This is a genomic window from Streptomyces sp. NBC_00459 (assembly GCF_036013955.1).
Classification (GTDB): domain Bacteria; phylum Actinomycetota; class Actinomycetes; order Streptomycetales; family Streptomycetaceae; genus Streptomyces.
On record NZ_CP107903.1, the window covers coordinates 1143315 to 1258657 of the forward strand.

Annotated in this window: 105 protein-coding genes, 4 pseudogenes and 1 riboswitch (1 of these 110 only partly in view); of the genes and pseudogenes, 63 read left to right on the top strand and 46 right to left on the bottom strand. The window is 69.8% G+C overall.

The features are described from left to right. The 5 genes from OHN74_RS04745 to OHN74_RS04765 all read left to right on the top strand — a co-directional run. Nucleotides 1-1073, top strand: the 3' portion of a protein-coding gene (locus OHN74_RS04745; RefSeq protein ID WP_327693259.1) for an ABC transporter substrate-binding protein. The gene continues 268 nt to the left of window position 1, outside the view; 1073 of the gene's 1341 nt are visible here — the last part of the coding sequence; its start codon lies beyond the left edge, outside the window; its stop codon occupies nt 1071-1073. A 157-nt stretch (nt 1074-1230) separates the two neighbouring features. After that, nucleotides 1231-3276 carry a beta-galactosidase gene (locus OHN74_RS04750; protein ID WP_327693260.1) on the top strand — a complete coding sequence of 682 codons (2046 nt, stop codon included), beginning with the start codon at nt 1231-1233 and terminating at the stop codon, nt 3274-3276. 145 nt (nt 3277-3421) lie between these two features. Beyond that, nucleotides 3422-5473, top strand: a complete 2052-nt coding sequence (locus tag OHN74_RS04755) for a glycoside hydrolase (protein ID WP_327693261.1) — start codon at nt 3422-3424, stop codon at nt 5471-5473. A gap of 119 nt (nt 5474-5592) precedes the next feature. Further along, nucleotides 5593-5952 (top strand): DUF779 domain-containing protein, encoded by a 360-nt coding sequence (locus tag OHN74_RS04760; RefSeq protein ID WP_327699989.1) that lies wholly within the window; start codon nt 5593-5595, stop codon nt 5950-5952. An 87-nt stretch (nt 5953-6039) separates the two neighbouring features. Continuing rightward, nucleotides 6040-7275 (top strand): phosphodiester glycosidase family protein, encoded by a 1236-nt coding sequence (locus OHN74_RS04765; RefSeq protein ID WP_327693262.1) that lies wholly within the window; start codon nt 6040-6042, stop codon nt 7273-7275. A 26-nt stretch (nt 7276-7301) separates the two neighbouring features. On the opposite strand, the gene OHN74_RS04770 is transcribed toward OHN74_RS04765, so the two are convergent. From OHN74_RS04770 to OHN74_RS04790, 5 genes are all read right to left on the bottom strand, one after another. Further along, nucleotides 7302-7496, bottom strand: a complete 195-nt coding sequence (locus OHN74_RS04770) for a hypothetical protein (protein WP_327693263.1) — start codon at nt 7494-7496, stop codon at nt 7302-7304. Nucleotides 7497-7600: 104 nt separating this feature from the next. Then, a complete protein-coding gene (locus OHN74_RS04775) occupies nt 7601-8701 on the bottom strand; it encodes an acyl-CoA dehydrogenase family protein (RefSeq protein WP_327693264.1) in 1101 nt (366 codons plus the stop codon). After that, nucleotides 8698-9882, bottom strand: coding sequence for an acyl-CoA dehydrogenase family protein (locus OHN74_RS04780; protein WP_327693265.1), 1185 nt, complete (start codon nt 9880-9882; stop codon nt 8698-8700). The genes OHN74_RS04775 and OHN74_RS04780 overlap by 4 nt, the downstream gene beginning before the upstream one ends. Then, nucleotides 9879-10856: an NADPH:quinone oxidoreductase family protein gene (locus OHN74_RS04785; RefSeq protein ID WP_327693266.1), complete on the bottom strand. Its 978-nt coding sequence runs from the start codon at nt 10854-10856 to the stop codon at nt 9879-9881. Before OHN74_RS04785 ends, OHN74_RS04780 begins: the two co-directional genes overlap by 4 nt. A gap of 130 nt (nt 10857-10986) precedes the next feature. Continuing rightward, the gene (locus OHN74_RS04790; RefSeq protein WP_327693267.1) at nt 10987-11604 is read right to left on the bottom strand and encodes a helix-turn-helix domain-containing protein; all 618 of its coding nucleotides are present in this window, start codon (nt 11602-11604) and stop codon (nt 10987-10989) included. Between the two features lie 77 nt (nt 11605-11681). Here OHN74_RS04790 and OHN74_RS04795 point away from each other — a divergent pair, with 77 nt between their 5' ends. From OHN74_RS04795 to OHN74_RS04815, 5 genes are all read left to right on the top strand, one after another. Beyond that, nucleotides 11682-12635 carry an NAD(P)/FAD-dependent oxidoreductase gene (locus OHN74_RS04795; protein ID WP_327693268.1) on the top strand — a complete coding sequence of 318 codons (954 nt, stop codon included), beginning with the start codon at nt 11682-11684 and terminating at the stop codon, nt 12633-12635. A gap of 55 nt (nt 12636-12690) precedes the next feature. Further along, complete coding sequence (locus OHN74_RS04800) at nt 12691-14229, top strand: ATP-dependent DNA ligase (RefSeq protein ID WP_327693269.1); 1539 nt, start codon at nt 12691-12693, stop codon at nt 14227-14229. After that, on the top strand, nt 14226-14714 hold the full coding sequence (locus OHN74_RS04805; protein ID WP_327693270.1) for an NUDIX domain-containing protein: 489 nt from the start codon (nt 14226-14228) through the stop codon (nt 14712-14714). Before OHN74_RS04800 ends, OHN74_RS04805 begins: the two co-directional genes overlap by 4 nt. Nucleotides 14715-14800: 86 nt before the next feature. Next, entirely contained in the window at nt 14801-16195 is a 1395-nt protein-coding gene (locus tag OHN74_RS04810; RefSeq protein ID WP_327693271.1) for an NADP-dependent succinic semialdehyde dehydrogenase, read from the top strand. Between the two features lie 25 nt (nt 16196-16220). Further along, the gene (locus tag OHN74_RS04815) at nt 16221-16460 is read left to right on the top strand and encodes a DUF6213 family protein (RefSeq protein WP_327693272.1); all 240 of its coding nucleotides are present in this window, start codon (nt 16221-16223) and stop codon (nt 16458-16460) included. A gap of 210 nt (nt 16461-16670) precedes the next feature. Here the strand turns inward: OHN74_RS04815 and OHN74_RS04820 are convergent, their stop codons facing one another. Beyond that, on the bottom strand, nt 16671-17897 hold the full coding sequence (locus OHN74_RS04820; protein WP_327693273.1) for an acyl-CoA dehydrogenase family protein: 1227 nt from the start codon (nt 17895-17897) through the stop codon (nt 16671-16673). A gap of 170 nt (nt 17898-18067) precedes the next feature. Between OHN74_RS04820 and OHN74_RS04825 the strand changes: the two genes are divergently transcribed. Further along, nucleotides 18068-18712, top strand: a complete 645-nt coding sequence (locus OHN74_RS04825; RefSeq protein WP_189149783.1) for a TetR family transcriptional regulator — start codon at nt 18068-18070, stop codon at nt 18710-18712. A gap of 94 nt (nt 18713-18806) precedes the next feature. Here the strand turns inward: OHN74_RS04825 and def are convergent, their stop codons facing one another. Beyond that, nucleotides 18807-19352, bottom strand: coding sequence for a peptide deformylase (def, locus tag OHN74_RS04830; protein WP_327693274.1), 546 nt, complete (start codon nt 19350-19352; stop codon nt 18807-18809). A 147-nt stretch (nt 19353-19499) separates the two neighbouring features. Between def and OHN74_RS04835 the strand changes: the two genes are divergently transcribed. The 7 genes from OHN74_RS04835 to OHN74_RS42830 all read left to right on the top strand — a co-directional run bounded on the left by OHN74_RS04835 (nt 19500) and on the right by OHN74_RS42830 (nt 27475). Beyond that, nucleotides 19500-20738: a MurT ligase domain-containing protein gene (locus OHN74_RS04835; RefSeq protein WP_189149785.1), complete on the top strand. Its 1239-nt coding sequence runs from the start codon at nt 19500-19502 to the stop codon at nt 20736-20738. A 37-nt stretch (nt 20739-20775) separates the two neighbouring features. Then, nucleotides 20776-21504 (top strand): type 1 glutamine amidotransferase, encoded by a 729-nt coding sequence (locus OHN74_RS04840; RefSeq protein ID WP_327693275.1) that lies wholly within the window; start codon nt 20776-20778, stop codon nt 21502-21504. A gap of 212 nt (nt 21505-21716) precedes the next feature. Further along, the gene (locus tag OHN74_RS04845) at nt 21717-22742 is read left to right on the top strand and encodes a 6-phosphofructokinase (protein WP_327693276.1); all 1026 of its coding nucleotides are present in this window, start codon (nt 21717-21719) and stop codon (nt 22740-22742) included. Nucleotides 22743-22883: 141 nt separating this feature from the next. After that, complete coding sequence (locus OHN74_RS04850; RefSeq protein WP_327693277.1) at nt 22884-23837, top strand: cytochrome c oxidase assembly protein; 954 nt, start codon at nt 22884-22886, stop codon at nt 23835-23837. A gap of 204 nt (nt 23838-24041) precedes the next feature. Beyond that, the gene (locus OHN74_RS04855) at nt 24042-25343 is read left to right on the top strand and encodes a PASTA domain-containing protein (RefSeq protein ID WP_327693278.1); all 1302 of its coding nucleotides are present in this window, start codon (nt 24042-24044) and stop codon (nt 25341-25343) included. Nucleotides 25344-25440: 97 nt separating this feature from the next. Continuing rightward, nucleotides 25441-27291: a protein kinase domain-containing protein gene (locus OHN74_RS04860; RefSeq protein ID WP_443060345.1), complete on the top strand. Its 1851-nt coding sequence runs from the start codon at nt 25441-25443 to the stop codon at nt 27289-27291. Between the two features lie 13 nt (nt 27292-27304). Beyond that, nucleotides 27305-27475: a hypothetical protein gene (locus OHN74_RS42830; protein WP_105969565.1), complete on the top strand. Its 171-nt coding sequence runs from the start codon at nt 27305-27307 to the stop codon at nt 27473-27475. A 44-nt stretch (nt 27476-27519) separates the two neighbouring features. Here OHN74_RS42830 and OHN74_RS04870 read toward each other — a convergent pair whose 3' ends face one another. From OHN74_RS04870 to OHN74_RS04885, 4 genes are read right to left on the bottom strand one after another with little or no spacing between them, the layout of a single operon-like run. Continuing rightward, complete coding sequence (locus tag OHN74_RS04870; RefSeq protein ID WP_327693281.1) at nt 27520-28734, bottom strand: sensor histidine kinase; 1215 nt, start codon at nt 28732-28734, stop codon at nt 27520-27522. Further along, the gene (locus OHN74_RS04875; protein WP_327693282.1) at nt 28731-30494 is read right to left on the bottom strand and encodes a sodium/solute symporter; all 1764 of its coding nucleotides are present in this window, start codon (nt 30492-30494) and stop codon (nt 28731-28733) included. Before OHN74_RS04875 ends, OHN74_RS04870 begins: the two co-directional genes overlap by 4 nt. A gap of 19 nt (nt 30495-30513) precedes the next feature. Next, nucleotides 30514-30879: a hypothetical protein gene (locus tag OHN74_RS04880; RefSeq protein ID WP_327693283.1), complete on the bottom strand. Its 366-nt coding sequence runs from the start codon at nt 30877-30879 to the stop codon at nt 30514-30516. Between the two features lie 17 nt (nt 30880-30896). Then, the gene (locus tag OHN74_RS04885; RefSeq protein WP_327693284.1) at nt 30897-31664 is read right to left on the bottom strand and encodes a LytR/AlgR family response regulator transcription factor; all 768 of its coding nucleotides are present in this window, start codon (nt 31662-31664) and stop codon (nt 30897-30899) included. Between the two features lie 99 nt (nt 31665-31763). Between OHN74_RS04885 and OHN74_RS04890 the strand changes: the two genes are divergently transcribed. The 3 genes from OHN74_RS04890 (at nt 31764) to rocD (ending at nt 34474) form a co-directional block, all read left to right on the top strand. Then, nucleotides 31764-32279 (top strand): Lrp/AsnC family transcriptional regulator, encoded by a 516-nt coding sequence (locus OHN74_RS04890; RefSeq protein WP_327693285.1) that lies wholly within the window; start codon nt 31764-31766, stop codon nt 32277-32279. Nucleotides 32280-32402: 123 nt separating this feature from the next. Next, nucleotides 32403-33233 (top strand): dimethylargininase, encoded by an 831-nt coding sequence (gene ddaH / locus OHN74_RS04895; RefSeq protein WP_327693286.1) that lies wholly within the window; start codon nt 32403-32405, stop codon nt 33231-33233. Beyond that, on the top strand, nt 33230-34474 hold the full coding sequence (rocD, locus tag OHN74_RS04900; RefSeq protein WP_327693287.1) for an ornithine--oxo-acid transaminase: 1245 nt from the start codon (nt 33230-33232) through the stop codon (nt 34472-34474). Before ddaH ends, rocD begins: the two co-directional genes overlap by 4 nt. Nucleotides 34475-34507: 33 nt before the next feature. On the opposite strand, the gene OHN74_RS04905 is transcribed toward rocD, so the two are convergent. From OHN74_RS04905 to OHN74_RS04925, 5 genes are read right to left on the bottom strand one after another with little or no spacing between them, the layout of a single operon-like run. Next, nucleotides 34508-35476 carry an SCO2521 family protein gene (locus OHN74_RS04905; protein ID WP_327693288.1) on the bottom strand — a complete coding sequence of 323 codons (969 nt, stop codon included), beginning with the start codon at nt 35474-35476 and terminating at the stop codon, nt 34508-34510. Continuing rightward, nucleotides 35473-36468: an SCO2522 family protein gene (locus OHN74_RS04910; protein ID WP_327693289.1), complete on the bottom strand. Its 996-nt coding sequence runs from the start codon at nt 36466-36468 to the stop codon at nt 35473-35475. The genes OHN74_RS04905 and OHN74_RS04910 overlap by 4 nt, the downstream gene beginning before the upstream one ends. Then, the gene (locus OHN74_RS04915; RefSeq protein WP_327693290.1) at nt 36465-37382 is read right to left on the bottom strand and encodes an SCO2523 family variant P-loop protein; all 918 of its coding nucleotides are present in this window, start codon (nt 37380-37382) and stop codon (nt 36465-36467) included. Before OHN74_RS04915 ends, OHN74_RS04910 begins: the two co-directional genes overlap by 4 nt. Before the next feature lie 6 nt (nt 37383-37388). Further along, on the bottom strand, nt 37389-39230 hold the full coding sequence (locus OHN74_RS04920) for an SCO2524 family protein (RefSeq protein WP_327693291.1): 1842 nt from the start codon (nt 39228-39230) through the stop codon (nt 37389-37391). Between the two features lie 14 nt (nt 39231-39244). Then, nucleotides 39245-39994, bottom strand: coding sequence for an SCO2525 family SAM-dependent methyltransferase (locus OHN74_RS04925; RefSeq protein WP_327693292.1), 750 nt, complete (start codon nt 39992-39994; stop codon nt 39245-39247). 124 nt (nt 39995-40118) lie between these two features. On the opposite strand from OHN74_RS04925, the gene OHN74_RS42835 reads away from it, so the two are divergent. The 4 genes from OHN74_RS42835 to OHN74_RS04945 all read left to right on the top strand — a co-directional run bounded on the left by OHN74_RS42835 (nt 40119) and on the right by OHN74_RS04945 (nt 43323). Further along, nucleotides 40119-40583 carry a GNAT family N-acetyltransferase gene (locus OHN74_RS42835; RefSeq protein WP_443060346.1) on the top strand — a complete coding sequence of 155 codons (465 nt, stop codon included), beginning with the start codon at nt 40119-40121 and terminating at the stop codon, nt 40581-40583. Between the two features lie 39 nt (nt 40584-40622). Continuing rightward, nucleotides 40623-41396, top strand: a complete 774-nt coding sequence (locus OHN74_RS04935) for a hypothetical protein (protein WP_327693294.1) — start codon at nt 40623-40625, stop codon at nt 41394-41396. Nucleotides 41397-41465: 69 nt separating this feature from the next. Further along, nucleotides 41466-42215, top strand: coding sequence for a lysophospholipid acyltransferase family protein (locus OHN74_RS04940; RefSeq protein WP_327693295.1), 750 nt, complete (start codon nt 41466-41468; stop codon nt 42213-42215). 85 nt (nt 42216-42300) lie between these two features. Continuing rightward, nucleotides 42301-43323, top strand: coding sequence for an NAD-dependent epimerase/dehydratase family protein (locus OHN74_RS04945; protein WP_327693296.1), 1023 nt, complete (start codon nt 42301-42303; stop codon nt 43321-43323). Between the two features lie 65 nt (nt 43324-43388). On the opposite strand, the gene OHN74_RS04950 is transcribed toward OHN74_RS04945, so the two are convergent. The 8 genes from OHN74_RS04950 to OHN74_RS04985 all read right to left on the bottom strand — a co-directional run bounded on the left by OHN74_RS04950 (nt 43389) and on the right by OHN74_RS04985 (nt 50607). Then, nucleotides 43389-44984, bottom strand: coding sequence for an alpha/beta hydrolase (locus OHN74_RS04950; protein ID WP_327693297.1), 1596 nt, complete (start codon nt 44982-44984; stop codon nt 43389-43391). 190 nt (nt 44985-45174) lie between these two features. Then, a complete protein-coding gene (locus OHN74_RS04955) occupies nt 45175-45945 on the bottom strand; it encodes an urease accessory protein UreD (protein ID WP_327699990.1) in 771 nt (256 codons plus the stop codon). Next, the gene (gene ureG / locus OHN74_RS04960) at nt 45942-46622 is read right to left on the bottom strand and encodes an urease accessory protein UreG (RefSeq protein ID WP_327693298.1); all 681 of its coding nucleotides are present in this window, start codon (nt 46620-46622) and stop codon (nt 45942-45944) included. The genes OHN74_RS04955 and ureG overlap by 4 nt, the downstream gene beginning before the upstream one ends. A 176-nt stretch (nt 46623-46798) precedes the next feature. Beyond that, entirely contained in the window at nt 46799-47476 is a 678-nt protein-coding gene (locus tag OHN74_RS04965) for an urease accessory protein UreF (protein ID WP_327693299.1), read from the bottom strand. Nucleotides 47477-47503: 27 nt separating this feature from the next. Continuing rightward, nucleotides 47504-49225 (bottom strand): urease subunit alpha, encoded by a 1722-nt coding sequence (locus OHN74_RS04970; protein WP_327693300.1) that lies wholly within the window; start codon nt 49223-49225, stop codon nt 47504-47506. Further along, on the bottom strand, nt 49218-49529 hold the full coding sequence (locus tag OHN74_RS04975; RefSeq protein WP_164412501.1) for an urease subunit beta: 312 nt from the start codon (nt 49527-49529) through the stop codon (nt 49218-49220). The genes OHN74_RS04970 and OHN74_RS04975 overlap by 8 nt, the downstream gene beginning before the upstream one ends. A 14-nt stretch (nt 49530-49543) precedes the next feature. Then, nucleotides 49544-49846: an urease subunit gamma gene (locus OHN74_RS04980; protein ID WP_055535472.1), complete on the bottom strand. Its 303-nt coding sequence runs from the start codon at nt 49844-49846 to the stop codon at nt 49544-49546. Between the two features lie 86 nt (nt 49847-49932). Continuing rightward, entirely contained in the window at nt 49933-50607 is a 675-nt protein-coding gene (locus tag OHN74_RS04985) for a TetR/AcrR family transcriptional regulator (protein ID WP_327693303.1), read from the bottom strand. A gap of 118 nt (nt 50608-50725) precedes the next feature. Between OHN74_RS04985 and OHN74_RS04990 the strand changes: the two genes are divergently transcribed. Continuing rightward, entirely contained in the window at nt 50726-51754 is a 1029-nt protein-coding gene (locus OHN74_RS04990; RefSeq protein WP_327693304.1) for an ABC transporter permease, read from the top strand. 109 nt (nt 51755-51863) lie between these two features. Here OHN74_RS04990 and OHN74_RS04995 read toward each other — a convergent pair whose 3' ends face one another. Then, complete coding sequence (locus OHN74_RS04995; protein ID WP_327693305.1) at nt 51864-52139, bottom strand: type II toxin-antitoxin system Phd/YefM family antitoxin; 276 nt, start codon at nt 52137-52139, stop codon at nt 51864-51866. Nucleotides 52140-52224: 85 nt separating this feature from the next. Here OHN74_RS04995 and OHN74_RS05000 point away from each other — a divergent pair, with 85 nt between their 5' ends. The 3 genes from OHN74_RS05000 (at nt 52225) to OHN74_RS05010 (ending at nt 54225) form a co-directional block, all read left to right on the top strand. Next, complete coding sequence (locus tag OHN74_RS05000; RefSeq protein ID WP_327693306.1) at nt 52225-52869, top strand: ATP-dependent Clp protease proteolytic subunit; 645 nt, start codon at nt 52225-52227, stop codon at nt 52867-52869. Nucleotides 52870-52876: 7 nt separating this feature from the next. After that, the gene (locus OHN74_RS05005) at nt 52877-53185 is read left to right on the top strand and encodes a hypothetical protein (RefSeq protein ID WP_327693307.1); all 309 of its coding nucleotides are present in this window, start codon (nt 52877-52879) and stop codon (nt 53183-53185) included. A 383-nt stretch (nt 53186-53568) separates the two neighbouring features. Further along, a riboswitch (cyclic di-AMP (ydaO/yuaA leader) is annotated at nt 53569-53748 on the top strand. A gap of 3 nt (nt 53749-53751) precedes the next feature. Beyond that, nucleotides 53752-54225, top strand: a complete 474-nt coding sequence (locus tag OHN74_RS05010; RefSeq protein WP_327693309.1) for a C40 family peptidase — start codon at nt 53752-53754, stop codon at nt 54223-54225. A gap of 344 nt (nt 54226-54569) precedes the next feature. On the opposite strand, the gene OHN74_RS05015 is transcribed toward OHN74_RS05010, so the two are convergent. Next, complete coding sequence (locus OHN74_RS05015) at nt 54570-55031, bottom strand: ATP-binding protein (RefSeq protein ID WP_327693310.1); 462 nt, start codon at nt 55029-55031, stop codon at nt 54570-54572. Nucleotides 55032-55243: 212 nt separating this feature from the next. Between OHN74_RS05015 and OHN74_RS05020 the strand changes: the two genes are divergently transcribed. Then, nucleotides 55244-56101, top strand: a complete 858-nt coding sequence (locus tag OHN74_RS05020) for a helix-turn-helix domain-containing protein (protein WP_327693312.1) — start codon at nt 55244-55246, stop codon at nt 56099-56101. A gap of 9 nt (nt 56102-56110) precedes the next feature. Next, a complete protein-coding gene (locus tag OHN74_RS05025) occupies nt 56111-56335 on the top strand; it encodes a DUF397 domain-containing protein (RefSeq protein ID WP_327693313.1) in 225 nt (74 codons plus the stop codon). A gap of 78 nt (nt 56336-56413) precedes the next feature. Here OHN74_RS05025 and OHN74_RS05030 read toward each other — a convergent pair whose 3' ends face one another. Continuing rightward, on the bottom strand, nt 56414-57541 hold the full coding sequence (locus OHN74_RS05030; RefSeq protein ID WP_327693314.1) for an 8-amino-7-oxononanoate synthase: 1128 nt from the start codon (nt 57539-57541) through the stop codon (nt 56414-56416). Nucleotides 57542-57695: 154 nt separating this feature from the next. Here OHN74_RS05030 and bioB point away from each other — a divergent pair, with 154 nt between their 5' ends. From bioB to bioD, 3 genes are read left to right on the top strand one after another with little or no spacing between them, the layout of a single operon-like run. Further along, nucleotides 57696-58850, top strand: a complete 1155-nt coding sequence (gene bioB, locus OHN74_RS05035; protein ID WP_327693315.1) for a biotin synthase BioB — start codon at nt 57696-57698, stop codon at nt 58848-58850. After that, nucleotides 58843-60123, top strand: a complete 1281-nt coding sequence (locus OHN74_RS05040; protein WP_327693316.1) for an adenosylmethionine--8-amino-7-oxononanoate transaminase — start codon at nt 58843-58845, stop codon at nt 60121-60123. The genes bioB and OHN74_RS05040 overlap by 8 nt, the downstream gene beginning before the upstream one ends. A 2-nt stretch (nt 60124-60125) precedes the next feature. After that, entirely contained in the window at nt 60126-60848 is a 723-nt protein-coding gene (gene bioD / locus OHN74_RS05045) for a dethiobiotin synthase (RefSeq protein WP_327699991.1), read from the top strand. Nucleotides 60849-60918: 70 nt separating this feature from the next. Here bioD and OHN74_RS05050 read toward each other — a convergent pair whose 3' ends face one another. After that, nucleotides 60919-63276 carry a helix-turn-helix transcriptional regulator gene (locus OHN74_RS05050; RefSeq protein WP_327693317.1) on the bottom strand — a complete coding sequence of 786 codons (2358 nt, stop codon included), beginning with the start codon at nt 63274-63276 and terminating at the stop codon, nt 60919-60921. A 115-nt stretch (nt 63277-63391) separates the two neighbouring features. On the opposite strand from OHN74_RS05050, the gene OHN74_RS05055 reads away from it, so the two are divergent. Continuing rightward, nucleotides 63392-64078, top strand: a complete 687-nt coding sequence (locus OHN74_RS05055) for an esterase/lipase family protein (RefSeq protein ID WP_327693318.1) — start codon at nt 63392-63394, stop codon at nt 64076-64078. 128 nt (nt 64079-64206) lie between these two features. After that, nucleotides 64207-64932 carry a class I SAM-dependent methyltransferase gene (locus tag OHN74_RS05060; protein WP_327693319.1) on the top strand — a complete coding sequence of 242 codons (726 nt, stop codon included), beginning with the start codon at nt 64207-64209 and terminating at the stop codon, nt 64930-64932. Here OHN74_RS05060 and OHN74_RS05065 read toward each other — a convergent pair. Next, nucleotides 64927-65265: a fic family toxin-antitoxin system, toxin component gene (locus tag OHN74_RS05065; protein ID WP_327699992.1), complete on the bottom strand. Its 339-nt coding sequence runs from the start codon at nt 65263-65265 to the stop codon at nt 64927-64929. The genes OHN74_RS05060 and OHN74_RS05065 overlap by 6 nt on opposite strands. Nucleotides 65266-65302: 37 nt before the next feature. Further along, entirely contained in the window at nt 65303-65554 is a 252-nt protein-coding gene (locus tag OHN74_RS05070; protein ID WP_327693320.1) for a toxin-antitoxin system HicB family antitoxin, read from the bottom strand. A gap of 168 nt (nt 65555-65722) precedes the next feature. On the opposite strand from OHN74_RS05070, the gene OHN74_RS05075 reads away from it, so the two are divergent. The 6 genes from OHN74_RS05075 (at nt 65723) to OHN74_RS05100 (ending at nt 73220) form a co-directional block, all read left to right on the top strand. Then, entirely contained in the window at nt 65723-66571 is an 849-nt protein-coding gene (locus OHN74_RS05075; RefSeq protein ID WP_327693321.1) for an ABC transporter ATP-binding protein, read from the top strand. Nucleotides 66572-66577: 6 nt separating this feature from the next. Then, complete coding sequence (locus OHN74_RS05080; protein ID WP_327693322.1) at nt 66578-69145, top strand: ABC transporter permease; 2568 nt, start codon at nt 66578-66580, stop codon at nt 69143-69145. 480 nt (nt 69146-69625) lie between these two features. After that, nucleotides 69626-70150, top strand: coding sequence for a hypothetical protein (locus OHN74_RS05085; RefSeq protein ID WP_327693323.1), 525 nt, complete (start codon nt 69626-69628; stop codon nt 70148-70150). A gap of 121 nt (nt 70151-70271) precedes the next feature. After that, the gene (locus tag OHN74_RS05090) at nt 70272-70955 is read left to right on the top strand and encodes a class F sortase (protein ID WP_327693324.1); all 684 of its coding nucleotides are present in this window, start codon (nt 70272-70274) and stop codon (nt 70953-70955) included. Nucleotides 70956-71031: 76 nt separating this feature from the next. Further along, nucleotides 71032-72111: a right-handed parallel beta-helix repeat-containing protein gene (locus OHN74_RS05095; protein WP_327693325.1), complete on the top strand. Its 1080-nt coding sequence runs from the start codon at nt 71032-71034 to the stop codon at nt 72109-72111. A 62-nt stretch (nt 72112-72173) separates the two neighbouring features. Next, a complete protein-coding gene (locus tag OHN74_RS05100) occupies nt 72174-73220 on the top strand; it encodes a methyltransferase (RefSeq protein WP_327693326.1) in 1047 nt (348 codons plus the stop codon). Between the two features lie 86 nt (nt 73221-73306). Here OHN74_RS05100 and OHN74_RS05105 read toward each other — a convergent pair whose 3' ends face one another. From OHN74_RS05105 to OHN74_RS05135, 7 genes are all read right to left on the bottom strand, one after another. After that, a complete protein-coding gene (locus OHN74_RS05105) occupies nt 73307-73636 on the bottom strand; it encodes a TcmI family type II polyketide cyclase (RefSeq protein WP_327693327.1) in 330 nt (109 codons plus the stop codon). Between the two features lie 25 nt (nt 73637-73661). After that, entirely contained in the window at nt 73662-74138 is a 477-nt protein-coding gene (locus tag OHN74_RS05110; protein ID WP_327693328.1) for an SRPBCC family protein, read from the bottom strand. A gap of 2 nt (nt 74139-74140) precedes the next feature. Then, nucleotides 74141-74401 carry a phosphopantetheine-binding protein gene (locus tag OHN74_RS05115; protein WP_164323487.1) on the bottom strand — a complete coding sequence of 87 codons (261 nt, stop codon included), beginning with the start codon at nt 74399-74401 and terminating at the stop codon, nt 74141-74143. 26 nt (nt 74402-74427) lie between these two features. Beyond that, entirely contained in the window at nt 74428-75684 is a 1257-nt protein-coding gene (locus tag OHN74_RS05120; RefSeq protein ID WP_327693330.1) for a beta-ketoacyl synthase N-terminal-like domain-containing protein, read from the bottom strand. Further along, a complete protein-coding gene (locus tag OHN74_RS05125) occupies nt 75681-76949 on the bottom strand; it encodes a beta-ketoacyl-[acyl-carrier-protein] synthase family protein (protein WP_327693331.1) in 1269 nt (422 codons plus the stop codon). Before OHN74_RS05125 ends, OHN74_RS05120 begins: the two co-directional genes overlap by 4 nt. Then, nucleotides 76946-77428, bottom strand: coding sequence for a cupin domain-containing protein (locus tag OHN74_RS05130; RefSeq protein ID WP_327693332.1), 483 nt, complete (start codon nt 77426-77428; stop codon nt 76946-76948). Before OHN74_RS05130 ends, OHN74_RS05125 begins: the two co-directional genes overlap by 4 nt. A gap of 68 nt (nt 77429-77496) precedes the next feature. After that, on the bottom strand, nt 77497-78621 hold the full coding sequence (locus OHN74_RS05135; protein WP_327693334.1) for a SchA/CurD-like domain-containing protein: 1125 nt from the start codon (nt 78619-78621) through the stop codon (nt 77497-77499). Between the two features lie 276 nt (nt 78622-78897). On the opposite strand from OHN74_RS05135, the gene OHN74_RS05140 reads away from it, so the two are divergent. The 10 genes and pseudogenes from OHN74_RS05140 to OHN74_RS42840 form a co-directional block, all read left to right on the top strand. After that, on the top strand, nt 78898-80574 hold the full coding sequence (locus OHN74_RS05140; protein ID WP_327693335.1) for an FAD-dependent oxidoreductase: 1677 nt from the start codon (nt 78898-78900) through the stop codon (nt 80572-80574). A 90-nt stretch (nt 80575-80664) separates the two neighbouring features. After that, nucleotides 80665-81090 (top strand): GNAT family N-acetyltransferase, encoded by a 426-nt coding sequence (locus OHN74_RS05145; protein WP_327693336.1) that lies wholly within the window; start codon nt 80665-80667, stop codon nt 81088-81090. 155 nt (nt 81091-81245) lie between these two features. Next, the gene (locus OHN74_RS05150) at nt 81246-82598 is read left to right on the top strand and encodes a hemolysin family protein (RefSeq protein ID WP_327693337.1); all 1353 of its coding nucleotides are present in this window, start codon (nt 81246-81248) and stop codon (nt 82596-82598) included. Then, the gene (locus OHN74_RS05155) at nt 82595-83641 is read left to right on the top strand and encodes a hemolysin family protein (RefSeq protein ID WP_327693338.1); all 1047 of its coding nucleotides are present in this window, start codon (nt 82595-82597) and stop codon (nt 83639-83641) included. Before OHN74_RS05150 ends, OHN74_RS05155 begins: the two co-directional genes overlap by 4 nt. A 70-nt stretch (nt 83642-83711) precedes the next feature. Beyond that, nucleotides 83712-84551 carry an SGNH/GDSL hydrolase family protein gene (locus OHN74_RS05160; protein WP_327693339.1) on the top strand — a complete coding sequence of 280 codons (840 nt, stop codon included), beginning with the start codon at nt 83712-83714 and terminating at the stop codon, nt 84549-84551. 97 nt (nt 84552-84648) lie between these two features. After that, on the top strand, nt 84649-86670 hold the full coding sequence (locus tag OHN74_RS05165) for a LodA/GoxA family CTQ-dependent oxidase (RefSeq protein WP_327693340.1): 2022 nt from the start codon (nt 84649-84651) through the stop codon (nt 86668-86670). Beyond that, on the top strand, nt 86667-87902 hold the full coding sequence (locus OHN74_RS05170) for an NAD(P)/FAD-dependent oxidoreductase (RefSeq protein WP_327693341.1): 1236 nt from the start codon (nt 86667-86669) through the stop codon (nt 87900-87902). The genes OHN74_RS05165 and OHN74_RS05170 overlap by 4 nt, the downstream gene beginning before the upstream one ends. 203 nt (nt 87903-88105) lie before the next feature. Beyond that, entirely contained in the window at nt 88106-89548 is a 1443-nt protein-coding gene (purB, locus tag OHN74_RS05175; RefSeq protein WP_327693342.1) for an adenylosuccinate lyase, read from the top strand. A 179-nt stretch (nt 89549-89727) separates the two neighbouring features. Beyond that, complete coding sequence (locus tag OHN74_RS05185) at nt 89728-90042, top strand: hypothetical protein (protein WP_327693344.1); 315 nt, start codon at nt 89728-89730, stop codon at nt 90040-90042. Between the two features lie 96 nt (nt 90043-90138). Beyond that, nucleotides 90139-90270 (top strand): annotated as a pseudogene (locus OHN74_RS42840) (glycoside hydrolase family 38 C-terminal domain-containing protein); the annotation flags it as partial. Nucleotides 90271-90300: 30 nt separating this feature from the next. Here the strand turns inward: OHN74_RS42840 and OHN74_RS05190 are convergent. The 5 genes from OHN74_RS05190 to OHN74_RS05210 form a co-directional block, all read right to left on the bottom strand. Beyond that, entirely contained in the window at nt 90301-91386 is a 1086-nt protein-coding gene (locus OHN74_RS05190; RefSeq protein ID WP_327699993.1) for an integrase core domain-containing protein, read from the bottom strand. A gap of 236 nt (nt 91387-91622) precedes the next feature. Further along, nucleotides 91623-91901, bottom strand: coding sequence for a hypothetical protein (locus OHN74_RS05195; protein WP_327693345.1), 279 nt, complete (start codon nt 91899-91901; stop codon nt 91623-91625). 313 nt (nt 91902-92214) lie between these two features. After that, the gene (locus OHN74_RS05200) at nt 92215-92871 is read right to left on the bottom strand and encodes a nucleotidyl transferase AbiEii/AbiGii toxin family protein (RefSeq protein ID WP_327693346.1); all 657 of its coding nucleotides are present in this window, start codon (nt 92869-92871) and stop codon (nt 92215-92217) included. 11 nt (nt 92872-92882) lie between these two features. Beyond that, nucleotides 92883-93206, bottom strand: a complete 324-nt coding sequence (locus OHN74_RS05205) for a hypothetical protein (RefSeq protein ID WP_327693347.1) — start codon at nt 93204-93206, stop codon at nt 92883-92885. Nucleotides 93207-93388: 182 nt separating this feature from the next. After that, complete coding sequence (locus OHN74_RS05210) at nt 93389-94645, bottom strand: IS256 family transposase (protein ID WP_443060538.1); 1257 nt, start codon at nt 94643-94645, stop codon at nt 93389-93391. A 72-nt stretch (nt 94646-94717) separates the two neighbouring features. Here OHN74_RS05210 and OHN74_RS05215 point away from each other — a divergent pair, with 72 nt between their 5' ends. Then, on the top strand, nt 94718-95257 hold the full coding sequence (locus OHN74_RS05215) for a hypothetical protein (RefSeq protein ID WP_327693348.1): 540 nt from the start codon (nt 94718-94720) through the stop codon (nt 95255-95257). A 364-nt stretch (nt 95258-95621) separates the two neighbouring features. Here the strand turns inward: OHN74_RS05215 and OHN74_RS05220 are convergent, their stop codons facing one another. Then, nucleotides 95622-96185, bottom strand: coding sequence for a hypothetical protein (locus OHN74_RS05220; protein WP_327693349.1), 564 nt, complete (start codon nt 96183-96185; stop codon nt 95622-95624). 395 nt (nt 96186-96580) lie between these two features. On the opposite strand from OHN74_RS05220, the gene OHN74_RS05225 reads away from it, so the two are divergent. Further along, entirely contained in the window at nt 96581-98377 is a 1797-nt protein-coding gene (locus OHN74_RS05225; protein WP_327693350.1) for a phosphorylase family protein, read from the top strand. 217 nt (nt 98378-98594) lie between these two features. On the opposite strand, the gene OHN74_RS05230 is transcribed toward OHN74_RS05225, so the two are convergent. Further along, nucleotides 98595-99680 carry an integrase core domain-containing protein gene (locus tag OHN74_RS05230; protein ID WP_327693351.1) on the bottom strand — a complete coding sequence of 362 codons (1086 nt, stop codon included), beginning with the start codon at nt 99678-99680 and terminating at the stop codon, nt 98595-98597. Between the two features lie 201 nt (nt 99681-99881). Beyond that, a pseudogene (locus OHN74_RS42845) lies at nt 99882-99959 on the bottom strand (hypothetical protein); the annotation flags it as partial. A 392-nt stretch (nt 99960-100351) separates the two neighbouring features. Here OHN74_RS42845 and OHN74_RS05235 point away from each other — a divergent pair. From OHN74_RS05235 to OHN74_RS05270, 8 genes and pseudogenes are all read left to right on the top strand, one after another. Beyond that, a complete protein-coding gene (locus tag OHN74_RS05235) occupies nt 100352-101365 on the top strand; it encodes a LacI family DNA-binding transcriptional regulator (RefSeq protein WP_327693352.1) in 1014 nt (337 codons plus the stop codon). A 281-nt stretch (nt 101366-101646) separates the two neighbouring features. Next, nucleotides 101647-102990 carry an ABC transporter substrate-binding protein gene (locus OHN74_RS05240; protein WP_327693353.1) on the top strand — a complete coding sequence of 448 codons (1344 nt, stop codon included), beginning with the start codon at nt 101647-101649 and terminating at the stop codon, nt 102988-102990. A gap of 35 nt (nt 102991-103025) precedes the next feature. Beyond that, entirely contained in the window at nt 103026-103991 is a 966-nt protein-coding gene (locus OHN74_RS05245; protein WP_327693354.1) for a carbohydrate ABC transporter permease, read from the top strand. Further along, a complete protein-coding gene (locus tag OHN74_RS05250; protein WP_327693355.1) occupies nt 103991-105088 on the top strand; it encodes a carbohydrate ABC transporter permease in 1098 nt (365 codons plus the stop codon). The genes OHN74_RS05245 and OHN74_RS05250 overlap by 1 nt, the downstream gene beginning before the upstream one ends. Before the next feature lie 135 nt (nt 105089-105223). Then, nucleotides 105224-107353 carry an amylo-alpha-1,6-glucosidase gene (locus OHN74_RS05255; protein WP_327693356.1) on the top strand — a complete coding sequence of 710 codons (2130 nt, stop codon included), beginning with the start codon at nt 105224-105226 and terminating at the stop codon, nt 107351-107353. A 98-nt stretch (nt 107354-107451) separates the two neighbouring features. Then, on the top strand, nt 107452-109755 hold the full coding sequence (locus OHN74_RS05260; RefSeq protein ID WP_327699995.1) for a glycoside hydrolase family 3 N-terminal domain-containing protein: 2304 nt from the start codon (nt 107452-107454) through the stop codon (nt 109753-109755). Nucleotides 109756-110713: 958 nt separating this feature from the next. Beyond that, nucleotides 110714-113236: pseudogene (gene cas3g, locus OHN74_RS05265) on the top strand (type I-G CRISPR-associated helicase/endonuclease Cas3g); the annotation flags it as partial. Next, the gene (locus tag OHN74_RS05270) at nt 113233-114270 is read left to right on the top strand and encodes a type I-G CRISPR-associated protein, Cas3-extension family (protein ID WP_327693359.1); all 1038 of its coding nucleotides are present in this window, start codon (nt 113233-113235) and stop codon (nt 114268-114270) included. The pseudogene cas3g and the gene OHN74_RS05270, both read left to right, overlap by 4 nt. A gap of 274 nt (nt 114271-114544) precedes the next feature. Here OHN74_RS05270 and OHN74_RS05275 read toward each other — a convergent pair. Continuing rightward, a pseudogene (locus OHN74_RS05275) lies at nt 114545-114706 on the bottom strand (IS630 family transposase); the annotation flags it as partial. A 166-nt stretch (nt 114707-114872) separates the two neighbouring features. Between OHN74_RS05275 and OHN74_RS05280 the strand changes: the two are divergent. Further along, nucleotides 114873-115334, top strand: coding sequence for a hypothetical protein (locus OHN74_RS05280; protein WP_327693360.1), 462 nt, complete (start codon nt 114873-114875; stop codon nt 115332-115334). The last annotated feature ends 9 nt before the right edge of the window (nt 115335-115343 follow it).

The window sequence follows — 115343 nt, forward strand, 5'->3', positions numbered from 1 at the left end:
ACACCGCTCTGTCGAACGCCATCGCGGCCAAGAAGGGCGTCCCGGACGTCGCGCAGGTCGAGTACTTCGCGCTGAGCCAGTACTCCCTCACCAAGGGCCTGACCGATCTGGCCCCCTACGGTGCCGACAAGCTCAAGGCCAAGTACACGCCGGGCCCGTGGAACGCCGTGAGCGACGGCGACAAGGTCTACGGCCTGCCGATGGACTCGGGCCCGATGGCGATGTTCTACAACAAGAAGGTCTTCGACAAGTACAAGATCGCGGTCCCGACCACGTGGGACGAGTACGTCGAAGCGGCCCGCAAGCTGCACAAGGCCGACCCCAAGGTCTACATCGCCAACGACGCCGGTGACGCGGGCTTCACCACCAGTCTTCTGTGGGAGGCCGGTTCGCGCCCCTACAAGGTCGACGGCACCAAGGTGTCGATCAACTTCGACGACGCGGGTGCCAAGAAGTACACGGACACCTGGCAGAAGCTGATCGACGAGAAGCTCGTCTCGCCCATCAACGGCTGGACCGACGACTGGTACAAGGGCCTGGGCGACGGCACCATCGCCACCCTGACCACCGGCGCCTGGATGCCCGCCAACTTCGTCAGCGGTGTCCCGCAGGCGTCCGGTCAGTGGCGTGCGGCCCCGATGCCGGCCTGGACCAAGGGCGACAAGGCGAGCGCGGAGAACGGCGGCAGCTCGCTGGCCCTGCCCGAGCTGGGCAAGAACAAGGAGCTCGCCTACGCGTTCGTCGAGTACGCCAACGCCGGTGACGGTGTGCAGACCCGTGTCGACGAGGGCGCCTTCCCGGCGACCAACGCCCAGCTCCAGGACCCCGCGTTCCTGAGCAAGAAGTTCGACTACTTCGACGGCCAGGAGGCGAACAAGATCTTCGCCGACTCCGCCGCCAACGTCGCCAGCGACTGGTCGTACCTGCCCTTCCAGCAGTACGCCAACTCGATCTTCAACGACACCGTCGGCAAGGCCTACGTCTCCAGCACGAAGCTCTCCGACGCGCTGAAGACCTGGCAGGACGCGTCCATCAAGTACGGCAACGAGCAGGGCTTCACCGTCGAGAAGTAGCAGTCGAGCAGTAGCAGCAACGGCGGAACAGTGTCCGCCGAGCGGTAAAGCCGAGGAGCGGCCGGAAAGCGTCACCGCCGGCCGCTCCTCGTACCCCCTTGTCTCCCCCTCCCCTCCCCCGCGTCGAGCCGCTTCGCAGCGTCCCGGAAGGATCACCATGACCTCCGCCTCCCCGTCCCGTCTGCCGTACGGGCCGGACGGTGACTCCGTGCCCCGTCTCGCGTACGGCGCCGACTACAACCCCGAGCAGTGGCCTCGGGAGGTGTGGGAGGAGGACGTACGGCTGATGCAGGAGGCCGGCGTCAACATCGTCTCGGTGGGGATCTTCTCCTGGGCCCGTATCCAGCCGAACGCGGACACCTGGGACTTCGGGTGGCTGGACGAGGTCATGGACCTGCTGCACGAGGGCGGGATCGGCGTCGATCTGGCCACCGCGACCGCGTCCCCGCCGCCCTGGCTCACCACCGCGCACCCCGAGATCCTCCCGGTGACGGCCACCGGCGAGACGGTCTGGCCGGGCGCGCGCCAGCACTGGCGCCCCACCTCCCCGGTCTTCCGCAGCCATGCGCTCGGCCTGGTCCGGAAGATGGCGGAACGATACGCCAACCACCCGGCCCTGGTGGCCTGGCACATCTCGAACGAGCTGGGCTGCCACAACATCTACGACTTCTCGGACGACGCGGCCCGCGCCTTCCGCGACTGGCTGCGCGCCCGCTACACCACCCTCGACGCCCTCAACCACGCCTGGGGCACGGCGTTCTGGTCGCAGCGCTACAGCGACTGGGCGCAGATCCTGCCGCCCCGGCTGGCCGGCTCGCACCCGAACCCGACCCAGCAGCTGGACTTCAAGCGGTTCTCCTCGGACGCGCTGAAGGACTACCTGGTCGCGGAGCGGGACATCCTGCGCGAGTACACGCCCGAGGTCCCCATCACCACCAACTTCATGGTGATGGGCGGCACGAAGGGCATGAACTACCCGGACTGGGCCGGCGAGATCGACTTCGTCTCCAACGACCACTACGTCCACCCGGGCCCGCAGGACCGCGACGAGCTGTCCTTCTCCGCCAACCTGACCAGCGGTATCGCGAGCGGCCGCCCGTGGTTCCTGATGGAGCACTCCACCAGCGCGGTCAACTGGCAGCACGTCAACGTGGCCAAGCGCCCGGGTGAGCTGGCCCGCGACTCACTGCTGCACGTCGCGCACGGCGCCGACGCCGTGTGCTTCTTCCAGTGGCGCCAGTCGGCGGCCGGCGCCGAGAAGTACCACTCCGCGATGGTGCCGCACGCCGGCGCCGACAGCGAGGTCTTCCGTGCGGTGGCCGCCCTCGGCCGGACCCTGAAGGACCTGGCGCCGATCGCGGGCTCCGAGCGCGAACCGGCCCGTGTCGGGATCGTGTTCGACTGGGACTCCTGGTGGGCGAGCGAGCAGGACTCGCACCCCACCGCCCTCCTCGACTACCGCCAGGAGGGGCTGAACTGGTACTCGGCGCTCCTCTCCCTCGGCATCCGCGCCGACGTCGTCACCACGCGCACCGAGTTCAGCCGCTACGACGTGCTGATCACCCCGGTCCTGCACATGGTCCCGGCGACGCTCGCCAAGGAGCTGACGCGGTACGCGGAGACCGGCGGCCATCTGGTCACCACGTACTTCTCCGGTGTCGTCGACGAGAACGACCACATCTGGCTCGGCGGCTACCCGGGCGCCCTGCGCGACGTACTCGGCATCCGCGTCGAGGAGTTCGGCCCGCTGCTCGACGGCGAGTCGGTCGAGGTGGACGGCGGCGGTACGGGCACGGTGTGGACCGACCGCATCGACGTGACCGACCCCGAGGTCGAGGTCCTCGCCCACTACCGCACGGGCGCCTACGCGGGCCGCCCGGCCGTCACCCGCCGTACGACGGGCGGGGGTTCGGCGTCGTACGTCTCCACGCGGCTCGGAGCCGACGGCCTCGCGGCGCTGCTGCCGGGGCTGCTCGCGCCGGCCGGTGTCGACAGCGAGCTGCCCGAACCCGCCCGGGGACGCGTCGAGTTGACCGTACGACAGGGCGGCGGAAGCCGTTTCCTGTTCCTGGTGAACCGGAGCGAGGAGGAGGTGCCGCTGCCGGGCCTCGAAGGCGAGCGGCTGACCGGCGGCACGGAAGCCGACGGTGTCCTCGTCCTCGCGCCGAGGGAAGTCGCCGTGCTGCGGCGCCCCGCCCACTGAGCCGACACCCGGCACCTCACCCGCACCACCCCTGAACTCCCCTGATCCAAGGGGCACACCGTCGTGCCCCGTGTCCGTGCGCACCCGCGTACGGTGCGGGCACGGCGGTCCACCGCAGCGACCACATCTGAGTTGGGAGCACACGTTGGCACGCCGTACCCGCACGCGACACCTTCTGGGAGTCGTCGGCATCACCGCCCTGGCCACTTCGGCCGCTCTGATCAGCGCGCCTTCGCCGGACGCGCAGGCGGCGGCCGAGGCAGCGGCCTCGTCCGTCACGGTCACCCCCGATCCCTCGTACAAGCAGGAAAAGTTCGAGGGCTGGGGCACGAGTCTGGTCTGGTTCGCCAACGCGACCGGCGACTACCCTCCGGCGATCCGCGAGAAGCTCGCGAAACTGCTGTTCGGTGACGACGGGCTGGCGCTGAACATCGCCCGGTACAACATCGGCGGCGGCAACGCCCCCGACGTGAAGGACTATCTGCGGGCCGGCGGGGCCGTCGAGGGCTGGTGGAAGGCGCCCGCGGGCACCACCCGCACGGACACCGACTGGTGGAGCGCCGACGACGCGGCCGACTGGAACCCCAAGGCGGACAAGACCCAGCGCTGGTGGGTGGACCGCATCAAGAAGGACATCACCCACTGGGAGACGTTCAGCAACTCGCCGCCCTGGTTCATGACGGAGAGCGGCTACGTCTCCGGCGGCTTCAACGCCAACACCGACCAGCTGAAGGCCAGTTCGGTCGACGACTTCGCCGCCTACATGGCGGGGGCGACGAAGCGGCTGGAGAAGGCAGAGGGCATCAAGGTCGACACCGTCGACCCGTTCAACGAGCCCAACACCGGCTACTGGAGCACCCGGCTGGGCGCGGACGGCCAGCCCGTCGGCGGCCGTCAGGAGGGCGCCCACATCGGCCCCGCGCTCCAGGAGAAGGTGCTCGCCGCGCTGGCCCCCGCCCTGAAGAAGGCCAAGGTCAAGTCGGAGATCTCGGCGATGGACGAGACCAACCCGTCCATCTTCGCGAACAACTGGAACTCCTACTCGCAGGCGTCCAAGGACCTTGTGGACCAGATGAACGTCCACACCTACGGCACCGGGCAGCGCACCACCGTGCGCGACCTCGCCAAGGCGGCCGACAAGCCGCTGTGGATGAGCGAGGTCGAGGGCGACTGGGGCGACGGGCAGAGCTTCACGGACATGCGTCCGGGACTCGGCCTCGCCCAGCAGATCGTCAACGACCTGCGCGAACTGGAGCCCCAGGCCTGGGTGTTCTGGCAGCCGGTCGAGGACTACGACAACATGAAGCCCGGCGGCGAGTCCGCCAAGGGCGGCAACTGGGGCAGCATCCAGCTGTCGTTCAGCTGCAAGAAGACGGACACGCTGGCCTCGTGCCCGATCTACACGAACACCAAGTTCGACACCGCCCGCAACTTCACGCACTTCATCAAGCCGGGCGACAAGCTGATCAAGGTCGACGACACCTCCAGCGCCGCGGCCGTGACCAAGGACGGCAAGGGCGCCTCGGTCGTCCACGTCAACAGCACCACCGCGGCCCGTGACGTGACCATCGACCTGTCCAAGTTCCGCACCATCAAGAAGAACGCGACCGTCACGCCGACCGTGACCAGCGCCGACGGCAAGCTCAAGCAGCAGGCCCCGGTCAAGGTCGTCGACGGCAAGGCGACTTACACCGTTCCGGCCCAGTCCGTGACCTCCTTCGCCGTCAAGGGCGTCTCGGGCGTCGCGAAGAACGCCGGCCTGTTCAGCAAGGGCCACTCCTACACGCTGACCGGCGTACAGAGCGGCAAGGCCGTGACCGTCTCCGCCAACGGCAAGAGCCTGGTCATCGGCTCGGCCAACGGCACCGTCGCGCAGCAGTGGCAGCTCGCCGCCCGGCACGGCGACAAGGGCGCCCGCCAGCGGTACGTGTTCGCCAACCCGGCCGAGGGCAAGCGACTGGCCGTCCGCGACAACGTCCCCGTGGTGGAGCCCGACACCGGCAAGCGGGATCCGGCCACCGAGTGGATCATGTCGACCACCGGTGACGGGACTTGGACGCTGATCAACGTGGCGACCGGCCGCCTTCTGGAGGTCGGCGGCCAGGCGACCAACGAGGGTGCCGCCGTCACCACGTGGATCGCCAACTCCGGCTCCAACCAGCGCTGGAGGGTCACGGACGTGACCGACCGGAGCTGATCCGGCAGTTCCTCCCGAAGGCCGTCTCCGCGTGAGGCGGCCTTCGGCGTGTCCAGGGGACCCCGGACGGGCCCGCAACCCTCTCGCAACGTCCCGCGCGGTCCACTGGGACGGTGGAGATGCCCGAGAAGGAACCGCGCGTCGAACTGACCCCGTCCGCCGCCGAACTGCTGCGAAGGCTGTACGCGATGCACGGTCCGCTGATGTTCCACCAGTCCGGCGGCTGCTGCGACGGCAGCGCGCCCATGTGCTACCCGGCCGGCGAGTTCCGCACCGGTGGCTCCGACATACTGCTCGCCGAACTGGCGATCGAGGGTGTCCCCGAACCGGTGACGTTCTGGATGTCGCGCAGCCAGCACGAGGTGTGGTCCCACACCCGGCTGATCGTGGACGTCGTACCGGGCCGGGGCAGCGGTTTCTCGCTGGAGGCCCCCGAAGGAGTGCGCTTCCTGATCCGCTCCCGGGTCGTCAACACCTAGACGCCGGCGCGCGCCCTCACGGCTCGTCGTCGTCTGGTGTGCTCCCCTTGCGCCCTGCCACAGTTGACGGGACATCAGGGGGTCTGAATGCGCGGAAGCGGACGGTTCAGAACGGGCAGAACAGCAGTCTCCTTGCTCGCGGTACTCGGAACGCTGGCCGGCGCGGCCCTGACAGGGGCGGCACCGGCCGGCGCCGCGCCGAGAGCCGCTCAGATCGCGCCGGGCGTGCGCTATGCGCAGTTCGACATCGTGGCGGCCAGGGGGGTGACCCACGCCCACCTGCTGAGCGTCGACCTCGCCAACGCGCGGGTACGGGTCAACCTCCTCTACGCGGGGGCGGTGGCGGCACGGGCCGCCGTCTCCAGACTGGCCGACGCCAAGGGCGCCGTCGCCGCCGTCAACGGTGACTTCTTCAACATCAGCGAGGTCCAGCATCCGGGGGTCGCGGCCACGGGCGCGTCCGTTGGCCCGGCGATCGCGAGCGGCGTCGTCCTCAAGGCGGCGGTGCCGAACGGTCAGCGCTTCGGCCCCTCGATGCCGCCCGGCGTCACCACCAGGGCCGTCCTCGGCGTAGGCACCGACAGAAAGGCCCGGATGGACAACCTCACCCTGTCGGGCAGCGTCGGCACGCCCGCGGGACGGTTCACGCTCGGCGGGCTCAACCAGTACGCGCTGCCGGTGGACTCCATCGGCGCGTTCACCCCGGCCTGGGGCAGCGTCTCCCGGGCGCGGGCGGTGTGCGGCACGGACACCGACCGGGCAGCGCCGTGCAGCACGGACACGTACGAGGTGACGGTGCGACGCGGCAAGGTCGTCCGGAGGGCGAACTCCCCCGGTGGCGGCGCCATCGCCGCCAACACCACCGTCCTGGTGGGCCGGGAGGCGGGCGCGCGGCAGCTGCGGAAACTGCCCGTCGGCGCGCCGGTCACGGTCAGGAGCCGTCTCGTGGCGGCCACGAGCCGGGTCCCCTACCGCTTCGCCCTCGGTGGCTACCCGGTGCTGAAGGCCGGCCGGCCGCTGACGGGCCTCGACACCGGCACCGCCGCCGTACGCACCGCTGCGGGCATCGCGAACGGCGGGCGCAAGCTGCTGCTGCTCGCCGTGGACGGTGCGCCCAAGTACCGCAGCGGCCTGACGGTCGCCGAAGTCGCCGCCACCATGAGGAAGTTGGGGTCGGACGACGCCTTCAACCTGGACGGCGGCGGCTCCACCACCCTCGCCGCAAGAGCACCGGGAACGAGCAGGGTCACCGTACGCAACCATCCGACCGGCGGCGCCGAACGGCCCGTCCCGAACGCCATCGGAGTCTTCAAGACGTCCTGACGCTCCGCTGCCCCGACACCCGTCCGTCAGGGCTTGAGACTGCTCACGATGTCCGCCGTCGCCGTGATCCCGCTGTGGATGGTCGGTGCCACGTTCGTGCCAGCCAGGTAGAACCCGAGCAGGACACAGACCACCGCGTGGCTGGGCTTCAGCGCGCCGTTGCGCAGGAAGACCACCGCCAGGATCAGGAGCAGCACCACCACAGAGATGGAAATGGCCATCGTCAACCTCCTCCGCCACGCCCAGTTCGCGGCTTTCGGCCGCAAGTGTGGCGTAGCGGAGGGTTCGTCCGGGCGGCTGACGTGTCGGCCGAACGTGTGGTCTCTCAGGGGGCGCGCAGGTCGACCAGCTCGGCGAGGGCGGCGCGGTGGCCGCCGGACGTGCCGTACGCGATCGAGTCGGCCTTGGCCCGCTTGAGGCACAGGTGGGTCGGGTGCTCCCAGGTCATGCCGATGCCACCGTGCAGCTGGAGTGCCTCCTCGGCGGCGCGGACGGCCACGGGAGCCGCGTAGGACTGGGCGACGGCGACCGCGACGTCGGAGTCCGCGCTGCCGGTGGCGAGGGCGTCCGCGGCGCTCCGGGCGGCCGCGCGCAGGCCGACGACCTCCAGCCAGAGCTGGGCCAGCCGGTGCTTGACGGCCTGGAAGCCGCCGACGGGCCGGTTGAACTGCTTGCGGTCCTTCAGATAGCGCACGGTCTCGGTCAACGCCCAGTCGGCGAGCCCGAGTTGCTCGGAGGCGAGCAGTCCGGCCCCGGCCCGCAGCGCACGTCGAACGGCGGGTTCGGCGTCGCCCAGCAGCCGGGCCGACGCTCCGTCGAAGGTGATCGTGGCGACCGGCCGGGTGAGGTCCAGGGAGACCTGCGGGGTGACGGTGACGGCGTTCGCGTCGGTGGACACCGCGTACAGCCCGCCGTCGTCGGCCGGAACCAGCAGGACGTCGGCGACCGTCGCGTCCGCGATTCCGGTCAACTCTCCGTGCAGCAGGCCGCCTTCGTGCAGGACGACCTTGTAGGCGCCGCCGGGGGCCACGTTCAGCGCGACGGCGAGGGCGCCGACCGTCCGGCCGGAGGCCAGTGCGGTGAGCAGCTCGCCCGTCGCGTCGCCGGTGCAGGCGAGCAGCGCCTCGGTGGCGACGACGGCACTCGTGAGGTAGGGGACGGGTGCGACGGCGCGCCCCAACTCCTCCAGCACGACGGCGACTTCGCGGTGCGAGGCACCCTGGCCGCCCTGCTCCTCCGGCACCAGGAGACCGGCGAGGCCCATGCCCTCGGCGAGGGACTTCCACAGGGAGAGGTCGTGCGGGGCATCCGTCTCCATACGGGTGATCACGCCGGCCGGATCACAGTGGTCGGTGAGCAGGTCCCGGACGGCGGCGCGCAGCGCCTCTTCCTCCTCCGAGTACAAAAGGTCGGGCTGGGTGCTCATCGGGCCAGGTCCTTCCAGGCGACGTCCTTGTCGGTGCGCGGTTCGCTGGGCAGGCCCAGGACACGTTCGGCGACGATGTTCAGCAGGACCTCGCTGGTCCCGCCCTCGATGCTGTTGCCCTTGGCGCGGAGGTAGCGGTAGCCGGCGTCCCGACCGACGAAGTCCACCAGTTCCGGCCGGCGCATGGTCCAGTCCTCGTACAACAGGCCTTCCTCGGCGAGGAGTTCGACCTCCAGGCCGCTGATCTCCTGGTTGAGGCGGGCGAAGGAGAGCTTCAGGCCGGCGCCCTCCGGGCCGGGCTGGCCGGCGACGAGCTGCTGGCGTGTCCGCTCCCCGGTCAGCCGGGCGACCTCGGCCTCCACCCACAGCTTCAGCAGCCGCTGGTGCAGATCGTGGGTGCGCAGTCCGGGGCGTTCGCGCCACGCCTCGGCGACGGGCCCGATCATGCCGCCCTCGCGCGGGATGCTCATACCGCCGATGGCCACGCGCTCGTTGTTCAGCGTGGTCTGCGCGACCCGCCAGCCGTCGCCGACCTCGCCGAGGCGATGGGCGTCGGGGATGCGGACGTCGGTCAGGAACACCTCGTTGAACTCGGCCTCGCCGGTGATCTGGCGCAGTGGCCGGACCTCGACACCTGGGTCGGTCATGTCGCAGAGGAAGTAGGTGATGCCCTTGTGCTTGGGCACGTCCGGTTCGGTGCGCGCGATGAGGATGGCCCAGCGGGCGAGATGGGCGCTGGACGTCCACACCTTCTGCCCGTTGACGATCCAGTCGCCCCCGTCCGACCGGACGGCCCGAGTGCCCAGCGCGGCCAGGTCCGACCCGGCCCCCGGCTCACTGAAGAGCTGGCACCAGACCTCCTCCCCCACCCACAGCGGCCGGAGGAACTTCCGCTTCTGCTCCTCCGTGCCGAAGCCGAGGATGGTCGGCGCGGCCATTCCCAGACCGATGCCGATCCGTCGGGGGTCGTTGTCCGGTGCCCCGGCGGCCTCCAACTCGGCTTCCACCACGGCCTGGAGGGTGCGTGGCGCGCCGAGGCCGCCCAGCCCTTCCGGGTAGTGCACCCAGGCGAGCCCGGCGTCGAAGCGGGCTTTGAGGAAGTCGAGCCGGTCAGTGCTGGCGGGCGGATGCGCGGCCAGCAACTCCCTTGTCAGTCGTGTGAGTTCAGCTGCGTCGGTCATACGGCGGCTCCGTTCTCCAGCGAGGGCAGCACGGCGACCCGGCCGGTGGTGACGCCGTCGGCGACGCGCTGCACGGCGGCCGAGGCCCCGCTCAGCGGCACGCGCTCGCTCACCAGCGGCTTGATCGCGCCCCGGGCGGCCAGCTCGGTGAGCTGGTCGTGGCAGTGCTGGACCAGCTTCGGGTTCTTGGTGTTGTACAGACCCCAGTGCAGGCCGAGGATCGAGTAGTTCTTCACGAGGGCGTGGTTGAGTCCGGGACTGGGAATGGCCCCACTGGCGAACCCGACGACGACGATCCGTCCCTCGAACGCGACGACCTTGGTGGACTGGGTGTAGGCCTCCCCGCCGACCGGGTCGTAGACCACGTCGACACCACGCCCACCGGTGGCTTCCTTCACCGCCCCGACGACGTTCTCCGTACGCCGATCGATGACGACGTCGCAGCCCAACTCCCGTGCCACGGACACCTTCTCGGCCCCGCCGACGACGCCGATGACGGTGGCTCCGGCGGCCTTCCCGAGCTGCACGGCGGCGCTGCCGACCCCGCCCGCGGCGGCGTGCACGAGCAGCGTCTCGCCGGCCTCCAGGGCGGCCCGCCGGTGCAGTCCGAACCAGCCCGTCTGGTAGCCGATGAGGAGGGAGGCGGCCTCGGCGTCGTCCAGCGAGTCGGGGGCCGTGAACAGCCCTCGGGGGTCCGCCACCACGTACTCGGCGAAACCGCCGTACGGCAGCACGGGGTTGCCGATCACCCGGCGCCCGTCCTCGGTCTCTCCGCAGATCTCCACCCCGGGGGTGAACGGCAGCGGCGGCCTGACCTGGTACTCCCCACGGCACATGAGCACGTCCGGGAAGTTGATGGTCGCGGCACGCACCTTCAGCAGCACCTGGCCCTCCGCGGGCACCGGCCGCTCCACCTCGCCGAGGACCATCACCTCGCCCGGCTCACCGTTCTGGTGCACTTGCCATGCCTGCATGGGGGGCCTCCACGGGACTGCGCTTCGTCTTCTCCGACTGACCGGGCTCGGTCGCATACTAAGCGGTCGCTTGCAGATCAGGGAACCGTCGAGAACCGTTCCGCGGCAGTCGCGTACATCACGGTCCACGTCACGATCGCGACCCCTTCCCACGGGCGGGCCGCGCCCGTACGTGCATCCGCTCCCCCTGCGGGCCGAACAGGCTGAGGAACTCCGCGGGCCCCTCCCCCACCGCCCCGAACCAGTGGGGCACCCGGGTGTCGAACTCGGCGGCCTCCCCCGGCCCGAGGACCACGTCGTGCTCCCCGAGCACCACCCGGAGCCGCCCCGACAGCACGTACAGCCACTCGTACCCCTCGTGCGTACGCGGCTCGGGCTCCTCGTGGATCACCGGCAGAATCACCTTGAACGCCTGGAGCCCGCCCGGCTGCCGGGTGAGCGGGAGATACGTCCGCCCGTGCCGGACGATGGGCTTCGCCCGCACGCGGGGATCGCCGACGGCCGGGGCCCCGACCAGCTCGTCGAGCGCCACACGATGCGCACGCGCGATCGGCAGCAGCTGCTCCAGGCTGGGGCGTCGCAGCCCTGACTCCAGCCGCGACAACGTACTGACGGAGATACCGGTCGTGGCCGACAGCCCTGCGAGGGTCACGCCGCGCTCCTTGCGGATCCGCCGCAGGCGGGGCCCCACCTCGGCAAGTACCTGGTCGGTGTCGTCGTCGGTCGTGGCATCGGTCGCTGCATCCATACGGATATTGCAGTTTCGGCAAAGAGGTTTGTCAATGCGGCAGCGAACGAGCGACGGTCGGGGTGGAGGTGGTCACCATGACCCAGGAGCACAGGACCAACACGTACGAGGCTGTCGTCATCGGAGGCGGCGCGGCCGGACTGTCCGCCGCGCTGGTCCTCGGCCGGGCCCGCTGCCGCACGCTGCTCGTCGACGCGGGCGAGCCGCGCAACGCACCGGCCGCGCACATGCAGGGCTATCTGTCCCGCGACGGCATGCCGCCTGCCGAGTTCCTGGCGGTGGGCCGCGAGGAGATCGCGCGGTACGGGGTGGAGCTGGTCCGGGACAGGGTGGTGGACGTCGTCAAGGGCGAGGACTTCACGGTGACGCTGGCGAGCGGCGACCGGACGGTGCACGCCGGGCGGCTCGTCATCGCCACCGGGCTGCGGGACGAGCTCCCCGCCGTACCGGGCGTCGCCGAGCGCTTCGGGCGGGACGTGATCCACTGCCCGTTCTGCCACGGCTGGGAGGTACGGGACCGGGCGTTCGGCGTACTGGCCTCGACCCCGGCGAGCGTGCACCAGGCGTTGCTGGTCGCCCGCTGGTCGAAGGACGTGACGCTGTTCCTGCACACCGTCGCGGAGTCGGAACTCACCGACGAGGACCTGCGCAGGCTGGCCGCGGCGGGCGTCGCGGTGGTCCCCGGCGAGGTCGCGTCACTGACGACCGACGCGGACCACCTCACCGGTGTACGCCTCACGAACGGTGCGACCCATGCCCGCGACATCCTGTTCGTCGCCCCGCGCGCCGTTCCGCGCAACGCTCTCTTCGAGACCTTGGGCGCGGAGCTGACGGAAACCCCGTTCGGGACGTACCCGAAGGTCGATGCGACGGGCCTGACGACCGTGCCCGGCGTCTGGGCGGCGGGCAACGCGATCGGCTTCGCGGAACAGGTCGTCCACGCGGCGAGCGGCGGATATCGCGCGGCCACGGCGATCGTGGCGGACCTGGTGTTCTCGGCCCTGGACCCCGCCGGCCCGTCCGGCGTCTGAGAACGGGGCCCGCTTCCCGGATGTGGATCCGCCACCCCCGTTGCACCATGGCTGCATGCTGCTGACCCGGCTCGCACATGTGTCCCAGGAGGTCGCCGCCACCTCCGCCCGGTCCCGCAAGATCGCACTGCTCGCAGAGCTGTTCCGGGAGGCCGACGCGGACGACGTGCCGATCGTCATCCCGTATCTCGCCGGACGCCTGCCCCAGGGGCGGCTCGGCATCGGGTGGAAGGTGCTGGACCAGCAGATCCCGGGCGCCGTCGACCCCTCGCTCACCGTGCGGGACGTCGACGCCCGCCTCAGCGCGATCGGCGCGGTCACCGGAGCCGGTTCGCAGGCCGAACGCAGGCGGCTGGTGGGCGAGTTGCTGGCGGCGGCCACCACGGACGAGCAGCGGTTCCTGTTCGCGCTGATCACCGGTGAGGTACGGCAGGGCGCCCTGGACGCCGTGGCCGTGGAAGGGCTCGCGACAGCCACCGGCGCACCGCCCGCGGACGTACGGCGCGCGGTGATGCTCGCGGGCGCCATCCAGCCCGTCGCGCAGGCGTTGCTGGCCGACGGACCCGCGGCCCTCGCCCGCTTCCGGCTCACCGTCGGCCGCCCCGTCCTGCCGATGCTCGCGCACAGCGCCTCCTCGGTGGCGGAGGCCGTCGAGAAGCTGGGGGCGTGCGCCGTCGAGGAGAAACTGGACGGTATCCGGGTCCAGGTCCACCGCGACGGCGACGACGTACGGATCTACACCCGCACGCTCGACGACATCACCGACAGACTGCCCGAACTCACCACGGCCGCACGGGCGTTGAGAGGTGACCGGTTCATCCTCGACGGCGAGGTGATCGCCTTCGACACCGCTGGGCGCCCGCGTTCCTTCCAGGACACCGCCGGCCGCGTCGGCTCGCGCGTGGATGTGGAGACGGCGGCCCGGGAGACGCCCGTCTCCCCCGTCTTCTTCGACGCGCTGTCGGTCGACGGCCACGACCTCCTCGACCTCCCCTTCGCCGAGCGGCACACCGAGCTGGCCCGCCTGGTCCCCGAACCGATGCGGGTACGACGTCTGCTGGTCGGCGGCGCCGCCGACCTCCCGGCGGCGGAGAGGTTCCTGTCCGACACGCTCGCGCGCGGCCACGAGGGCATCGTGGTCAAGGCTCTCGACGCCCCCTACAGCGCGGGCCGGCGCGGGGCGGCCTGGCTGAAGGTCAAGCCCGTACACACCCTCGACCTGGTGGTGCTGGCGGCCGAGTGGGGCCACGGCCGCCGTACCGGCAAGCTGTCGAACCTCCACCTCGCGGCCCGCAACCCCGACGGTTCCTTCGCCATGCTCGGCAAGACCTTCAAGGGCATGACCGACGCGATGCTGACCTGGCAGACGGAGCGGCTCCAGGCGCTGGCCGTGTCGGACGACGGCTGGGTGGTGACCGTACGCCCGGAGCTGGTCGTCGAGATCGCCTACGACGGTCTCCAGCGCTCCACCCGCTATCCGGCCGGTGTCACCCTCCGCTTCGCCCGTGTCGTCCGCTACCGCGAGGACAAGACTCCGGAGGAGGCCGACACCGTACAGACCCTGCTGGCCGCGCACCCGGAGGCAACCCGATGACGGCGAAGGCGAACGGGAGGCGCAGCGCCGGCTTGTTGCTGTTCCGCCGCCGGGACCGGCCCGGTCAGGCGCTGGAGGTACTGCTCGGGCACATGGGCGGGCCCTTCTTCGCCCGTCGCGATGCCGGGGCCTGGACGATTCCCAAGGGTGAGTACGGGGACGGGGAGACGGCCTGGGACGCGGCGCGCCGGGAGTTCGAGGAGGAGCTGGGGCTGGCGCCGCCCGAGGGCGAGGCCGTGCCGCTGGGCGAGGTCGGACAGGCCGGCGGGAAGGTCGTCACGGCGTGGGCGATCGAGGCGGACCTCGATCCGGCGGCCGTGGTGCCGGGCACGTTCCGGATGGAATGGCCCAGGGGGTCGGGGCAGGAGCGGGAGTTTCCCGAGCTGGACCGGGTGCGGTGGTTCGGCCTCGATGAGGCCCGGGCTGTGATCGTGACGGCTCAGGCGGGGTTTCTGGACCGGCTGACGGAGCACTCGGGGCACTGAGATCGTGTCGGTGGGCGGCGTACGCGTTGCGGGGGCCATCGGCGCGCGGGAAGGTCGAAGGACAGCCCTCAACCTGGAGGACGGCAATGCCCATCGCGACGGTGAACCCGGCGACCGGTGAGACGCTCAAGACGTACGAGGCCATGGACGGCGAGGAGATCGAGCGCAGGCTCAGGGCCGCCGAGACGGCCTTCCGTACGTACCGCACGACCGGCTTCGCCGAGCGGGCCCGGCTGCTGGGCCGGGCCGCCGGCCTGCTGGACGAGGACCGGGACGACATCGCCCGCACCATGACGGTCGAGATGGGCAAGCCGGTCACGCAGGCGCGTGCGGAGGCCGCGAAGTGCGCGAAGGCGATGCGCTGGTACGCCGACCACGCCGAGGAGCTCCTCGCCGACGAGGAGCCCGCCGCGGCCGACATCAAGGACTCCGGCGCCTCCCGGGCCCTGGTCCGTTACCGTCCGCTCGGTCCGGTGCTCGCGGTGATGCCGTGGAACTTCCCCCTCTGGCAGGTGATCCGCTTCGCGGCGCCCGCGCTGATGGCGGGCAACGTCGGCCTGCTCAAGCACGCCTCGAACGTGCCGCAGACGGCCCTCTACCTGGAGGACCTGTTCCGTCGGGCGGGCTACCCCGAGGGCTGCTTCCAGACACTGCTGATCGGGTCGGGCGCGGTGGAGGACATCCTGCGCGATCCGCGGGTACGGGCGGCCACGCTCACCGGCAGTGAGCCGGCCGGGCGTGCGGTGGCGTCCGTAGCCGGGGACGAGGTCAAGAGGACGGTGCTGGAGCTGGGCGGCAGCGATCCGTTCATCGTCCTGCCGTCCGCCGATGTCGAACGGGCCGCTCAGGTCGCGGTGACAGCGCGTGTGCAGAACAACGGGCAGTCGTGCATCGCCGCGAAGCGGTTCATCGTGCACACCGACGTCTTCGACGCGTTCGCGGAACGCTTCTCGACGGCCATGGCGGCGCTGAAGGTCGGCGATCCGCTGGCCGAGGACACGCAGGTCGGACCGCTCGCGACCGAGCAGGGGCGCGAGGAGCTGGAGTCGCTGGTCGACGAGGCCGTGGAGAGCGGCGCGACGGTTCTGTGCGGCGGCGAACGCCCGGAGGGTTTCACGGACGACGGCTGGTACTACGCGCCGACGGTCCTCGCCGACATCACGCCCGAGATGCGCATTCACCAGGAGGAGACGTTCGGCCCGGTAGCGACGCTGTACCGGGCGGCCGACCTTGAGGAGGCGTTGGCGATCGCCAACGACACGCCTTTCGGCCTCAGTTCGAACGTGTGGACCCGCGACGAGGCCGAGGTGGACCGTCTCGTACGGGATCTGGACGCGGGCGGTGTGTTCGTCAACGGGATGACCGCGTCCCACCCGGCGTTGCCGTTCGGGGGTGTCAAGCGCTCCGGGTACGGGCGTGAGCTGTCGGGACACGGAATCCGCGAGTTCTGCAACATCACGACGGTATGGCACGGAGCGTGAGCGTTCCGCGGCTACGATCCCCTCTGTGAACCGCGAAGTGACTCTGCCTCTGATCGTCGACGACCGCGGCACGTTGCAGGTTGCCGCCTCCGACGTCAGCAAACTGCTGCGCACGGTCGGAGGGCGCTGGCTGCATCTGGTGGAGGCGGGCCAGGACAACCTCGACGAGGACACGGTGGCCGCCCTCACCATCGAACTGGCCAAACTGGCCGACCGGATCGACGTGGCCTGCATCGCCCACAGCAGCGGGAGCGCCTCCGGCTGAGGTGAGGGATGCGCCGTGGGGGCGCGGGTTTCGTTCCGTCCACCGGTCAACTGCGGCTGGTCGCGCAGTTCCCCGCGCCCCTGCACATCGCCCCGCGTCCGAAACGCCGAAGAGCTGCCCACCTGGAGCTACCCCACCCAGAGGCGCGAGGAACTGCGCGACAAGCCACGACGCACCCGCAGCCCGAAACGCACCGCACCCCCTACCGCGCTACCGGATCGGCATCCCCGACAAGGTCCGCGCGATCACCAACCGCTGGATCTCACTCGTACCCTCGAAAATCGTGTAGATCGCCGCGTCCCGGTGCATGCGCTCGACCGGATACTCCCGCGTGTAACCATTACCGCCGAGGATCTGGATCGCCTGCCCAGTAACCTTCTTCGCCGTCTCGCTGGCGAACAGCTTCGACATCGACCCCTCCGCCGCGGTGAACGGCTTCCCGTTGATCGCCATCCAGGACGCCCGCCACGTCAGCAGCCGCGCCGCGTCGATGGACGTACGCATGTCGGCGAGCTGGAAGGCGACCCCCTGGTTGTCGATGATCGGGCGGCCGAACTGCTCACGGGTCTTCGCGTAGTCGAGGGCGACCTCGTAGGCGGCCCGGGCAGTGCCCACCGCCATCGCGGCCACCGCGGGGCGGCTCGCCTCGAACGTGGCCATCGCCGCGTTCTTGACGCGCTCGCCTCCGGACTTCGCCCGCTCATGGGCCCGGGCGAGGCGCTCGTCGAGCTTCTGCTTGCCGCCGAGGAGGCAGGAGCCGGGGATGCGGACGTTCTCCAGGACGACCTCGGCGGTGTGCGAGGCGCGGATGCCGTGCTTCTTGAACTTCTGGCCCTGGGACAGGCCGGGTGTGTTCGGCGGGACGATGAAGGACGCGTGGCCCTTGGAGCCCAGTTCGGCGTCTACGACGGCGACGACCACGTGGACGTTGGCGATGCCGCCGTTGGTCGCCCAGGTCTTCGTGCCGTTGAGGACCCACTCGTTCTTGGCCTCGTCGTACACGGCACGGGTGCGCATGGAGGCGACGTCGGAACCGGCGTCGGGCTCGGAGGAGCAGAAGGCGGCGACCTTGACATCGTTGGCGTCGCCGTACATCTGGGGGATCCAGGTGCCGATCTGCTCCTCGGTGCCGTTGGCGAGGACGCCCACGGCGGCGAGGCCGGTGCCGACGATGGAGAGGGCGATGCCCGCGTCACCCCAGAAGAGTTCCTCCATGGCCATCGGGATGCCGAGGCCGGTGGGGTCGAAGTACTGCTGGGCGTAGAAGTCCAGGGAGTAGATGCCGACCTTCGCGGCCTCCTGGATGACCGGCCAGGGGGTTTCCTCGCGTTCGTCCCACTCGGCGGCGGCGGGACGGATCACATCGGCGGAGAACCCGTGGAGCCAGTCACGGACCTCTTTCTGTTCGTCATTGAGCTCCATGGTGAATTCGGCCATGACCCCTCCATCGCTGCACTAGCATGTTACCTAAGGTAACTGGAGTCTGTTACCCGCCGGTAGGAAAAGTCAACTCCCGGACCCCGGTCGGCAACCCGTTCGATGGGCATGGACCGATCAGTGCTAGTTTGCGCGAGCGTCACCGAAATCAGCACGGGTGGGGAGAAACCATGGACACCACGCAGCAAACCGATCAGCAGCGGTCCGCCGACCGCCGCCGGCGCGAGCTGCTGGAAGCCGCGGACCGGGTGGTGCTGCGCGACGGCCCCGGCGCCTCGATGAACGCCATCGCCGCCGAGGCGGGCATCACCAAACCGATTCTGTACCGGCACTTCGGCGACAAGGGCGGACTCTACGCCGCTCTGGCCAAGCGGCACACTGACGCACTGCTCAACTCCCTGCGGGCCGCGCTGGACGCTCCGGCGGAGCGGCGGGAGCGGGTGGAGGCCACGCTGGACACCTACCTCGCGGCGATCGAGGCGCGGCCCCAGGTGTACCGGTTCCTGATGCACCCCGGGGACAGCGTGTCACCCGGCGATCCCGGGTTCGATGTGAGGAAGCACTCGCTGCCGCTGCTGCGGCTCATGGGCGAGGAGTTGGCCCAGGTGATCGAGGACCGGCTGGATCTCGGTCCCGGCAGTCAGCAGCTGGCTCGGGTGTGGGGGCACGGGATAGTCGGGATGATGCACGCTGCGGGAGACTGGTGGTTGGGTGAACGGCCCTGCTCCCGGGCCGAGTTGGTGCGGAGTCTGGCCGATTTGCTGTGGGGGCGGCTCGCTGCCGCCGGGGATCGCGTGGGGGGTCCGGGGTTCTGAGGGTCGTCCTTCGTGTGCGGGCCGGCTGGGGGCTGGCCGCGCCCACGCGGCGGAGCCGCAAACGTCACAGCCCCGCGCCCCTGAAGAAGGCCGGTCAACGCCCCTCGCGCCAAGAAGCTCGGGTCGCTTGCCGCATGAGCCTCTTGTGGCGCCAGCCCGTTACGCGGTCCGCGTACGTCCGGCCCTCCAAGTGGTCGCACTCGTGCTGGAGGCAGCGGGCGAAGAAGCCCGTGCCCGCGATCCTCACCGGATCCCCCGTCACCGTGAAGCCCTCGACCACCGCCTCGTCGTACCGCTCCGTGCCCGCTTCCAGGCCCGGGAGGGACAGGCAGCCCTCGGGGCCCCTCAGCACCAAGCCCTCCGTCTCCACCAGGCGGGGGTTGACCACGTGGCCGACGTGGCGGATGTCCTCGTCGTCGGGGCAGTCGTATACGAAGACCCGCAGGGATCGGCCGATCTGGTTCGCGGCGAGGCCGACGCCCTGGGCGGCGTACATCGTCGCGAACATGTCCTCGACGAGCCCGGCGAGTTCGGCGTCGAAGTGTGTCACTTCCGCGCAGGGGGTGTGCAGAACGGGGTCGCCGAGCAGTGTCAGGGGGCGGACGCGCCCCCGGGTGCCCGGGATGGAGCCTGGTCGCATGGCCGCAAGGGTACGGTCACCCATGTCGCGCGGGCGCCGTGGTGGTGCCGCGATGCGGATCCGGTGTACGGATCTCGATAGGCTGAGGTCCACACCACGTGGCCGGAGGCACAGGCGCGGCGCGTACGCAAGGAGGATCGAGATCTGATGGCAGGCAACTCGGACCCGCTCACTCCGCGGGCCAAGCTGGCCGTGACGGCCGGCAAGGCCGTAGCGGCGGCATCGCGTGCGGCAGGGCGCGGCAGCGGATCGGTGATCGGCGGCAAGGTAGCCCTCAAGCTCGACCCAGACCTCCTCGCCCGGCTCGCCCAGCATCTGGACGTCATCCTGGTCTCGGCCACCAACGGCAAGACCACGACCACGCGGCTCATCGCGGAGGCCCTGCGCGCCGCCGGGCCGGTCGTCTCGAACGCGCTCGGCGCCAACATGCCCGCCGGCATCACCTCGGCGCTCGCGGGCGGCTCGGACGCCAAGTTCGGGGTCATCGAGGTCGACGAGAAGTACCTCGCTGGCGTCGCCCGGGACACGGACCCCAAGTGCATCGCGCTCCTCAACCTCTCCCGCGACCAGCTCGACCGGGCCGCCGAGACCCGCATGCTCGCCGAGAACTGGCGTGAGGGGCTCGCCGGTTCGAAGGCGGTGATCGTCGCCAACGCCGACGACCCGCTGATCGTGTGGGCCGCCTCCTCCTCCCCCAACGTGATCTGGGTCGCCGCCGGTCAGATGTGGAAGGACGACGCGTGGTCCTGCCCGTCCTGCGGCGGCGTGATGCAGCGCCCCGGCGACGACTGGTTCTGCGGTCAGTGCGGTTTCCGCCGCCCGACGCCGAGTTGGGCACTGTCCGGCGACCACGTGCTCGACCCGCACGGGTCGGCCTGGCCGATCCACCTCCAGCTGCCGGGGCGGGCCAACAAGTCCAACGCTGCCGCCTCCGCCGCTGTCGCCGCCGTGTTCGGTGTACCGCCGCAGGTCGGTCTGGAGCGCATGTACCAGGTGCAGGCGGTGGCCGGGCGGTACGACGTCGTGCAGTTCATGCAGCGTGATCTGCGGCTGCTGCTCGCCAAGAACCCGGCTGGCTGGCTGGAGACGTTCTCCCTGATCGACCCGCCGCCGACCCCGGTCATCCTCTCGGTGAACGCGCGGGGCGCCGACGGCACCGACACCTCGTGGCTGTGGGACGTCGACTACACGCAGCTCACCGGGCACCCGATCTTCGTCATCGGCGACCGCAAGCTCGACCTCGCCGTGCGACTGGAGGTCGCCAACCAGCACTTCCAGGTCTGCGAGAACGCCGACCAGGCCGTGCAGATGGCGCCGCCCGGCCGCATCGAGGTCATCGCGAACTACACCGCCTTCCAGGATCTGCGCCGCCGCGTCGGCAACTGACCACTGCCGCCAACCGACCACTGAGGACGATCACTTCATGAGCGACAACCAGCTGCGTCTGGTGTGGATCTACCCGGACCTGCTCAGCACGTACGGCGACCAGGGCAACGCGCTCGTCGTGGAGCGCCGGGCCCGGCAGCGCGGCCTCGACGTGGCCCGGCTCGACGTGCGCAGCGACCAGCCGATCCCCACCTCGGGCGACATCTATCTGATCGGCGGCGGCGAGGACCGGCCGCAGCGGCTCGCGGCGGAACGTTTGCGCCGCGACGGCGGTCTGCACCGGGCCGTCGGCAACGGCGCGATCGTGTTCTCCGTCTGCGCCGGGTACCAGATCCTGGGCCACGAGTTCATCAACGACCTCGGTCAGCGCGAGCCCGGCCTCGGGCTCCTCGACGTGGTCTCGGTGCGCGGCGAGGGCGAGCGGTGCGTGGGCGACGTCCTCGGAGACATCGACGCGCGCCTGGGCCTGCCCCCGCTGACCGGCTTCGAGAACCACCAGGGTGTCACCCATCTCGGTCCCACCGCCCGCCCGTTCGCGAAGGTGCGGCTCGGCAAGGGCAACGGCACGGGGGACGGCACGGAGGGCGCGTACAACGACACGGTCTTCGGTACGTACATGCACGGGCCCGTGCTCGCCCGCAACCCGCTGATCGCGGACCTGCTGCTGAAGCTGGCCCTCGACGTCAACGCGTTGCCGCCGACCGACGACCGCTGGTACGACGCGCTGCGCAACGAGCGGATCACGGCGGCACAGCAGCCCGCCTGACCTGCGCGCACCCCCGCGCCCGTGCCGACCCGTACACCTGCCGTCCGCGTCCGCGACACCGGCCCGTCTGTCGGGGCATCCGCACAGGTGAGCGCGGGTGTCCAGCACGCGGACGGGTGCTACGGCCCAGGTCCCCGCCGCCGGTATGGTGGCGGGGATCGAGCCGGACAGCGTGGTCCGGTCCCGGCCCACGTGGAGAAGGTTTTCGGGCGATGCGCATTGGTGTCCTGACGTCCGGCGGCGACTGCCCCGGCCTGAACGCCGTCATCCGGTCCGTCGTGCACCGCGCCGTCGTGGACCACGGTGACGAGGTAATCGGCTTCCGGGACGGCTGGAAGGGCCTCCTGGAGTGCGACTACCTCAAGCTCGACCTCGACGCGGTGAGCGGCATCCTCGCTCGCGGCGGTACCATCCTCGGCTCCTCCCGGGTCCGCCCCGAGCATCTGCGGGACGGCGTGGAACGGGCCAAGGGACATGTCGCCGAGCTGGGGCTCGACGCGATCATCCCGATCGGCGGCGAGGGCACGCTCAAGGCGGCCCGGCTGCTGTCCGACAACGGCCTGCCGATAGTCGGTGTCCCCAAGACCATCGACAACGACATCGCGGTCACGGACGTCACCTTCGGCTTCGACACGGCCGTCGGGGTCGCCACGGAGGCTCTGGACCGGCTGAAGACCACCGCCGAGTCCCACCAGCGCGTCCTGATCGTCGAGGTCATGGGCCGCCACACCGGCTGGATCGCCCTGCACTCCGGCATGGCCGCGGGCGCCCACGCCATCGTCGTACCTGAACGCCCCTTCGACATCGAGGAGTTGGCCGCACGCGTCGGCGAACGCTTCGAGGCGGGCAAGCGGTTCGCGATCGTCGTCGCCGCGGAGGGCGCGAAGCCGCGCGCGGGCTCGATGGAGTTCGACGAGGGCGGCAAGGACGTGTACGGCCACGAGCGCTTCGCCGGGATCGCCCGGCAGCTCTCCCTGGAGCTGGAGGAACGGCTCGGGAAGGAGGCGCGGCCGGTGATTCTCGGGCATGTGCAGCGGGGTGGGACGCCCACGGCCTATGACCGGGTGCTGGCCACGCGGTTCGGGTGGCATGCGGTGGAGGCCGTGCACCGGGGCGAGTTCGGGCGGATGACCGCACTCCGAGGGACGGACATCGTGATGGTGTCCCTGGCCGAGGCGGTGGAGACGTTGAAGACGGTTCCTGATTCTCGGTACGCCGAGGCCGAGTGCGTGCTCTGAGGTAGTTACTCGGCTGCGGGTCCGTCGTGGCTTGTCGCGCCCCGCGGCGGAGCCGCAAATCGATACAGCCCCGCGCCCCTCAAAGGCACCTGCCCTGCCCCCGGTCTCAGTCGTGACCGGGGGCGGTCCTACTCTGGAGGGATGGAGCACAGCGGGCACGGTATGGACGGCATGGGGCTTTTGCCCTTCACCCTGGGGCGGGGGCTCGGGTGGTCCGCCGATCCGTTCTTCCTGGTCGCCTGTCTTGTGGGGCTCGGGCTCTACGGGTGGGGTGTTGCGCGGCTCGCGCGGCGTGGGGACTCGTGGTCCGTCGGGCGGACCGTCTCCTTCGTGCTCGGCGTGCTGACCGTCATGCTCGTCATGTGCACCAGGCTCAACGACTACGGCATGGTCATGTTCAGCGTGCACATGGTGCAGCACATGGTGATCAGCATGGTCTCGCCGATCCTCATTCTGCTCGGCGCGCCGATCACGCTCGCGCTGCGGGCGCTGCCGGTCGCCGCCCGGGGGCGCAAGGGGCCGCGTGAGCTGCTGCTCGCGTTGCTGCACAGCCGGTACATGCGGATCGTCACGCACGCGGCGTTCACCATCCCGCTGTTCATCGCCAGCCTGTATGTCCTGTACTTCACTCCGATCTTCGACTTCCTGATGAGTTCGAAGACCGGGCACATCACGATGATGTGTCACTTTCTCGCCGTCGGGCTGATCTTCTTCTGGCCCATCATGGGCGTCGACCCCGGCCCGAACAGGCCCGGCTATCTGATGCGGATGCTGGAGTTGTTCGCGGGGATGCCGTTCCACGCGTTCTTCGGTATCGCGCTGATGATGGCGTCGGAGCCGATGGTCGAGTCGTACAAGAACCCGCCCGCCTCCCTCGGCATCGACGCCCTCTCCGACCAGAACGCGGCCGGCGGGATCGCCTGGGCGTTCAGCGAGATCCCGACCGTACTGGTGCTGCTGGCGCTGCTCTTCCAGTGGTACGGCTCCGAGCAGCGCCAGGCCAAGCGTCAGGACCGGGCCGCCGACCGCGACGGCGACAAGGAACTGGAGGCGTACAACGCCTATTTGGCCTCACTGAACGCACGTGGGCGCTGAATCAACTTTTATTCCCCTTGCCTGAAACACTTTCGCATTCAGTAGCATGGACGTGACGTATCCGCCGGGGGGAGCGGTATGACACTTCATGCTTTCAGGAAAACCGTGCTGCCGCGGCTCACTGTCGTACTGATGTGCGTTCTATTAGCCGGCAGTTGCGACAGAGTCACGCCGTCGACAGTAGTGAAGGCGGTGGCTTCGGGGGTGCCGTCTCTCGCGCCGTTCTTCGACGAGAACAGCGGCCTGGGCCATGACGCCCAGGTCCGTTCGCGGCCCGCACACGGCAGCAGCCTGCAACAGGGCAGCACGCCCGGCCTGTACGGGGGCACCAGGAAGCCGACGGTCTGTGACGTCGACCGGCTGGAACAATTCCTCACCGACCCCAAGAACAACAGGAAGGCCCAGGAATGGGCACGTGTGGTCGATATTCCGCGGAGTGGGATTCCCGCCTATCTCGACCGGCTCACGCCCGTTCTCCTGCGCCACGACACCCTCGTGAAGAACCACGACTACGAGCAGGAAAAAGCGGTCCCCTACGACGCTCTGCTCCAGGCGGGAATCGCGGTTCTCGTCGATGAAGCGGGAGTTCCCACAGTGAAGTGTTCATGCGGAAATCCACTGAAGCCGTTCAAGGGGGCCACGGACCGTATATCCGTCGAGTTCGGGGACGGCAACGAGAAGTGGAGCGACTACGACGTCGACGAGGTCGTGCTCGTACGTCCCGCACCCGGCAAGGTCGACCGGTTCGCGCTGGTCGACGTGGACGAACCGGAGCGGGGCATCTACCGCCGAGCCGGGACCAGGGGCGAGGCGGACAAGGTCTTCGACACGCGCGAGCGGCATCCGGTACCGCCCCTCGCCGGGACGACCTTCGGCGCCGCGAGCAGCCGCCTCACGAGCCTGGGCCTGGCGACGGCGTACGACAGCGCCGGGCTGCCACCGTCCGACGCCGCCGTCACCGGGTCGGACCCGGGGCCGGGGACGGCGCTCCCGTTCGGCTCGTACGTGAGGCTGAAGGTGCACATCGAGTCCGGGTCGGCGGACGACGGCAGCGGTGGCGGAAGCGGCGGCACGACGCCCTCCGGAGCCGGCACAGGGTCGGAACCCGGTTCCGGATCGGGGTCGGGGTCGGGGTCGCCGCCAGGTTCCGGGGCGAGCTCGGCTCCGGGGTCCGACACCCCGTCACCCGGCGGGACCGACCCGTCGACCGCCCCCTCGACGTCTGCGCCGTCTGCGCCCTCGTCCGGTGACGAACCCACGCCCAGCGCGTCCGAACCGCCCTCATCCGATCCGGCTCCGTCCGGCCCGGGCAGCAGCACGCCCGACAGCAGCCCCACGAGCCAGGCACCCGCTTCCGAACCGCCTCCTCCGCCGCCCCCGCCCCCGTCTCCGCCGAGCGACCCGCCCAGTGCGCCCCCGGAAACGACCGACACACCTCCCGAGCCAAGCAGCTCACCTCCACCGCCCACCACCACCTCGCCGGCCTCGGAATCGCCGGACGCGTAGGCGCGCCCCAAAGCGGCGCGGGAACCGCGCGACCAGCCGCCACCGGCCCGCAGCCGACGAACCGTACATCCAGCAGGTAGACGCGGGAGTTCACCGGATGCCATCAGGACCCACATCGGGAGTGGGCCGGGTCATAGCCGGCCGATACCTGCTGCTCAACCAGCTCGGCAGCGGCGGCATGGGCCACGTCTGGCTCGCCCACGACCAGAGACTCGCCTGCGAGGTCGCCCTCAAGGAGATCGTCTTCCGCGATCCGTCCGAGGCCTCCGAGGAGCGCACCGCCCGGGTCGCCCGGGCCCGCGCCGAGGCCCGGCACGCGGCCGTGCTGCGCGGCAACCCGAACGTGGTGACCGTGCACGACGTACTGGAGCACGAGGGTTTGCCGTGGATCGTCATGGAGTACGTGCCGGGCGCCCTCGACCTGCGCGACCTGGTCGAGATGCGCGGCCCCCTCGCGCCCGCCGAGTGCGCCCGGATCGGGCTCGCCGTCCTGGACGCGCTGACCGCCGGGCACGAACAGGGCATCATGCACCGGGACGTGAAGCCCGCGAACATCCTGCTGGCGCCGGACCGCATCGGGACGCCGTACGCCCGGATCCTGCTCACCGACTACGGGATCTCGGTGCAGCCGGACGCGGGCGAGACGCGGTACACGCTGACGTCCGCCCTCATCGGCACCGCGGGGTATCTGGCGCCCGAGCGTGCCACCGGCGGGCCGCCGACCGCCGCCGCCGACCTGTTCTCCCTCGGCTGCACGCTGTACTACGCCGTCGAGGGCATCGGGCCGTTCGAGCGGGACACCCATCTCGCGGAGATCACCGCGGTGGTGATGGAGGAGCCCAGGAAGCCGGAGCGGGCGGGCGCGCTGGGGCCGTTGCTGGAGGCGATGCTCGCCAAGGACCCGGTCCAGCGGATCCCGGCGGCCCGCGCGGAATCCGCCCTGCACCGCATCGTCACGCCCCAGGCCGACGCGTACGAGCGCACTCGGACGGACCCGGGGTCGATGCCGCCGTGGGGTGCCTCGGAGCAGATGAGCGGCCACCAGCATGTGCTGCCACGGGACATGCACACACCCACGGACCCGGTCGCGTACCCGCCCGCCCCCGTGCCGCCTCCTCCCCGGCGCCCTCGCGCGCTCCCGGCCGCCCTGGGCGCCCTGCTCGGGGTCGCCCTGGCCGGTGTCGGCCTCTGGTTCACCCTGGGCAACCCGCCTGGGGGCGGCGACGGGCAGTCCGTGCAGAAGCCGTACGGCGACCCGGTCGGTCTCGCCGCACCTCTCAAGGAGGGCGACTGTGTGATCGCCGACTGGCCCGGCGGTACGCGCTTCCGGGGGACACCACGGCTGACGGTCGACCCGACCTGCCGGGACGCCCCGCCCGACGGGCAGGTGCTGGCGGTCGTGGAGGCCGCGTCCGCCGCCGAGGCGCGGGCTCAGGGGCCCGCCCGGTGCGAGGAGCGGACCCGGGAGCTCCGGGAGAAGCTGGCGGACGTACGCGGGTATGCCCTCGTGCCGGCCGAGGGCGGGTTCGACGCCGCCGAGGGGCGTACGGCCTGTCTGCTGCTCGGGTCGAACGGGCCGGTCTACGGGCCGCTCGGCCCGTACCGCGAGCCCGGGCAGGCGTTCGGTGACACGGCCACCATGCAGAGGCGGGACTGCCTCCGGGCGCCCTCCAGGCGGGACGCCCAGCTGATCGCCTGTACCGAGCCGCACGACGAGCAGGTCCTCGGTTTCACGCGGCTGGATGCCGGTGTCTCCTTCGAGAAGGCGCGTGACATGTCGGACGCGGCCTGCGCGAAGGACGTGCCGCCGACCGACTACGGCTTCGATCCGTCGGTCTACGAGGCCGGGTCCTGGACGAGTCGCGGAGCGTGGGACTCCGCAACGCATTTCGTCGTGTGCACCGTTCGGAAGCAGAACGGGGGCACCATGGAGGGAGAAGAGCCATGAGGAGGGTGTTGCGATGCCCGGTTCCACGAACGGTTCCACGAAGACCATGGGGGTGCTCACCGTGGGCGGGCTCGTCGTGGTGACGGCCTACACGGTGGCGCTCGGCAGCAACGGCTGGCTGTGGTTCGGCTGGGTGGTGCTGGGTCTGATCACTCTCGGGATGGTGGTCAGCCGGCCCACCTGACCTCCGTACACCCGAATGGACCAATGGGTCAATGGCGGGTCGGGTCAGTTCTCGAAGAGCCGGCCCGCCGAGTGGACGCCCGGCTGGTACTTCGGCAGCCGGGCGGTGATCTTCATGCCGGCGCCGGGCGCGGTCTCGATGACGAGGCCGTGGTCGTCGCCGTACACCTGGCGCAGGCGGTCGTCCACGTTCGAGAGGCCGATGCCGCCGGACGGGCTGACCTCGCCCGCGAGGATACGGCGGAGCAGGACCGGGTCCATTCCGGCGCCGTCGTCCTCGATGACGACCAGGGCCTCGGCCCCCGTGTCCTGCGCGGTGATGCTGATGTGGCTCTTGCCCGCGAACGCCGCCCTGCCCTCCAGACCGTGTTTGACGGCGTTCTCCACGAGGGGCTGGAGGCAGAGGAAGGGCAGGGCGACCGGGAGTACCTCGGGGGCGATCTGGAGGGTGACGGAGAGGCGGTCGCCGAAGCGTGCCCGGACGAGGGCCAAGTAGTGGTCGATGGCGTGGAGTTCGTCGGCGAGGGTGGTGAAGTCGCCGTGCCTGCGGAACGAGTAGCGGGTGAAGTCGGCGAATTCCAGCAGCAGTTCGCGGGCGCGCTCGGGGTCGGTGCGCACGAACGAGGCGATCACCGCGAGCGAGTTGAAGATGAAGTGCGGGGATATCTGGGCGCGAAGTGCCTTGATCTCGGCCTCGATCAGACGGGTCCGGGACTGGTCGAGGTCCGCCAGCTCCAGCTGGACCGAGACCCACCTCGCGACCTCCCCGGCGGCGCGGACGAGGACGGCGGACTCGCGGGGCGCGCAGGCGACGAGGGCACCGTGGACGCGGTCGTCGACGGTGAGCGGGGCCACGACGGCCCAGCGCAGGGGACAGTCCGGGGCGTCGCAGGTGAGGCGGAAGGCTTCGCCTCGGCCGGTTTCCAGGGGTCCGGCGAGACGTTCCAGGATCTCGGCGCGATGGTGTTCGCCGACGCCGTCCCAGACGAGGACCGACTTCTGGTCGGTGAGGCAGAGGGCGTCCGTGCCGAGCAGGGTGCGCAGTCGGCGGGCCGAGCGGCCGGCGGTCTCCTCGGTGAGGCCGGCGCGCAGCGGGGGCGCGGCGAGGGAGGCGGTGTGCAGGGTCTCGAAGGTGGCGTGCTCGACGGGGGTGCCGAGGCCGCCGAGGCGTTCGGGGCGGGCGGTGCGCCGGCCTAGCCAGAAACCGGCGGCCAGCAGCGGGAGGATGGCCACGCAGAGCCCGGCGAGGAATCCGCTCATGTCCGGGTCACCTCCGTACGCGCGCCCCCTGCCAGACCGTGGCCGCCGTGACCGCCGTGCGCCCCGGACAGCTCCTCCGGCAGATGGAAGCGGGCCAGGATGGCCGCCGTACCGGCCGGGACGCGGCCCGGGGTGGCCAGGGACACCAGGACCATGGTGAGGAAGCCCAGGGGCACCGACCAGAGCGCGGGCCAGGCCAGCAGGGCGTGCAGGGCGCCCGTGCCCGGGAATCCGGCCATGGTCGCGGCCACGGCGAGGAGTGCGGAGCCCCCGCCGACGAGCATCCCGGCGGCGGCGCCGGGCGGGGTCAGGCGCCGCCACCAGATGCCGAGGACGAGCAGCGGGCAGAAGGAGGACGCGGACACGGCGAAGGCGAGCCCGACGGCGTCGGCGACGGGGAGTCCGCCCACGATGGCGCTGGCGGCGAGCGGTACGGCCATGGCGATGACCGTACCGAGGCGGAAGTGCCGTACGCCTCGCGAGGGCAGGACGTCCTGGGTGAGGACGCCCGCGACGGCCATGGTGAGCCCGGACGCGGTGGACAGGAACGCGGCGAAGGCACCGCCGGCCACCAGTGCGCCCAGGAGGTCGCCGCCGAGGCCGCCGATCACACGGTCGGGCAGCAGGAGCACGGCGGCGTCGGCGTCGGCGGTGAGGGCCAGTTCGGGGGCGTAGAGGCGGCCCAGGGCACCGTAGACGGGCGGGAGGAGGTAGAAGGCGCCGATGAGGCCGAGGACGGCGACGGTGGTGCGGCGGGCGGCTACGCCGTGCGGGCTGGTGTAGAAGCGGACCACGACGTGCGGCAGGCCCATGGTGCCGAGGAAGGTGGCGAGGATCAGGCCGTACGTGGCGTACAGCGGGCGTTCCTCGCGGCCCTCGGCGAGGGAGGTCGACATGCCGCCGTTGGTGCCGCGCTCGGCCTGGGGGACGGCGGCGCCCCTGGCGAAGGTGAGGCGGGTGCCGCGGTCGATGTGATGGGTGCCCGCGGGGAGGTGGAGGACCTGGTCCTGGTGCGGGCGGCCGTCGACCGTGCCGGTCACGGTGACGGTGAGCGGTGCCTTCAGCTTCAGGTCGAGGCCGTCCTCGACGCGGACGACGCGCTGTTCGCGGAAGGTGGCGGGTTCGTCGAAGGCGTGGCGCGGGGCGCCGTCGACCTGCCAGGCGAGGACGAGGAAGAGGGCGGGGACGAGCAGTGCGGTGAGCTTCAGCCAGTACTGGAAGGCCTGGACGAAGGTGATGCTGCGCATGCCGCCGGCGGCGACGGTGGCGACCACGACGACCGCGACGATGACCCCGCCGGCCCAGTCCGGCGCGTCGGTCAGTACCGCCAACGTCAGCCCGGCGCCCTGGAGTTGGGGCAGCAGATAGAGCCAGCCTACGCCGACGACAAAGGCCCCGGCGAGCCGTCGTACGGCCTGGGAGGCGAGGCGCGCCTCCGCGAAGTCGGGGAGCGTGTAGGCGCCTGAGCGGCGCAGCGGAGCGGCGACGAAGAGGAGCAGCAGGAGGTAGCCGGCGGTGTAGCCGACGGGGTACCAGAGCATGTCGGGGCCCTGGACGAGGACGAGGCCCGCGATGCCGAGGAAGGAGGCGGCGGAGAGGTACTCGCCGCTGATCGCGGCGGCGTTGAGGCGAGGGCCGACGGTGCGGGAGGCGACGTAGAAGTCGGAGGTGGTGCGGGAGATGCGCAGGCCGAACGCGCCGACGAAGACCGTCGCCACGACGACGAGGGCGACGGCGGGGACGGCGTAGTTCTCGTTCACCGGGACCGGTTCCTGTTCATCAGCGGTCCTGGTCCTCGACCAGCCGGACGAAGTCCCGCTCGTTGCGTTCGGCGCGCCGCACGTACCAGCGGGCGAGCAGCACCAGGGGCGCGTAGAGGCCGAAGCCGAGGATCAGCCACTCCATGTGGTGGGCGTCGGGCATCGCCGCGAAGAGCAGCGGCAGCGGGGCGATGAGCAGGGCGAGGACCGCGAACACGGTGAAGGCGGCGCGGAGTTGGGAGCGCATCAGGGAGCGGACGTAGGTGTGGCCGAGGGTGGTCTGTTCGTCGATCTCGGTGCGCGGCCGGTAGTAGCCCGAGGTCCGGCGGACGCGCCGGGGCGGTCCGGTGACGACGACCCGGCGTTCGGAGGGGTCCTGGGGCATGGGTGGGGCTCCGCCCTTCAGCTCGCGGGCCGACGCATGAGCAGGTCGCGCAGCTCGCGGGCGTGCCGTCGGCTGACCTGGAGTTCCTCGGCGCCGACCAGGACGCTGACGGTGCCCGCGTCGAGGCGGAGTTCGCCGATGTGGTGCAGGGCGACGAGATGGCGGCGGTGGATACGGACGAACCCGCGGGCGCGCCAGCGCTCCTCCAGGGTGGAGAGCGGGATGCGTACGAGGTGACTGCCCCGGTCGGTGTGCAGACGGGCGTAGTCGCCCTGGGCCTCGACGTGGGTGATGTCGTCGACGGCGACGAAGCGGGTCACACCGCCGAGTTCGACGGGTATGTGGTCGGGGTCGGGTTCGTGCACGGGTATGGGCGCGGGAACGGGCGGGGCGCTGGTCCGCAGTTCGGCGGCTCTGCGGATCGCCTCGGCGAGACGTTCCTTGCGTACCGGTTTCAGGACGTAGTCGACGGCCTTGAGGTCGAAGGCCTGGACGGCGAAGTCCTCGTGGGCGGTGACGAACACGACGAGCGGCGGTTTGGCGAACCCGGTGAGGAGCCGGGCCAGGTCGAGACCGTCGAGGCCGGGCATGTGGATGTCCAGGAAGACGACATCGATCGCCTCGGGGCCTCCGGGACCCGACTGCAGGGCCCGGTTGATGCGGCGCAGTGCCTCGGTGGCGTCACCGGCTCCCTCGGCGCTGCTGATCCGTGGATCCGCGTGCAGCAGATACAGCAGCTCCTCCAGGGAGGGGCGTTCGTCGTCGACGGCGAGGGCGCGCAGCATGAAGGTGGAGTGTAGGTGGAATTCGTACGTGTGCACATGCGTCCGGCGTGCAGGCCGCAGCTGGGCGCGGTGCCCGGCGTCGCTGGATACAGTGCCCGGATGAACAGCAGGCCGGCACCTTTCGACGGAGTGGACCGGAAGATCATCACCACCTTGATGGCGAACGCCCGTACGAGCTTCGCCGAGATCGGCGCCGCGGTCGGGCTGTCGGCCACGGCGGTGAAGCGGCGGGTGGACCGGCTGCGCGAGACGGGTGTGATCACCGGGTTCACCGCGACGGTGGAGCCGTCGGCGCTCGGCTGGAGCACGGAGGCGTACGTCGAGGTGTACTGCGAGGGCGCGGCGCCGCCGCGGCGGCTGGCCGAGGTCGTACGCAACCATCCGGAGATCACGGCGGCGATGACGGTGACGGGGGGCGCGGACGCGCTGCTGCATGTGCGGGCAACGGATGTGGGGCACTTCGAGAACGTGCTGGAACGCATCCGCAGGGAGCCGTTCATCCGGAAGACGATCAGCTACATGGTGCTGTCCCACCTCCTCCCGGAAAGCCCGGAGGCGGGCGCCACCCATCCCGCTCCGAACACCGCTTCGGACAACGCATCAGACCTGCGTTGAGGTGGCCAAAGACGCAGGATTCCTGCGCGGACACGCAATCGTTGTCGCTTGGCGAGCGTAGGGCTCAGTTCCTACCGTGGTCACATCCCACTGGAACATTGCAGGAAGCGGAGGAACCCCTCTGTGCCCGACAGCCGTGTGCCGCGCCCCCGGCGCTTTCTCGTCTGTGAACCCAGACATTTCGCCGTGCAGTACGCGATCAACCCCTGGATGAACCCCGACACCAGGGTGGACGTGGATCTGGCCCAGGAGCAGTGGCGCTCACTGATCAGCGCCTACCGCGCCCATGGCCACACCGTGGACACCGTGGAGCCGGTCGCCGGCCTGCCCGACATGGTGTTCGCCGCGAACTCGGCGGTCGTCGTCGACGGCCGAGTCTTCGGCTCCTCCTTCCACGCCCCCGAGCGCCGCCCCGAGTCGACCGCGTACGAGACGTGGTTCAAGTCGGCGGGCTTCGACGTGTACCGCCCCGAGTCGGTGTGCGAGGGCGAGGGCGACCTGGTCCCGGCCGGCCGCTGGATCCTGGCGGGCACGGGCTTCCGTACGACCCGTGAGGCCCATCACGAGGTGCAGGAGTACTTCGGTGTCCCGGTGATCGGCCTCAAGCTGACGGACCCGTACTTCTATCACCTGGACACGGCGCTGTTCGTCCTCGACGAGAGCGACGACAGCCACGAGGGAAACATCGCGTACTACCCGGGCGCGTTCTCACCGGGCAGCCGTGAGGTGCTGGCGCGGCTGTACCCGGACGCGGTCGTCGCGACCCGCGAGGACGCGATGACGTTCGGTCTGAACTCGGTCTCGGACGGCCACCACGTCTTCATCGACCCGGGCGCCACGGCCCTCGCCGCCGAACTGACGCGCCACGGCTACCTTCCCGTCCCCGTCGACCTGTCGGAGTTCCGCAAGGCAGGCGGCGGCATCAAGTGCTGCACTCAGGAGATCCGCTCATGACCGCACTCGCGAGCACAGGCTCGAGCACCAGCACGCAGACCTCCGCGGAGCTGATCCGCGCCGAGGAACCGGTCCTCGCGCACAACTACCACCCGCTGCCCGTCGTCGTGGCCCGCGCCGAGGGCGCCTGGGTCGAGGACGTCGAGGGCCGCCGTTATCTGGACATGCTGGCCGGCTACTCGGCCCTCAACTTCGGCCACCGCCACCCGGCGCTGATCGAGGCGGCACACCGCCAGCTGGACCGGCTCACCCTGACCTCCCGGGCCTTCCACAACGACCGTCTCGCCCAATTCGCCACCTCTCTGGCCGAGTTGACGGGCATGGAGATGGTCCTGCCGATGAACACCGGCGCGGAGGCGGTCGAGAGCGCCATCAAGGTGGCCCGCAAATGGGCGTACGACGTGAAGGGCGTCCCCGCCGACCGGGCGACGATCGTGGTGGCGGCCGACAACTTCCACGGCCGTACGACGACGATCGTCAGCTTCTCGACCGACGAGACGGCCAGGGCGGGCTTCGGTCCGTTCACGCCGGGCTTCCGGATCGTGCCCTACAACGACCTGGCGGCCCTGGAGGAGGCGATCGACGAGACGACGGCGGCGGTCCTCCTGGAGCCCATCCAGGGCGAGGCGGGCGTCCTCATCCCGGACGACGGCTATCTGACCGGCGTACGCGAACTGACGCGCCGCAAGGGCTGTCTGTTCGTCGCCGACGAGATCCAGTCGGGTCTGGGCCGCACCGGCCGCACGCTGGCGGTGGACCACGAGAACGTCGTCCCGGACATGCTGCTCCTCGGCAAGGCCCTGGGCGGCGGCATCGTGCCGGTGTCGGCGGTGGTCGCGCGCCGGGACGTCCTCGGGGTGCTGCGACCGGGCGAGCACGGCTCGACGTTCGGCGGCAACCCCCTGGCGGCGGCGGTCGGCCAGGCCGTGGTCGAACTGCTGGAGACCGGCGAATTCCAGCGCAGGGCCGATGAGTTGGGCGTCGTCCTGCGCGACGGTCTGACCGGGCTGGTCGGCAAGGGCGTCGTCGGGTTCCGGTCTCGGGGACTGTGGGCGGGGGTCGACGTCGACCCGGCCATCGGGACCGGACGGGAGATCAGCGAGCGGCTGATGCGGGAGGGGATCCTGGTCAAGGACACCCACGGGTCGACGATCCGGCTGGCGCCGCCCTTGACGGTCACCGGGGAGGAACTGGCAACGGCCCTGGGCACGTTGGAGCGGGTGCTGACGCGGGGAGCCTGACGCGGACCGGCACGGCGCGGCTCCGCCCGCCCCTCACCCGGGTGGGGCGTCCTCCCGCCGTGCCGTCATCAACTCCAGTGCGCGCAGCGCCATGTGATCGCGCAGCCGGTGTACGCACGCGTTCCACTGGCGGGTGAGTCCCGGGCGTTCCTCCAGGTGCTCCCACACCTTCAGGAGGCCCGGGGCGACGCCCGCGCCCGGCATCCACAGATGGACCAGGCCGTCGACGACCGGGCGCAGTGCGCGCAGGCCGGCGCTGTCGCCGTCGACGCAGGCCCGCTCGACGACGAGGGCGACCGTGGTGAGCAGCCAGTCGTGCAGGGCCAGGTCCTCGCACAGGGTCGCCAGCCGCTCCGGTGTCGCTGCGGCCGTCGGTCCGAGAGTGAGGCGCAGCGTGCGTGTCTCGTCGTCGGCCAGCGCGAAGGCACCGTGGAAGCCCTCGCCGCCCACGGCGGCGGCCCAGCGCAGCCTCGTACGCCGGGCCGGGAACGCCGCTCGGTGGTCGAGCAGCGGTGACCGCTGGACCCGGCCGACCAGCGACGCGCTCACGGCTCCGGGGTCCAGTCCGTCGTCGTCGCGACCGGCCAGGAACCGGCTCCGGAGGTTCTCCGGAGCGCCGCGCCCGCCGGTCTCGACCACGCCCGGTCTCGTCAGATAGTGCGCCCAGGGCAGTCGGCGGTCCGCGCCTGCGACGACCACGGCACGCGTCGAACCCTGGACGATCCGGCCGCCCACCACACAGGCCCGGGTGAGCAGGGTGCCTATGCCACGCACCCGTCGGCCCGTCTCCGTGAACAGCGGACAGTCCACGCCGTACGGGAGATCGGCGGACACCACCCGGCGGACCGGTCGCTCGTGCACCCGGACCCTCTCGCCCGGCACGAGTTCCAGCAGGCGCGCGTCGGCGGGGGCGGGCAGGGGCGACCGGTTCATGAGCAGCCCGGTGCGGATCTCGCCGAGTACGACCAACGGGGAGCCGCCGGTCTCGGACCGCGCAGTCATACGTCACCGCCCTGGAGGTGCGAAGCGGTGAACACGTACTCGATCCGCTCGGTCGGGCCGGACGGCATGCCCTGCGTCAACTCTCCCGCGCGCTCGGTGAGTTGGCGTAGGGCGTCGGGGTCGGGGGCCGTGTGTTCCAGGATCACGCGTACGGCGTGCTCGACGGGGAGGAAGCGGCTCGCGAGGACCGAGAAGGTGCGGTACGCGGCGAACGGCGCCGCCTTCGGGGAGAGTCGCACCAGCGGCGGCAGGGCCGCCCAGTCGTCGGGGAACGTCTGTTCCCGCCAGTCGTGCGCGCGCACCACCGCCGCGCCCTGGTCCCGGAGCAGCCCGAGCCGGAGCAACTGCCATACGGCGGCGAGGAACGGGCACGACCACAGGCGCCCGCCGGGTTCCTCCGACCACAGCTCCACGTCCATGAAGACGGAGTGCCGTCGGGCTCCGAGCTGCCGGGGCGGCTGCCAGCCGGAGCCGGGGGACATCGCCTGGGCCTGACCGGTGACCGGTGACCGTACACCGTTGCTGAGCCAGCCGGACTCCTCCACCGGCGGACGCCGGCCGTTGCTGCCCACGGGCGGTTCCGCGACCAGGCGGGCGAGCAGCAGGTCGGCGATCTCGACGCCGTCGGCGGTGGCGCACGCCGACTCGCGGGCCAGGTAGTCGATGCGCAGACCGGCCTCCGCGGCGGCCTCGGTCACCATGGGGATCACCTGCGCGGGCGAGGAGAACCGGGTGAAGTAGTCGTCGACCAGGAAGCAGGTGCTGACCCGGCGTTTTCTGCCGGCCCGGACGCGGGCGGCGTCGGCCCAGGGCGCCACCTCCGCGAAGTGGGCGCGCAGCCGCTCCGGTCCGGCCGCGAAGTCCTCCATGTACAGGTGCCCGAGCTCGATGGACAGGTGGGAGTAGGGCACCTGCTCGGTGGGCGGTTCGGCGGAGTCCTCGCGATAGCTCCAGCCGGACTCCCCCGGGCCCTCCGCGCCGACGCCGGTCACAGGGTGGTCCACCTGTCGTCGTCGGTCAGCGCCCGCGCGAGGTCCGTGAACGCGTCGGCCGTCCCGGCGTTGGCGACCCCGGCCCGGCGCACGTCGTCGTCGGTGATCAGTTGCTCGTTCCACTGGAGTACGGGGTCGAGCGGCACGGTCCCGAGCGTGACCGTCCTGCCCAGCTTCGCCCGCGCGGACTTGCGGGTGAGGTCGGCGTCACGGATCTGGAGCCATCTGACCTGTTCGGGCCGCAGCGACTCGACGTTCGGGGAGTGGAGGTCGGGCACGGCGGCCCGTACGTATCTGATCCTCGCGGCGAGTGCTCTCTCGTCGTGGCCCCGCTCGGCACCCGTCCGCAGGATTCCGCGGTCGCCGTGCACCAGACCCTCCGTGGCCGTGATGTGCTGGTGGGTCCAGCGATGGAAGACGAGCCACCGTGACACGCGGTCGCTCAGCTCGGGCGCCGCGGTGGCCCGCAGGGCGATGTCGATGGCGTAGGAGCGTCCGGCGCTGAGGTCCACGATGGTCACGTCGAACTCCGCCTCCAGCGCGAGGAACAGATCCACGCAGCGCCGCGTCACGTCGTCGTCGACGGGGAATTCGCCGCCGCCTCGGTCGCCCGGCACCAGGCAGAGGCGGCCCGCGCGCGCGAGGGAAGCACGCACCTCCTTGCGCTCGGAGAGCGACCACACGTCCAGCCGGTCAGGCTCCCCGGCGTGTCCTTGGAGACAGGAGTGCACTCCGTTGCCCTCCACTCCCCGTACCGCTTCGGTCAGTTCGAAGACCGCGGCAGCCGTCGGGGACCCGAAGTCGAAGTCGACGTAGGCGACGTCGTCACCGTCGAGCGCACGCCGGTAGGCGATGTTGGCGCAGGTGACGGACCGTCCGGTGCCGCCCTTGTCCGAGGTCGCGAAGACGATCACAGCGTTTCAGCCGCCCCTCGTTGCCCGGGTCCGGGCTCGCACCAGTGCGTGGAGGTCACGCAGCGCTTCCTGGGCCAGCGCGACGGCGGTGCCGGGACGCAGTTCGACGAGGTCACGGACCTCCCGCAGGTCCGCTTCGATCCGGACGAGCAGGACCTCGGCCGAGGAATCGCTCAGCGGTGGGCTCATCATCTCCTGGGCGAAGAGGTGTTCCGCCTCGCGCAGCAGCTCTCCGGCCAGGTCCAGGAGCAGCGGGCTGCGGGCGGGCCGCGCGCTCACCGTTGACGCGGCGACGACCAGCACCTCGACCACCCGCTCGGTCAGGTACCAGGAGGGTGCGTCAGGGCTCGGGCCCTGTGTACCGAACACGGAGCCCGGCGCGTCCCACAGACCCGCCGCACGGCCCTGGGTGAGGCGTCGTCGCCAGAGGTGGTCGAAGAGCGCGTCCGCCGCCGACAGCATCCGGTCGCGCTGGCTCAGATCCTGGGTGAGACCGGCCACCTGAAGCATGCGTTTGAGCAGCATGGGTGTGTAGTCCGCCGTGCGCCAGCCGACCGGGGGTCCGCCGTGCCGGTCCGCTCCGGGCAGTGGCAACAGTTCCCCGGGGTCGTGGAGTTGTACGGTCCGCGCCCGTTCGGACGGGCGTCTCGTGATACCGCCGCGGTCCGCCAGTTCCTCCAGTACGTCGACCAGCGGGCGCAGGTCGTCGACCGGTGTCACATCGTCGACACCGCGGTGGCGCATCAGGTTGTGCACCACGACGGAGGCGACCTGGAGCGTCACGTAGTCGGACTCCTGGTCCTCCTCGTGGTCCCCCACCCGCCACCGCATGTCCTTGAGCGGCCAGCGTCCGCCGCCGAAACGCGCGAGCGCGGTCCAGTAGCTCTGGGTCAGTTCCCAGCGCAGGCGAAGATCGTGGGCCAACGTCTGCTGCTGCGGGCCGAGGAGTCCCATGCGCGCGGTCTGACTGGCGAAGAAGTCGACGATGCCGTCCATCGCCGCCACCGTGAAGTAGAGGGACGGGACGGGATCGGCGGTCATCTGGAGGGGGCGGGTGTCGTCCTCCGTCCCCATCGGTCCCCACGCCCAGCCGCACTGGAACAGCAGGGACTCGTCACCGAGGCGCGCGGCGACGGCCTCGGGAAGCGCCAGGCCCAGCAACCCTGCCCGGATCGGCTGCAGTTCGTTTCTGAGCCCGTCGAGAAGCGTCCTCCGGGGCTGGCTCCGCTGGTCGACGGCCCGCAGCAGTGCGGCGCCCTTCGGGGAGTCCTGGGGGAAGACGTCCACCGTGAAGCTGTTCAGCAGTCCCCGCATGGCGTGGGTCAGCCGGATGTTCAGGGCTCGCTCGGTGCGCCGCAGAGCCTCGGTCAGCTCCGCGCCCTGGACGTGTTTCGCGAAGCTCTTCACGAAGGCCAGCGCCGACAGGGAGAGCGTCACCGACATCGAGTACGCCTCGACCGTCTCCAACCGGCTCTGCTCGTCGGCCGGTTCGGTGTCCGGGCGCAGGGGCCGCAGATAGCTGCCCGGCGGGAACACCGGCCGGCCCTCGCTGTCGGAGTAGGTGTCCAGGTAACCCTCGATCACAGCGGTCACGGTTCTCGGGATGCCCGCCCAGTCGCCCAGCGGGGACAGGGCCCGCAGAACATCCGATCCGGTGTCGTCGGGTACCGAGAATCCCAGGTCGGGGACCTTCAGCGCGGGGTAGAGGAGACACACGAGCTGTTCGGCGTCGCTGATCGAGTTGGCGCCGTCGCGTCCGGGGTTGGTCCAGTCCCCCGGTGCGGTGGTGGAGCAGTTCAGGATCGCGTCCCAGACGGCGAGCAGGGCGCGGCGAGGCTGGATCATCATGGTCGGCGGTCCAACTACTTGGCGTGCCCGTGCACGAGGATCATGCCGACGTAGCCGTCCCTGATCGGATCGTCGGCGGCAGGGTCGATGTGGTGGAACTCCCGGCCATTGCTCAGGTCCGACAGACACTCCTCGACATCGGACTCGATGATGCCGAGGGCGGGAAAGGTCCGATTGCCGACCTCGTATCCGCTGAAGTTCCCCGTGCTGGAATTCTCCATGAAGGTGATGACGAAGGGTGCTCCCGGCTTCAGCAGGGCGATGAACTGTTTCAGGGCGGTGGTGAACTCCGCCCGGTCCGTGGTGATCGACTCCGCCACGAAGAACATGGTGCCGAGATCCCACCGCTTGTCGGGGGTGGACCTGAGGATGTCCCACTCCCGCACGGTCGCGCGCGCCCGCAGTTCTTCGCCAGGCCCCTGAACGGCGCGATACACCTCATTCTCGGCCAGCACCCGCCAGAATATTTCCCAATTACCCAAATACCCCTTGTCCAGCCGCCCGGAGAGCCATCTCCTGTTCGCTTCGGAAAACTCCAAAAGGCTTATCTCGGCGCAGAATGGAAGCATCGCAAGGGCCGGATAGAGATTGCTTCCAGACCCCACATCGACACCACGCGCACCCACATCGAAAGACTGACTGCAAAGAAAATCACGTACGATCTTCAGGATTTTATGGTCCTCATTGTGCAGGCGCGCATAATTGCGCTTGAGATAAGCCTCCGAGTCAAATGCATCCCAGTCGTACGCGGAGTTCCCTGCCATGCGTCTCCCCGGAGCCAGCCGAGCCTGGAAGGCTGAGGGTACTACCAACTCCCGCACCCCGGTGCTACTTTACGTAGGATCTGCACAGACTCTCGCGAGAAGGACCAAGCCTTTGCCCTCAGGTATGTCAACCAGCGGGCAAGATCAGTTCCGCTCCCCCCGAGAAAAGGATCTTGCCGACCTGTATCGGCTCGACCACGAGGCTTTCGGCGAGACCGACGGCTACACCCATCTCGTTCTCCGGCAATTGTTCGACGCCCATCGCCGTGACTTCCTCCTGCTCGAACGCGACGGAGTTCTGTGCGGGTACGCGCTGCCCGTACTCGTCGCCCGGGAGAACTACGCGTGCCTTCTGGCACTCGCCGTACTGCCGGAATTCCAGGGTCAGGGCTGCGGCCGATCCCTCCTGAACGCCGCGGTAGAGCAAGTCAGGGAAGCAGGAGCCCGACGTATGGAGCTCGTGGTGCGAGAGAAAAACCATGTGGCTCGTGCGCTCTACAAGAGTTACGGATTCCAGGACGGCGAACTCCTCACCGACTACTACGGTCCAGGAAACCATCGTTTTTCGATGAGCTACACCATGGACTGATATTCCACATGCCACCGGGAACGCGGGGGAGACAGCGGAATGGCCCGAAGAAGCAGCACGAGAGACGGCGCATCCGGCGCGGCCTCCGAGGCCCGAGCCTGGCTGATTCTGGCACTGGGCGTCGTCACCACCGGATTCGGTGTCGCCTTCGCCGCGGCCTCCGAGGAGGACGGCAGGATCTCGCTGGCCAACCAGGAGATCTCCGGTGTTCTCACCGCCCTCGGCGGCGGAATCGTCGGTGCGGTCATCAGCATCATGGTCGCCCGGGCCTCCGACCGAGAGACCCTCCAGCACATGCGGGACGTGCTGGAGGACTCCCTCACCAGCACCCTGCGGTCGGACAACGCCCGCCTGGCCGCCGCGAGGTACCCGTGGCACCACTACTTCGTGACGACCCTGCGCGGGAAGAACGTCTGGCGGTACGAGCAGTACCCCTTCCACCTCAGTGCCCACATCGGATCCCTGGCCGTGGAGATCGACGTCCAGGCCGACAGCGGGCTGACTCACAAATACCTGGTGGAAGCCTTCGTACGGCATGAGCGGCTGACCGTCGTCAGCCGCAAGGCGGGCGACGAGGCGAACGTCTTCGTCGAGGTCTATCCGCAGTTCGACGGCGAGCTCTCGGAGTACTTCGGCGCGGGTTTCGTCAGGACCTGGGACTCCACCAACATCGTCACCAAGGTCATCCTCAGCAAACTGCCCCTTCTCCCGAGCACCGAAGCCACTCTCACGGAGAGTGACTTCGCCGAGCTGGACCGTATGTGGGAGGTGGGATTCAAGCGTCTCAACGAAGTCCTGCCGGACTGCACCTGAGGCTGATCACCCCGTTACAGGAGACCGCCCCGACACATAGACTGACCTCCCCAGTGAGGAGCGACGCCCTTGTTCTATTACGTACTCAAATACGTGCTGCTCGGGCCGCTGCTGAGACTTGTCTTCCGGCCCCGGATCGAAGGTCTCGAACACGTACCGTCCTCAGGCGCTGCCATCGTCGCCGGCAATCACCTCTCGTTCTCGGACCACTTCCTGATGCCCGCGATCCTCAAGCGGCGCATCACCTTCCTCGCGAAGGCCGAGTACTTCACGGGCCCCGGCGTCAAGGGGCGGCTGACCGCGTACTTCTTCCGCAGCGCCGGGCAGATTCCGGTGGACCGGTCCGGCAAGGAGGCGGGGCAGGCCGCGATCCGCGAAGGGCTCGGGGTGCTGAGCAAGGACGAGCTGCTCGGTATCTATCCGGAGGGCACCCGGTCGCACGACGGGCGACTGTACAAGGGCAAGGTCGGGGTCGCCGTCATGGCGCTCAGGGCCCAGGTGCCCGTCATCCCCTGCGCGATGATCGGCACCTTCGAGGCGCAGCCGCCGGGCAAGGTCATCCCGAACATCCATCCCGTGGGGATCCGCTTCGGCAAGCCCCTCGACTTCTCCCGCTACCACGGGATGGAGGACGAGAAGGCGGTGCTGCGGGCCATCACCGACGAGATCATGTACGCCATCCTCAACCTCTCCGGGCAGGAGTACGTCGACCAGTACGCGGCCGTCGCCAAGAAGGAGGAGGCCGATCGGAAGGCCGCCGAGAAGAAGGCGGAGAAAGAGCAGCGGGAGCGCAAGTTCCCGCGTATGCCGCTCAGTTGACTGTGTCCCCCGGCCGCCGGCGTGGGCGATCTGCTGACAGCTAATCCGCATCGGTTCCGCTGCCTGCGGCGGATACCGTCGTCGCATGAGACGAGCTGTGGTGATCGGGGCGACCGGGCAGATCGGACGGGTGGCCGTGGGGGCGCTCGCCCGGGACGGGTGGGAGGTGACCGCCGTCTCGCGGGGCGGCGGCCGGGACGGGAACTGGCCGGACGAGGTGCGGGTCGCGGTCGCGGACCGAACCGACGACGTGGCGCTCGCGGCTGCCGTGGGCGACGGATGCGACGTCCTCGTGGACATGGTGGCCTACGGGCCCGAGCACGCACGACAGCTGGCCGGTCTCGCCGGGCGGGTCGGGTCGGCGGTGGTGATCTCCAGCGTGTCCGTGTACGAGGACGACAAGGGCCGGAGCTTCGACACCCAGGCGGAGCCCGGCGGCTTTCCCGAGTACCCGGTGCCGATCCCCGAGGAGCAGCGCACGGTCCGGCCGGGCGAGAACTCGTACGGCACCCGGAAGGCGGGCCTCGAACGCGAGCTCCTCGCCGTCGGCGACCAGTTGCCGGCCACTCTGCTGCGGGCGGGCGCGATCCACGGACCGTACTGCCGTACCCCGCGCGAGCTGTACTTCGTCAAGCGCAACCTGGACGGACGGCGTCGGCGGGTCCTCGCCCACGGTGGCACGAGCCGTTTGCATCCGGCGAGTGTCCACAACATCGCCGAGCTGATCCGGCTGGCCGCCGCACGTCCTGGTTCCCGGGTTCTGAACGCCGTCGATCCCGAGGCGCCCACGGTGGCGGAGATCGCCGGGGCGATCGACGCCGTGATGGGGGTCGAGGCGGAGAACGTCCTGGTGGACGGTCCGCCCCCGGCGCCCACCGTGGGCGACACCCCGTGGTCGACCCCGGTGCCCGTGGTGTGCGACATGTCCGCCGCCGAACGGGAGTTGGGCTACCGGCCAGTCGTCACCTACGCGGAGCGCCTGCCGGAGACCGTCGCCTGGATCGAGGCCCGGCTGGCCGGGCGGGACTGGCGGGAGGCGTATCCCAAGATGTACGAGACGTACGGCGACCTCTTCGACTACGCGGCGGAGGACGCCTGGCTCGTGTGACGGGAAAGGGGCGGCCGGATTCCCGGCCGCCCCTCACCCCGTTCAACTGACCGTTACGGCTACGACTACGGCTTCGGTGTGGCGTGCGGGGTGCAGGTCACGTCCGCAGCGTCCACCTTGCCGGTGAGCAGGTAGGTGTCCACCCGCTCGTTGATGCACGGGTTGACGAGCCCGGTCACGCCGTGGGAGCCCGCGTCCTTCTCGGTGATCAGACGGGAGCCCTTGAAGCGCTTGTGCAGTTCGACACCGCCCTCGTACGGAGTGGCCGCGTCCCGCTCGGACTGCACGATCAGCACCGGCGGCAGGCCCTTGCCGGACTTCACGTTCACCGGGGTCTGCTGCTTGACCGGCCAGGTCGCGCACGGCAGGTTCATCCAGGCGTTGGCCCAGGTCAGGAACGGGTAGTTCTTGTGCAGCCGGGTGTTGTCGCGGTCCCACTTCTTCCAGCTGGTGGGCCACCTGGCGTCGGTGCACTCGACGGCCGTGTAGACGGCGTTGCCGTTCTCGGAGGCCGCGTTGCCCGCGGTGTCGGTGAGGTCGGGGGCCGCCGCGTCGACGAGCGCCTGGGTGTCACCGGCGAAGTACTTGCTGAACACGGTGGCGACCGGAATCCACGACGAGTCGTAGTACGGGGCGCCCTGGAAGAATCCGATCAGTTCGGCCGGTCCCACGACCCCGCCGATCGGGTTCTTCTTCGCGGTGGCCCGCAACTCCAGCCACTTCGCCTGCACTTGGGCCCGGGTGGTACCGAGGTGGAAGACGGCGTCGTTCTTGGCGACCCAGTCCTGCCAGTCGTTCCAGCGCGTCTCGAACGCGACGTCCTGATCGAGGTTGGCCTCGTACCAGATCTTCTCGCGCGACGGATTGACGACGCTGTCCGCGATCATACGGCGGACGTGCCCCGGGTAGAGCGTGCCGTAGACCGCCGCGATGTACGTCCCGTACGAGACACCGAGGAAGTTGAGCTTCTTCTCCCCCAGCGCGGCACGGATGACGTCCAGGTCGCGCACGGTGTTCGGCGTGGTCATGTACGGGAGCATCTCGCCGCTGCGCTCGTAGCAGCCCTCGGCGTACTCACGGGCCGACTTGCGCTGGGCACGCTTGTCCGCCTCGCTGTCCGGCACCGGGTCCGGCTTGGGCGCCTTCACGAACTCCTGCGGGTCGACGCAGGATATGGGCGCCGAGTGGCCGACTCCGCGCGGGTCGAAGCCCACGAAGTCGTACGCCTTCGACACGTTCGTCCACAGCGGGTTCTTGGTCGTGACCCGGCGCGGGAAACGCAGTCCGGAGGCACCCGGTCCACCCGGGTTGTAGACGAGCGCGCCCTGGCGCTCGTCCTTCGTCCCCGTGTTGCCGATACGGTCGACGGCGAGCTTGATCTGCTTGCCGTACGGCTTCGCGTAGTCGAGCGGCACCGTGACATAGCCGCACTGGATCGGCTTCTCCAGGCCCCAGTCGGCCGGGCAGTCCTGCCAGTCGATTCCGGCCTTCGCGGCTCGTTCGGCGGCAATCGTCGCGCCGCGCGTCTCACGGTCCTTGCCGTGGCGGGCGTCCGCGCTGGCCGAGGGCGCCGCGACGGCGCCGGCTATCAGGGTCGCCGTGACGAGTGCTCCGGCGGAACCGAGCGCTGCGGCTCGTCTCGTCGGTGTGGTGCCTCTCAAGTGGGCCTCCCCCGTAGGTAGTTGTTCTTGGTCGGTAAGGGGGATCCTTGCCGCTGTGCAGGACCTGTGAACAGGGGGTGTGCAGGCTTCTTTACCAATCCGATAAACGGTGAGGGGAGTGCCGCTCAGCGGATATCCGCTGTGGTGTGGGGATTTGCCTGATCGGCGAACAGGCCGGGGGGCCCGGCGATCAGCTGTGGCGGGCGGGCTCCAGGAGCGCGAGCGCCTCGTCCAGTACCCGGCGCAGCAGCAGCGCGTCCGGAGCGACCGCGGTCACCAGCGCCGCGGGCCCGGCGAGCGGAACGAGCGCGGCACCCTCCCCCAGCAGTCGAGCCTCGACCGGCGCGTCCACGAACTCCGGCCGCACGACCACGAGTTGGCCGACGGCACGATGCCCTGCCAGCACGGCGGGCCCGTCCCAGCCGCCCGACGCTCCGGGACCGCAGGCCAGCTCCTGGTCGAGGACGACACGCCCGCCGACCCTTACCGTGAGCCGACTGCCGAGCCGTCCGGATTCCTCGCCGAAACGCCCGAGCACCTGCTCCTCGCGGAACACGAGCCGGGCACCCGGCGCGAGATCGACGCGCGTGCCGACGTACAGCTCACTCCCCTGGGCGCAGATCAACTGCTCGGGCAGCCAACGGAGTTCACCGCCGTCGGCGACACGGATCCGTACGTCGTAACGGGCCTCGCCCTTTGCCTGGCCCGGCAGCGCGATGGTGGCCGCGGCGGACGCCAGGTGCAGTCGGGCGCCCTGAGCCACCTCCGCCTCGACGGTGAAGTGGTCGCCGCCGAGGGGGCCGCTCATGGCGCCGACCAGCATGACGCGGGCCTCGTCGCCGTGCGCGCGGATACGACGCAGTGCCAGCGGGCCGTCGCCGTCGAGCACCGGCAGGGCGGTACCGCCCCGGCCGTCCGCCCGGGCGACGATCCGCGCGGTGGCCCGTACGCCGGTGGTCATGCCGTCCACGCCGCGAGCTGCGCCCGCACCCAGAGGGCGACCTCTGTGACGCCTGCCTCGCTGCGCAGCGACTGGAAGACGACAGGCCTCTCCCCGCGTGCCGTCTTCGCGTCGGCGGCCATCCGGCCGAGGTCGGAACCGACGTACGGTGCGAGGTCGGTCTTGTTGACGACGAGCAGGTCGGCGGTGGTGACGCCGGGTCCGCCCTTGCGCGGAATGTCGTCCCCGCCTGCGACGTCGATGACGAAGATCTGCGCGTCGACGAGGCCCTTGGAGAAAGTGGCGGTGAGGTTGTCGCCGCCGGACTCGACGAGCACGATGTCGAGCGGCCCGACCTCGTCCTCCAGGTCCTCGACGGCTTCGAGGTTGGCGGAGATGTCGTCGCGGATCGCGGTGTGCGGGCAGGCGCCCGTCTCGACGGCGGTGATGCGTTCGGGGGGCAGCACGGCCTCCCGCAGCAGGAACTCGGCGTCCTCGCGGGTGTAGATGTCGTTCGTGACGACCGCGAGGGACAGCTCTTCGCGCAGGGCACGGCAGAGGGCGGCGACCGTGGCGGTCTTGCCGGACCCGACGGGCCCGCCGAGGCCGATTCGCAGGGCACGACGAGTGCCGTCGGGACGGTGCGCGTCCGCGCTCACGGCTGCGCCGGCCTGGGGGTGGGAGTGGTCGAGGTGCATGAGGTACGGCTCCAAGTTCTGACTTCCGGCATTTGATGGGCATTTCAGCCCGTCCGGTGTTTGAGGACGAGGCCCCTTCGGGGCCGATGCGGGGGTCCGGAGGCGGCAGCCCCCAGTGGGGGTCCCCCCTCTGGGGGAGGGATGGGACGGGTAGGGGCGGCGGGGGCGAAGAACCCCTACGACGCGAACAACCGCATCGCCCACCCCGCATGCCACTCCGCCCCCACCTCCAGCATCGGCGCGGAGGCCGCGGGCAGCGCATCGACCCCGTCCCCGCTCTCCACCCCCCGAGCCACCTCCACCGCCCGGTCCGCGACGCGATCCAGCTCCGGCGCCAGCCGCGCCAACACCCCCGTCGCATCGAACGGATCAAGGCTCAGCAACCGCACAACCGCCGTCGCGGGCCCGCTGACGCTCTCGTACACGGAGCAGTACGCCGCGTCCTTCGGCCCGAGCCCCGCCGCCCGCGCCGTGAGCCCCAGCACCACCGGCTGATGCGCCCCTTTGGGGAACTCCCCTGCCAGCGCTTCGAGTTCGGCCGACGGCCAGGTCGCCCGAGCAGCCCGCATCAGCTGCCGCCCCAGCTTGCGCGCGGCGACGCGCAACGCCGGCGACGGCGTCCGCGCGTCCGCCGCACCGTCGAGCGCCACCGGATCGACGCCGAGCGCCGCGGCTGCGGCCAGCGAGGCCGACACCAGCCCCGTCGTGTGCAGCCGCCCCCGGCAGAACTCCTCCAGGCTCGCGGCCCCGGTGACACGCCCCGCCTTGACGGCGGCCTCGGCCCCGCCGGAGTGCGCGTGCCCTCCGGCGGGAAAGCGGCCGTCGGCCAGGACGAGCAGTGCTGCCCTGCTCATCGGAACCTCCCCATCAGATCCTCCTCATCAGAAGAGGAAGTACCGCTGGGCCATGGGCAGTTCGGCGGCCGGAGTGGCCTCGACCAGTTCCCCGTCGATGTGCACGGCGAAACTGTCGGGGTTGATCCGTACGTCCGGACGCGCGTCGTTCTCCCGCATGTCGGCCTTGGTCACCGCGCGGGTCGACTCGATCGCCACGAACCTCTTGCCGAGCTGAAGCCGCTCGGGCAGCCCGTCGTCGATCGCCAACTGGGCGACGAAGTTGAACGAGTTGGACGCCGGTGCCCGCCCGATCGCGCCGAACATCGGCCGGGGCAGGATCGGCTGCGGAGTCGGGATCGAGGCGTTCGCGTCGCCCATCTGCGCGTACGCGATCTGGCCGCCCTTGACGACGAGATGCGGCTTGACCCCGAAGAAGGCGGGCTCCCAGAGGACCAGGTCGGCGAGCTTGCCCGTCTCCACCGAGCCGATCTCCCGCGCGAGGCCCTGCGCGAGGGCCGGGTTGATCGTGTACTTGGCGACATAGCGGCGTACTCGATGGTTGTCGGCGCTGCCGTCGCCCGGAAGAGCGCCTCGCCGCCGCTTCATCACGTGGGCCGTCTGCCAGGTCCGCATGATGACCTCGCCGACCCGTCCCATGGCCTGGGCGTCGGACGAGATGATGGAGATCGCGCCCAGGTCGTGAAGGATGTCCTCCGCGCCGATCGTCGACGGCCGAATGCGCGACTCGGCGAACGCCAGGTCCTCCGGCACCGCCGGGTTCAGGTGGTGGCAGACCATCAGCATGTCGAGGTGTTCGTCGGCGGTGTTGACGGTGTAGGGCCGTGTCGGATTGGTCGAACTCGGCAGGACGTGCGGCTCGGAGACCACGGACATGATGTCCGGCGCATGCCCGCCGCCCGCACCCTCGGTGTGGTAGGCGTGGATGCCGCGCCCGGCGATGGCCGCGAGCGTGTCGGCCACGAATCCGGCCTCGTTGAGGGTGTCCGTGTGGATGGCGACCTGGATGCCCGTGCGGTCGGCGACGGTCAGGGCCGCGTCGATGGCGGCCGGGGTCGAGCCCCAGTCCTCGTGGATCTTCAGGCCGAGGGCTCCGCCACGGATCTGGGAGAGCATCGCGTCGTGCGAGACGGTGTTGCCCTTGCCGAGCAGGCCGAAGTTGAGCGGGTACTGCTCCATCGCCTCCAGCATCCGGGCGAGGTGCCAGGGACCCGGGGTCACCGTCGTCGCCTTCGAACCCTCGGCCGGCCCCGTACCGCCGCCGATGAGGGTCGTGATGCCCGACGCGAGCGCCTCGTCGGCGATCTGCGGGCAGATCAGGTGGACGTGCGCGTCGATGGCGCCCGCCGTCACGATCCGGCCGTTGCCCGCGATGATCTCGGTCTCCGGACCGATGACCAGGTCGGGATGGATCCCGTCCATCGTGTCGGGGTTGCCCGCCTTGCCGATGCCGGTGATACGGCCGTCGCGGATGCCGATGTCGGCCTTGACGATGCCCCAGTGGTCGACGATCACGGCGCCCGTGATCACCGTGTCCGGGGTGCCGTCTGCGCGCGTAGCACGGGCCTGGCCCATGGACTCGCGGATGACCTTGCCACCGCCGAACACCGCCTCGTCACCGGCGAGACCGGGGCCGCCGCTGCGGTCCTCCTCGATCTCGATCAGCAGGTCGGTGTCGGCGAGCCGGATCCGGTCGCCGGTGGTGGGGCCGAACAGGTCGGCGTACGCGGCACGCGAGATCTCAGGCATCGAGGGCACCTCCGGTCTCCCCGCGCAGTCCGGGCACGATGCGCGCGCCGGCGAGCGGAACGAGTTCTACGTCGACGGGGATCCCGGGTTCGAAGCGCACGGCGGTGCCGGCGGCGATGTTGAGCCGCTTGCCGCGCGCTGCCGCGCGGTCGAACTCCAGGCCGGGGTTGGCCTCGGCGAAGTGGTAGTGGGAACCGACCTGGACGGGCCGGTCGGCGGCGTTCAGCACGGTCATCGACGTGACCTCGCGGCCCTCGTTGTACACAACGGGTCCGTCGGCGAACAGGATCTCTCCGGGAATCACGGCAGTCCCTCCCCTCAGACGATCGGGTCGTGGACGGTGACGAGCTTGGTGCCGTCCGGGAAGGTCGCCTCGACCTGGACGTCGTGGATCATCTCGGGGATGCCCTCCATGACGTCCTCCCTGGTCAGCAACTTCCGTCCGGAGGACATGAGCTCGGCGACCGTACGTCCGTCACGGGCTCCCTCAAGGATGTGCGAGGTGATCAGCGCGACCGCCTCGGGATGGTTCAGCCTGAGCCCACGGGCCCGGCGCTTCTCGGCCACGTCCGCCGCCACATGGATCAGCAGCCTCTCCTGCTCGTGCGGGGTCAGTTGCACGGCTTCCCACCTCACATCCTCGCTCCGGACCGTGCGGGGTCCGGTTGCCCGATGCCACCAAAACCGCTGGTGGCGAGATGGGCACGCTAGTTGGCCGGAGTTTCAAGGACGTTAACCGGACTGTGATCCACCCGGGTCACTTGAGCAGGCGCGCCCATGCTCATCAGACCGCGCAGGCCGTCCTGGAGCACTTCCACCGGCGCTCCGCCGAAGAGGGCCATCTGTGCGACGAAGCCCTGGGCCGCAGCGATCACGGTCCGGGCGACGCTCTCGGCCGTTACGTCGGCCCGCATCATCCCGGCTTCCTGATAGCGCTCGACCAGCCGCACCCAGGACGTACGGACCTTGGCGTAGCCCTCGTTGAGCACCTTCGACAGCTCGCCGTCGCGCAGTGTCTCGGCCCACACCTGGATGATCAGCCGGGGAAAGACGGCCGCCCCTTCGTGCACCAGCCCCGGGCGCAGGCCCAGCATCCGGCCCATCACCTCCCCCACGATGACGTCCGGCGGCGGTGGCGGGCTCTGCTCACCCGCCGCCTCGAAGGCCTCCCCGACCTCCTGCAGCACCTCGTTGACGATGGCGGCGATCAGCTCCTCCTTGCCGCTGAAGTAGCGGTAGACGGCCCCGGCGGAGAGGCCGACCTCCTTGAGCACGTCCTGCATCGACGTGGCGTGGAAGCCGTTACGGGTGAAGCAGAGTGCCGCACCGTCGAGGATCTGACGGCGTCGGGCGTCGAGGTGTTCCTGGGATACACGGGCCATGCCCAGAACTTAAAACGAACATTCCTTCTTGACAAGAGACGCCTGTCGCAGGACGGTGGTGACGCACCAAAAACGAACGATCCTTCTTTTTAGATCCACTGTGATTCGAGGGGAAACCATGTCCACCACGTCCGCCGCGGCCACCCAGGGGCACCGCCGCCACATGATCGCCGTAGTCGTCCTGGTCCCCGTCCTGGTGGCGCTGGCGCTCTGGGCCTTCGCCTGGCCCGCCGCCCGCACCGCACCCCGCGACCTGCCGCTCGGCGTGGCGGGCCCGACCGCCGCGGTCACCCAGGTCGAGCAGCAGCTGTCGGCCCACGAGGGCGCCTTCGACATCCACCGCTACGCCGACGAGGCCGCCGCCCGTGACGCCGTCGAGGACCGGACCGTATACGGCGCCGTGGTCGTCACCGCCCAGGGTCCGAAGCTGCTCACCGCGTCGGCCGCGAGCCCCTTCGTCGCCCAGCTCCTCCAGCAGGCGGTGACGACGCAGGCAGCGCAGTCGGGTGCCCAGGTCACCACCGTGGACGTCGTCCCCGCCGCCGCGAACGACCCACGCGGGGCCGCCTTCGGTGCGAGCGTACTGCCGCTGGCGCTGGCCGGTGTGGCCGCCGGCGCGGTGGTCACCCTGCTCGGGCTGCGCGGGACGCGTGCGGCCGGCACCCTGCTCGGGAGCGCGGCGCTGGTCGGCGTCGTCGCCGCCGCGATCGCGCACAGCTGGCTCGGCGTGCTCACCGGCGACTGGTGGACCGAGGCCGCCGCGCTGGGACTGACGACGCTCGCCGTGAGTGGCGCGGTCGCCGGGCTCGCCGCGCTGCTCGGCACCGCGGGAATCGGCCTCGGCGGGCTGACCGTCGTCCTGATCGGCAACCCGTTCTCCGGCGCGTCCAGCGCTCCGCAACTGCTGCCCGAGCCGGTCGGCGCGATCGGCCAGTGGCTGCCGCCGGGTGCGGGCGCCTCCCTGCTCCGCTCGGTGTCGTTCTTCGACGGCGCGGGGGCTCTCGGTCCCGCCCTGACCCTGACGTGGTGGGCGGCGCTGGGCCTGGGCGCGGTTCTGCTGGGCAGCGCGCTGAAGCGTCGCACGGAGGAGAGGAACGACGGACCGGTCGCAGCCGCCACCGAGCGGGAACCCGCCCTGGCGAACTGACCGCCCGCCCCGAAACCGGCCGGGTGCCCCGCCAACTGGGCGGGGCACCCGGTCCCGTCGGTCCGGAGACCCCCAGCGGCCCAGTGGTCCAGTGGTCCCGGCGGCGCGATCAGCGGGCCCCGGGCCCCCGGTGCTCGGCCGCGATACCGAACCGCTGCCGTTCGACGGGCGCGGCGGCGGCCTCCCGGACGCTGGAGACGGCACTGACGACCTGCTCCTCCGCCGCGTCCAGCTTGTCGAGACGTTCGAGGTCGGCCGCGGAGACCAGGGCGACGAGGGGCTTGCCGTGCCGCGTCACGACGACACGCTCACCGCCGTACACCACCTTGTTGATCAGCTCGGCGAGTTCAGCCCTGGCTTGCGTCACCGGAATCTCGTAGGCCATGTGCTCCAGCTTAGACCGGCACCCTCGCGCTGCGATCTGTACGTCCTGTACATTTCTTACGGAAGCCACCGAGGAGGCGCGCGCCATGAACGACGTCGACGATCCGTCAGCCCGTTATGTCCTGCCCGAGTTCACCGAACGCACCAGTGCCGGGCACCGGACGCTGGATCCGTACTCGAAGCTGCTGGAGGAACGGATCGTCTTTCTGGGCACGCCGGTCGACGACACCTCGGCGAACGATGTGATGGCCCAGCTCATGCATCTCGAATACCTGGCGCCCGACCGGGACATCTCCCTGTACATCAACTCCCCCGGCGGCTCGTTCAGCGCGATGGCCGCGATCTACGACACGATGCAGTTCGTCACCTGCGACGTGGAGACGGTCTGTCTGGGGCGGGCGGCCTCCGCGGCGGCCGTGCTGCTGGCCGCGGGTACACCGGGCAAGCGCAGCGCGCTGCCGGGTGCCCGGGTGATGATCCACCAGCCCTCGCTGTCCGGGCCGGTCCACGGACAGGTGAGCGATCTCGCCATTCAGGCGCAGGAGTTGGGCCGGATCCGTACCCTGCTGGAGGAACTGCTCGTACGGCACACCGGACAGAGCCCGGAACAGGTCGCCGCGGACATCGAGCGGGACAAGATCCTCGACGCCCGGGCCGCCCTGGAGTACGGGCTGGTGGACCGGATCGTGGCCGGCCGCAAGTTCTCGCACCCCGCCCCCGGCACGAGGTGAGCCACCGATGCTTCCGCCCGAGATGCCTCCGCTGCCCGCTCTGACGCGCGCGGAGGGCGAGTTGATCGACCGTTACCTCGAAGTGGCCGATCTGCTCGGCCGTATCAACCCGGCGTACCACGGGGACACCTACCGCGGACTGCGGGCCGCGCAGGCGCTCGTCGCCAAAGCGGTCGCGCTGCGGGACGCGCTGGAGTTGATGCATCAGCGTGGCGAAGCGGAGGTGCATGCCCCTACGCTGGCGCGGGCGCTGCGCGTTCTCGACGGGGAGCGCCGAACGGCGCGTGTCACCGTTCCGCGTGAGCCCGCCAGTTGACCCACCCGGTCGGCGGACCCGGATCGGGCGAGCCCCTCCGCCCCGGCGGCGGACTGTCCCGAACGAGCCGGGAAGTGACTGGATGGCATCCCCCGTTCGGAGTAGTCGCGTGTCCCCCGACCGGCCCGTACGGCTTGCGCGACACGCGTGGTTCGGGGTGGGAATCGAGAAGGTTCCGTGCTGGTCCGGGGGTGCGCGACCCCCGCCGAACTTGCCCGAGGGCATGGGTGTCCACCCGAATGGGTCACGGGTGAGTAACGCCACAAAGCCCCGATTCCATTGGGATTTTCCTACTTCCATGAGCCAAGATCCCTTCCTGACGACAAGCCCCCGCCACAAGAGGCGGGGCGATCCGGGCGGACGCCGAGTCCTGCCGCCGCCCGGATGACCGGTCGACAGATGTGCATCGGCAGGAGTGGAGGACCCAGGCACGACGGGTCGCCGGAACGGTCACGCCATGACCGGGCCGAGCAGCCCTTGGGGTGAAGCCGCGTCAGCGGCCGGGCAACTTCGCCAGCCCGAATCCGACAGGTCATCCTTCACAGGCGGCTGACGAAGGGTTTCGCATGTCTGCGCTCAATCGTGTCCCGTCGCTGATGACCCGTGCCGGTACGGCCTCGGCTCTCACCCTCGCCGTCGCCGGCGGCAGCCTGGTGATCCCCGGGGTCGCCACCGAAGCCGCGGCGATCGCACCGTCGACGAAGGCACTCCAGATCGCGGCCTCCAAGAAGGGCTCGCTGTACAAGTACGGCGCCGCGGGACCGAAGAGGTTCGACTGCTCCGGTCTCACGCAGTACTCGTACAAGAAGGCGGGCAAGTCCCTGCCTCGAACGGCAGCGGCCCAGTACAACAAGACCAAGCACATAGCCGCCAAGAGCCGTCGGGGCGGAGACCTGGTCTTCTTCCACTCGGGCTCGAACGTCTACCACGTGGGCATCTACGCCGGAAAGGGAAAGATCTGGCACTCCCCGAAGACCGGGGAAGTCGTGAAGCTCCAGAAGATCTGGACGAAGAGCGTCTGGTACGGCCGGGTCAGCTGACCTCCGCGGGGCGGGGCGGCGGCCGTCAGTCGGCCGCCGCCCCGCCCCGGGACCCGTCACAGCGACAGAAGCTGCTCCCGCAGGAGCGGCGCGCAAGGGCCGGCAACACACTCGGGAACGTGATGGGCCCCTTGGGATCGAGCGCGTCGGTGATGAATCCCCGCCGCCATGGACGTACGGCGGTCCGCGCCCCCTCGGCCACCACCGCCCAGGACCCGCGCAGCGACCACAGCGTCCGCGCACCGAGGTACAACACGTAGGCCCCGCCAGGCGGTTGCTGTGCGCGGAAGAACGCGGGCACCGTCGTGGGCGCGGCAGCGGCAGCAGGACGCAGGGCCGAACCGTTACGGCTCCTGCTGGCCGACCGCCGTGACCGGGGGCCTGGCCGGGACAGTCCACGGGAGTTCGATCGACACCGTCTTGCCGCCCTCGCGGGTCGGGCGGACGCGCAGTTTGCCGCCCGACTCGGCGGTGAGCCAGCGGATGATGACCATCCCGCGGCCGTTGTCCTGCTGCACGGCGGCGGGCAGGCGTTTGGGGAAGCGCGGGTGACTGTCGGTCACTCCGATGCGCAGGTGTTCGTCACGTTCGAGGGCGATGTCCACCGTGAAGGTGGGTGACAACCCGAAGGTGTGCTGCACGGCGTTGGTGGCGAGTTCCGAGACGATCAGGCGGATACTGTCGGCGGCTTCGGTGTCACCCGACAGGCCCCATTCCGCCAGCACGTTGGCCACATACGCGCGGGCGGCGGAGACCGAGGCGGGATCGCTCGGCAGAGTGACGGATGCTTCCAGGTGGTCTGCCATGGCGACGTCGTCCCTTTCCCACAGGACCGCGGCCCGACACGGAGCGGCTGGTTCGAGTACGGTCCCGGACTGGTGCTTCGCGCCAGACTGCCATTCCCGCGCCGGTCACGGGGTGCGATCCACCAAGATATGCATATATCTGTCGCTCGAAGCGGTGAACTCTGCGACCCCAGAGCGTATTTGGGCGGCTCATTAGGAGTAAGGAGTGGCCCATGCAGTACGGTCCCGCCGTGCGCCGCCGAAAACTGGGTGCCGAACTGCGCGCGCTGCGTGCCAGGGCCGGCCTCACAAGCGGTGAGGCGGCCCGTCTGGTGGGCTGGCATCAGTCGAAGGTGAGCCGGATCGAGACAGGATCGAGCGGGGTGAAACCGGCGGACGTCCGGTTACTGCTGGACGCCTACGAGGTCCCGGACGGCGAGGCGCGCGAACTGCTGCTCGTACTGGCGGGCGGTGAGCACGGCGGCCGGCACCACTGGTGGCACGCCTACCGTGGCGTACTGCCGCCCACCTACCGGGATTTCATCAGCCTGGAGTCGCAGGCCAGCACCATGCGCACGCTGGAGACCTCGGTGGTCCCGGGGCTGCTGCAGACCCCGGAGTACGCCCGCGCGATGACCCGGGCCGCCGTGGACAGCCTGGAGGAGACGCGGCTCGACGCCCTGGTCGAGGTGCGGCTGGCCCGCCAGGACGTGCTGCGTTCGGATCCGCCGCTGGCGCTGAGCGCGGTCCTCGACGAGGCTGTGCTGCGCCGTGAAGTGGGCGGACCGGAGGTGATGACGCGCCAGCTGGACCGGCTCGTAGCGGCGGCCCGCCTGCCCCAAGTACGGCTCCAGATCCTGCCGTTCGCCGCAGGGGCATACATCGGCATCACTGGTCCTTTCGTTATCTTCTCTTTTCCGAGCACTTCTGACCTAGATGTGGTTGTTCTCGACCAGATGGTGAGTAGCCTCTACCTCGAACGGAAAGAAGACCTCCAGGCCTACAGCGAGGCCTTCAACACCCTTCAGATCCACGCCCTTTCGCCCGAGGATTCGTTGGATTTCATCGCCGGTCTGAATCACGGCGTGTAAGGAGGCACCATGTCAGCATTGCCTCGGAACGTACCGTCCGTCGTCGAACCACCCGGTGTGCGGTGGCTGCGCAGCAGCTACAGCACCGGCGCGAACAACTGTGTGGAGACGGCCCGTCCGGACACCGAAGTCCCGGCCGGACCGCTCGCCGTACGCGACTCCAAGAACACGACAGGGCCCGTCCTGCTCTTCTCCCCCGAGAGCTGGGAGGGCTTCCTCACCGCGTTCCGGTGATCGCCCTACGACGCACGGCCGCGGTCCGCCGACTCATGGTCGCGTGTCACTGATCGACAGCACTGTGGATCTACGCGTCTACGGTCGGTTCTCGCCGATCACCCGTACCGCCCGCGCGATCTGTTCCTCGGCCAGGTCCGCGCGGGCGGTCAGCCGCAGCCGGGACACTCCGTCGGGCACGGACGGCGGGCGGAAGCAGCCCACGCCCACTCCGGCGGCCCGGCAGTCGGCCGCCCATCGCACGGCACCCTCCGGAGACGGCGCGCGCACGGAGACGACAGCCGCGTCCGGCCGTACCGCCGCCAGTCCCTGAGCCGTCAGCCGGGTGTGCAGATCGCGCGCCACCGCACGCGCCCGTGCGGCCCGTTCGGGCTCCCGGCGCAACAACGTGAGGGCCGCGAGGGCCGCGCCCGCCGCCGCGGGGGCGAGGCCCGTGTCGAAGATGAACGTACGGGCCGCGTTGACGAGGTGCTCGATCACCGGGGCGGGGCCCAGCACCGCACCCCCCTGGCTGCCCAGCGACTTGGACAACGTGACCGTCACGACGACGTCAGGCGCACCCGCCAGCCCCGCCACGTACGCCGAACCCCGCCCGCCCTCGCCCAGGACGCCGAGTCCGTGTGCGTCGTCGACGATCATCCCGGCGCCGGACTCCCGGCAGGCGGCGGCGAGTTCGGCCAGCGGTGCCGCGTCCCCGTCGACCGAGAAGACGGTGTCGGACACGGCCACGGCGGGCCCGGTGTGCGTGCCGAGCGCCTTGCGGACGGCGTCCGGGTCGGCGTGTCCGACGACCTGGGTCGTGCCCCGGGCCAGGCGGCAGCCGTCGATCAGCGAGGCGTGGTTGCCCGCGTCCGAGACGACGAGGGAGCCGTGCGGTGCGAGCGCGGTGACCGCGGCGAGGTTGGCCGCATAGCCGGAGGAGAAGACCAGGGCGGCCTCGAAACCGCAGAAATCGGCCAGTTCGCGTTCGAGCTCCGCGTGCAGTTCGGTACTGCCGGTGACGAGCCGCGAGCCGGTGGCCCCGCCGCCCCAGCGCCGCGCGGCCCGGGCCGCGCCCTCGGTGACCTCGGGGTGTCGGGCCAGGCCCAGATAGTCGTTGCTCGCGAGGTCGAGAAGAGGGGAGTCGGCGGGGCGGGGGCGCAGAGTCCTCACCAGCCCGGCGCGGCGGCGCGCTTCGGCCTGCTCGTCGATCCAGCCGAACGCCATGGGTCCTCCGCACAGCTACTTGTTTGTAGGCAGTGGACAGACCCTAACCGGACCTTCTGCCACCCAGTGTGTGGCAATACCCACACGTCGAACCGGCTCTGTTGTACCAAGCCTCCTTTCCCTCAGCCCGTCGGATACGTAAGGATCGGCTTCCATGGACCTGCTGACGACGCTGGTGGACAAGGGGCTTCGGCGCGAGTTGCCGACCCGCGAAGAGGCGCTGGCCGTGCTGGCCACCTCCGACGACGATCTCCTCGATGTGGTGGCCGCCGCCGGGAAGGTGCGCCGGCACTGGTTCGGCAGGCGGGTGAAGCTCAACTATCTGGTCAACCTGAAGTCGGGGCTGTGCCCCGAGGACTGCTCCTACTGTTCGCAGCGCCTCGGCTCCACCACCGGCATCCTGAAGTACACCTGGCTCAAGCCGGACGAGGCCTCGAAGGCCGCGGCGGCCGGGCTGGCCGGGGGCGCCAAGCGGGTCTGCCTGGTGGCGTCGGGGCGCGGTCCGACGGACCGGGACGTGGACCGGGTGGCCGGCACGATCAAGGCGATCAAGGACCAGAACGAGGGCGTCGAGGTGTGTGCCTGCCTCGGGCTGCTCTCCGACGGCCAGGCGGAGCGGCTGCGCGAGGCCGGGGCGGACGCCTACAACCACAACCTGAACACGTCCGAGGCCACGTACGGCGACATCACCACCACGCACACCTACGAGGACCGGGTCGACACCGTCCAGAAGGCCCACGCGGCCGGGCTGTCCGCCTGCTCGGGCCTGATCGCGGGCATGGGCGAGAGCGACGCGGACCTCGTCGACGTCGTCTTCTCGCTCCGCGACCTCGACCCGGACTCGGTTCCGGTCAATTTCCTCATCCCGGTCGAGGGCACCCCGCTGGCCAAGGAGTGGAACCTCACCCCGCAGCGGTGTCTGCGCATCCTGGCGATGGTCCGGTTCGTGTGCCCTGACGCGGAGGTGCGCATCGCCGGGGGCCGTGAGGTCCATCTGCGCACGATGCAGCCGCTCGCCCTGAACCTGGCCAACTCGATCTTCCTCGGCGACTACCTCACCACCGAGGGCCAGGCCGGCCAGGCCGACCTCGACATGATCGCCGACGCCGGCTTCGAGATCGAGGGCACCGACCAGGTCACGCTGCCCGAACACCGGGCGGCCGGCGGCGGCTGCGGCACGGCATCGGCGGGGCCGTGCGGTACGGAGGCGGGAGCCTGCGCTTCGGACGCGGCGACGCCGGAGCCCCGTACGGACCTGGTCACCGTCCGACGCCGAGGTGCCGGAACGGACCTCGCGCCCAATGCCTGACCTGCCCCTGTCCGAGCTGCTCGACCTGGACCGGCGGCACGTCTGGCATCCGTACGGGCCGATGCCGGGCCGGGTCGAACCGCTCGTCGTGGAGTCGGCGAGCGGGGTACGGCTGCGGCTCGCGGGCGGGGCGGGCGAGCTGGTCGACGGGATGTCGTCCTGGTGGTCGGCGATCCACGGCTACAACCACCCGGTGCTCAACGAGGCCGCGCGCGAGCAGCTCTCACGGATGAGCCACGTCATGTTCGGCGGGCTCACCCACGAGCCCGCCGTACGGCTGGCGAAGCTCCTTGTCGACCTGTCGCCGGAGGGGCTTGAGCACGTCTTCCTCGCCGACTCGGGATCGGTGTCGGTCGAGGTCGCGGTCAAGATGTGCCTGCAGTACTGGCGTTCGATCGGCCGCCCTGCCAAGCAACGCCTGCTGACCTGGCGCGGCGGCTACCACGGCGACACCTGGCAGCCGATGTCCGTGTGCGACCCCGAGGGCGGCATGCACGAGCTGTGGCAGGGTGTCCTGCCCCGCCAGGTGTTCGCGGACGCGCCGCCAGCGGAGTACGAGGAGTCGTACGCCGACCACCTGCGCTCCATGATCGAACGGCACGCGGACGAACTGGCCGCGGTGATCGTCGAACCGGTGGCGCAGGGCGCGGGCGGGATGCGGTTCCACTCCCCCGCCTATCTGCGGGTGCTGCGCGAGGCGTGCGACGCGTACGGCGTACTGCTCGTGTTCGACGAGATCGCGACCGGGTTCGGGCGCACGGGCACGCTGTTCGCGGCGGAGCACGCGGCGGTGACGCCGGATGTGATGTGCGTGGGCAAGGCGCTGACCGGCGGTTATCTGACGATGGCGGCGACGCTGTGCACGGCACGGGTGGCCGACGGCATCTCGCGCGGCGAGGTCCCGGTGCTCGCCCACGGCCCGACCTTCATGGGCAACCCCCTGGCGGCGGCCGTGGCCTGTGCCTCGATCGGTCTGCTGCTCGACCAGGACTGGCAGGCGGAGGTCAAACGCGTCGAGACCGGACTGCGGGACGGGCTCGCCGGAGCGGCGGACCTCCCCGGGGTACGGGACGTACGCGTGCTGGGTGCGATCGGGGTGGTCCAGCTCGACCACGAGGTGGACATGGCGGCGGCCACGGCGGCGGCCGTCCGCGAGGGAGTGTGGCTGCGGCCGTTCCGCGACCTCGTCTACGCCATGCCGCCGTACGTCACCGGCGACGCGGACGTGGCCCGGATCGCGCGCGCGGTGTGCGCGGCGGCACAGGAGGGATGAGCATGCCGATCCTGGTGATCACGGGGACGGGCACGGAGGTCGGCAAGACGGTCACGACGGCCGCCGTCGCCGCCACGGCCCTCGCCGCGGGCCGTACGGTGGCCGTGCTCAAACCGGCGCAGACGGGCGTCCGGCCGGAGGAGCGCGGCGACGCCGACGAGGTCGCGCGCCTCGTGGGTGCCGTACGGACCCTCGAACTCGCCCGCTATCCGGACCCGTTGGCCCCCGCGACGGCCGCCCGACGAGCCTCGCTGCCACCGGTGCGGCCGGCCGAGGTGGCGGAGGCCGCAGCGAAACTGGCCGCCGAGTACGACGTGGTCCTGGTGGAGGGCGCGGGCGGCCTGCTCGTACGGTTCGACGACGAGGGTGGCACCCTGGCGGACGCGGCCGAACTGCTGGACGCGCCGGTGCTGGTCGTCGCGTCGGCGGGCCTGGGCACCCTCAACGCGACGGAGCTGACGGCACATGAACTCTCCCGCAGAGACGTCCACTTGACGGGCATCGTCATCGGTAGCTGGCCCGACTCCCCAGACCTGGCAGCCCGCTGCAACCTGGCGGACCTGCCGGTGGTCGCCGGGGCCCCTCTGGTCGGAGCGCTCCCGGCGGGGGTGGGGACGCTGCCCCCGGCCAACTTCCGCGACATGGCCGGACATTGGCTGGCGCCCGTGCTCGGCGGAACATGGGACGCGTCAGAATTCCGGACGCGAGAAGCGCCCCTTCTCTAGGGGCGCGGGGCTGTATCGATCTGCGGCTCCGCCGCGGGGCGCGACAAGCCCCCACCGGCGGAAAGCCGACTCACAACCCCTCTTCCCCAAGCAACCGCACCAGCTCGATCCGCGACCGAATCCCCAACCGTGAGAACACCCCCCGCAGATGGTGATCGATCGTGCGCGGACTCAACGCCAGCCGAACAGCGATCTCCCGATTGGTCGCACCGTCGGCCGCCATCCGCGCAACCATCAACTGCTGCGCCGTCAGGCGAGCGGTGAGATCCGCCGGCCCCGACGTGATCGTCACCGGCGCCCCCAGCGCCCGCAGCTCAGCGCGAGCCTGCGTCGCACAGTGCGGCGCGCCGAACGTCTCGAACGCCTCCAGCGCACTGTGCAACCGGTCGCGGGCCTCGGTCCGGTGCCGCAGCCGACGCAACGCGCTGCCGAACAACAGCTCCGTACGGGCGCGTTCGAAGTCACGCGAGCCGTGGGAGTGCAGATCGAGGGCAGTGCGGTAGTGATCGACGGCTTCGGCTCCGGGGGCGAGCAGAGCGCGGCAGCGGGCGCTGAGGGCCAGGTCGTCGGGGCTGCGGACGGCTGCGGCCCAACGGTCGTAGTCGGCGTGGGCCGCCCGTGCCACGCGGGTGTCCCCGGTGCGGACGGCGGCCTCGACATAGTGCGGGGTGGCCAGGTGCCGGATGGCCCGGTGGCCGTGACCGGGGCCGAATCCGGCCAGGGCGCGCAGCCGGGCGGCGGCGCTCTCGAAGCGGCCGGTGGAGAGGTCGAGGAAGGCCAGCGCCCACAGGGCGAGTGCGGCAGGCAGGCCAAGGCCGTGGGCCCGGGCGTGCGTGCGGGCGGCCTCGGCGCGTTCCCGGCAGACCTCGCCGTCGCCGGTCACCGCCGCGAACATGGCGAGGGCGGCCTGAAGATGACAGGCGCCGTTGTCCTGGCCGGTGGCGTACGCCTGCCAGAGGGCGTCGGCGGCGGCAGCCTCGGCGGCGCGTGGGCGTCCGGTCCAGAAGTCGGCGTAGGCCCGGAACTCCATGGCCTGCGGGACGGTGACCGTCTCACCCCTGGCGCGGGCGGAGGCGGCGGCCCGCACGGTGGCGCGTTCGGCGCCGGAGTGGTCACCGAGGAGCAGCGCGGCGATGCCGGAGTGGATGAGCAGGGTGGGGTCTCCGCCGGGACCGCAGCGCCCCGCGGCGGCCTTGAGGAGGTTGCGGGCGTCCTCGTACCGTCCCTCGACGGCGGCGGCGAGTCCAGCGAGGGTGCCGGGCGGGATGACACCGAGCCGTGCGGCCACGGTGGCCGCCTCCCGGCAGCGGCGGAGGTCACCGGTGTAGACGGCGGCCTCGGTGGCACGTGCCAACAGATGCACGGCGACGTCCAGAGCGGGGTTCGGGACGCTGCACGAGGACTGTGAGTCCGGGTGCGGGTACCGGGACGCGTAGGGGAACGCATAGGGGTCGTCCGGTGTGCCGAATCGTTCCGGCGAGCCGGAGCGAGGTCCATGATCCCCGGCGGAACGATTCAGCACCCTCCCCTCGCTCCCCTGCTGCAGCGCGGCCCTCGCATGCCGGACCGCGGCCGTCAGCAGCGCGTCGAAGGCCTCGGTCGCGTTGCCCGACCGCAGGGCGAGCATGCCGCCCAGCGCGCCCTCGTCCGAGGACGCGACCAGACCGCGGGCCCGGTCCCCCTCGCCGCGGTGCCAGGCGTCGGCGGCGGCCCGGGAGAGCAGCCGGGACCGTTCACGAGAGTCGGACGAGAGGGCGGCGGCGCGCTCGCCAAGAGCGCCGGCCAGGAGGTGGTCGCCCAGCTCACGGGCCTCGTGCGCGGCGCCGCCCAGTTCGGCGACAAGCCGTGCGCTGGGGCCGAGTGCGCCGGCGCCCCGGTGCCAGGAGCGCCGGGGCGACTCACCGTCGCCGTGCAGGACGCGGGCCAGCAGCCGGTGCATGTCGCGCCGGTCCGCCGAGGACCCGGACTCGTAGGCCGCGATACGCGTCCACGCGTCGCGGAAGACGACTCCGCTCGCCGTCGCGTGGGCGATCCCGGCCGCCTCGGCGGCCTCGAGGGCCCCGGTGTCGAGGTGGGCCGCGGCGACCGCGCGCAGGAAGGCATGGGTCGCCACCGGGTACTGGTCGGCGGCGGCGAGGAGCAGCAGCAGCCGGGTGTCGTCGGGCAGGGCACGGATAGCCCGGCGGTGCGCCCGCAGCAGTTCGGGGGCGATCGCGGCGGGTTCCGCCGGGAGGGGATCGAGTCCCGCCGCCTGCCGTTCGGTGAGGAGCGGTACGAGTTCGGCGGCGGCGCGAGGATCGCCGTACGCGGCACAGAGGACGCGCACGCGGACGCCTTCGGGAAGCGGGGGGCCGAGCTGCTGCCACGCGTCCGTGAGCTCCGGTGGCGAAATGCGCGGCTGAGGCGGGGGATTCACCGAGGTCACCACACAACTCACGTTACTGGCGAGTTACAAGGTGCGTAAAGACCGGCGATTTCACCGATGCGGCGCGCGTAGACCCGGCCTGACACTCCAGCCAACCCCACGCATATCAGGAGGCACCATGCAGCGCCGCATGCGACGCATCACAGCAGCCGTCTCGGCCGTCGTGTCCTCGATGCTTCTGTCCCTCTCGCTCTCCGCGGCACCCGCCCAGGCCGCGACCCACAATCCGATCGTCTTCGTGCACGGCATCAGCAGCTCGTCGAGCAGCTGGAACGACTGGGTCGCCGACTTCAAGGCCGACGGCTACACGGCCTCCGAGCTGGACGCATGGTCGTACTCCTGGTCACAGTCGAACGTCACGACGGCCCAGCAACTGGCCACCGAGGTCAAGAGAGTCCTGGCCGCGACGGGCGCCTCGAAGGTCGACCTCGTCGTCCACTCGATGGGCGCGCTCAGCGCTCGCTACTACCTCAAGAACCTCGGCGGAACCGCGTACGTCGACGACTTCGTCTCCGCGGCCGGCGTCAACCACGGCACGACGGTCGCCTCATGGTGTGCGTGGCTGTACACCTCGTGTTCCGAGATGTACACCGGAAGTTCGTTCCTCACCTCGCTGAACTCGGGCGACGAGACGCCGGGCAGCGTGTCCTACGCCAGTTACTGGTCCAACTGCGACGACGCGCTCACCCCGGACACGACCGCGATCCTGAGCGGCGCCACGAACGTCGAGGTCGGCTGCATCTCGCACGACGAGATGAACAACGACTATGGCGTCTACACACAGGTCCGCAACTTCATCGCCTGATCCCGCCGGGTAAGGCCCTGTCCCGCCGGGTACAGGCCTGATCCCGCCGGTTCCCGGCGACAGCGAGGGTGCGCGGGTCCCGTAAGGGGGACAATCGCGGTGAGACCATTCCTCCTCGGGAGGTCCCCATGCCGCTACGGTCCACCACAGGCTCCGGCAAGGTGCCACGGGATCCCGTGCACCATCCGCTGTTCGCCCGCTACTACGCCCGGTTCAGCGTCGCCGCCGAGACCGGTATCGGCCTGGGCGCCCTGCGACACCGGCTGCTCGCCGGGCTCTCCGGGCGGGTCATCGAGATCGGCGCCGGAAACGGCCTGAACTTCGGGCACTATCCGGACGCTGTCTCGGAGGTCGTCGCGATCGAACCCGAGCGTCTGCTGCGGCAGTTGGCCGTGGAGGCGGCGATGCGTGCCGCAGTGCCCGTCGATGTGGTGCCGGGCACGGCGGAGGCGCTGCCGGTGAAGAGCGAGGCCTTCGACGCTGTCGTGTTCTCGCTGGTGCTGTGCAGTGTCCGGGACCTGCCCAGGGCGCTCGGTGAGGTACGGCGGGTGCTGCGGCCCGGTGGCGAGGTGCGGTTCCTGGAGCACGGCGTCGGCGGCGGGCCCGCGATGCGGTTCACCCAGCGGGCCCTCGACCGCACGGTGTGGCCCGCGCTCGCCGGCGGCTGTCATGTGGCCCGGGACCCGGTCGCCGCACTGCGGGACGCCGGGTTCGAACTCGGCCCGTACCGGCGGCTGTTGCTGCCGGAGAAGGGGCCACGGCTGCCCACCTCCTACTGTGTGATGGGCAGCGCGTGGCGTCCCCCACAGCAGGGGACGGAGCCCGGGCCGGGGACGGAGCCAGGCGCCTCATAGGCTCCACTGGCGCAGTTCGTGCGTGATGTCGTGCACCGAGGCGTTGCCGGTCTTCACCAGCCGGGCGAGGTCGCGTACCTGCTCGGGAGAGGTGACGACCTTGACCCCGCTGGCGATGAGGTAGGCGTAGGCGACCGCGGACGCGAACAGCGCGTTGGAGCGTTCCAATGCGGGCACGTGCAGCAGGAGTTGAAGCAGGGCGGCGGCCCTGGCGTGCGGGTTGTCGTAGACGGGGATGTCGAATATCTCGGCCTCGTGGCGGGCTACGGCCGCGACCAGAGCACCCCAGTCGGAGACCTGGGGGTCTCCGGGCGTCTTCCGTTCGGCGATCATGAGCAGCCAGGCGAGGTCGATCCTGAGGTTGCCGGAGTTATCCAAGGGGTCGGTGACGACCTTCGCGCTTGCCTTCACGGTCCGTACCGAACTCTTCGGCGAAGACGGACTCGTACTGCTTCATGAAATCGGCGGCGGCCTCCACGAAGGTGTGGCCCGCCTCGCCGGTGTCCTGCTGGACCAGTTCTTCTATGTATCGGTTGACGCTCATCCCGCGGGCCAGAGCCTTTTCCCGCGCCGCGCGGGCGGTGCCCTCGTCCACCCGGACGTTCAGCTGAGTCTTAGCCATACCTCGAAGCTAGCGCGCAAGTGCTAGCACCCGCAAGAGGGGCACCCAGGAGCGAAAAGGGATACCGGGTGTGCGCCTCGTCACACTACGCTCGGCCGGGACAAGGAACGAGGGACGTCGGCACGACATCGGGACGGCCACGACCAGCAAGCATCGAAGGAGGCAGCCTTGTCCACACCTGCTGCGGAGCACGCCCCCGGGCACGCCGAGGCGGACGGGACCGCGGCCCGCGCCCGCGCGCTGACCAAGGCGTACGGATCGGGCGAGACGACCGTGCTCGCCCTCGACTCCGTCGACGTGGACATCGCGCGCGGGCGCTTCACCGCGGTCATGGGACCGTCGGGGTCGGGCAAGTCCACGCTGATGCACTGTCTGGCCGGGCTCGACACCGTGTCGGCGGGGCAGGTGTGGCTCGGCGACACGGAGATCACGGGGCTGAGGGACCGCGATCTGACCCGGCTGCGGCGGGACCGGATCGGGTTCATGTTCCAGTCGTTCAACCTGATCCCGACCCTGAACGCCGTCGAGAACATCACCCTGCCGATGGACATCGCGGGCCAGAAGCCCGACCAGAAGTGGCTGGACCAGGTCATCGACACACTGGGGCTGCGGGACAGGCTGAAGCACCGGCCGGCCCAACTGTCCGGCGGGCAGCAGCAGCGCGTGGCCTGTGCCCGGGCGCTCGCCTCGCGCCCCGAGCTGATCTTCGCGGACGAGCCGACCGGCAACCTCGACTCGCGCGCCGGTCTCGAGGTCCTCGGCTTCCTGCGCGAGGCCGTCGACGACCTCGGCCAGACGGTCGTCATGGTGACCCACGACCCGGGTGCCGCCGCCCATTCCGACCTGGTGCTCTTCCTCGCCGACGGACGGATCGTGGACGAGATGGCCCGGCCCACCGCGGAGGCGGTCCTGGAGCGCATGCGCCTCTTCTCCGGGGGACAGACCACAGCCCCCTCCCCCGGCACCCCCGACCACTCCGAGGCCCCTTCCCTCACCAAGCCCACCGACGAGGACTGACACCCCGTGCTGAAGGCAACGCTCAGGAGTTTCCTCGCCCACAAGGGCCGACTGCTGCTCTCCGCGCTGGCCGTCGTCCTGTCCGTGGCATTCGTAGCGGGCAGCCTGATCTTCTCCGACACGGTCACCCGCACCTTCGACCGGCTCTTCGCCTCCACGTCCGCCGACGTCACGGTGAACCCCCGGAAGGACTTCGAGTCGTCGGTGCCGACCGGTGAGGTCCTCACCCTGCCCGCCTCCCTGGCCCAGCGGGTCGCCGCTGTCGACGGCGTCGAGGACGCCCACGCGGACGCGTCCGTCGACAACCTCACCGTCGTCGACGACCGGAACAAGTCGGTCTCACCGACCTCGGGCGCCCCCACCATCGCCACGGACTGGTACCTCACCGACCGCAGCCCCGTCGAACTCACCTCCGGCCACGTCCCCCGGGGCGACGGCGAGGCGCTGCTGGACGCGGACACCGCCGACAGCAAGGACGTGGGCATCGGCGACACGCTCACCGTCCAGGCACAGCCGGGGTCGTTCAAGGTCAGGATCGTCGGGATCGCCACCTTCACCACCACCAACCCGGGCGCGGCGCTGCTGTTCCTGGACCCGAAGACCGCGCCGACCATGCTGCTGGGTGCGCCGGACCGGGCCACGAGCATCTCGGTGACGGCCGCGAGCGGGGTGAGCGACGCCGAGCTGAAGAGCCGTATCGCGAAACAGATCGGCACCACCGACTACGAGTTGGAGACGGCCGCCGAGCAGGCCGAGTCCGCAGCGAAGCAACTCGGCGGATTCCTCGACATCATCAAGTACGTGATGCTGGGCTTCGCCGGGATCGCGGTGCTCGTCGGGGTCTTCCTGATCGTCAACACCTTCTCGATGCTGATCGCCCAACGCACCCGCGAACTGGGCCTGTTGCGGGCGCTCGGCGCCGACCGGCGACAGGTGCGCCGGTCCGTGCTGACGGAGGCGGTGCTGCTCGGCCTGGTCGGTTCGACGCTCGGCCTCGCCGCCGGGATCGGACTCGCGGCCGGGCTGATCCAGCTGATGAGCGCGTTCGGCATGAACCTCAGCTCGGCCGACATGGTGGTGGGCTGGGCGACTCCCGTGTCGTCGTACGCCGTCGGGCTCGGGGTCACCTTCGTGGCGGCCTATCTGCCGGCCCGGCGCGCCGCGGTGGTCTCTCCCATGGCCGCGCTGTCGGACGCCGAGATCGCGGGCGTGGGGCGGCCGTTGCGGGTACGGGCGGTGGTCGGCGCGATCGTCGGGGCGCTCGGGGCCGCCGCACTTGCGGGCTGCGCCACGGCCGGTGAGACATCGGCCTCCGCCTCCCTGCTGGGACTCGGTGTGGTCCTCACGCTCGTCGCGACGGTCATCGCGGGCCCGCTGCTGGTCCGGCCGGTCATCCGGGTCCTGGGCGGCGCGTTCCCGGCGATCTACGGGCCGGTCGGCATGATGAGCCAGCGCAACGCCCTGCGCAATCCCCGCCGCACGGGGGCCACGGCCGCCGCGCTGATGGTGGGCCTCGCCCTGGTCGGCGGGATGTCCGTGGCGAGCGCCTCGATGACCAAGTCCTTCGACCAGCAGATCGACAGGACACTCGGCGCCGATTTCGTCGTACAGAACGACAACTTCGTGCCGTTCCCCGGGGAGCTCACCGACAAGGTGCGGGCCACGGACGGTGTCGGTCTCGTCGTACGGCAACGGTTCGTGCCGGTCGCGGTGCGGTTCCCGGACGGCAAGCGACTGGAGACGACGGCCGCCGGGTACGACGCGCGGCTCGACGACGTCGCCAATGTCGCCTACGCGCAGGGCGACACGGCCGCCGCGCTCGCGGACGGCCACCTCGCGATGTCCGCCGACTACGCCAAGGACCACGACGTGCGGGTCGGCACGGTACTGCCCGTGGAGTTCCCGGACGGCGGCCGGACCGAACTGACGGTCGCCGCCCTCACCGACCAGGACAGCGCCGAGGGCTTCGGTACGCAGGGCGGAATCTACTTCGGGATCGCCGTCGCCGAGAAGTACGTGCCCGGCGGCCAGGACGCCGCGCTGTACGTCAACACCGCCGACGGCACGAGCGCCGACACGCTGCGTCCCGCGCTGGAGCGGACACTCGCCGCGTATCCGCAGGTCAAAGCACGTGACCAGGCCGACTACAAGGAACTGATCCGCAACCAGATCGCCGTACTGCTCTATCTCGTGTACGCGCTGCTGGGGCTCGCGATCGTCATCGCGGTGCTCGGCGTGGTGAACACCCTCGCCCTGTCGGTGGTGGAGCGCACACGCGAGATCGGACTGCTGCGGGCCATCGGACTGTCCCGGCGGCAGCTGCGCCGGATGATCCGGCTGGAGTCGGTGGTGATCGCCGTGTTCGGTGCGGTGCTCGGGCTCGGGCTGGGGCTGGTGTGGGGCGTGTGCATCCACCGGGTGCTGGCCCTCCAGGGCATGGAGGCGCTGGCGATTCCGTGGGGCACGATCGTCCTGGTGGTCGTGGGCTCGGCGCTGGTCGGCATCGTGGCCGCGCTGTTGCCCGCGCTGCGCGCGTCCCGGATGAACGTACTGGCGGCGATCGCGCACGAGTGACGGGGCATGAAGGGAGGGGCGCGCGGTGGCCGCGCCCCTCGTCGCCCTCCGCTCCTTCGGTGCTGTCCGTGCGCTCCGTGCCGCATGTGCCGCATGTGCCGCATGTGCTGTTCAAGTCCCCTGCCGATGCGGGCTCCTCCTGCCCCGCCGACCGCAGCTGACCGAGGATCAGGCCACGCTCCGGGCGGAGTGGGCGGACCGCGATACGTGCAGTCGTGTCGCCGCCGATCGGGTTGTGCGTACGGCGTGGTGCGGGCCGGGAAGTGACTGCCGGTCAGCCGATTAAATGCCTGGTCAGAGCTTTGTTGCTGGCTCGGGAGATGGCCGGCCGCCCGAGCCGGGTACCGCCGTGCGGGTCAGTCGGGTGGGCGGCTCGAGTGGTGCGGGGCGCCGGTCTGACTGACGGTGGATCACGTCGGGGCCGGGTCTCGTCAGCTGACATCACGTCAGCGCCCCAGCCGCGGCGGAAGGACTTCGACCATGCGCTCTGCCCGCCTGCTCCTCGCTACCGCGACGGCCACGGCCGCTCTCGCGATCGCCGCACCCGGCGCCCTCGCCGCCGACGGCGGCGACTGGGACAACGGTGACTCTTCCTACAGCAAGGAGCACGACAAGGACAGCAAGCACGACAAGCCGAACGGTGGAATGCACACGGGTGGCGGTGCGCTCACCGCGGTGAACGAGGGCGACTGGAGCAAGGGCGACAGCGCGGACGAGAGCAAGAAGAGCGACTGGAGCAAGGACGACAGCACCGACGAAGGCAGCAAGGGCGACTGGAGCAAGGACGACAGCACCGACGAGAGCAGCAAGGGCGACTGGAGCAAGGGCGACGGCAGCAAGGGCGACTGGGGTTCCAAGCACGAGAAGCCCAGCGGTGGCATGCACACCGGTGGCGGCGCCCTCGCGTCCCCGACCGTCACGGCCGGCGGGCTGGCGGCCCTGGCGGTCGTCGGCGCCGGTGCGTTCGCGATGCGTCGTAGGAACGCGGCCGACGGGGCCTCCTGACCGATGCCTGACATAGCAGCCGGGGCCGTCGCGTGCGCACATCCGCCTGTGCGCACTGCGGCGGCCCGGCCCGTTCAGTCCCTCTACGCGCTGTGCACGTGTTCCAGTGAGGTGGTTCCCGATGGCAACCCCGTTGCCTTCCCCCGTTGAGCCCACATCGGTGCCGCCCCGGCGGCGCTTTGTCGTACGTCTGCTCGCGTGGACCGTCGTTCTCCTGATCCCGGCGGTCTTCCTCTTCTCCGGAAACGACGAGTCGTCCGACGACGTCCCCGCGCCGCGCGCCGCCGCGGCCCACGCCCCCGCCTCTTCGGCCGCGCCGAAGTCCTCGGCCACCCCGCGGGCCGGAAAGCAGTTGCCACGGGCCCGGCCGACGCGTCTGCTCATCCCGGCCATCGACGTGAGCGCCCCCTTCGTCGGCCTCGCCATCGGCGACTCGGGCCAGCTCGAACCCCCGCCCGCCGACGACGTGAACCTGGTCGGCTGGCAGGCGGACGGCGTGTCCCCGGGTGAGGCGGGCACCGCGATCATCGCCGGGCACGTCGACACGGCGACCGCCCCCGCCGTCTTCGCGGGGCTCAGCGAGCTGAAGAAGGGGGATCGATTCTCCGTCAACCGGTCCGACAGACGCACGGCCGTCTTCGTGGTCGACAGTGTCGAGACGTTCGCGAAGGACGACTTCCCCGACGAGCGCGTGTACGCCGACACCCCACAGGCCCAGGTCCGGCTGATCACCTGCGCCGGTGACTACGACCACTCGGTGAAGGACTACACCGACAACCTGGTGGTCTTCGCCCACCTCGTCTGACCCCTCGGCGTCCGGCGAGGGCCCACCTGGGGGATCAGCGGTGGCGAGCCGGAACACCCGATCCTAGCTTCGGCATATGACCAGACGACAGATCATTCACCTCGTATGCACCGCGGCTGTCGTGGCGTCGGGGCTTGGTGCAGCCGCCCCGGCGGACCATCGCACCACGCATCAGGCGGTCCGAACCCACCGGGTCCAACCCGGCGAATCGATCCAGCAGGCGGTGAACGGCGCCCGGCCGGGGGACACCGTTGTCCTCTCCCCCGGCACCTACCACGAGAGCGTCCGCATCACGGTGTCGAACCTGACGCTGCGGGGTTCCCTGGCCGGGCGCGCCGTCATCGTGCCCGGCCCGGCCGCCGCCGACAGCACCTGTGCCTCCGCGGGCAACGGCATCTGTGTGACCGGCACCAAGAGCAGTCCCGTCAAAGGCGTCAACCTGCGGTCGCTGACGATCCGGGGCTTCGCAAAGAACGGCGTGTGGGCGTCGTGGACCGACCAACTGAAGGTCGAGCACGTGACCTCCGAGAAGAACGGGCAGTGGGGCATCGCCCAGGAGAGGTCCGTGCGTGGCGTGTTCACCCGCAACACCGCCGACCGCAACGGTGACGCCGGGCTCTTCGTCGCCAACACCGTCGACCGGGAGGACGGGGCCCAGGACTCCAAGGGCACCGTGATCAGTCACAACCGTCTGCTCGGCAACCGTATCGGCGTCACCGTGCGGCGGCTGCGGAACCTGACCGTCGAACGCAACGAGGCGACGGGCAACTGCGCCGCGGTGTTCGTCGTCGGCGACGAGGGCAAGCCGCGCGCCGGGGCCATGACCGTACGCCGCAACCACATCCACGCCAACAACAAGCTGTGCCCGAAGACCCCCCGGCTGCCCTTCCTGCAGGGCTCGGGCATCGTCCTCACCGGCAGCGAGAAGACGCTGGTGACGAAGAACAGGGTCGAGGACAACGTGGGCACCTCCCCGCTGTCCGGCGGCATCGTGCTGTTCAAGAGCTTCGTGGGCGCCCCCAACGAGAGCAACGAGATCCGCGACAACGTGGTGCTGCGCAACAGCACGGCCGATCTCGCCGACCGGGACACCGGTAAGAGCAACACCTTCCGCGACAACACCTGCGGGGTCTCCGAACCCGCGGGCCTGTGCTGACCGACCGACGCACCACCCGCCCCACTCCCCCACACGGCACAACCACAGAGGCGAGGAAACACATGACGACCGTTGACCCGGCTCCCCCCACCGCCCCGGCCCCGCCTGCTCCCATGCGGCTGCGGGAGCTCGTGTTCGGGGCGGCCTGCGCCGCCGCCGTACGCGCCGCCGCCCGGCTGGGCGTCGCGGACGCCCTCGACGACACCCCCACGACCGTGGATGACCTGGCGGCGGCGGTGAAGACCCAGCCCCACACCCTCAGGCGGCTGCTGCGCGCACTGTCCTGCCAGGGCATCTTCGCGGAGCGCCCCGACGGCACCTTCGTCCACACGGAGATGTCCCGGCTGCTGCGCGAGGACGACCCGCACAGCCTGCGGTACATCGCGCTGTGGTGCACCGAGCCCTGGACGTGGAACGTCTGGCCGCAGCTGGACGAAGCGGTGCGCTCCGGCCGCAACGTCTTCGAGGACATGTACGACCGGGAGTTCTTCGCGTACCTCAACGAAGAGGCCCCCGAGTCGGCGTACGTCTTCAACCGGGCCATGACGACGTCCAGCGAGCAGTCCGCGCGGGACGTCGCGAACCTGCTGGACCTGAGCGGGGTGTCCTCGGTCGCGGACATCGGCGGCGGACAGGGGCAGGTCGTGGCCAGCCTGCTGGAGAAGCACCCCGGCATGCACGGCACACTGCTCGACCTGCCCGGGGTGGTGGAGAACGCCGATCCGCGGCTGCGCGACGGAGGTTCACTGGCCACGCGGGTGAACGTCGTGGCCGGGGACTGCCGGGAGGACATCCCCGTACAGGCGGATGTGTACATCATCAAGAACATCCTGGAGTGGGACGACGACAGCACCCGCAGGGCGCTGGCGAACGTCCGCAGGGCGGCGCGGCCGGGTGCTCGGGTCGTCGTGATCGAGAACCTCGTGGACGACACACCGTCGATGAAGTTCACGACGGCCATGGACCTGCTGCTCCTCCTCAATGTCGGCGGTGCGAAGCACACCCGGCAGAGCATGGTCGACCGGCTGACGGACGCGGGCCTGGTCATCGGCGAGATCCGCCCGGTCAACGCGTATCTGCACGCCTTCGAGTGCACCGTCCCTGGCTGACCCGCCCGGCCGACCGGACGAAACCCCGAGGCCGGTACCGCGACTCTCGCGGTACCGGCCTCGGGGTTTCTGCGCGCGTTCCGTGCTCAGCCGGCGTTCCGCTCCCACTGGTAGAAGCAGCGCGCCATGGCGTCCTTGGGGCTGCGCCAGGTCTGCGGGTCGTACGCGGAGACGTACTCCGACAGCTTGTCGCTGATGCCCCGGAACTCGGGGTGGCCGGCCACCTTCGCGATGGCGGGCGCCGGGTCCTGGTCGGCCTCGATGAAGTGCAGGTACACGTCGCCGTACTGGAAGAGGCTGCGGCGGGTAACTCCGACGAGGTGCGGGAGTTCACCACTGTCGGAGGCGGCGAACAGGTCGGCGATCGCCGGCGCCGATTCGGGTGCCATACGGGCGACGATCAGGGCGTGGTGCATCGGTTGTCCTTCCTGGGCCGGTGGCTCAGCGGGGCAGGGGCGCGTTCTGGCGGTCGCGGGCGACCTGCTCGATCCGGTCCCGGATGAGCGCCATCTGCGTACGGGAGTTGCGGTTGATGTTGTCCGTCATCCACTCGTCGTCGACCGGGGCGTCGGGCTTCATGGCGAAGTCCTGCGTCCAGCGCATCTGGGTGCCGCCCGGCAGCTCCGTGTACTCCCACAGGATGTTCATGTGGGCGAAGGGGCCCGTCTCCACCCGGCGGGCCCGGACGATCCGGTTGGCACGGTCGACGGTCCGTTCCGATACCCAGCTCCAGACCTTGCCGTTGTCGTCCGGGTACATGGTCAGGCGGAAGGCCGTCGTGTCGCCCTCGCGGGAGAGCACTTCGAGGGACGAGTACTCGGTGAAGAGCCGGGGCCAGTTCTCGATGTCGTTGGTGATGTCCCAGACGAGGTCGAGAGGGGCGTCGACGGTGATGCTGTTCTCGGTGTGTCCGGCCACTTTCAGGCTCCAGCCTTGAGGGTGCTGTTGACGAGGTCGAGGAACTCCTGGGGCGTCCTGCAGCGCTCCGAGTCGGGGGGCAGCGAGCGGCCGTACTGGTTCTCCAGCTCGCCGACGATGCCGAGCAGGCCGAGCGAGTCGAGGCCGAGGATCCCGAAGGGGGTGTCCGAGGCGCGCTCCAGCTCGCCGGGGTCGACGGTGACTCCGGCTCCCCTCTTCATGAGGGCGGCCAGCTCGTCGTAGGTCACTTGGGTGGTGAGCATGCGGGTGTCTCCTTCCCGCCCGGTGGTCATCGGGCGGAGTCGTCTCCGCGGCGCACTACCAGCGCCGCGTTGGAACCCATCAGTCCCCGGCTGAGGACCAGGGCCGTGCGCGGCTCGGCGGGGCGAGCGCGGGACATCACCAGGTCGAGGTCGTGGCAGATGTCGAACACGTTGGGGGTGGGCGGGATCAGGCGGTGCTCCATGGCGAGCACCGCGGCGGCGATGTCCAGCACGGGCGCCCCGCAGTAGGCACGCCCGATGCCGGTCTTGGGCGCCGTGACGGGGACCTTGGCGCCGTGCGCCCCGAGGGCGTCGGCGATGGCGCCGGCCTCGGCGCGGTCCGCCTCCGGGACGCCCAGGGCGTCGGCGAACACGACGTCGATCTCCTCGGGGGCGCACCCGGCCTCGTCGAGGGCGCCCCGGATCGCCTGGGCGAGTCCCTCCCGGGACCGCTCCCAGCGGGAGGCGCCGGTGAAGGTGGCGGCGTGACCGGCGACGGTGGCCCGGACGGTCGCCCCCCGCTCACGGGCGCGGTTCTCGTCCTCGACGACGAGCATCGCGCCGCCCTCGGCGGGCACGAACCCGCAGGCGGCCTCCGTGAAGGGCCGGTAGGCGCGGGCCGGGTCCTCGACGGTGCTGAGTTCGGCGTATCCGAGCTGGCAGACCATCGAGTAGGGGGCGAGGGGTGCCTCCGCTCCGCCGACGACGACAGCGCCGGTGCCGCGCCGTACGGCCCGGGCGGCGTGCGCGACGGCGTCCAGACCGCCCGCCTCGTCGCTCGCGACCACCCCGCACGGTCCCTTGAAGCCACCGCGGATGGAGATCTGGCCGGTGCTGGCGGCGTAGAACCAGGCGATGGACTGGTACGGGCCGACGTACCGGGATCCCTGGCCCCACAGCTTCTGGAGTTCCCGCTGCCCGAACTCGCCGCCGCCGGATCCGGCGGCGGTGACCACACCGATGTCATAGGGCTCCGCGGGCTCGCCCCGGGCCATTGCGGCGTCGTCGAGCGCGAGTGCGGCGGCGGCCATGGCGAAGTGGCTGAACGGGTCGGTCTGGACGAGGAAACGTTCCTCGATGAGGTCCGCGGCCTCGAAGCCCCGGACCTCTCCGGCCACCCGGAGCGGCAGGTGTCCGCAGCCGTCGCGGGTGATCCCGTCCAGGACGACGAGGCCTTCGCCGACGGACTTCCAGTACGAGTCGGTCCGCAGTCCGTTGGGCGCGATCACACCGATGCCGGTGATGGCCGCGCGCGGGTCGCGCCGAGTGTGACGAGTCGTCATCGTGTCCTCCCGCCCGGCCCGGTCAGCAGTACGGCCGACTGGAAACCGCCGAATCCGCTGCCGACGGAGAGCACGTTCCTGAGCCTGCGCTCGCGCGCGGTGCGCGGTACGTAGTCCAGGTCGCACTCGGGGTCGGGTGTTTCGTAGTTCGCCGTCGGCGGCACGACCTGGTGCTTCAGTGCCAGGACGCACGCCACGATCTCGATCGCGCCGATCGCGCCGAGCGAATGGCCCACCATGGATTTGATGGAGCTCATGGGGGTGTCGTAGGCGTGTGCGCCCAGGGACCGCTTCACGGCGGCGGTCTCGTGCCGGTCGTTCTGTTTGGTGCCCGAGCCGTGCGCGTTGACGTAGTCGATCGTCGTGGGGTCGAGACGGGCCTGGTCGAGCGTGGAGTCGATCGCCCGGGCCATCTCCAGTCCCTCGCTGGTCAGACCGGTCATGTGGTAGGCGTTGCCGAACGTGGCGTAGCCGCCGACCTCGCAGTAGATGTGGGCGCCGCGTGCCCGGGCGTGCTCGTACTCCTCCAGGACGAGCACCGCCGCGCCCTCGCCCATGACGAAGCCGTTGCGGCGGGCGTCGAAGGGCTTGGAGGCGTGTTCGGGGTCGTCGTTGTTGTCCGACGTCGCCTTGATGGCGTCGAAGCACGCCATGGTGATCGGCGATATCGGCGAGTCCGCCGCCCCGGCGATGCAGATGTCGGCCCGGCCCTCCTCGATGGTGTGGAAGGCGTAGCCGACCGCGTCGATCCCGGAGGTGCAGCCGGTGGAGACGGTCTGCACCGGGCCCTGGGCGCCGAACTGTTCGGCTACGACCGAGGCCAGGGTGCTCGGTGAGAACGCCCGGTGCAGTTGCGGGTCGGCGCCGCGGTGGTCCACGTCCCACCGCCGGCCGCCCTCGCTCACCTTGACGTAGTCGTGTTCCAGGCGGGTGGTGCCCCCGACGGCGCTGCCCAGGGAGACCGCGACACGCCACGGGTCCTGCGTGCCGGTGTCGAGTCCGGAGTCGCCGACGGCTTCGGCGGCGGCGACCATGGCGAACTGGATGTAGCGGTCCGCGTGCTGGCTCAGCTCCGGGTCCAGGCCGTGCGCGAACGGGTCGAAGTCGCATTCGGCGGCGATGCGCGAACGCAGACCCGCCGGATCGAACAGCGTGATGCCCCTGGTCGCGGTACGGCCGCCGGCGAGGAGGTCCCAGAACGCCGTGACCCCGGTGCCGCCTGGAGCGACCACACCGATACCGGTGACAGCCACCCGCCGGGTCACCGTATGGCCCCACTTCGCTCGGACACCTGTCCGTGGTCCGGAGCGGGCCGGTCCGGCCCGCCGACGGCGAACTCCGTGCCGGGGACGACGGTTTCGGTCACCTCCGTGTCGACGTGCCCGAGGCTGGGGCGCGGGGCCAGCGGGCCCAGGTGGAAGACCATGCGGGCCTCCACGTCACCGACGTTGCGGAAGCGGTGGCGCACGTCGATGGGGATCAGGAGGCCCTGATCGGGCCTGAGGGCGTGCGTCTCGCCGTCCAGGTCCACTTCGAGGGCGCCTGATACGACGTACACGAACTCTTCGGAGTACGGGTGGTAGTGCTCGCCGATGCGCTCACCGGGCTGGACGATCGCCAGGCCCATGAAACCGCTGGTGGAACCCACCGTGGCGGGGGTGAGCACGGCCCGCAGGTCGCCGCCGCGTCTACGGTTGGGTTCTGTCTCGCTCAGGTCCACGATGCATGGGTGGTGCTTGTTCATGGTTGACACCTCCGGGTGGGGCAGGGACGTCGTCCGGGCGGGGCGGCGCGCAGAGCGCCGGTGGTCCGTCAGGAACGCGCCGCGCTGCGGTCGGTGACGGGCATCATGTCGGCGTGCGACAGGAGGCGGTTGAGGTTGCGGTCCGTCTCCAGGGAGCCCTCGACACCGATCGCGGCGCCGTCGAGGAGACCCTCCAGCTCCGCTGCCTTGCCTGGCCCCCTGAGGCCGAGGGAGGACATCGGGTCCGCGTCCAGTTCGCCGGTGATGTCGACGAGTCGGACAACGATGTCATCGCGCTGGAAGACGGTGCTGCCGTACACCGGGCTGCGCGGATCGTCCGCCGCGGCCTCGTCCTGGTGGGCGAGCAGCCGGGCCAGGTCCATACCGCGGCCCGGCTTCGCCGGGTAGTACAGCGCGTGCCGCCGCAGCCCGGCGGGTGCCTTGTCGCCGGAGACCACGTGGTGGACGGCCGGGAGCGCGGCCCTGGTGAAGAAGACCCGCGCCGAGTCGGGGTCGCTGAGGTCCCGGTCCTGTTCCAGGTACGGGTTGATGGCCTCCTCGACCGCCCGCACCTCGGGCTGGCGGGCGACATGGCGCAGCGCGGCGAGGAGGTCGCCCTCGACCTCCACGGCCCGTACGACACGGTTGCCGTGCATGAAGAGGGAGGTGCGGCGCAGCCGTGTGGTGTCGTCGACCTGTGCCTCGGGCGAGGTGTAGCCGGCCAGGATCTCGGCGACCTTCGACTCGGAGCCGGGCTTGACGGTGAAGGTGAGGGCATGGCGTGCGACACCGTCGCCGACGCGAGCCGTCACCTGCATGGCCGCGGACGCCTGTTCCGGGGTGAGGGGCGCGTTGGGGGTCGTCTCGCGGAGGATGCTGTAGCGCATCGACCGGGTGTCCCGGACGCAGCTGTGCATCGGGCGGACGGTCTCGACGTGCTCCTCGCTGTTCACCCAGGCGAGGAAGGGCGGGGCGCTCTCCCACTCGCTGGTGATGAGCCACTGCGAGGGGTTCTCGATCGACTGGCAGAGCTGGTCACTGAGGTGACCGGGCACGGAGGCGACCTGGTTGCGCATGAGTTCGTACGCGTCCAGGAACTGCTGCTGGGCTCCTTCGTACAGGTCGAGCAGCAGGATCACCCGCAGCCTGGAGCCGTCGAATGCCGACTGCGATATGCGTCCCGAGATGGTCATCCGGCGCACCTCTCCTCTTCGTCGTTGAAGTTCGCCTTCGTGGTGGAAGTCCGTCGTGGAAGGCGGGGAGCGACCACCATGTCCGAAATGTCGGGGCCGCCATGAGCCGATCGTTGACGCGAGTCGCGATGTGCGCGACTCCCGCGGGGTCGGGCGAGTGAACCGTGCGCCATCCGGGTGTCCCCGGCGGGCGGAACGGTCCCCGGGGAGGCACTGTGCAGGGGCATCCCATCGCTGACCCGCGTCCCGGCAGGACCGGCTGACACTGGAGGCTCAATGAACCGCGAGGAAGAGGCCGACGGAGTCGGCCACCACACACCCGTCCTGATCGTCGGCGGCTCCCTGGTGGGGCTGTCCACCTCTCTGTTCCTCGGACGTCTCGGGGTGCCGCACACACTCGTGGAGCGTCACTCGGGCACCTCGATCCACCCACGTGGGCGCGGGAACAACGTGCGCACCATGGAGTTGTTCCGGGTCGCCGGAGTGGAGCGGCGCATCGAGGAGGCGGCATCGGTGCTGGCGGACAACCACGGCATCCTGCAGACGCCGAGCCTGGTGGGCGACGTGGGCGAGTGGCTGTTCAAGGAGATCGACCCCGGCGGCGGGCTCGCCCGGTTCAGCCCCAGCGGGTGGTGTCTGTGCAGCCAGAACGACCTGGAACCGGTCCTGCTGGAGAACGCGCGGGCGCTCGGCGGGGATCTGCGGTTCTCGACCGAGCTGATGTCGTTCGACCAGGACCACGACGGGGTGACCGCGCGGGTCAAGAACCGGGAGACCGGTGAGCACACCACGATCCGGGCGGACTACCTCGTCGCGGCGGACGGTCCGCGCAGCCCCGTCCGCGAGCAGCTCGGCATCGGGCAGAACGGTCCCGGCGACCTGTTCCACAACGTGAGCGTCACCTTCACCTCCCGCGGCCTCGCGGACGTGGTCGGCGACCGGCGCTTCATCGTCTGCTATCTGACCAGCCCGGACGCCGACGGGGCCCTGCTGCCGGTCGACAACCGGGAGCGCTGGGTGTTCCACGCGCCGTGGCACCCCGAACAGGGCGAGACGATCGAGGAGTTCACCGACGAGCGGTGCCGGGAACACATCCGGCGGGCCGTCGGCGTACCGGATCTGGACGTGGAGATCACCGGCAGGGCCGCCTGGCACGCCGCCGAGCGGGTCGCCGAACGGTACGCGGACCGCCGGGTGTTCCTCGCCGGCGACTCGGCCCACGAGATGTCCCCGACCGGGGCGTTCGGCTCCAACACCGGCATCCAGGACGCCCACAACCTCGCCTGGAAGCTGGCCGCCGTGCTGGGCGGCTGGGCGGGTCCCGGTCTGCTGGGGTCGTACGACATGGAGCGCAGGCCGGTGGCGGAGGCGACCAGCGCCCGGGCCTCCGCGCGGTCGGTCGAGCACAGCCACCCCGGATACACACCCGCTCCGGGAGCAGGCGGCTCTGGAGGCCCCGGAGGCAGGAAGGGCGGAATCCTCAACGTGGCCCTCGGCTACCGCTATCCGCGGGGTGCGGTCCTGGGCGCCGATCCGGCGGTACCGGTCGTGCCCGAGGGCGTGCGGCTGACGGGTGAGCCCGGGAGCAGGGCTCCCCACCTGTGGCTGAACCGCGCCGGCACCCGGATCTCCACGCTCGACCTGTACGAGGGCTCGCTGGTGCTCCTCAGCTCGGCGGGCACGGTCGGCGGAGCCGGCGGATGGCACGACGCGGCGACCGAGGTCGCGCGACAGCTGTCGGTGCCGCTCGACTCGTACCGGATCGGCAGCGGGCCGGACGCCGAGCTGTCCCCGGCGAGCGACCTGGCGTGGGCGGAGGCCCACGGCGTCACCCCGGAGGGAGCGGTGCTGGTGCGCCCCGACGGGTTCGTCGCCTGGCGTTCAGAAGGACCGCAGGCGAACCCCGAGGAGGTACTGCGGGAGGCTCTCTCGGCACTGCTGGACCGGATCTGACCGATCGGTTCGCGTCCGTGCACGGAAACTTCACTTCCGTGCACGGAAACGAGTTCGCCAGACAGGTCGCCGCTCTGCTTGGCTCGCTCCATGAGTGATCTGCACATCCGCCCGGCCACCCACGCGGACATCGATTCCGTGCTGCGGTTCTGGCGCGAGGCCGCCGAGGGAACCAGCATCAGCGACGACCGCGACGGCGTGGCCCGGCTCGTCGACCGGGACCCCGAGGCCCTGCTCCTCGCGGAGCGCGACGGGGTCCTGTCGGGCACCGTGATCGCCGGGTTCGACGGCTGGCGATGCCATCTCTACCGGCTCGCGGTGCATCCGGAGCGGCGGCGGCAGGGCATCGGTTCGGCGCTGCTGGCCGCCGCCGAGGAACGGTTCGTACGACTGGGCGGGCGGCGTGGGGACGCCATGGTGCTGGAGCGCAACAAGAGCGGACAGCATGCATGGCGTGCGGCCGGGTACGGGCCCGAGGAGCATTGGCGGCGTTGGGTGAAGCCTCTGACCGACTGAGCCACTTTGCGCATCCTTTACTATTAGTGGACCAGTTACTTCTCCGAGGAAAGGTGTGAGCGTCCGCCCATGGGCGAGCCTCCCAGTAGCGACAGCACCATTCGACGTCGAGCGGTCCCGCCGGCCCTGCCCGATCATGGGACGGAGGTGACCCGATGACAGAAGTGCTCCTCCTCCTGGTGGCGATCCTGCTCTCCCTCGCCTGCGGCGCCTTCGTCGCGGCGGAGTTCTCCCTGACCACGGTCGAGCGCGGCGAGCTGGAGCGCGCGGTGGAGCGCGGCGAGCGGGGTGCCGCCGGCGCGCTGAAGGCCGTACGGAACCTCACGTTCCAGCTCTCCGGCGCGCAGCTCGGCATCACGGTCACCAATCTCGTGGTCGGCATGCTCTCCGAGCCGTCGATCGCCGCGTTGATCGCGGGCCCGCTCGAATCGCTCGGCGTCTCGGCCTCGGCGTCCTCCTCCCTGGCCCTGGTGATCGGTACGGCGCTGTCGACCGTCTTCCTGATGGTCGTCGGCGAGCTGGTGCCCAAGAACTGGGCGATCTCCGCACCGCTGGCCGTGGCCAAGCGGGTGGCGACGCCACAGCGCTTGTTCAGCGCCGCGTTCCGGCCGTTCATCACGCACCTCAACAACACGGCGAACCGCATGGTGCGCCTCTTCGGCATCGAGCCCGCCGAGGAGCTGGCCTCCGCGCGCGGACCCCAGGAACTGGCCGCGCTGGCCAGGCACTCCGCCAAGCTGGGCGCCCTGGAACCCGACACCGCGGAACTGTTCGTACGGACCCTGAACCTCGCCGACCTCACCGCGGAGAACGTGATGACACCGCGCGTCCAGGTCGTCGCCCTCGACGCCCAGGCGACCTGCGAGGACGTGGCGAACGCGACGCGCGCGACCGGGCTCTCCCGGTTCCCCGTCTACCGCGGCAACCTCGACTCGGTCGTCGGCGTCGCGCACATCAAGGACTGCCTCGCGGTGCCCTCCGAGCGTCGCCCCCGGGTACCTGTCTCCGAACTCATGCGCGAGCCGCTGCTCGTCCCCGAGTCACTGACCGTCGACCGGCTCCTCGACCGCCTCTCCGGCAAACGGACGATGGCCGTCGTCATCGACGAGTACGGCGGTACGGCGGGCGTGGCCACGCTGGAGGACATCGTCGAGGAGGTCGTCGGCGAGGTGCGGGACGAGCACGACCCGCACGAGACGTCCGACCTCGACCCGGCCGGCGTGGACGACGAGGGCCGCACCCTCTACTCCGCGGACGGCGCCGCCCGCACCGACCAGCTCGCCCGCGTCGGCCTCCGGCTGCCCGAGGGGCCGTACGAGACCCTCGCCGGCCTGATCGCGACCGAGCTGGGCCGTATTCCGCAGGCCGGCGACACCGTCGAGGTGGCCGACTGGCGCCTGGACGTGGTGGACGCCTCGGGCCGCAGGGCCGCGCGCGTCCTGCTGCGCTCACCGCCGGTGAGCGAAGAACCGGAAACCGACAAGGACAAGGAAGGGGAGGCGAAGTGACGACCGTCCAACTGCTGATCGGGCTGGCGACTCTGGTCGTCAACGCCTTCTTCGTGGGCGCCGAGTTCGCGCTGATCTCCGTACGCCGCAGCCAGATCGAGCAGCACGTCGAGGAAAGCGCGGGAGGCGCCGACGGGGACCGCGCGGACGGCGACCGGCGGGCGAAGAGCGTGCTGTGGGGCTTGGAGCACGTGTCCGCGCTGATGGCCGCGGCCCAGCTGGGCATCACGCTGTGCACGCTGATCCTCGGCGTGGTCGCGGAACCGGCGATCGCACATCTGCTGGAGCCGGTGTTCCACGCGGTGGGCGTCCCCGAGAGCGCGGGCCACGCGGTGTCCTTCGTGATCGCCCTCGCCCTGGCGACGTATCTGCACATGCTGCTCGGCGAGATGGTGCCGAAGAACATCGCGCTCGCCGAGCCGGTGCGCAGCGCGCTGCTCCTCGGGCCGCCCCTGGTGGCCCTGGCACGGGCCCTGAAGCCGGTCATCTTCACGATCAACGCCTTCGCGAACACGCTCCTGAAGCTGATGCGCGTAGAGGTCAAGGACGAGGTCACGGCGACCTTCTCCGATGCCGAACTGGCCCGTCTGGTCCGGGACTCCGGCGAGGCGGGGCTCATCGACGACCGTGCGCGGGAACGCCTTCACGACGCCCTGGAACTGGGCCGCCGCCCTGTGCGTGACGTCGTGCTCCCGTTGGAGAGCGTCGTCTACGCACGCGTGGGCGTCACTCCGGAGGAGCTGGAGCGGCTCTCGGCCGAGTCGGGTTTCTCACGCTTCCCGGTGGTGGACGACGAACGCCGGATCGCCGGCTACCTGCACGTCAAGGACGCCCTGGACGCCGCGCCCCGCGACCTCGCCTTCCAGGTCCGGGACATGCGGACCATCGCGAGCGTACGGGCGGACACTCCGCTGGACGACGTCCTCACGGCGATGCGGCGCAGCCGTACGCATCTGGCGGCGGTGCAGGGCGAGGACGGACTGCTCGCAGGCCTGGTGACCATGGAGGACGTGCTGCGCGAGCTGTTCGGACAGCCGGTGTAGAACGCGGGGAGACGCCCTCCCCAGGCCGACCGACCGCTGGGTATGTGTACGGGTTATCATCTCTGTCGCCATGCAGAACAATGCCTCTTACACCAGCCTTGTCGCGGTCGGCGACTCCTTCACCGAGGGCATGTCGGACCGGCTGCCGGACGGTACGTACCGCGGCTGGGCCGACCTCCTCGCGGCCCGGATGGCCGCCCGCACGCCCGGCTTCCGATACGCGAACCTCGCCGTGCGCGGCAAGCTGATCGGGCAGATCACCGCCGAGCAGGTCCCCGTGGCGGTGGCCATGGAGCCGGATGTGATCACGCTGGTGGGCGGCCTGAACGACACCCTGCGCCCCAAGTGCGACATGGGGCGGGTACGCGGGCTCCTGGAGGAGGCCGTGGAACAGTTGGCGCCCGCGTGCAAGCAGCTGGTGCTGATGCGCAGCCCCGGCCGCCAGGGCCCGGTCCTGGAGCGCTTCCGGCCGCGCATGGAGGAACTGTTCGCCTGTGTCGACGACCTCGCGTCCCGGCACGGCGCCCTCGTGGTCGACCTGTACGGCGCCCCCTCACTCAGCGATCCCCGCATGTGGGACGTCGACCGGCTGCACCTGACGGGCGAGGCGCACCGAAGGGTCGCCGAGGCGGTCTGGCAGACCCTCGGCTACGAGGCCGAGGACCCGGAGTGGCGTACACCGGTCCCGCCCACGGCGCCTCCCGGCTGGGGCACCCGCCGCGTCGCGGACGCCCGCTTCGCCCGGCAGTACCTGCTGCCGTGGATAGGGCGCCGGCTGACGGGGCGCTCGTCGGGGGACGGCCGGACAGGCGCCCAGTTCAGCGCTGAGCTGGGCAAGGCCTTCTGGATCACCCCCGCGGACCACACGGACCCCGGCCCTGTGACGGACTGGCGCCGGGTAGGACTCTGACCCGAACCCCGCCCTCGGAACGCGAGCTTGGCCTGCGCCCTCTTCATGTGCGACCACATACCTTCGACCGGTTGAACGCACAACGGAAGGTTCTTTGATGGACAGTCACATCGTGCAGGTGAAGATCCACCCCGCCATCGGCGTCGCCCGGGTCGGCAACAGCGTGGAAGCACCCTTCATCGGCCCGGAATCACCGGACCAGAAACCAGCGGACGCCGGCTCCTACAAGGACGCTTCCGGGGCGCTCCGGAGGCAGGCCGCACGATTCCGCGTGTACGGCTACAACGCCGCGGGGGAGGTCGTACGGGAGCTGAAGCCGGGCACCGAGGGGGTCACCGAGATCCAGTGGACGGTGCGTCTGGCCAACAAGAAGGCCGCCTGGTACCAGTTCCATCTGGCGCTGGACATCCCCGAGGGCAAGACGCTCACGGCGGCGCAATACGCTCGGCGCAACGCCGACGTCGTGGGCGCCGCGCGGAAAAAGCTGGTCAACGACCCCGGAACTCGCACCGTTCGCGGCTCGAAGACCGAGACGCAGAAGTTCGACACCGGCAAGGTCATGGACAAGGCCGTGTACCTCGGCGAGATCTCCACCCGTTCCGACGGCCGCCTGGTGGTGCTCGGCGGCCGGGGAAACTCCGCCTCCTACAAGAACCAGCCGATCACCGGGGTCACCAACAACGACACCTGGTACGACGACGTGTCCGACGGCCCGGTGACAGCGAAGGTCAGTATCGACGGCCAGGTTCTGACCGCCGTCCCGGCCTGGGTCGTGGTGGGACCTCCGCACTACGCCCCCGGCGTGAAGTCCGTCCGTACCCTCTACGACCTGCTCTTCGACGTCTTCGTCCAGGCCGGTTCGCTGACCCGCCCGCAGCAGATCTCGTACACCGATCACATCGAGCCGATATTCCGCAGGTTCTGCGATCTGCAGTGGGTCAACCACGGTTTCGCGACCCAGTTCGGCTGGAACGGCCCCAACTTCTTCCTCTCCCCGGCGATGCGCGAGAGGCTCGCCGATCCGTCCAACCGAACCCGGGAACTGCGCCGCCAGGTGTACGCCTCCTTGCGCGACTACAACCGCGACGGAAAGTCCCCGCTGCCGTGGCCGTGGCTGTACGGCGACGCCATGGCCAGCAAGCCCAAGTCCGTGCTTCAGCACCTGGCGCTGTCGCCGACCCAGGACTGGATGCTGCAGCGTTGGGCGGACGGGGCGTTCGTGGCCGGACCCCTTCGGCAGCCGCGCCCCACGGTCGACGCGGCCCCGGCCGCCGAGCAGCCGGGACTGCTGGACCGGGCGGCCCTGGAGGGCTGCGCCGCCGACGCGTTCCACCCGGGGATCGAGGTCACCTGGCCGATCAGGCACGCGAGCATGTTCAGCGCACCCTTCCGCATCCGGCACCGCGCCCCCGCCACCGCGGAACCCGACTACGGGCCCACCCTCACACCGGAGGAGGCGGTCTCCGCCACCGGCCCCCTGCAGGCGCAGGGCCCCGGCGACCTCACCCGCTGGATGGCCGCCCCCTGGCAGGCGGACACCGCGAGCTGCCGCTCGGGCTACGAGGTGCTGGCCAACCTGGGGCCCCGGTACAGCCCGTACCTGCCGACCTTCTGGCCTGCGCAGGTACCCAACCATGTGCTCAGGCTGGAGGACTTCGAGAAGGTCAACACGCCGTCGGCCGGGAGCGACGACAGCGCCCGGGAGGAGGCGTTCGAGCGGCGGGCGACCTGGCTACGCGGACTCAGCGGCACCATGAACGAGCAGCGCACACAGATGATCAAGGACTGGTCCAAACTCGGCGTCGTCGAGGTGCGCGACTACACCGTGGGCGACGGGAAGTTCCCCGCACGGATCCTGGTGGAGTCGCGCCCAGGACAACCGCTCAACCAGGCACCGGCCACGGCGAACCTCGTCAACGTGCAGGTGCCCGAGGTGGGGCCGCACGTGTTGGCCGCGGCGGCGGGCCGCTCGTCCGAAGGAAGGATCGCCCCCGAAGCCGTCGAGGCCGAGTCCGCGGCGCGGGCGGTCGGCGAAGCGGCCAGGGCGACCGGCTACCGCGAGGAGGAGATCACCGCCGGATACCTCGAGAAACTCGACCCCTTCCGCGACGCGCAGTGAGCGCCGCACTCCCTCCCGGCGCGGACACCTACGACGTCGTGGTGGCGGGCGGCGGCCCGGCCGGCTGCGCCGCTGCGCTCATGCTCGCCCGGGCGGGCCGTACGGTTCTGCTGGCGGACGCCGGCACCGGGCCGCCCAAGGTCGGCGAGACCCTCGTGCCCGCCGGGCGGGTCCTGCTCGGCGACCTCGGCGTCGCCGACCGCGTTCTCGACTCCGGCCATCTGCCCTGCTACGGCAGTCTTTCGGCGTGGGGCTCGGCCGACCTGCACGCCGTGGACTTCATCAACGACCCGCACGGCCATGGCTGGCACCTCGACCGGCGGTTGTTCGACCGGCGATTGCGCGACGCCTCCCGCGCGGCGGGAGCCGAGGTCGCCGAGGGCACGGCCGTACGCGAGACGACGCGGACGCCGGACGGCGGCTGGACTCTGGTCCTACGCGGCGGCACGGGCCCTGCCGGTACCGGGTCGGGGTGCGGGTCCGGGTCCGCGTCCGGGTCCGGCGGCGGAAGCGGTTCCGCAGGCGGAGGTGGGTCCGTGGGCGGGTCCGGTGGCGAGCGTACGGTGCGCTGCCGCTGGGTGATCGACGCCACCGGCCGCGCCGCCGCGATCGCGGTCCGGCACGGGGCCCGGCGGCGGGTCCGGGACCGGCTCACAGCCCTGTACGTGCCTCTGGCGGCGGACCCGCTGGACACCGACCGCCGCTCCCTCGTCGAGTCCGACGAGGACGGCTGGTGGTACACCGCCCCACAGCCCTCCGGCGGGCGCCTGGTCGCCTACTTCACCGACACCGACCTGCCCGCCGCCACACACACCGCACGCCACTTCCACCGACGGATGTCGGCCACCCGCCACGTGTCCCGATGGGTCCACCGGGACGGGCCCCCGACCACGTCACCCACCGCACCCCGCCGGGCCGCCGCGCACACGGCGCACCTGGACCGGGTGTACGGAGAGGGCTGGACCGCCGCCGGGGACGCGGCCGTCGCCTTCGACCCGCTCTCCTCCCAGGGCGTGCTGACCGCCCTCTACACCGGGCTGAGCTCGGGCCTGGCCGTCGATGACCGTCTGAGCCGCGTTGCTGACGGCGCGGACTCGGCTCTCGCCGCGTACGCGGAGCAGGTCGTGGCCGCACAGCGCGCGTATCTGCGCGGCCACCATGTCATCCACGCCCAGGAGGCCCGCTGGACCGACCGCTCCTTCTGGGCGCGGCGCGTGGCCAACATGCCCTGACAGCCTCGGCCGGTGCGACCTGAACTGCTCGAGCCGCATCGGCCTGAGCAGTTCAGGGGCACACTTCCGGTGATCCGCCGCGTTGCCAAGAGTTGCGCACCTTCCGGCGCGGAGATCACGTCGTACGGCGGCGTCCTCTCGTGGTTTCCTCCGAACAGGACGGTGGCGCCGACCTGCACGAAGCGCCAGTAGAATCCGTCCACGTGACCGCCGCACCCGCAAAGCCCCGCATCCCGAACGTCCTCGCCGGACGTTACGCCTCCGCCGAGCTCGCCACGCTCTGGTCGCCCGAGCAGAAGGTGAGGCTGGAGCGCCAGCTCTGGCTTGCCGTGCTGCGGGCCCAGAAGGATCTCGGTATCGAGGTGCCCGACGCCGCCCTCGCCGACTACCAGCGGGTCCTCGACACCGTCGACCTGGCGTCCATCGCCGAGCGCGAGAAGGTCACCCGGCACGATGTGAAGGCGCGGATCGAGGAGTTCAACGACCTCGCGGGGCACGAGCACGTCCACAAGGGCATGACGTCCCGAGACCTCACCGAGAACGTGGAGCAGCTGCAGATCCGGCTCTCGCTGGAGCTGGTGCGCGACCGTACGGTGGCCGTGCTGGCGCGGCTCGGGAAGCTCGCGGGTGAGTACGGCGAGCTGGTCATGGCCGGCCGCTCGCACAACGTGGCCGCGCAGGCCACCACCCTGGGCAAGCGGTTCGCGACCGCCGCCGACGAGCTGCTCGTCGCGTACGCCCGGGTCGAGGAGCTGCTCGGGCGGTATCCGCTGCGCGGCATCAAGGGTCCCGTGGGCACCGCCCAGGACATGCTCGACCTGCTCGGCGGCGACACGGCCAAGCTCGCGGAGCTGGAGCAGCGGATCGCCGGGCACCTGGGCTTCTCCACCGCCTTCACCTCCGTCGGCCAAGTCTATCCGCGTTCGCTCGACTACGAGGTCGTCACCGCGCTGGTGCAGGTGGCCGCCGCGCCCTCCTCGATCGCGAAGACGATCCGGCTGATGGCCGGGCACGAGCTGGTGACCGAGGGTTTCAAGCCCGGCCAGGTCGGCTCGTCCGCGATGCCGCACAAGATGAACACCCGTTCCTGCGAGCGCGTCAACGGCCTCATGGTGATCCTGCGCGGCTACGCCTCGATGACGGGCGAGCTGGCGGGCGACCAGTGGAACGAGGGCGACGTGTCCTGCTCGGTAGTGCGCCGGGTGGCCCTCCCCGACGCGTTCTTCGCGCTCGACGGACTGCTGGAGACCTTCCTTACGGTCCTCGACGAGTTCGGCGCCTTCCCGGCCGTCGTGGCCCGCGAGCTGGACCGCTACCTCCCCTTCCTCGCCACCACGAAGGTGCTGATGGGCGCGGTGCGCGCGGGTGTCGGGCGTGAGGTCGCGCACGAGGCCATCAAGGAGAACGCCGTCGCCTCCGCGCTCGCCATGCGCGAGCAGGGCGCCGAGCGCAACGAACTCCTCGACAAGCTCGCCGCCGACGAGCGCATCCCCCTGGACCGCGCGCAGCTCGACGCCCTGATGGCCGACAAGCTGTCGTTCACGGGCGCCGCCGCCGACCAGGTCGCCGTCGTCGTCGGCCGGATCGAGGAGATCGCCAAGCAGCACCCGGCGGCCGCGGCCTACACCCCCGGAGCGATCCTCTGACCCGCACGCCCCGGCTCACCCAGGCCGAGTTGGAGGCCGCCCGCGACCGTCTCGTACCGGACGTCACCGCGGCTGGCCTCCACGTCCTGTTCTGCGGCATCAACCGACATCTAAAAACACAGCGCTGACCTGCACAGGAACACGATTCTAAAGATCAACTGGGAAAAGACTGGGAAACGGTGAGCGTTTCCGCGATCCGCAACTCCATTCCCGGTGTCACGTTCACATACACGCCCTCTACTCCCCCGATTTCGGCGGTGCTGGAACGCCAACTCGGCCGGGATCGGGTGCGGTTCGCCCCCAACGACCGGGTGTACCTGGCCGCGCTGCTGCACCGGCTCCCGCGCGGTGTGCTGCGCCGGGCACGCCGCGCGGATGCGGTCGCGTTCGTCGATGGCGGGGGTCATGCGGATGCCTCCGGCAGCGTGATGCAGTCGCGGTGGTGCTTCTCGGCGAGGTCTCGGAGCCGTTGGGCCCGGGCCTGCAACCGGTGAGCCAGCGGGACCGGGACGAGATCGACAGACTGCTCCTCCAGGACCCCGGCCTTGGTGATGAGTTGGTCGGCGTGATGGTCGGTCCGGGTCCAGGGCCTGGGAGCTTATTCAAAGGGGGGTTGGGTACGGATCGAGAGCGAGATCGACTGGCATGAGCGCGAGAAGATCCTCAAGGCGGCGTTCCCGCTCGACGTGCACGCGGACCGGTCGGCCGCAGAGATCCAGTTCGTGTGCCGTTCGGAAACTCGTCGCTGCTGGTCAGGCCGCGTATCTGTACTCGTTGATCACGCCGCCGAGCACTCGAGTGCGTAGGAGCCGGTGAGCGGTCGGAGCGGTCAGGGGCGCTGGGTGTTCTCGGGCGAGCGGAGGGAGCTGTCCCCTGGCCTGGTGTGAGCGATGACCGTTGTAGTGCCGGGCATAGGCATCGAGGACCTGCCGAGCGTGCGTCTCGTTCCATATCAGCAAGTGGTCGAGGGCCTCGCGGCGCAGGGTGCCGATAACCCGTTCACAGCGCGCGTTCATCCGGGGAGCCCGAGGCGCGGTCCGCACGACCTCGATGCTGTCGGCTGCGAAGACCGCGTCGAAGGACTCGGTGTACTTTCCGTCCCGGTCGCGGAGCAGGAAACGCAGCGACTCGACCCGCACACCCAACTCGACGGCAAGATTTCTCGCCTGCTGCACCGTCCACGCCCCCGTGGGATGGGCGGTCACGCCGGCGATGTGCAGCCGGCGTATGCCGTGCTCGAGGAACACCAGCGCGTACACCCGGCGCAGGTCGACCAAATCGATGTGCAGGAAGTCGCAGGCGATGATCCCTTCAGCCTGCGCGGTCAAGAACTCACGCCACGTCGGCCCGCTGCGTCTCGGGGCCGGATCGATGCCGGCCGCCGTCAGGATCTCCCAGACCGTCGTCGAGCCGACCAAATGCCCGAGCCGAGCCAGTTCGCCCTGGATCCGACGGCAGCCCCACCGCGGATTCTCCTTGGCCAGCCGCACCACCAGCGCCTTCACCGCTCTCGCCGTCGACGGTCTGCCAGACCGGGTCCGGCGCTTGCTGTAGTCCCACTTCCGGGCGATCAGCCTGCGGTGCCACGCCAACAGCGTCGCGGGCGTCACCGGGAGCACCTGCGCCCACCGGCGCCGCGGGATCAGTGAGGACAGTGCCGCGAACCACAGCCGATCCGCCGGCTCGTACCGCACCGGTGCCGATAGCTGTCTGCGCAGCACCGCATTCTCGTGGCGCAACACCAGCAATTCCGCGTCCTTGGCCATGTCCCGGTGCAGCAGCACCGTCGGGACCGCGAGCAGCTTGCGTACCACCCGATAGACCAGTGAAACGATCACCCAGGCAGGGTTCCAGCAGACCGCGATGCCGCGCCAGCCCCCCTCCGAGCAGCAGCGATGAGTTTCCGAACGGCACAGGGTACAGACCTGCCGCCGTGAACTGCTGGACCGCACCCTGATCTGGAACCAGCACCATCTCCTCCACGCACTGCGGGAGTTCGAGCAGTTCTACAACGCGCACCGGCCGCACCAGGGCATCGCGAACGCCTGCCCGCTACACCCGCTCCCCGAACCGATCACCGATCCGGACGAAATCGCCCGCCTCGGCATACGGCGACGCGACCGACTCGGCGGCACCCTCCACGAGTACCAGAATGCGGCCTGAGCTGCACGGACGTGATGCTCGGCAGGGACAGCGACGCCAAAAACGCCCGCTCGCCCGCATGGAACCAGACTTGCTGCCCGTTCAACTGCCGTTCCAGAACACCGATCCGGTGGCGCAGAACGAGGATCTCGACATATTTCACCCGGTCGCTCATCGGCAGCAGTCGCAGCATCACGAACGCGATCGTCACACCCAGATACGCCCAGCCTCAGCAACACGACCGATCACCATGCCGCGCCAACCCGCGCCGCGCGACACCGGTGACTCGATCGACCTCGACCAACGCCCGAACCCGATCCCACCCGCGTGGATGAGGCATTCTGCAAGGGCATCCCGACGACGCTGTCGACCGACGGAGAATCGAACGGAAGCCGCTGTAGGACCTCCACAAGCGCCCCTGCTCCGGGGTTCCAGCCTCCTGTCCTCCCCAGCTCAGGTGTCCGACGCCATAGCCGCGAAAGAGCCCGCGTCAGTTCGCGTTCAGGTCAACACGGCCGACTGGGTCATTTCTCGTCGAGCCGTTCATCGAGGATCTCGGCAGCCCAGGCGCGCAACCGTCGGCGCATGTCCTCCACCTGGCCGCCATTGATGCCGTATACCTCGTACTCCCGGTCCGGCCAACGGTCGACCGCCCTCAGCGCCTGGGCGAAGTAACGCGGATCGAACCCGGCGTCGTGCTCAAACGCCAACTCCAGCAGTTGCCCACCCGAGTACCGTCCGGAGGCGAGCGCGGCATTCACGTCGAGGTAATCCCGTGGCGCGGCCCGTCCGAAGAGGGTGGTCACCTTGTTGGCCACAGCGTCATCGGCATGCAGGACCGGACCGATCTCCAACACGGCAGGCGGGCGAGCCCTCCAGTCGCACCCGAGCTCCACCTTCGCCGTGCGCCCCTGTCCATCAGCAACCGCGAACCGGGCGAACACCCCACCGGACTTCTCCACCTCAACAGTGAGGCCCACCGCCTGATAGGCCACAGTCACCGCATCGACGGCCTCGGAGAAGGCCACCGGGTCAGCGATGTCCGTGAACAGGTCGACGTCATCCGACAGCCGTTCCAGGAACCCATGCGCCTGAACCGCGTACCCGCCGGCCAGGACGAAGCCGTATCCCGCCGCAGCTCCAAGACCGATACGCGCGAGTCGGGCGTGAAAGGGATCCATACAGGCGGATACTACGCAGCCCTGCGGGCCAGTTGCGGGAATCGCCCTTCCCACATCAACCGCACTCGCGGCGGAAGCCACAGCCTCTGCCACACGGCCGAGAGCAGCACCGGGTCAAGGAACTTCCGCAGCTCCCCCGCATGCATGGCCTCCCGGATGACCGTCTCATAGAACATCCGCAGGTCCACGTCGTCCGACAGGTCGTAGACACGCTTCGGCGTCCAGTCCAGCACAGTCGGCAAAACCACCACCCCGGCCGCCGGACCGGCCAGCTCCTCCAGCGTCTCCGGCACCGTGTAGGGCCGGATCTCCGCATACCGCACCCGAGACTCCATACGCCCAGTATGCCCCTGCCCAAGCGCCGTCCGCCGGTCGCTGTGGTGTCCGCCTACGACGTCATCGACACCCGTGCGGAGGGCACCCACCAGGAGCACGCCCGCCACAGGCTCACCCCCCTACCGATTGCACCAGCTGAGAGGGGTCTGTAAAGCGAGCGGTGTAACTGGGTTTGGTGTGGCTAGAGTTGGCCTGCGGTGAGGCGGCCGTCGAAGGCCAGGTCGAAGGCGTTCATGGCGCCCTTCCAGCGCATGGTCCAGCGTTTGCGGCCGGCGCCGGTCGGGTCGAGGCTCATGACGGCCATATAGACGCACTTGAGCGCGGCCTGCTCCGTGGGGAAGTGCCCGCGGGCACGGACGGCCTTGCGGATGCGGGCGTTGACGCTCTCGATGCTGTTGGTCGTGCACACAATGCGGCGTATTTCCGCGTCAAACTGAAGGAAAGGCGTGAACTCCGCCCAGCTGGACTCCCAGAGGCGGACGATCGCCGGGTATTTCTTGCCCCAGGTCTCGGCGAATTCCAGGAACCGTGTCGTGGCCGCGTCCTCGGTCGGTGCGGTGTAGACGGGCTTGAGTGCCTTCGCGATCTTGTCCCAGTCCTGTCGGGCCGCGTAACGGAACGAGGCCCGCAGGAGGTGCACTACACATGTTTGCACCACAGTTCGCGGCCAGACCTCACCGACCGCGTCCGGTAGCCCCTTCAGTCCGTCGCAGACCAGCATCAGGACATCATCGACGCCCCTGTTCTTGAGCTCGGAGAGCACTCGCAGCCAGTGCTTTGCGCCCTCACCGCCGTCGCCGGCCCACAGCCCGAGGATGTCGCGGTGCCCCTCGGCGGTGACCGCCAGGGCCACATAGATCGGCCTGTTCGCCACTTGGCCATCACGAATCTTGACGTTGATCGCGTCAATGAAGACGACCGGGTAGACGCGGTCGAGTGGCCTGTTCTGCCATTCGGCCATGCCGTCCATCACCTTGTCGGTGATCGTGCTGATGGTCGTCTTGGACACGCTGGCTCCGTAGACCTCGGCCAGGTGCGAGGAGATCTCGCCGTGCGTGAGGCCCTTCGCGGACAGCGACAAACCCATCTCGTCGACGCCGGTCAGCCGGCGCTGCCGCTTCTTGACTATGGCCGGCTCGAAGGAACCCTCCCGGTCACGGGGGACGTCGATCTCGACCGGCCCGATGTCGGTCAGCACGGTCTTGGAGCGGGTGCCGTTGCGGGAGTTGCCGCCGTCCTTGCCCGCCGGGTCGTGCTTGTCGTAGCCGAGATGGCCGGTGATCTCGCCCTCCAGAGCGGACTCCAGAACCGTCTTGGTCAACTGCTGCAGCAGCCCGCCCTCGCCGGTCAGCTGCAGACCCTTGCTCCGGGCCTGCGCGACGAGCTGCTCGATGAGCTTTTGCTCGACCGCCGCACTCTCCAGTGACGGTTCCGCCAGGTCATCGGCGGTCGCGGACTCGGTCACGGTGTCAGTCACTTGATGTCTCTTCCATGATCATCAATTACACCGGTGAGCGTACAGACCCTCCCTGGAACCGCCGGCGCGGTCTGGGCGGGGTCGGTGACAGCCAAGTCACAGCGTCAGCAGACGCGCGATCAGCTCGACGCGACGCACCTGCGATGGAAACTGGACAACAAGCGTGACGTCTACCTGCAGCTCCTCAAGTGCGCGTCCATGTGGCAGTCGGCTTCCTGGGAGCTCCACAACGTCCTTTCCCTGAGCATCGACGGAGACGAGCGAGCTGAGACCCGCCGTCGGAAAGTCGGGCGGTGGCAGGAGTTCGCGGCGATGGAGACGGCCGCGAAAGTGTTCACCACGGATACCGCGGTTCAAGAGGCAGCGGACCAGCTGCAGAGAACTCTCCTCGCCCTCGACCGGGTCACCGAGGACCGCTACCACGGGCGGGAACCCAGCGAGCCGGACAGCCGGGAGGAAGCGTTCCGGACGCGGAGCCAGGCATGCTCGGCAGCAACCGCCACCCTGGCCAGCGAGATCGAGACCGCCTTGAGCCTGGCCACGATGCCTCCGTCCGCGATGCCCGGTTCCTGAGTGTCGCTCCGGCATTCCCGCTATGGCCCTTGAGCGAGCACAGGTTGGGTAGTACGACCGGAGCGCCGTGGCATGGAGAACCGATGGGGATGGGTGGACGAGATACTCGCCGCAGCCAGCCCTGATCCACGATTCCGGCCACGACCCTGTTGCCTGGCTGAATCCGGTGCCATGCTGCGCCGGCAGTGATCCTCTTCCTCTCCCGGGCGGGGGCGCCCCCGCTGGCCCCGCCCGTGTGCTCTCACCTGGGCGGGGTCGCGCCGTCCCTGACGCGGAACCGGCATGCTCAGGAAGACCCGCTTAACACCAGCCACCTAGCACGGCCCCACGGCGGCCCAATGCCTCTCTCCTGCGGCGCGACGGGTCAGGACGCCCGGAGGGGAGGACGGCTCCTCCCCAGGTCGGCGTACACCACGATCTGCCAGGCCAGGACGGCGGTGCTCAGTGCCTCGAGGACGGATACGGTGATCAGTGCCGCACCTTCTGGAGTTCCCGCCCAGTACACGACGAGGGCGGCCAGGGGAGCACCACAGAACGCAATCAGGTCCACGCCGAGCTGTATCTGCTTGCGGACCGTACGGCGGTGATCCGAGCGATGGGCCGACTCCCAGCCGAACACCGGCTCTCTATCGCTCCGCAGGTCCGCGAGCCGTGGCCCGACCTGTTCGCGTATGTAGCGTCCGATGGCCGAGATCTTCTCGTCGTTCATCAAGTAGGTCCACCCGAGCAACAGGGAGACCGGTGGCAGGAGAAGTAACGCGGCGCGCGTTTCGGGATTCAACGAGAGCGCCACGACGGCGGCCATGGACGCGAGCGTGGCGTAGAGCAAATTATCCCGAAATCCGATCCGAGCCTTCTGCTCGTCCTTGATGTGCTCGTACTCCAGCACGAGGAGCTGTTCCATGGAAATTTTCGGATCGTGCGACATGCTCTCCCCCTTGGCACGGTCGAAACCAGGCACGCGGTCCCCCGCCCCCCGGCCCGCCGCCACGGGGAAGATGCCCGGGTGCGCCGACCCGCACACGCACTGAGCGGACGTCAGCACGACTCGGTCGACTCCCTCGTGCGGGGCGCCACTTCGGTCATCCCGTCTCGTTCATCACCGAGCCGCCGCGGTCCTATGATGAGCCGGGAATCAGACGCACCGGTGTACGAGGGACGGTCTCCATGGCGGACGTCGTACCCGACGCGGGTCCCTCCTTCGCACAGTGCCGGGAAGCCGCTCAGCGACTGCGTTCCGCGGAGCACGGCAGGGCGGCCATAGCGGCAGTTCGGAGCCGAGGCGTATGTGGCATAGCGCGATCTCGCGGACCGCTCCCCCTCATGCTGTACGCGGGAGCTCGCGAGGGCAGACTGATCTGGCGGGACGCTCGCGGCTTCGCGCTCCTGGAGGCTCCCCTGCTGTCGCGGCATCGACCGCTCGACGGAGGTTTCCGTTCCGCTGCCCTTCGGCTGGCGGACCGCCACTGGGACCTGTTGGTCTTCACCGTGCCCCTGTTCCTGTTGATGACGACCGCCTTGGGCCTCCTGCCGTTTCCCTCTGCAGGGAGTGCGGTCCTCCTGCTGGCACTCGCCGCCATTGTGTACGTCGCCGTCTGGCTGACCAGCCTTGCCGTGATGTCGGTCGTGTGGCTGTGGCATACCTTCTCGGCCTTCGCCCGTGCGCCCGGTGAAGTCGCTGAATCGCTCTCCGGTGTGCACTGGACCGTTTCGTTGTGCCACGAGGAAGAGGCGGAGCGGGCGGACGAGTTGTTACGACGAGCCACGGGACGGCTTGGTCAGCTCGTCGCTCTGCGCGCGGGAGCGGCCTCTGCGGACCTCGGGTACCGGGTCAGCCGGGGCGAGCTCACTGAGACGCTCGTCCTGGTGCGACGCGGGATCACCACCGATGCCGTGCGCAGTCACGTCGACGCCTGGGACAGCGCCGTCGGCCCGCGCGACGACGGGGTGGAGGTCGTGATGATCCAGCCGACATCGAGGGCTCCCGACCCGGCGGATCGCCGGGTGGTCACCGGTCGCTTCCTGCTCCTGTATCTGGCCGCGATACTGGTGATGGTACCCGCCGAGGCGCTGATCGTCATGGGCCAGGAGGCCGCAGCCTGCTCAAACAGTGAGTGTGAGGGAAGACCGACGACATACCCGGACGCTCTGCGCTGGTTGAGTCAGCGCCTGCTGCTCACCGATCCACCGGACCTTTCTCCGGCGACAGGCGCGGCCACTGCCATCGGGTGGCTCACCGGCCTCATGGCACTGATGGTCATTCCGGTGGCTTACGTAGCCGGTCGCAACCAGATACGAGCACACACGATCAAGGTCGAACCGTACCGGCGTATGAGGAGCCTGATGGAGAAGCGCACCAGACTGTTGATCCTCGTCGTGACCTCGGGTGAACGCGATGCCGTTTTCCGGGCTGTGGCGGAGATCAACGGGAAGAAGCCGACCGCCCAGTTCCTCGGCGACCGAACCGTCTTCGATCTCGGCGTCGTCAGCGAGGTCGAGATTCACCTCGTGCAGAGTGAGCAGGCAGCGGGTGGCCCTGCCGGAGCGGCCCTGGTGACTTCTTCGGTGATCGACCGGCTGACCCCCGACTTCCTTGTCATGGTGGGGATCTGCTGTGGGCTGCGACCCCAGGAACAGACGCTCGGCGACATCGTCGTCTCCAGTCAGCTGCGGCTCATGGACCACCGGAAGGTCGCGGACAGACAGGGCGGCGATCCCTTGGTCATCCTGCGCGGCGACAAGGTCACTCCCTCCGGCTTGCTGCTCGACCGCCTGCGCGCGGCGGAGGTCGACTGGCCCGGGGCCCCGGTCCACTACGGCCTCATGCTCTCCTCCAGCGTCCTGATCGACTCGGTTTCCGTCCGCGATCAGTTGGTGGCGCTCGAACCGGACGGACGCGGCGCGGAGATGGAGGGCGGCGGCGTGTACGCGGCCGCTGCCAAGGGCAGGACCGACTGGATCCTGGTGAAGGCGATATCCGACTGGGGCATCGGCAAGAACGACGACGCGCAACCGTTGGCGGCTCGTAACGCCGCCGAGTTCGTGGTGCACATGATCCGCGGCGGCGCCCTGGACCGACGGACGTGGCACACCTCCGCCGCATCCGGCCCTTCGGAGTGACCGGAAAGGCGCCGGGTGCCGAAGGAGGCCGGGCGTCCTGCGCGTTGTCACCCGCTCCGCAACGACCTGTGGGCTGATTACTCGCCAACTCCCGCTATGGATCTCGGAGGCGTGACCTACAGTCCTTGCCATGGCAGGGACAAGGGGGCGTCTCGTCGGCGGCCGGTACCGGTTGGACGAGACCATCGTGTGCCGTTCGGAAACTCGTCGCTGCTGGTCAGGCGGCGTATCTGTACTCGTTGATCACGCCGCCGAGTATTCGGGTGTGCAGGAGCCGGTGAGTAGTCGGAGCGCTCATGGGCTTCGGGTGTTCGTGGGCGAGGGGAGGGAGCTGTGCCTGGGCCTGGTGTCGGCGATGACGGTTGTAGTGCTGGGCGTAGGCGTCGAGGATCTGTCGGGCATGGGTTTCATTCCATATGAGCAGGTGGTCGAAGACCTCGCGCCGCAGGGTTCCGATGACCCGTTCGCAGTGCGCGTTCATCCGGGGCGTTCGAGGCGCTGTCGGCACGACCTCGATGTCGTCGGCCGCGAAGACTGCGTCGAAGGACTCGGTGTACTTCGCGTCCCGGTCGCGAATCAAGAAGCGCAGCGAGTCCACCCGCACGCCTGACTCGATGGCGAGGTTTCTCGCCTGTTGTACCGCCCAGGGCCCGGTGGGATGGGCTGTCACGCCGGCGATGTGCAGTCGGCGTGTGTCGTGCTCGAGGAACACCAGCGCGTACACGCGGCGCAGGTCGATCAGGTCGACGTATAGGAAGTCGCAGGCGATGACGGACTCGGCCTGCACGGTCAGGAACACGCGCCACGTCGGGCCTCCCCGGCGCGGGGCTGGATCGATGCCCGCCGCTGTGAGGATTTCCCAGACCGTCGTCGAGCCGACCGGGTGTCCGAGCCGGATGAGTTCGCCCTGGATCCGTCGGCAGCCCCACCGCGGATTCTCCTTGGCCAGCCGCAGCACCAGCGCCTTCACCACTCGCGCGGTCAGCGGTCTCCCGGGCCTGGCCCGGCGCCTGCTGTAGTCCCACTTCCGAGCGATCAGCCTGCGGTGCCATGCGAGCAGCGTCGCGGGCGTCACCGGGAACGCGTTCGCCCACCGGCACCGGGGGATCAGCGACGACAGCGCCGCGAACCATAGCCGATCCGCCGGCTCGTACCGCACAGGCTTCGAGAGCTGCCTGTGCAGCACCGCGTTCTCGTGTCGCAGCACAAGCAGTTCCGCATCCTTGGTCGCATCCCGACCCAACAGCAACGCCGGGAACGCGAGCAGCTTCCGAGCCACCTGGTACACCAGAGAGACGATCACCTGGACAGGGTTCCAGCAGACCGTGATGGAACGCCAGACCCGCTCCGAGCAGCAGCGATGAGTTTCCGAACGGCACAAGGTAGCAGATGGGCGGCTCGGGGGATCCGGCAGGACGCTCTCGCCAAGGTCGTTGATGCCGTAGACGATGTTGTCGGCGAGCGCCTTCAGGGTCCGGAAGCTGCCTCGATCCAGCCGGAAGGCGTGCTGTGTGCCTGTGGCGTCGCAGTTGCCACCGACGATCTGGCCACGATCATTGATCCCGAACCCCTGAGTGAAGATCGACCATGGAACGTCGAAGCTGTCTTAGTGGTCTGTTCCGGAAGTCCTTCGGGGGTTGACCTCGGAGTCTGTGTTGTGCATGTCGTCTGCACCGGGCCTACTGCAGATCGAGCAGCATGGTGTCGGCATGGTCGCGGCTCTCGACCATACGAGGAACCCCCGATGTGCACCGTTCCAGCCAGTCGGCCCCGCTGCCCACACGAAGAGACGTCCTGGTCCGCGTGCCGCCGGACTCGGCGTGCACCGGTCCAGAGGCTGTGCGACGGGTTGCATAACAGGAAGGAAAAGTGTCGTCGAGAGTGTTGCCTCCCTGTTACGGCAGCCCTAGGGTCATCGCACCGGGTAGTGCTACCGGTTGCATCGCAGGCTTACGGTCGTTTGGAGGGTGGTGCATGGTCACTCTGGCTGACGTGGCTCGAATGAGTGGGACCTCACGGTCGACCGCGTCCCGGGCCCTGAAGGACGACCCGCGGATAAGTGCGAAGACCTCCGAGCGGGTACAGCTGGTGGCGAAAGCCTTGGGCTATCGGCCCAACCTGGCCGCCCGCACCCTGGCGACCGGCCGGTCGGGCATCTACGGGCTGATCGTGCCGAGCCGTCTGATGGGCGACGTGTACGGGGCACAGCTGGTCAGTGCGGTCACCGACGCGGTGAGTGCGCACGACGGCGGTGTGATGCTGTGGCTTTCCCATGACCGTCCCAGCCGCGCCATCCGGGACACCATCAACCACGGCATTGTCGACGGGCTGATCGTGTCCATCCTGGTGCAGGACCACCCGTGGGTCGTCGAACTGCTCGACAGTGGCCTGCCGTGCGTGCTGATCGGCCGGCCCGGCGGCCTGGAGGAGGCGAGCTACGCGACCGCCGACAACATCGCGTCGTCGTGGGCGCTGATGCGGCACCTGCGCGAAGAGGGCTACCGCCGTCTGGCCGCCATTCGCGGCCCGCTCGGCAACACCGACGCCGATGAACGGCACTCGGTGTTCGTCGAGGCGATGGGAGGAGTCGGCGAACTCGACGCCAACCTCGTCGCGGTGGGCGACTTCACCTACGAAAGCGGGTACGCCGCGGCGACGGCGCTGCTGCGGCACCGGCCCGACGGCATCGTCGCGGGCAACGACGAGATGGCCCGCGGCGCAATGGACGCCGTCCGCACCGCGGGACTGCGGATCCCTGAGGACGTCGGAGTCTGCGGGTGGGACGCGGTGCGAAGGCCGAACCACGGAGACATGGAGCTCACCACCGTGCGCCAGGACGTGCCGGCGGTGGGCCGGGAGGCCGTCTCCATCCTGCTCGATCTGCTGAAGGGCGAGCAGGGGCCGATCCGGCGAACGTTGCCGACACAACTCGTCGTCGGGCGGTCAACGGTACGCGGTACCCGATCCGGGGAGGAGATGCCGACCTAGGCCCGACAGCACGGGAACACAGGACCAAGCCGACACCACTGCACTAAGCATCATCAGGATGTCGGGGACGGGTGCCGACGGCGGGCAAGCCGCCGGCACCCCCTTCCGGACGTGACGCACTGTCAAGCGTTTTCGAGGACGACTCCTCAGTAGCGTCAACCACTCTCCGAAGGAGCACCATGATAACAATCGTCCCGGCCGCGCCCGGCCGGACTGGAAGAACGCCGAACATCCCAAGGAAACGGCGCGCGCGCCGCGCGCTGGCCTGGGGTGCGCTCGGCATGGCTGTGGCGCTGACTGCCACCGCATGCGGCGGCTCCGGCGGCAACGGCGGCCAGCGGGTCACCGTCACCTGGTTCGTCGGGCTCGGCACCGGCGCCGACCCGGGACAGCCGGCGAAGGAACAGAAGGTCGTCGACGCCTTCAACGCCAGCCAGAACCAGGTCACCCTCAAGATGCAGGTGGTCACCAGCGCCTCCGCATCGAATACGCTGGCCACGCAGCTCGCGGGTGGCAACGCGCCGGACATCGTCGGCCCCGTGGGCATCGGTGGGGCGCAAGGGTTCGACGGGCAGTGGCTTGACCTGGCGCCGCTGATCAAGAGCGAGAAGTTCGACACCTCCATCTACGGCACGGCGCAGATGGATGCCGTCAAGGACCACAACGGCGCGCAGACCGCGCTGCCGCTCGGCGTGTACCCGTCGGCCGTCTTCTACAACAAGGACCTCTTCGACGAGGCGAAGCTGCCCTACCCGCCGCAGAAGTTCGGGGGGATGTACCAGGGCAAGACCTGGGACGTGAACGCCCTGCGCGAGCTGGCGAAGAAGCTGACCGTCGACGCCAACGGAAACGACGCGACCAGTCCCACGTTCGATCCCTCGAAGGTCGTGCAGTGGGGCTTCGACCCGCAGTACCTCGAGGGGACGCCGCAGAACCACGGCACCCTCTTCGGCGCGGGATCGTACGTGGCCAAGGACAACAAGACCGCGCAGATCCCGGGGCCGTGGCTGGCGGAGTGGAAGTGGTACTACGACATGATCTGGAAGGACCACTCCGCGCCCAACTACAAGCAGCTGACGAGCGACACGCTCAACAAGGGCAACGCCTTCGCCACCGGCAAGGTCGCCATGTCGTTCACCCACACCTGGTACCTGTCCGGCCTGATGGACAGCTCCGGCAAGCCCCAGACGTTCTGGGACCTTGCCGCGATCCCGTCGTACAACGGGAAGATCACCGACAAGACGAGCTCGGACACCTTCCGCCTCACCAAGGGAAGCAAGCACCCCAAGGAGGCGTTCAAGGCCCTCGAGTACTTGATGACCACCGGGGCTCCTGACCTGGTGAAGACGTACAACTCGATGCCGGCGAACCAGAAGCTGCAGGCCGACTACATCAAGAGCCTGGACCAGACCTGGACGCAGGGCGTCGACTGGCAGGTCGCTCTCGACGGGCTGAAGTATCCCGACATCCCCAGTGCCGAGGGATACATGCCGAACTTCAGCAAGAGCGCCGACCTGACCAACAAGTTCGGCAACCGGTGGCTCACCACACCAGGGCTGGACATGGACGCCGAGGCCGCCACGCTGCGGACCCAGCTGCAGGCCCTGTTCAACAGCGCCTCCTAGCCCCCGCCCCGATCACCTGACCACTGGAGAATTCCATGCTGGATGTCCTCCAGTCCGGGACCTCGGCCGCAGCCGCGGCCGGGGTGCCCGGGGGCGACAGGCACAAGCGCGAGCGCCGCAATGGCCTGCTCTATGTCGCCCCCTGGCTTCTTGGACTGCTCCTGTTCTACATCGGCCCGATGATCGCCACGCTGGTGATGTCGTTCACCGACTACCACTACGTCAGCGACAGCAGTGCCGGCACCCGCTTCGTGGGACTGGCCAACTGGTCGAAGCTGTTCCACGACCCGACCGTCGCGCACAGCGCCGTCGTCACACTGAAGTTCGCGGTGCTGTTCGTGCCGGTCTCCGTGCTGCTGCCGCTGGGCCTGGCCTACTTGATGACCGCGCGGGGCCTGTGGGCCCGAGGGTTCTTCCGGGCGGCGTTCTTCCTGCCCGCGATCGTCCCCGGCGTGTCGGCGCTGTTCGTCTGGCAGAGCTTCCTCAACGGCGACACCGGATGGCTGAACCGGATGCTGGGCGCGCTCGGTGTCTCCGGCCCCGACTGGCTCGGCGACACGACCTGGACCCTGCCGAGCTACGCGCTCATCGCGACCTGGGGCGTCGGCAACGCGATGCTCATCTTCATCAGCGCCCTCAACGGTGTGCCGCGCGAACTGTACGAGGCCGCCACCCTCGACGGCGCCGGCCCGTGGTACCTGTTCCGCCACGTGACCCTGCCGATGATCTCACCGATGACGTTCTACAACCTGGTCCTGACCCTGGTGGCGCTGGGCCAGTACTTCATCGTGCCGTTCGTGCTCACCAACGGCACCGGCGACCCGAACGGCTCCGGGCTGTTCTACACGATGTACTTCTACAAACAGACCTTCCAGTTCTACGACGCCGGCTACGGCTCGGCACTCGCCTGGATGATGTTCGCCGCCATCACGGCCGCCACCGGGTTGCTCTTCTGGACGCAGCGGTTCTGGGTGCACTACGAGTACGAGGTGAAGAGCTGATGGCCGGAACCGCCATAAGGCCCAAGATCCGCGCCATGGTGACGGAACCGCAGCGCCGCTACTCCGCGGTCCCCAAGCGTCTGCGCAAACTCACCATCAGCGCCACCCTCACCCTGTTCTCCCTGATGCTGCTGGGGGTGTTCCTGGCACCCCTGGGGTACATGACGTCCACGGCACTCAAGGACACCACGCAGATCAGCGACGCACACCAGCCCCTGCTGCCACAAAGCCCACGTGAGGTGACCATCGGCGGCGAGCAGGTGCCCGTCATGCGCGTGACCGTCGAGGGGCACGTCCGCGAACTGGCGCTGGTCGAGAAGGGACGCACCGAAAGCGTCTTCGCCGACCCGGACCACCCGGACCAGCGCATCACCTGGAACGGGTCATGGCGGACACTGACACCGGCGTATGAGTTGAAGCCGCAATGGGGCAACTTCTCCGCGGTCTGGAAAGCCATGGACCTCCCGCTCCTGCTCCGCAACACCGTCGCCATCGCGGTCCTCGGTGCCGTCGGGACGGTCATCTCCTCCACGCTCGTCGCCTACGGGCTGTCGCGGTTCAGGGTGCCCTTCGCGCCGTTCATCCTGGCCTCCCTGGTGGCCGCGATCATTCTGCCGCGGTTCCTCACCATCATCCCGACCTACGCGGTGTGGCAGGAACTCGGCTTCGTCGGCACCTGGGTGCCGCTGATCGCACCGCATTTCTTCGCCAGCGCCTACAACGTGTTCCTGCTGCGGCAGTTCTTCCTGTCGATCCCCCGTGAACTGGACGACGCGGCCGCCATCGACGGGGCCGGCACCCTCAAAACCCTGTGGTACGTCATCATCCCGCAGGCACGCCCGGCCATCATCACCGTCGCGATACTGCACTTCCTGTTCGCCTACAACGACTTCTTCGAGCCCCTGGTCTACCTCACCGGCAAGCCCGATCTCATGCCGTTCTCCGTGGGGCTCTACCAGTTCCTCGGGCTGTACAACTCGCAGATTCCGCTGCTGCAGGCCGGAGCCCTGCTCGGCATGCTGCTCCCGATTCTGCTGTTCCTCTTCGGCCAGCGCATCTTCCTGCGCGGCCTCGACCTGTCCGGAAGCGGCAAGTAGCCCCGGGAAGCCGGCGCCAAGATGGTGCGCTCCCTGCCGACTGGCTTCGGACAGAACCCGTTGTCGCAGCGCCTGTAGGCAGCGCCGACCCGGCCGCACACCGACCGACCTCATTCGACCCGCAGAGGTAACCCCGTGACCCAGCCCGCGAACAACGCCGAACCCTCTTCTGCGGTGCCCGAGACCGCCACCGTCACCTTGATCGACGGCACGACGTTCTGCGTCTGCGCGCCCGCCGGGGACATCGTCCCCGGCGGCAACCTCGGCCTGTACTTCCGCGACACCCGAGTGCTCTCCCGATGGGAGTTGACCCTCGACGGCCGCCGCGTGCAGACCCTGTCCGTCCAGCCGGTGGAGTCGTACGCCGCCCGCTTCATCGCCCGCCGCACCAGCACCGACGGATCGGACGACAACTCCCTGCTGCTGGTGCGAGAGCGACTCGTGGGCAACGGCCTGCGCGAGACCATCACCATCCAGAACCTCGGCCCAGAAACCACTCCGGTCGTCCTGACCATCCACGCGGCAGCCGACTTCGCCGAACCGTTCGGGATCGACGGAAAGCAACCCGCCACTCATGAACCAGGACCCGCAACGGTTGCCGACGGGACACTGCTGCTCCGCCACCACGGCGAAGCCTCCCGCGGCCTGAGCCTGACCACCGCCACCGAAGCGGAGATCACCGCCGACCGCCTCACCTGGCAGATCCAGGTACCACCCCGGTCCACCTGGACCACGGAGATCACGGCCATACCGATCGTCGACGACAAGCCGGTGGAGCCGCGCTTCCAGCGCGGAGAGCCGATCAGCGACACCGCAACCGCCCGCGCCCTGAACTCCTGGCGGGAGAACAGCACCTCGCTGGCCGCCGACGACCCCCGCCTCGCCACCACCCTGATCCGCACACGGACCGACCTCGGCGCGCTGCGCATCGACGACCCCGCCCATGGCCGGGCCTTCGTTGCCGCCGGAGCGCCCTGGTTCATGACCCTCTTCGGCCGGGACAGCCTGCTCACCAGCTGGATGGCCCTGCCACTCGACCCGGATCTCGCCCTCGGCACCCTGCAGGCCCTCGCCGCGGTGCAGGGCCGCCGCACCGACCCGTTCACCGAGGAGGAGCCGGGCCGGATCATGCACGAGCTGAGGCTCGGCTCGAACAGCACCGCGATCGGCGGCCAGCGGTACTACGGCTCGGTCGACGCCACCCCATTGTTCGTAATGCTGCTGGCCGAGGCGTGGCGCTGGGGCGCCGACGAGACCGCCGTCCGGGCACTGCTGCCGGCAGCCGACGCCGCACTCAAGTGGCTGCGCGACTACGGCGACCGCGACGGCGACGGGTTCGTCGAATACCAGCGCACCAGCGAGCGGGGCCTGCCCCACCAGGGGTGGAAGGACATCGACGGCAGCATCAACAACGCCCAAGGCGAGCCCGGCGAGACGCCCATCGCCGTCGTAGAGGTGCAGGGATACGTGTACGCGGCGCTGCTGGCCCGCGCCGAACTCGCCACCGCCTTCGGCGACGCGACCACCGCCCTGACCTGCCGGGAGGAGGCCGCGACGCTGCGGCGGCGGTTCAACGAGCAGTACTGGCTGCCGGACGAGGGCTGGTACGCGGTGGCCCTGGACGCCCGCAAGCAGCCGATGGATGCCCTGACCAGCAACCCCGGCCACTGCCTGTGGACCGGAATCGTCGATGACGATCATGCCGAGCAGCTCATCGCTCGCCTCGGCGCACCCGAGATGGACAGCGGCTTCGGACTGCGCACGCTGGCGACGACCATGGGCGCCTACAACCCGGTGAGCTATCACAACGGCTCGGTCTGGCCGCACGACACGGCCCTGTGCGTGGCCGGCCTGATGCGATACGCCCACGTGCCCGGTGCCGTCGAGACCGCGCACCGGCTCGCCGACGGCCTCCTCGACGCGGCCGCGGCCTTCGGCGGCCGACTGCCCGAACTCTTCTGCGGCTTCCCCCGCGAGCAGCACTCACCTCCCGTGCCCTACCCCGCCGGCTGCTCACCCCAGGCATGGGCGAGCGGAGCTCCCATGTTGCTGGTCCGCGCCTTCCTCGGCCTCGACCCGCACATCCCGCAGGGCCGGATCACCCTGACCCCCCGCCTGCCCGCAGGGTGGGGGACGGTACGCCTCGACGGCCTGCGGCTCGGCCCGGCACGCCTCCAACTGTCCGCCGCCGGCGACACCGCCGAGGTCCACGGCACGCCCGCCGACTGGACCGTCGACATCCGGCCCCGCCAGGTTGCTCCGTGAGCCCATAGTGCCATCGGCGACGGTCCATCCGCATCGTCGCTCAGACACTCCTGCGACCACCCCGCCATCCGCGATCAACTCTCTGACCTGTGACGACGATGACTTTGGAGATCATAGTGGGACAGCCGATCCGCCCTGCGGTGTACCTGGATCCGGAAGCGTCCGTGGAAACGAGGATCGAGGACTTGCTGTCCCGGATGGCGCTTCCGGAGAAGATCGGGCAGTTGCTGATGCTCGATGCACAACATGGCGACCTGGTGGACATCGTGTCGGCCAAGCTGGCCGGGTCGGTTCTGCATGTGGCTCCCGCGCGGATGCCGGAGGCCGTGGAACTCGCCCGGCGGACGCGGCTCGGCATTCCGCTGCTGACAGCCGACGACTGCATCCACGGCCACTCGTTCTGGCCGGGCGCGACCATCTTCCCGACCCAACTGGCCATGGCCTGCAGCTGGGATCCCTCGTTGCTCCAGCGGGTCGCCCGTGCGGCCGCCACTGAAATCGCGGCGACCGGCATCCACTGGACGTTCTCCCCGGTGCTGTGCATCACTCGGGACCTGCGCTGGGGCCGGATCAACGAGACGTTCGGCGAGGACCCGTTCCTGATAGGTGAGTTGGGCGCGGCGATGGTCCGCGGCTACCAGGGCGAGGGCCTCAGCGACCCGACGGCCGTGCTGGCGTGCGCCAAGCACTTCGCGGGCTACTCCGAGACCCTGGGCGGGCGGGACGCGAGCGAGGCCGATCTCAGTCCGCGCAAGCTACGCTCGTGGTTCCTGCCCCCGTTCGAGCGGGCAGCCCGGGCCGGTTGCCGTACGTTCATGCTCGGCTACCAGTCGATCGACGGCGTGCCCATCACCGCGCACCAGTGGCTGCTGGACGACGTACTCAAAGGCGAGTGGGGCTTCACCGGCACGCTCGTGACCGACTGGGACAACGTCGGCCGGATGGTCTACGACCAGCGGGTCTGCGCCGACCACGTCGAGGCGGCGGCGGTCGCCGTCAACGCTGGCAACGATCTCATCATGGCCACACCGGCGTTCTTCGAGGCTGCACAGGAGGCGGTCGCCCGTGGCCTAATCGAGGAGAAGCAGATCGATGACGCGGTGCGGCGGGTGCTGCGGCTGAAGTTCGAACTCGGGCTGTTCGAGGACCCCCGCACCGCCGACCCGGAGCGGCAAGCCCAGGTGATCGGCTGCCGCGAACACGCCGACCTCAACCTGGAGACCGCCCGTCGTTCCCTGGTGCTGCTGCGCAACGAGAGCGTCCTGCCCCTCGACGGCGGGCTGACCGCGGAAGTAACAGGGCAGGGCACGCCGCGGACGATCGCGGTCATCGGCCCCAACGCCGACAGCCCGGAAGCCATGCTCGGCGACTGGGCGGGAGACTCCGGCCAGGTCCCGTGGCTGCCCGAAGGACATCCACGGGAGTCCGTGGAGACGGTGCTCGACGGCCTTCGCGCCGTCGCACCCGCCGACTGGACCATCACACACACCCGCGGTGCCGACATCGGAAGTCTCGCCCCCGACCCCGAGCGGCCCGTCGGCCCCGACGGCCAACCGCAGCCGCCCATCTTCAGCCCCGCCCCGGTCGACCAGGCACAGCTCCGGGAGGCAATCGCCGCCGCGGAGGCCGCCGACTACGCCGTCGTGGTCGTGGGGGACACCATCGCCCTCACCGGCGAGAGCCGGTCGACGGCCACGCTCGACCTCCAAGGAGGCCAGATCGCTCTGCTGGACGCGGTCGCCGCCACCGGCACGCCCGTGATCGTCGTCCTGATCCAGTCCAAGCCGAGTACCCTCCCGGACTCGGCGCTGAACGCGGAAGCCCTCATCGAGGCGTTCAACCCGGGCATGCGCGGCGGCCGCGCCATCGCCGAACTCCTCCTCGGACTCACCGAACCCAGCGGCCGACTCCCGGTCTCCTTCGCCCGCCACGTCGGACAGCAACCCGTCTTCTACAACCAGGTACGAGGCCAGCACGGCAACCGCTATGCGGACCTCACCCAGGACCCCCTGTTCGCGTTCGGCGAGGGCCTGACCTACACCACCGTCACCTACTCCGACCTTGTCGTGCACGACCACGACGTCCCCGCCGACGGTACCGTCCACGCCACGGTGCGACTCACCAACAGCGGAAGCCGCCCTGCCCGGGAAACCGTCCAGGCATACGTCAGCGACCTGACCACCAGCGTCACGTGGGCCGAGCAGGAGCTGAAGGCCTTCACCCAAGTCGACGTCCATCCCGGCGAAACCCTGGACGTCCAGCTCAGCATCCCCACCGCGCACTGCTCACTCGTCACAGCCGACAACCGCCGCGTGGTCGAACCAGGCGATTTCATGCTCCGTGTCGGCCCCAGTTCACGGCGCGAACAGCAGCTGAGCGCGGGATTCCGCATCCGGGCTTGAAGGCCGCCAGAAGGCCACTTCAAGGCCACCGCCCAGCTGACCCTCTCGGGCCGGCTGGGCGGGCCCTTCCTGTGGCGTGGAGCCGACGGCTGTTTCTCCGGAAACTCTGTGATCCTCGCATTCCTGCAACGCCGTTACCAAGGCCAGCACTCGGCGGAAGTGCCGACGCACCGCGAACGCCGCAGCGAAGGGCTCGTCCGCGAACACCTCCTGCAGCCGATCCTGCACCCGCATCAGTGCATACTTCCCCTGGGGAACGTTCTACGGGCTATGGCCGCGGTCTGCTCGGGAACCGGCGGAAGACCCTCCGGGCGAATGGACACCCACATCACCCCCGCGGCCGGGTGCCAGGAGAACGGCCGCAAGGTCGCGCCCTCCGTTCCGGAGCGCGGGCCGAACCGTTCTGCCGTTCCCAAAGAGCACTCGTCTGACCTGGGACGACGGGGTTTTCTCTAAGCCCCTACGAGAACTGGGCCGTCTGATCAGATGCCGGGGGCGGTGAGGTTGGACCCCGCAGGAGCAGTCGAGGGCGTCTTCGGGGCTGCCGGCAAGGCCGCCGGTGGGCAGCAGGGAGTCTTCGTAGCGGTCGCTGCTGGCGTAGTAGAGGGCGAAGCCCCATCTGCCGACGGCGCCGGTATAGCGCAGCCGCATCAGCTTGACCCGTTCGCCGTCGGCCGGTTCCGCCTCCACGTGGGCGAAGGCGCCGCGGTGGCGGACGCGTAGCCTTTTCAGCGGCGGCCAGGCAGTGCGGGCACGCTCGCCGAGGCGCGCCTCCAGCGAGAGCCGGGTGTGTTCCGAAGGCGTGGGCGCGGCAGCCATCCTGCCCGACGGGCCGGTGGCCGGATACGGAAGGCTACGGCCCGTCGTGATCCGCTTCTCCCGATTGGCCTGCCTGCCTTGAATGTTGCCGCAGCCCGCCCGATAGCCCTGCGCGCCGCCGAGTGCCTACCACACCACGCCGCGGATGCGCCCCATCGATGCGGCGCTGACCGGCTTCGATGCATTGCTCGCTCTCGACGAAGCGCATCTGTCGCAGGCACTGCTCACCACGGCTCGCGACTGCGCCGCCGACCAGGCCACCGCTACCGATCCGCAGTTCGCTGCCCGCGTGGTGAAGGTCGTCAGCCTGTCCGCCACAGCAGACGCCTCCGGGCGGACGCGTCTGGGGGTGGGCCCGGAAGACCGGGCCCACCCGGTGGCAGGAAGACGCCTGAATGCCAACCGCCGAGTGACTCTGCTCGACGTGTCCGCATGGGCCAAGACCCCCAGCGAAGCCTTCGCCCATGGGGCCACCACGGCAGTGGACGCTCTGCTCCCCATCATCGAGCGCCCGGTGATAGCAGTGGTGGCCAACACCATCGCGTCCGCCCGCTCCGCATTCCAGGCCCTATCGGCCCGCGACGACCTGGATGCGCTGCTGCTGACCGGACGCTGCCGGGACGGGGAACGGACCAGCCTCGTTGAGGGGCCCCTTTCGGAACTGCTCAACGTGGTCGACCCACACCGGTCCCGGCCGCTGGTCGTCGTCGCAACCCAGACAATCGAAGTTGGCCTCGATGTCAGTGTGGCCGGCATGTGTACCGAGGCCGCCGCATGGGATGCAGTGCTCCAGCGTCTCGGCCGCTTGGACCGCACCGGCGATCTCGCCCTGGCCCCGGCCGTCCTCGTCAAGACCCATGCGCCGGACGACGTTCGCACCATCCCCGTCTACGGAGAAGCGGCCGCCCGCACTTGGGACTGGCTTGCCGCCGATGCCATCGTTCTGGACCAGCCCGGGGCTACGGACGAACTGCAGCAAGCCCTGGCCAGTGGCCTGCTGCTCAACCCTTCCACGCTCCCCGAACTGCGGACAGGCATTGACCTCTCGGCGTTGACCGCACCGAGCCCGCGCATCCCGGTCGTGCACCGGACCGTGCTCGACTCGTGGGCTCGCACCGACCCCGCCCCCGTGCCCGATCAGGTTCCGGCCCCGTTCCTCCATGGTCTGGATACCTCCTCGGCAGACGTGCAGGTGCTCTGGAGAGCCGATCTTCCTTGCCAGGACGGCATCACGCCTCCCTGGGAGGTGTGGGCAGCCCGGCTGGCCCAAACTCCGCCTCACCCCGGCGAGACCGTTGCCGTACCTGTCCACCGCCTGCGCCGATTCCTGGCACGTCAGACCGAAGCCGATGCATGTGGCGACCTTGAAGGTGCTCCCGACCCCGAGCAAGCCCCAACCAAGCGAAGCCGGACACAACCACAGCAACTGCCGGCTCTGCGCTGGGACGGGCCGGGCGGCTGGTCTCCGGCTCTTGCACCTGGGGACATCCGACCTGGTCGCACGGTCGTTCTTCCTGCCACAGTCGGCGGCCACGACGCGTTCGGTTGGACAGGTGTCGTGAGCACAGCAGTCGTGCCCGACCTCGGCGACTTCTCGCTTGACCAGGCACTCACAACGACCCGTCTGGACGCTGACGTCATCACTAGCCTGACGGGCCGAGCCGATCAGGCGGCCATACTGCGCGGACTTCTCGGCGACGCTATAGGACGCCTGCAGTCCGGTGACCACCAGGAGCCCGCCACTGAGGTCGTGCGCGATCTGCTTACCGCTGTCATCGACCTGCTGCCCAGCGATCTCCCGGAACCAACCGGAGCCGCCCGTTTCACCCAGCGCCTGCTGGGCCGACTGGTGCTCCTGCGGGGCGGCGTCGCTCAGTGGGACCTCTCTGCGTCGACTCGCCCAGGAGTGGGGCGCGTAGTGATTGACGCCGCGTCCGGTGACTTGCGCCTGACGCTGGTCCCACCGCGAGTGCCGAACGGCCTTCGGGAGTGCATCCCGGGGGTAGGGGACGAAGGGGCGGACTCCAGCTCGTTGACCCGGCTTGTCGGACTGGCTCAGCATGGCAAGGCTGTCGGGGCCCGTGCCGCCGAGTTCACTCAGCGCGCTGGCCTGCCTCAGCCGACCATTGCAGCAGCGGAGATCGCGGGACAGACCCACGACTGCGGCAAGCAACACCCCCGCTTCCAGACCATGTTGTGCGGAGGCGACGCCCTGCTCGCCGAATCCCTACCCGAACCACTCGCAAAGTCCGGCATGGACCCCGCTGACCTCGCCGGGCGACGGACCGCAGCACGCTTGGCCGGCTGGAGTCCAGGCCTGCGGCACGAGGCCCTCAGTGCTGCGGCCGTCCAGAAGTGGCTCAGCAGCGAGCCCCAGATGACCGCCGGGCTGGACACGAACCTGATCATCCACCTCGTCGCGGCCCACCACGGCCGGGGCCGCCCCTTGCTTCCGCCGGTCACTGATCCAGATCCCGTTGAAGTCGAGTGCACCATGCCCGACGGGCAGCAGATCACCGTAACCAGCGCAGCCATGGGAGTCGACTGGGACGGTCCCGACCGCTTCGCTGAACTGATGGGCCGATACGGCCCGTGGGGCACCGCAATGCTGGAGAGCATCGTGCGGCTCGCCGACATGTCTGTCTCCGAGGAGGGCAGTTGAACGCGCACCAACTGGAACTTCCCGCTCTGCACAGCAACGATCCGCTCGGATTCCTCGCCGCTCTTGGCGTACTGGAACTCGCTGATGCGGCCCTCGACGAGGCAGTTCGACTGTCCTGGCGGGGACTCGCCGCGCCAGCAGTGCTACACACTGATCAGCCGCTGACCCTCAACCAGTTGGCTGAACTACTGGTCCGGTTCCTTCCGACCGCACCGGCCAAAGAACCCCTGCCTGCAGCTCCCGGCATCCTCGGACTGCCACGCGATACCGGCCCCGGGGCGCCCAACGACGCCCTACGCATGCCCATCGAACAGGCGCACCGGCTGCTACGCGATTTCGCGACGGCGGAGCGTCTCGACAACGACCCCCGCGCGCGGTGGTTTGCGGCGCTGGTCAACCAGCTCTGCGTCACTCCCGCCAAAAAGCTCAAAGACGAACCACAACAGGAACACCAAGGTGTTACCGCGGCGGCCAGTTCCGTCCCCCTACAAAAGCACACACTGTACACAGAATCGACGCCGCTCTTCGCCGCGTCCGGTCAGATGACCCTCGCGAATAACTGGGTCAAGGCCGCCGAACAGTGCATCCGTCAAGGCGCCCATGTCAGTGCGGCGCTCACAGGATGGATACGAGTTCCCGACTACACCGGTGCGAATCTCGACTACCGGTCAACCGGCGACGCAGCTATGACCGGCGACGGCAAGCCCTCCCAACAAGGAGTACCGGGGGCAACCTGGCTCGCGCTGCACGCCTTTGCCACCTTTCGCCTCACCGGGAACACCATGACCAGCGCCACAACGGCATGGGACTCCTCCGGGGACCTACCTGCTCTTATCTGGCCAGTTTGGACCTCGCCGCTCTCCAAAACAGCAATAAGAGCACTGCTCGAACACCCACTCGTGCGTGCTGACGACCCGGCGCGCTTCGATGAATCTCTGACTAATCTGGGACTGGTTGGGATCTGCTCGGCTCATCGCACCAAGCTCAGTAACTCCTATGGCCCGTTCGAGCCCGGACAGGTGGTGTGGCCGTAGCCCTTTCGCCTTGCCACCCGCGGTTGGGGCTTCGCCGTCGGTTTCCACGGCTCCCCTAACGAAAGGAAGATTCCATCGGTAGTGACGTGGTACGTCACCCCCGAGTCGTAGTCATTGCGACCCACGGCATCGACGACCAATTCGGAGCCGCACAGCATGATAAGGAAACCCCCGCCGGTGACTCGGAACCAGTACACGGGCCGGTCTAGCTCGGTCAGAACCTCAAGCTCTGGCATGCGCAACATCTGATAGGCGTTCGCGTCGTATTCAGCGGTTACTGACCTTTTCGGATTGGCTTCGAGTGGTCTGAGGTGAGGGTCAGTCCGGTCTCGGTGAGGCAGCCGTCGATGAGTTCGGGATGGCACTGGATGCGGGCGAGGCCTCGGCGGAGGGTGCAGGTGAGATGGTCGGGATCGGTGAATGCAGTGTTGGCCATCGGGGCCTCTTCGAGGACGCCCCCGCTCCCTGTTCCTCCAGTTCACGTCCGACAGTTGCGTCACGCGTTCAGGGGTTGTTTGTTCGGCCACGGTGTTCGAGGGTGAGGGACCACCGACCGCTACACCCGAAAGCGCGAACTGACGGGCACACGGAGGGGATTCCACATGACATTACGCACGTTGGCCGCGGCACTGTTCGCGGCAGCCACGATCGCGACCTCGACGATCGGGCTCAGCAGTACAGCCGCCGCCCACACCGACAGCACCACGGTCACCACGGGCATCCTCACCTCCGAGCAGGCGCGGCAGCCGTCGCTGACGGCGGCCCAGATGAAGAACGCCGTCGAACCCGCAACAGCCAGGTCCGGCTCGGCCGCCGCCACGCTGAACTGCGCGTACTACTACGTGTGCGGGAAGGGCGGGAACGGCAACAGATTCGACTACACCACGTGCGGCACGACGTACACCCTGCCCAACCTCGTGGGCTGGGGCTCCCTCCACAACAACCAGACGCCGGGCACCAGGGCACACTTCTACGACGCGAACGGCGCCTGGATGTTCTCCATCGACGCTCCCGACAAGAATGACGTGTTCTGGACCCCGGTCTGGTACGTCATCGCCTGTTGAGCTGACAGC

Coding starts and splice junctions, on each gene's coding strand:
- OHN74_RS04750 (WP_327693260.1), top strand. CDS start 1,231: ATGACCTCCGCCTCCCCGTCCCGTCTGCCGTACGGGCCGGACGGTGAC.
- OHN74_RS04760 (WP_327699989.1), top strand. CDS start 5,593: ATGCCCGAGAAGGAACCGCGCGTCGAACTGACCCCGTCCGCCGCCGAA.
- OHN74_RS04765 (WP_327693262.1), top strand. CDS start 6,040: ATGCGCGGAAGCGGACGGTTCAGAACGGGCAGAACAGCAGTCTCCTTG.
- OHN74_RS04770 (WP_327693263.1), bottom strand. CDS start 7,496: ATGGCCATTTCCATCTCTGTGGTGGTGCTGCTCCTGATCCTGGCGGTG.
- OHN74_RS04775 (WP_327693264.1), bottom strand. CDS start 8,701: ATGAGCACCCAGCCCGACCTTTTGTACTCGGAGGAGGAAGAGGCGCTG.
- OHN74_RS04780 (WP_327693265.1), bottom strand. CDS start 9,882: ATGACCGACGCAGCTGAACTCACACGACTGACAAGGGAGTTGCTGGCC.
- OHN74_RS04785 (WP_327693266.1), bottom strand. CDS start 10,856: ATGCAGGCATGGCAAGTGCACCAGAACGGTGAGCCGGGCGAGGTGATG.
- OHN74_RS04790 (WP_327693267.1), bottom strand. CDS start 11,604: ATGGATGCAGCGACCGATGCCACGACCGACGACGACACCGACCAGGTA.
- OHN74_RS04795 (WP_327693268.1), top strand. CDS start 11,682: ATGACCCAGGAGCACAGGACCAACACGTACGAGGCTGTCGTCATCGGA.
- OHN74_RS04800 (WP_327693269.1), top strand. CDS start 12,691: ATGCTGCTGACCCGGCTCGCACATGTGTCCCAGGAGGTCGCCGCCACC.
- OHN74_RS04805 (WP_327693270.1), top strand. CDS start 14,226: ATGACGGCGAAGGCGAACGGGAGGCGCAGCGCCGGCTTGTTGCTGTTC.
- OHN74_RS04810 (WP_327693271.1), top strand. CDS start 14,801: ATGCCCATCGCGACGGTGAACCCGGCGACCGGTGAGACGCTCAAGACG.
- OHN74_RS04820 (WP_327693273.1), bottom strand. CDS start 17,897: ATGGCCGAATTCACCATGGAGCTCAATGACGAACAGAAAGAGGTCCGT.
- OHN74_RS04825 (WP_189149783.1), top strand. CDS start 18,068: ATGGACACCACGCAGCAAACCGATCAGCAGCGGTCCGCCGACCGCCGC.
- def (WP_327693274.1), bottom strand. CDS start 19,352: ATGCGACCAGGCTCCATCCCGGGCACCCGGGGGCGCGTCCGCCCCCTG.
- OHN74_RS04835 (WP_189149785.1), top strand. CDS start 19,500: ATGGCAGGCAACTCGGACCCGCTCACTCCGCGGGCCAAGCTGGCCGTG.
- OHN74_RS04840 (WP_327693275.1), top strand. CDS start 20,776: ATGAGCGACAACCAGCTGCGTCTGGTGTGGATCTACCCGGACCTGCTC.
- OHN74_RS04845 (WP_327693276.1), top strand. CDS start 21,717: ATGCGCATTGGTGTCCTGACGTCCGGCGGCGACTGCCCCGGCCTGAAC.
- OHN74_RS04850 (WP_327693277.1), top strand. CDS start 22,884: ATGGAGCACAGCGGGCACGGTATGGACGGCATGGGGCTTTTGCCCTTC.
- OHN74_RS04860 (WP_443060345.1), top strand. CDS start 25,441: ATGCCATCAGGACCCACATCGGGAGTGGGCCGGGTCATAGCCGGCCGA.
- OHN74_RS42830 (WP_105969565.1), top strand. CDS start 27,305: ATGCCCGGTTCCACGAACGGTTCCACGAAGACCATGGGGGTGCTCACC.
- OHN74_RS04870 (WP_327693281.1), bottom strand. CDS start 28,734: ATGAGCGGATTCCTCGCCGGGCTCTGCGTGGCCATCCTCCCGCTGCTG.
- OHN74_RS04880 (WP_327693283.1), bottom strand. CDS start 30,879: ATGCCCCAGGACCCCTCCGAACGCCGGGTCGTCGTCACCGGACCGCCC.
- OHN74_RS04885 (WP_327693284.1), bottom strand. CDS start 31,664: ATGCTGCGCGCCCTCGCCGTCGACGACGAACGCCCCTCCCTGGAGGAG.
- OHN74_RS04890 (WP_327693285.1), top strand. CDS start 31,764: ATGAACAGCAGGCCGGCACCTTTCGACGGAGTGGACCGGAAGATCATC.
- rocD (WP_327693287.1), top strand. CDS start 33,230: ATGACCGCACTCGCGAGCACAGGCTCGAGCACCAGCACGCAGACCTCC.
- OHN74_RS04905 (WP_327693288.1), bottom strand. CDS start 35,476: ATGACTGCGCGGTCCGAGACCGGCGGCTCCCCGTTGGTCGTACTCGGC.
- OHN74_RS04920 (WP_327693291.1), bottom strand. CDS start 39,230: ATGATGATCCAGCCTCGCCGCGCCCTGCTCGCCGTCTGGGACGCGATC.
- OHN74_RS04925 (WP_327693292.1), bottom strand. CDS start 39,994: ATGGCAGGGAACTCCGCGTACGACTGGGATGCATTTGACTCGGAGGCT.
- OHN74_RS42835 (WP_443060346.1), top strand. CDS start 40,119: ATGTCAACCAGCGGGCAAGATCAGTTCCGCTCCCCCCGAGAAAAGGAT.
- OHN74_RS04935 (WP_327693294.1), top strand. CDS start 40,623: ATGGCCCGAAGAAGCAGCACGAGAGACGGCGCATCCGGCGCGGCCTCC.
- OHN74_RS04945 (WP_327693296.1), top strand. CDS start 42,301: ATGAGACGAGCTGTGGTGATCGGGGCGACCGGGCAGATCGGACGGGTG.
- OHN74_RS04955 (WP_327699990.1), bottom strand. CDS start 45,945: ATGACCACCGGCGTACGGGCCACCGCGCGGATCGTCGCCCGGGCGGAC.
- ureG (WP_327693298.1), bottom strand. CDS start 46,622: ATGCACCTCGACCACTCCCACCCCCAGGCCGGCGCAGCCGTGAGCGCG.
- OHN74_RS04965 (WP_327693299.1), bottom strand. CDS start 47,476: ATGAGCAGGGCAGCACTGCTCGTCCTGGCCGACGGCCGCTTTCCCGCC.
- OHN74_RS04970 (WP_327693300.1), bottom strand. CDS start 49,225: ATGCCTGAGATCTCGCGTGCCGCGTACGCCGACCTGTTCGGCCCCACC.
- OHN74_RS04985 (WP_327693303.1), bottom strand. CDS start 50,607: ATGGCCCGTGTATCCCAGGAACACCTCGACGCCCGACGCCGTCAGATC.
- OHN74_RS04990 (WP_327693304.1), top strand. CDS start 50,726: ATGTCCACCACGTCCGCCGCGGCCACCCAGGGGCACCGCCGCCACATG.
- OHN74_RS04995 (WP_327693305.1), bottom strand. CDS start 52,139: ATGGCCTACGAGATTCCGGTGACGCAAGCCAGGGCTGAACTCGCCGAG.
- OHN74_RS05000 (WP_327693306.1), top strand. CDS start 52,225: ATGAACGACGTCGACGATCCGTCAGCCCGTTATGTCCTGCCCGAGTTC.
- OHN74_RS05005 (WP_327693307.1), top strand. CDS start 52,877: ATGCTTCCGCCCGAGATGCCTCCGCTGCCCGCTCTGACGCGCGCGGAG.
- OHN74_RS05010 (WP_327693309.1), top strand. CDS start 53,752: ATGTCTGCGCTCAATCGTGTCCCGTCGCTGATGACCCGTGCCGGTACG.
- OHN74_RS05015 (WP_327693310.1), bottom strand. CDS start 55,031: ATGGCAGACCACCTGGAAGCATCCGTCACTCTGCCGAGCGATCCCGCC.
- OHN74_RS05020 (WP_327693312.1), top strand. CDS start 55,244: ATGCAGTACGGTCCCGCCGTGCGCCGCCGAAAACTGGGTGCCGAACTG.
- OHN74_RS05025 (WP_327693313.1), top strand. CDS start 56,111: ATGTCAGCATTGCCTCGGAACGTACCGTCCGTCGTCGAACCACCCGGT.
- OHN74_RS05030 (WP_327693314.1), bottom strand. CDS start 57,541: ATGGCGTTCGGCTGGATCGACGAGCAGGCCGAAGCGCGCCGCCGCGCC.
- bioB (WP_327693315.1), top strand. CDS start 57,696: ATGGACCTGCTGACGACGCTGGTGGACAAGGGGCTTCGGCGCGAGTTG.
- OHN74_RS05040 (WP_327693316.1), top strand. CDS start 58,843: ATGCCTGACCTGCCCCTGTCCGAGCTGCTCGACCTGGACCGGCGGCAC.
- bioD (WP_327699991.1), top strand. CDS start 60,126: ATGCCGATCCTGGTGATCACGGGGACGGGCACGGAGGTCGGCAAGACG.
- OHN74_RS05055 (WP_327693318.1), top strand. CDS start 63,392: ATGCAGCGCCGCATGCGACGCATCACAGCAGCCGTCTCGGCCGTCGTG.
- OHN74_RS05060 (WP_327693319.1), top strand. CDS start 64,207: ATGCCGCTACGGTCCACCACAGGCTCCGGCAAGGTGCCACGGGATCCC.
- OHN74_RS05065 (WP_327699992.1), bottom strand. CDS start 65,265: ATGATCGCCGAACGGAAGACGCCCGGAGACCCCCAGGTCTCCGACTGG.
- OHN74_RS05070 (WP_327693320.1), bottom strand. CDS start 65,554: ATGGCTAAGACTCAGCTGAACGTCCGGGTGGACGAGGGCACCGCCCGC.
- OHN74_RS05085 (WP_327693323.1), top strand. CDS start 69,626: ATGCGCTCTGCCCGCCTGCTCCTCGCTACCGCGACGGCCACGGCCGCT.
- OHN74_RS05090 (WP_327693324.1), top strand. CDS start 70,272: ATGGCAACCCCGTTGCCTTCCCCCGTTGAGCCCACATCGGTGCCGCCC.
- OHN74_RS05095 (WP_327693325.1), top strand. CDS start 71,032: ATGACCAGACGACAGATCATTCACCTCGTATGCACCGCGGCTGTCGTG.
- OHN74_RS05100 (WP_327693326.1), top strand. CDS start 72,174: ATGACGACCGTTGACCCGGCTCCCCCCACCGCCCCGGCCCCGCCTGCT.
- OHN74_RS05105 (WP_327693327.1), bottom strand. CDS start 73,636: ATGCACCACGCCCTGATCGTCGCCCGTATGGCACCCGAATCGGCGCCG.
- OHN74_RS05115 (WP_164323487.1), bottom strand. CDS start 74,401: ATGCTCACCACCCAAGTGACCTACGACGAGCTGGCCGCCCTCATGAAG.
- OHN74_RS05120 (WP_327693330.1), bottom strand. CDS start 75,684: ATGACGACTCGTCACACTCGGCGCGACCCGCGCGCGGCCATCACCGGC.
- OHN74_RS05130 (WP_327693332.1), bottom strand. CDS start 77,428: ATGAACAAGCACCACCCATGCATCGTGGACCTGAGCGAGACAGAACCC.
- OHN74_RS05135 (WP_327693334.1), bottom strand. CDS start 78,621: ATGACCATCTCGGGACGCATATCGCAGTCGGCATTCGACGGCTCCAGG.
- OHN74_RS05140 (WP_327693335.1), top strand. CDS start 78,898: ATGAACCGCGAGGAAGAGGCCGACGGAGTCGGCCACCACACACCCGTC.
- OHN74_RS05145 (WP_327693336.1), top strand. CDS start 80,665: ATGAGTGATCTGCACATCCGCCCGGCCACCCACGCGGACATCGATTCC.
- OHN74_RS05150 (WP_327693337.1), top strand. CDS start 81,246: ATGACAGAAGTGCTCCTCCTCCTGGTGGCGATCCTGCTCTCCCTCGCC.
- OHN74_RS05160 (WP_327693339.1), top strand. CDS start 83,712: ATGCAGAACAATGCCTCTTACACCAGCCTTGTCGCGGTCGGCGACTCC.
- OHN74_RS05165 (WP_327693340.1), top strand. CDS start 84,649: ATGGACAGTCACATCGTGCAGGTGAAGATCCACCCCGCCATCGGCGTC.
- OHN74_RS05200 (WP_327693346.1), bottom strand. CDS start 92,871: ATGGATCCCTTTCACGCCCGACTCGCGCGTATCGGTCTTGGAGCTGCG.
- OHN74_RS05205 (WP_327693347.1), bottom strand. CDS start 93,206: ATGGAGTCTCGGGTGCGGTATGCGGAGATCCGGCCCTACACGGTGCCG.
- OHN74_RS05220 (WP_327693349.1), bottom strand. CDS start 96,185: ATGTCGCACGATCCGAAAATTTCCATGGAACAGCTCCTCGTGCTGGAG.
- OHN74_RS05225 (WP_327693350.1), top strand. CDS start 96,581: ATGCTGTACGCGGGAGCTCGCGAGGGCAGACTGATCTGGCGGGACGCT.
- OHN74_RS05235 (WP_327693352.1), top strand. CDS start 100,352: ATGGTCACTCTGGCTGACGTGGCTCGAATGAGTGGGACCTCACGGTCG.
- OHN74_RS05240 (WP_327693353.1), top strand. CDS start 101,647: ATGGCTGTGGCGCTGACTGCCACCGCATGCGGCGGCTCCGGCGGCAAC.
- OHN74_RS05245 (WP_327693354.1), top strand. CDS start 103,026: ATGCTGGATGTCCTCCAGTCCGGGACCTCGGCCGCAGCCGCGGCCGGG.
- OHN74_RS05250 (WP_327693355.1), top strand. CDS start 103,991: ATGGCCGGAACCGCCATAAGGCCCAAGATCCGCGCCATGGTGACGGAA.
- OHN74_RS05260 (WP_327699995.1), top strand. CDS start 107,452: ATGACTTTGGAGATCATAGTGGGACAGCCGATCCGCCCTGCGGTGTAC.
- OHN74_RS05280 (WP_327693360.1), top strand. CDS start 114,873: ATGACATTACGCACGTTGGCCGCGGCACTGTTCGCGGCAGCCACGATC.